This is a genomic window from Aliiroseovarius sp. S2029, assembly GCF_023195575.1.
Taxonomy (GTDB): domain Bacteria; phylum Pseudomonadota; class Alphaproteobacteria; order Rhodobacterales; family Rhodobacteraceae; genus Aliiroseovarius; species Aliiroseovarius zhejiangensis.
Map to the genome: position 1 here is coordinate 166,966 of NZ_JALPQE010000001.1, position 115,343 is coordinate 282,308.

General features: G+C 61.3%; 107 protein-coding genes, 2 tRNA genes and 2 pseudogenes (2 of these 111 only partly in view). 48 read left to right on the forward strand and 63 right to left on the reverse strand.

Translation table 11 applies throughout. The features are described 5' to 3' along the window. From MUY21_RS00890 to MUY21_RS00915, 6 genes are all read right to left on the reverse strand, one after another. Positions 1-62, reverse strand: the start of a protein-coding gene (locus MUY21_RS00890; RefSeq protein WP_191284878.1) for a phage holin family protein. Its footprint begins 331 nt before the window's first position; only the first 62 of its 393 coding nucleotides appear in the window; the start codon lies at positions 60-62; its stop codon lies off the left edge, out of view. Continuing rightward, a complete protein-coding gene (locus MUY21_RS00895; RefSeq protein WP_248408537.1) occupies positions 59-505 on the reverse strand; it encodes a hypothetical protein in 447 nt (148 codons plus the stop codon). The genes MUY21_RS00890 and MUY21_RS00895 overlap by 4 nt, the downstream gene beginning before the upstream one ends. 120 nt (positions 506-625) lie before the next feature. Continuing rightward, the gene (locus MUY21_RS00900; protein ID WP_248408538.1) at positions 626-1,039 is read right to left on the reverse strand and encodes a PRC-barrel domain-containing protein; all 414 of its coding nucleotides are present in this window, start codon (positions 1,037-1,039) and stop codon (positions 626-628) included. Between the two features lie 175 nt (positions 1,040-1,214). After that, positions 1,215-1,394 carry a PLDc N-terminal domain-containing protein gene (locus tag MUY21_RS00905; protein ID WP_191284881.1) on the reverse strand — a complete coding sequence of 60 codons (180 nt, stop codon included), beginning with the start codon at positions 1,392-1,394 and terminating at the stop codon, positions 1,215-1,217. Positions 1,395-1,489: 95 nt separating this feature from the next. Then, complete coding sequence (locus MUY21_RS00910; RefSeq protein ID WP_248408539.1) at positions 1,490-1,948, reverse strand: host attachment family protein; 459 nt, start codon at positions 1,946-1,948, stop codon at positions 1,490-1,492. 72 nt (positions 1,949-2,020) lie between these two features. Next, on the reverse strand, positions 2,021-2,491 hold the full coding sequence (locus tag MUY21_RS00915; RefSeq protein WP_248408540.1) for a hemerythrin domain-containing protein: 471 nt from the start codon (positions 2,489-2,491) through the stop codon (positions 2,021-2,023). 495 nt (positions 2,492-2,986) lie between these two features. Between MUY21_RS00915 and MUY21_RS00920 the strand changes: the two genes are divergently transcribed. After that, positions 2,987-4,510 carry a phospholipase D-like domain-containing protein gene (locus MUY21_RS00920; RefSeq protein WP_248408541.1) on the forward strand — a complete coding sequence of 508 codons (1,524 nt, stop codon included), beginning with the start codon at positions 2,987-2,989 and terminating at the stop codon, positions 4,508-4,510. Between the two features lie 80 nt (positions 4,511-4,590). Here MUY21_RS00920 and MUY21_RS00925 read toward each other — a convergent pair whose 3' ends face one another. From MUY21_RS00925 to MUY21_RS00960, 8 genes are all read right to left on the reverse strand, one after another. Next, positions 4,591-6,567, reverse strand: coding sequence for a CocE/NonD family hydrolase (locus MUY21_RS00925; protein WP_248408542.1), 1,977 nt, complete (start codon positions 6,565-6,567; stop codon positions 4,591-4,593). A gap of 112 nt (positions 6,568-6,679) precedes the next feature. Next, positions 6,680-7,327, reverse strand: coding sequence for a histidine phosphatase family protein (locus MUY21_RS00930; RefSeq protein ID WP_248408543.1), 648 nt, complete (start codon positions 7,325-7,327; stop codon positions 6,680-6,682). Next, the gene (locus tag MUY21_RS00935) at positions 7,328-8,380 is read right to left on the reverse strand and encodes an ABC transporter ATP-binding protein (RefSeq protein WP_248408544.1); all 1,053 of its coding nucleotides are present in this window, start codon (positions 8,378-8,380) and stop codon (positions 7,328-7,330) included. It abuts the gene before it with no gap. Positions 8,381-8,399: 19 nt separating this feature from the next. Then, positions 8,400-10,154: an iron ABC transporter permease gene (locus MUY21_RS00940; protein WP_248408545.1), complete on the reverse strand. Its 1,755-nt coding sequence runs from the start codon at positions 10,152-10,154 to the stop codon at positions 8,400-8,402. 88 nt (positions 10,155-10,242) lie between these two features. Continuing rightward, positions 10,243-11,565, reverse strand: a complete 1,323-nt coding sequence (locus tag MUY21_RS00945) for an extracellular solute-binding protein (RefSeq protein ID WP_248408546.1) — start codon at positions 11,563-11,565, stop codon at positions 10,243-10,245. 137 nt (positions 11,566-11,702) lie between these two features. Beyond that, positions 11,703-12,959 (reverse strand): sigma-54 dependent transcriptional regulator, encoded by a 1,257-nt coding sequence (locus MUY21_RS00950; RefSeq protein WP_248408547.1) that lies wholly within the window; start codon positions 12,957-12,959, stop codon positions 11,703-11,705. Continuing rightward, the gene (locus MUY21_RS00955) at positions 12,940-14,919 is read right to left on the reverse strand and encodes an ATP-binding protein (RefSeq protein WP_248408548.1); all 1,980 of its coding nucleotides are present in this window, start codon (positions 14,917-14,919) and stop codon (positions 12,940-12,942) included. The genes MUY21_RS00950 and MUY21_RS00955 overlap by 20 nt, the downstream gene beginning before the upstream one ends. Then, positions 14,916-16,085, reverse strand: a complete 1,170-nt coding sequence (locus MUY21_RS00960; protein ID WP_248408549.1) for a substrate-binding domain-containing protein — start codon at positions 16,083-16,085, stop codon at positions 14,916-14,918. The genes MUY21_RS00955 and MUY21_RS00960 overlap by 4 nt, the downstream gene beginning before the upstream one ends. Positions 16,086-17,167: 1,082 nt before the next feature. Between MUY21_RS00960 and MUY21_RS00965 the strand changes: the two genes are divergently transcribed. The 8 genes from MUY21_RS00965 (at position 17,168) to MUY21_RS01000 (ending at position 29,871) form a co-directional block, all read left to right on the forward strand. Beyond that, positions 17,168-17,368: a helix-turn-helix domain-containing protein gene (locus MUY21_RS00965; RefSeq protein ID WP_248408550.1), complete on the forward strand. Its 201-nt coding sequence runs from the start codon at positions 17,168-17,170 to the stop codon at positions 17,366-17,368. A gap of 155 nt (positions 17,369-17,523) precedes the next feature. Continuing rightward, the gene (locus MUY21_RS00970; protein WP_248408551.1) at positions 17,524-18,384 is read left to right on the forward strand and encodes a WYL domain-containing protein; all 861 of its coding nucleotides are present in this window, start codon (positions 17,524-17,526) and stop codon (positions 18,382-18,384) included. Further along, positions 18,368-21,910, forward strand: a complete 3,543-nt coding sequence (locus MUY21_RS00975; protein WP_248408552.1) for a sigma-70 family RNA polymerase sigma factor — start codon at positions 18,368-18,370, stop codon at positions 21,908-21,910. The genes MUY21_RS00970 and MUY21_RS00975 overlap by 17 nt, the downstream gene beginning before the upstream one ends. Then, positions 21,900-23,402, forward strand: a complete 1,503-nt coding sequence (locus MUY21_RS00980) for an ATP-binding protein (RefSeq protein WP_248408553.1) — start codon at positions 21,900-21,902, stop codon at positions 23,400-23,402. The genes MUY21_RS00975 and MUY21_RS00980 overlap by 11 nt, the downstream gene beginning before the upstream one ends. Next, positions 23,399-26,287, forward strand: coding sequence for a Z1 domain-containing protein (locus MUY21_RS00985; protein ID WP_248408554.1), 2,889 nt, complete (start codon positions 23,399-23,401; stop codon positions 26,285-26,287). The genes MUY21_RS00980 and MUY21_RS00985 overlap by 4 nt, the downstream gene beginning before the upstream one ends. Further along, positions 26,271-27,275 (forward strand): PD-(D/E)XK motif protein, encoded by a 1,005-nt coding sequence (locus MUY21_RS00990; protein WP_248408555.1) that lies wholly within the window; start codon positions 26,271-26,273, stop codon positions 27,273-27,275. Before MUY21_RS00985 ends, MUY21_RS00990 begins: the two co-directional genes overlap by 17 nt. A gap of 1 nt (position 27,276) precedes the next feature. Continuing rightward, positions 27,277-29,076: an AIPR family protein gene (locus MUY21_RS00995; RefSeq protein ID WP_248408556.1), complete on the forward strand. Its 1,800-nt coding sequence runs from the start codon at positions 27,277-27,279 to the stop codon at positions 29,074-29,076. A 75-nt stretch (positions 29,077-29,151) separates the two neighbouring features. After that, the gene (locus tag MUY21_RS01000) at positions 29,152-29,871 is read left to right on the forward strand and encodes a hypothetical protein (protein ID WP_248408557.1); all 720 of its coding nucleotides are present in this window, start codon (positions 29,152-29,154) and stop codon (positions 29,869-29,871) included. Positions 29,872-29,909: 38 nt separating this feature from the next. Here the strand turns inward: MUY21_RS01000 and MUY21_RS01005 are convergent, their stop codons facing one another. After that, positions 29,910-31,442, reverse strand: a complete 1,533-nt coding sequence (locus MUY21_RS01005; protein WP_248408558.1) for a DNA cytosine methyltransferase — start codon at positions 31,440-31,442, stop codon at positions 29,910-29,912. Between the two features lie 67 nt (positions 31,443-31,509). Between MUY21_RS01005 and MUY21_RS01010 the strand changes: the two genes are divergently transcribed. Continuing rightward, positions 31,510-31,977: a very short patch repair endonuclease gene (locus MUY21_RS01010; RefSeq protein ID WP_248408559.1), complete on the forward strand. Its 468-nt coding sequence runs from the start codon at positions 31,510-31,512 to the stop codon at positions 31,975-31,977. A 203-nt stretch (positions 31,978-32,180) separates the two neighbouring features. Here MUY21_RS01010 and MUY21_RS01020 read toward each other — a convergent pair whose 3' ends face one another. The 22 genes and pseudogenes from MUY21_RS01020 to MUY21_RS01120 form a co-directional block, all read right to left on the reverse strand. Continuing rightward, the gene (locus MUY21_RS01020; protein ID WP_248408561.1) at positions 32,181-32,438 is read right to left on the reverse strand and encodes a hypothetical protein; all 258 of its coding nucleotides are present in this window, start codon (positions 32,436-32,438) and stop codon (positions 32,181-32,183) included. Between the two features lie 2 nt (positions 32,439-32,440). Next, positions 32,441-33,109 carry a D-Ala-D-Ala carboxypeptidase family metallohydrolase gene (locus tag MUY21_RS01025; RefSeq protein ID WP_248408562.1) on the reverse strand — a complete coding sequence of 223 codons (669 nt, stop codon included), beginning with the start codon at positions 33,107-33,109 and terminating at the stop codon, positions 32,441-32,443. 72 nt (positions 33,110-33,181) lie between these two features. Then, the gene (locus MUY21_RS01030; protein ID WP_248408563.1) at positions 33,182-33,472 is read right to left on the reverse strand and encodes a DUF6127 family protein; all 291 of its coding nucleotides are present in this window, start codon (positions 33,470-33,472) and stop codon (positions 33,182-33,184) included. 19 nt (positions 33,473-33,491) lie between these two features. Further along, positions 33,492-34,568, reverse strand: a complete 1,077-nt coding sequence (locus tag MUY21_RS01035; protein ID WP_248408564.1) for a DUF2793 domain-containing protein — start codon at positions 34,566-34,568, stop codon at positions 33,492-33,494. A gap of 10 nt (positions 34,569-34,578) precedes the next feature. Further along, positions 34,579-38,547, reverse strand: a complete 3,969-nt coding sequence (locus MUY21_RS01040) for a glycoside hydrolase/phage tail family protein (RefSeq protein ID WP_248408565.1) — start codon at positions 38,545-38,547, stop codon at positions 34,579-34,581. 9 nt (positions 38,548-38,556) lie between these two features. Next, a complete protein-coding gene (locus MUY21_RS01045) occupies positions 38,557-39,003 on the reverse strand; it encodes an NlpC/P60 family protein (RefSeq protein ID WP_248408566.1) in 447 nt (148 codons plus the stop codon). After that, the gene (locus MUY21_RS01050) at positions 39,000-39,884 is read right to left on the reverse strand and encodes a DUF2163 domain-containing protein (protein WP_248408567.1); all 885 of its coding nucleotides are present in this window, start codon (positions 39,882-39,884) and stop codon (positions 39,000-39,002) included. Before MUY21_RS01050 ends, MUY21_RS01045 begins: the two co-directional genes overlap by 4 nt. Beyond that, a complete protein-coding gene (locus MUY21_RS01055; RefSeq protein ID WP_248408568.1) occupies positions 39,881-40,507 on the reverse strand; it encodes a DUF2460 domain-containing protein in 627 nt (208 codons plus the stop codon). The genes MUY21_RS01050 and MUY21_RS01055 overlap by 4 nt, the downstream gene beginning before the upstream one ends. After that, on the reverse strand, positions 40,507-42,924 hold the full coding sequence (locus MUY21_RS01060; protein WP_248408569.1) for a phage tail tape measure C-terminal domain-containing protein: 2,418 nt from the start codon (positions 42,922-42,924) through the stop codon (positions 40,507-40,509). Before MUY21_RS01060 ends, MUY21_RS01055 begins: the two co-directional genes overlap by 1 nt. Next, positions 42,917-43,045 (reverse strand): hypothetical protein, encoded by a 129-nt coding sequence (locus MUY21_RS16050; protein WP_282568900.1) that lies wholly within the window; start codon positions 43,043-43,045, stop codon positions 42,917-42,919. The genes MUY21_RS01060 and MUY21_RS16050 overlap by 8 nt, the downstream gene beginning before the upstream one ends. 98 nt (positions 43,046-43,143) lie before the next feature. Beyond that, entirely contained in the window at positions 43,144-43,581 is a 438-nt protein-coding gene (locus MUY21_RS01065) for a hypothetical protein (protein ID WP_248408570.1), read from the reverse strand. Then, on the reverse strand, positions 43,581-44,519 hold the full coding sequence (locus MUY21_RS01070; protein ID WP_248408571.1) for a phage tail tube protein: 939 nt from the start codon (positions 44,517-44,519) through the stop codon (positions 43,581-43,583). Before MUY21_RS01070 ends, MUY21_RS01065 begins: the two co-directional genes overlap by 1 nt. A 24-nt stretch (positions 44,520-44,543) precedes the next feature. Continuing rightward, positions 44,544-44,963, reverse strand: a complete 420-nt coding sequence (locus tag MUY21_RS01075; RefSeq protein WP_248408572.1) for an acyl-CoA transferase — start codon at positions 44,961-44,963, stop codon at positions 44,544-44,546. Positions 44,964-45,008: 45 nt separating this feature from the next. Then, a complete protein-coding gene (locus MUY21_RS01080; RefSeq protein WP_248408573.1) occupies positions 45,009-45,527 on the reverse strand; it encodes a restriction endonuclease in 519 nt (172 codons plus the stop codon). A 546-nt stretch (positions 45,528-46,073) separates the two neighbouring features. Continuing rightward, complete coding sequence (locus MUY21_RS01085) at positions 46,074-46,712, reverse strand: DUF6441 family protein (protein ID WP_248408574.1); 639 nt, start codon at positions 46,710-46,712, stop codon at positions 46,074-46,076. Continuing rightward, positions 46,709-47,020, reverse strand: a complete 312-nt coding sequence (locus MUY21_RS01090) for a hypothetical protein (RefSeq protein ID WP_248408575.1) — start codon at positions 47,018-47,020, stop codon at positions 46,709-46,711. The genes MUY21_RS01085 and MUY21_RS01090 overlap by 4 nt, the downstream gene beginning before the upstream one ends. Beyond that, positions 47,020-47,355, reverse strand: a complete 336-nt coding sequence (locus tag MUY21_RS01095) for a DUF2190 family protein (RefSeq protein WP_248408576.1) — start codon at positions 47,353-47,355, stop codon at positions 47,020-47,022. The genes MUY21_RS01090 and MUY21_RS01095 overlap by 1 nt, the downstream gene beginning before the upstream one ends. Before the next feature lie 80 nt (positions 47,356-47,435). Further along, positions 47,436-49,490, reverse strand: coding sequence for a prohead protease/major capsid protein fusion protein (locus tag MUY21_RS01100; RefSeq protein WP_248408577.1), 2,055 nt, complete (start codon positions 49,488-49,490; stop codon positions 47,436-47,438). A 5-nt stretch (positions 49,491-49,495) separates the two neighbouring features. Next, positions 49,496-51,052, reverse strand: coding sequence for a phage portal protein (locus MUY21_RS01105; RefSeq protein WP_248408578.1), 1,557 nt, complete (start codon positions 51,050-51,052; stop codon positions 49,496-49,498). Beyond that, the gene (locus tag MUY21_RS01110; RefSeq protein WP_248408579.1) at positions 51,052-51,261 is read right to left on the reverse strand and encodes a hypothetical protein; all 210 of its coding nucleotides are present in this window, start codon (positions 51,259-51,261) and stop codon (positions 51,052-51,054) included. Before MUY21_RS01110 ends, MUY21_RS01105 begins: the two co-directional genes overlap by 1 nt. A gap of 1 nt (position 51,262) precedes the next feature. Further along, positions 51,263-53,254 (reverse strand): annotated as a pseudogene (locus tag MUY21_RS01115) (phage terminase large subunit family protein). Next, entirely contained in the window at positions 53,202-53,762 is a 561-nt protein-coding gene (locus MUY21_RS01120) for a hypothetical protein (protein ID WP_248408580.1), read from the reverse strand. Before MUY21_RS01120 ends, MUY21_RS01115 begins: the two are co-directional and overlap by 53 nt. A gap of 111 nt (positions 53,763-53,873) precedes the next feature. Here MUY21_RS01120 and MUY21_RS01125 point away from each other — a divergent pair, with 111 nt between their 5' ends. Genes MUY21_RS01125 through MUY21_RS01135 form a run of 3 tightly spaced genes read left to right on the forward strand, consistent with a single transcriptional unit; the run spans position 53,874 to position 54,949 of the window. Further along, the gene (locus MUY21_RS01125) at positions 53,874-54,143 is read left to right on the forward strand and encodes a hypothetical protein (protein WP_248408581.1); all 270 of its coding nucleotides are present in this window, start codon (positions 53,874-53,876) and stop codon (positions 54,141-54,143) included. A gap of 5 nt (positions 54,144-54,148) precedes the next feature. Then, entirely contained in the window at positions 54,149-54,388 is a 240-nt protein-coding gene (locus MUY21_RS01130; protein WP_248408582.1) for a hypothetical protein, read from the forward strand. 39 nt (positions 54,389-54,427) lie between these two features. Next, on the forward strand, positions 54,428-54,949 hold the full coding sequence (locus MUY21_RS01135) for a DUF3489 domain-containing protein (protein ID WP_248408583.1): 522 nt from the start codon (positions 54,428-54,430) through the stop codon (positions 54,947-54,949). Positions 54,950-55,007: 58 nt separating this feature from the next. Here MUY21_RS01135 and MUY21_RS01140 read toward each other — a convergent pair whose 3' ends face one another. From MUY21_RS01140 to MUY21_RS01225, 18 genes and pseudogenes are all read right to left on the reverse strand, one after another. Then, positions 55,008-55,700: a hypothetical protein gene (locus tag MUY21_RS01140; RefSeq protein WP_248408584.1), complete on the reverse strand. Its 693-nt coding sequence runs from the start codon at positions 55,698-55,700 to the stop codon at positions 55,008-55,010. Positions 55,701-55,906: 206 nt separating this feature from the next. Then, positions 55,907-56,143, reverse strand: coding sequence for a hypothetical protein (locus MUY21_RS01145; protein WP_248408585.1), 237 nt, complete (start codon positions 56,141-56,143; stop codon positions 55,907-55,909). Next, complete coding sequence (locus MUY21_RS01150) at positions 56,140-56,499, reverse strand: hypothetical protein (protein WP_248409193.1); 360 nt, start codon at positions 56,497-56,499, stop codon at positions 56,140-56,142. The genes MUY21_RS01145 and MUY21_RS01150 overlap by 4 nt, the downstream gene beginning before the upstream one ends. Positions 56,500-56,827: 328 nt before the next feature. Next, a pseudogene (locus tag MUY21_RS01155) lies at positions 56,828-57,412 on the reverse strand (DNA cytosine methyltransferase); the annotation flags it as partial. Next, positions 57,336-58,712 (reverse strand): DNA methyltransferase, encoded by a 1,377-nt coding sequence (locus MUY21_RS01160; protein WP_248408586.1) that lies wholly within the window; start codon positions 58,710-58,712, stop codon positions 57,336-57,338. The pseudogene MUY21_RS01155 and the gene MUY21_RS01160, both read right to left, overlap by 77 nt. 418 nt (positions 58,713-59,130) lie before the next feature. Continuing rightward, positions 59,131-59,559 carry a DUF6362 family protein gene (locus tag MUY21_RS01165; protein ID WP_248408587.1) on the reverse strand — a complete coding sequence of 143 codons (429 nt, stop codon included), beginning with the start codon at positions 59,557-59,559 and terminating at the stop codon, positions 59,131-59,133. Then, positions 59,556-59,753 carry a hypothetical protein gene (locus MUY21_RS01170; RefSeq protein ID WP_248409164.1) on the reverse strand — a complete coding sequence of 66 codons (198 nt, stop codon included), beginning with the start codon at positions 59,751-59,753 and terminating at the stop codon, positions 59,556-59,558. Before MUY21_RS01170 ends, MUY21_RS01165 begins: the two co-directional genes overlap by 4 nt. Before the next feature lie 5 nt (positions 59,754-59,758). Beyond that, positions 59,759-60,268: a hypothetical protein gene (locus MUY21_RS01175; protein ID WP_248409165.1), complete on the reverse strand. Its 510-nt coding sequence runs from the start codon at positions 60,266-60,268 to the stop codon at positions 59,759-59,761. A gap of 366 nt (positions 60,269-60,634) precedes the next feature. Then, the gene (locus MUY21_RS01180; protein WP_248408588.1) at positions 60,635-63,037 is read right to left on the reverse strand and encodes an AAA family ATPase; all 2,403 of its coding nucleotides are present in this window, start codon (positions 63,035-63,037) and stop codon (positions 60,635-60,637) included. After that, positions 63,034-63,792, reverse strand: coding sequence for a hypothetical protein (locus tag MUY21_RS01185; RefSeq protein ID WP_248408589.1), 759 nt, complete (start codon positions 63,790-63,792; stop codon positions 63,034-63,036). Before MUY21_RS01185 ends, MUY21_RS01180 begins: the two co-directional genes overlap by 4 nt. Then, positions 63,792-63,992 carry a DUF6511 domain-containing protein gene (locus tag MUY21_RS01190; protein ID WP_248408590.1) on the reverse strand — a complete coding sequence of 67 codons (201 nt, stop codon included), beginning with the start codon at positions 63,990-63,992 and terminating at the stop codon, positions 63,792-63,794. The genes MUY21_RS01185 and MUY21_RS01190 overlap by 1 nt, the downstream gene beginning before the upstream one ends. Positions 63,993-64,216: 224 nt before the next feature. Next, positions 64,217-65,887 (reverse strand): DEAD/DEAH box helicase, encoded by a 1,671-nt coding sequence (locus tag MUY21_RS01195; protein WP_248408591.1) that lies wholly within the window; start codon positions 65,885-65,887, stop codon positions 64,217-64,219. Positions 65,888-65,898: 11 nt separating this feature from the next. Continuing rightward, a complete protein-coding gene (locus MUY21_RS01200; protein WP_248408592.1) occupies positions 65,899-66,492 on the reverse strand; it encodes a hypothetical protein in 594 nt (197 codons plus the stop codon). A gap of 19 nt (positions 66,493-66,511) precedes the next feature. Beyond that, the gene (locus MUY21_RS01205; protein ID WP_248408593.1) at positions 66,512-67,387 is read right to left on the reverse strand and encodes an ATP-binding protein; all 876 of its coding nucleotides are present in this window, start codon (positions 67,385-67,387) and stop codon (positions 66,512-66,514) included. Next, positions 67,384-67,872: a hypothetical protein gene (locus MUY21_RS01210; RefSeq protein ID WP_248408594.1), complete on the reverse strand. Its 489-nt coding sequence runs from the start codon at positions 67,870-67,872 to the stop codon at positions 67,384-67,386. The genes MUY21_RS01205 and MUY21_RS01210 overlap by 4 nt, the downstream gene beginning before the upstream one ends. Before the next feature lie 44 nt (positions 67,873-67,916). Then, on the reverse strand, positions 67,917-68,273 hold the full coding sequence (locus MUY21_RS01215) for a hypothetical protein (RefSeq protein ID WP_248408595.1): 357 nt from the start codon (positions 68,271-68,273) through the stop codon (positions 67,917-67,919). Beyond that, complete coding sequence (locus MUY21_RS01220; protein ID WP_248408596.1) at positions 68,273-68,482, reverse strand: helix-turn-helix domain-containing protein; 210 nt, start codon at positions 68,480-68,482, stop codon at positions 68,273-68,275. The genes MUY21_RS01215 and MUY21_RS01220 overlap by 1 nt, the downstream gene beginning before the upstream one ends. A gap of 215 nt (positions 68,483-68,697) precedes the next feature. Next, positions 68,698-69,381: a hypothetical protein gene (locus MUY21_RS01225; RefSeq protein WP_248408597.1), complete on the reverse strand. Its 684-nt coding sequence runs from the start codon at positions 69,379-69,381 to the stop codon at positions 68,698-68,700. A gap of 108 nt (positions 69,382-69,489) precedes the next feature. On the opposite strand from MUY21_RS01225, the gene MUY21_RS01230 reads away from it, so the two are divergent. The 10 genes from MUY21_RS01230 to MUY21_RS01275 all read left to right on the forward strand — a co-directional run bounded on the left by MUY21_RS01230 (position 69,490) and on the right by MUY21_RS01275 (position 79,417). Further along, positions 69,490-70,167 carry a S24 family peptidase gene (locus MUY21_RS01230; RefSeq protein ID WP_248408598.1) on the forward strand — a complete coding sequence of 226 codons (678 nt, stop codon included), beginning with the start codon at positions 69,490-69,492 and terminating at the stop codon, positions 70,165-70,167. 1 nt (position 70,168) lies between these two features. Then, on the forward strand, positions 70,169-70,726 hold the full coding sequence (locus tag MUY21_RS01235; protein WP_248408599.1) for a hypothetical protein: 558 nt from the start codon (positions 70,169-70,171) through the stop codon (positions 70,724-70,726). 292 nt (positions 70,727-71,018) lie between these two features. Continuing rightward, positions 71,019-72,323 (forward strand): XRE family transcriptional regulator, encoded by a 1,305-nt coding sequence (locus tag MUY21_RS01240; RefSeq protein ID WP_248408600.1) that lies wholly within the window; start codon positions 71,019-71,021, stop codon positions 72,321-72,323. Continuing rightward, complete coding sequence (locus tag MUY21_RS01245; RefSeq protein ID WP_248408601.1) at positions 72,320-72,820, forward strand: DUF4411 family protein; 501 nt, start codon at positions 72,320-72,322, stop codon at positions 72,818-72,820. The genes MUY21_RS01240 and MUY21_RS01245 overlap by 4 nt, the downstream gene beginning before the upstream one ends. Before the next feature lie 202 nt (positions 72,821-73,022). Then, positions 73,023-73,226, forward strand: a complete 204-nt coding sequence (locus MUY21_RS01250; RefSeq protein WP_248408602.1) for a hypothetical protein — start codon at positions 73,023-73,025, stop codon at positions 73,224-73,226. Between the two features lie 14 nt (positions 73,227-73,240). Further along, positions 73,241-73,741 carry a DUF2924 domain-containing protein gene (locus MUY21_RS01255; protein ID WP_282568901.1) on the forward strand — a complete coding sequence of 167 codons (501 nt, stop codon included), beginning with the start codon at positions 73,241-73,243 and terminating at the stop codon, positions 73,739-73,741. Further along, the gene (locus MUY21_RS01260; protein ID WP_248408603.1) at positions 73,738-75,063 is read left to right on the forward strand and encodes a recombinase family protein; all 1,326 of its coding nucleotides are present in this window, start codon (positions 73,738-73,740) and stop codon (positions 75,061-75,063) included. The genes MUY21_RS01255 and MUY21_RS01260 overlap by 4 nt, the downstream gene beginning before the upstream one ends. After that, positions 75,063-75,443, forward strand: coding sequence for a hypothetical protein (locus MUY21_RS01265; RefSeq protein WP_248408604.1), 381 nt, complete (start codon positions 75,063-75,065; stop codon positions 75,441-75,443). Before MUY21_RS01260 ends, MUY21_RS01265 begins: the two co-directional genes overlap by 1 nt. Positions 75,444-75,527: 84 nt before the next feature. Then, entirely contained in the window at positions 75,528-77,084 is a 1,557-nt protein-coding gene (locus tag MUY21_RS01270; RefSeq protein WP_248408605.1) for a hypothetical protein, read from the forward strand. Continuing rightward, a complete protein-coding gene (locus tag MUY21_RS01275) occupies positions 77,081-79,417 on the forward strand; it encodes a hypothetical protein (protein ID WP_248408606.1) in 2,337 nt (778 codons plus the stop codon). The genes MUY21_RS01270 and MUY21_RS01275 overlap by 4 nt, the downstream gene beginning before the upstream one ends. Positions 79,418-79,740: 323 nt before the next feature. Here MUY21_RS01275 and MUY21_RS01280 read toward each other — a convergent pair. After that, a tRNA-Ser gene (locus MUY21_RS01280) sits at positions 79,741-79,830 on the reverse strand. A 198-nt stretch (positions 79,831-80,028) separates the two neighbouring features. Here MUY21_RS01280 and MUY21_RS01285 point away from each other — a divergent pair. From MUY21_RS01285 to MUY21_RS01360, 16 genes are all read left to right on the forward strand, one after another. Beyond that, complete coding sequence (locus tag MUY21_RS01285; protein ID WP_248408607.1) at positions 80,029-80,886, forward strand: SPOR domain-containing protein; 858 nt, start codon at positions 80,029-80,031, stop codon at positions 80,884-80,886. Between the two features lie 47 nt (positions 80,887-80,933). Then, positions 80,934-82,133, forward strand: coding sequence for a D-alanyl-D-alanine carboxypeptidase family protein (locus MUY21_RS01290; protein WP_248408608.1), 1,200 nt, complete (start codon positions 80,934-80,936; stop codon positions 82,131-82,133). Positions 82,134-82,140: 7 nt separating this feature from the next. Further along, entirely contained in the window at positions 82,141-82,779 is a 639-nt protein-coding gene (gene tmk, locus MUY21_RS01295) for a dTMP kinase (protein WP_248408609.1), read from the forward strand. Positions 82,780-82,795: 16 nt separating this feature from the next. Next, the gene (locus MUY21_RS01300; protein ID WP_248408610.1) at positions 82,796-83,926 is read left to right on the forward strand and encodes a DNA polymerase III subunit delta'; all 1,131 of its coding nucleotides are present in this window, start codon (positions 82,796-82,798) and stop codon (positions 83,924-83,926) included. 16 nt (positions 83,927-83,942) lie between these two features. Further along, the gene (locus MUY21_RS01305) at positions 83,943-84,746 is read left to right on the forward strand and encodes a TatD family hydrolase (protein ID WP_248408611.1); all 804 of its coding nucleotides are present in this window, start codon (positions 83,943-83,945) and stop codon (positions 84,744-84,746) included. Continuing rightward, a complete protein-coding gene (locus tag MUY21_RS01310; RefSeq protein WP_248408612.1) occupies positions 84,746-85,558 on the forward strand; it encodes an MBL fold metallo-hydrolase in 813 nt (270 codons plus the stop codon). The genes MUY21_RS01305 and MUY21_RS01310 overlap by 1 nt, the downstream gene beginning before the upstream one ends. After that, on the forward strand, positions 85,555-86,496 hold the full coding sequence (locus tag MUY21_RS01315; RefSeq protein WP_248408613.1) for an AEC family transporter: 942 nt from the start codon (positions 85,555-85,557) through the stop codon (positions 86,494-86,496). Before MUY21_RS01310 ends, MUY21_RS01315 begins: the two co-directional genes overlap by 4 nt. Before the next feature lie 152 nt (positions 86,497-86,648). After that, positions 86,649-87,851, forward strand: coding sequence for a 3-oxoadipyl-CoA thiolase (pcaF, locus tag MUY21_RS01320; RefSeq protein ID WP_248408614.1), 1,203 nt, complete (start codon positions 86,649-86,651; stop codon positions 87,849-87,851). 2 nt (positions 87,852-87,853) lie between these two features. Beyond that, positions 87,854-88,846: a 1,2-phenylacetyl-CoA epoxidase subunit PaaA gene (gene paaA / locus MUY21_RS01325; RefSeq protein WP_248408615.1), complete on the forward strand. Its 993-nt coding sequence runs from the start codon at positions 87,854-87,856 to the stop codon at positions 88,844-88,846. Positions 88,847-88,857: 11 nt separating this feature from the next. After that, on the forward strand, positions 88,858-89,142 hold the full coding sequence (gene paaB / locus MUY21_RS01330; RefSeq protein ID WP_191284919.1) for a 1,2-phenylacetyl-CoA epoxidase subunit PaaB: 285 nt from the start codon (positions 88,858-88,860) through the stop codon (positions 89,140-89,142). After that, positions 89,142-89,903, forward strand: coding sequence for a 1,2-phenylacetyl-CoA epoxidase subunit PaaC (gene paaC / locus MUY21_RS01335; protein WP_248408616.1), 762 nt, complete (start codon positions 89,142-89,144; stop codon positions 89,901-89,903). The genes paaB and paaC overlap by 1 nt, the downstream gene beginning before the upstream one ends. A 1-nt stretch (position 89,904) precedes the next feature. Further along, a complete protein-coding gene (gene paaD, locus MUY21_RS01340) occupies positions 89,905-90,366 on the forward strand; it encodes a 1,2-phenylacetyl-CoA epoxidase subunit PaaD (protein ID WP_248408617.1) in 462 nt (153 codons plus the stop codon). An 8-nt stretch (positions 90,367-90,374) separates the two neighbouring features. Beyond that, entirely contained in the window at positions 90,375-91,439 is a 1,065-nt protein-coding gene (paaE, locus tag MUY21_RS01345; RefSeq protein WP_248408618.1) for a 1,2-phenylacetyl-CoA epoxidase subunit PaaE, read from the forward strand. Positions 91,440-91,449: 10 nt separating this feature from the next. Beyond that, the gene (locus MUY21_RS01350) at positions 91,450-92,208 is read left to right on the forward strand and encodes a Phenylacetic acid catabolic protein (RefSeq protein ID WP_248408619.1); all 759 of its coding nucleotides are present in this window, start codon (positions 91,450-91,452) and stop codon (positions 92,206-92,208) included. Between the two features lie 36 nt (positions 92,209-92,244). Then, entirely contained in the window at positions 92,245-94,272 is a 2,028-nt protein-coding gene (gene paaZ / locus MUY21_RS01355; protein ID WP_248408620.1) for a phenylacetic acid degradation bifunctional protein PaaZ, read from the forward strand. A gap of 6 nt (positions 94,273-94,278) precedes the next feature. Beyond that, positions 94,279-95,073, forward strand: coding sequence for a hypothetical protein (locus tag MUY21_RS01360; protein WP_248408621.1), 795 nt, complete (start codon positions 94,279-94,281; stop codon positions 95,071-95,073). A gap of 29 nt (positions 95,074-95,102) precedes the next feature. Here MUY21_RS01360 and MUY21_RS01365 read toward each other — a convergent pair. Both MUY21_RS01365 and MUY21_RS01370 read right to left on the reverse strand, forming a co-directional pair. After that, positions 95,103-95,189 (reverse strand) — tRNA-Leu (locus MUY21_RS01365). Between the two features lie 87 nt (positions 95,190-95,276). Next, positions 95,277-95,756, reverse strand: a complete 480-nt coding sequence (locus MUY21_RS01370; RefSeq protein WP_248408622.1) for an Lrp/AsnC family transcriptional regulator — start codon at positions 95,754-95,756, stop codon at positions 95,277-95,279. Between the two features lie 109 nt (positions 95,757-95,865). Between MUY21_RS01370 and putA the strand changes: the two genes are divergently transcribed. Together putA and MUY21_RS01380 are read left to right on the forward strand one after the other, a co-directional pair. Further along, positions 95,866-99,324, forward strand: coding sequence for a bifunctional proline dehydrogenase/L-glutamate gamma-semialdehyde dehydrogenase PutA (putA, locus tag MUY21_RS01375; protein ID WP_248408623.1), 3,459 nt, complete (start codon positions 95,866-95,868; stop codon positions 99,322-99,324). Positions 99,325-99,368: 44 nt separating this feature from the next. Further along, a complete protein-coding gene (locus MUY21_RS01380; RefSeq protein ID WP_248408624.1) occupies positions 99,369-100,118 on the forward strand; it encodes a rhomboid family intramembrane serine protease in 750 nt (249 codons plus the stop codon). Positions 100,119-100,139: 21 nt separating this feature from the next. On the opposite strand, the gene MUY21_RS01385 is transcribed toward MUY21_RS01380, so the two are convergent. The 3 genes from MUY21_RS01385 to MUY21_RS01395 all read right to left on the reverse strand — a co-directional run bounded on the left by MUY21_RS01385 (position 100,140) and on the right by MUY21_RS01395 (position 102,181). Then, complete coding sequence (locus tag MUY21_RS01385) at positions 100,140-100,343, reverse strand: hypothetical protein (protein WP_248408625.1); 204 nt, start codon at positions 100,341-100,343, stop codon at positions 100,140-100,142. Between the two features lie 71 nt (positions 100,344-100,414). Beyond that, on the reverse strand, positions 100,415-101,203 hold the full coding sequence (locus tag MUY21_RS01390) for an inositol monophosphatase family protein (RefSeq protein WP_248408626.1): 789 nt from the start codon (positions 101,201-101,203) through the stop codon (positions 100,415-100,417). 72 nt (positions 101,204-101,275) lie between these two features. Beyond that, a complete protein-coding gene (locus MUY21_RS01395) occupies positions 101,276-102,181 on the reverse strand; it encodes a LysR family transcriptional regulator (RefSeq protein ID WP_248408627.1) in 906 nt (301 codons plus the stop codon). Positions 102,182-102,280: 99 nt separating this feature from the next. Here MUY21_RS01395 and metF point away from each other — a divergent pair, with 99 nt between their 5' ends. Next, positions 102,281-103,147, forward strand: a complete 867-nt coding sequence (metF, locus tag MUY21_RS01400) for a methylenetetrahydrofolate reductase [NAD(P)H] (protein WP_248408628.1) — start codon at positions 102,281-102,283, stop codon at positions 103,145-103,147. A 24-nt stretch (positions 103,148-103,171) separates the two neighbouring features. On the opposite strand, the gene MUY21_RS01405 is transcribed toward metF, so the two are convergent. Then, positions 103,172-104,311, reverse strand: coding sequence for a type III PLP-dependent enzyme (locus tag MUY21_RS01405; protein WP_248408629.1), 1,140 nt, complete (start codon positions 104,309-104,311; stop codon positions 103,172-103,174). Positions 104,312-104,440: 129 nt separating this feature from the next. On the opposite strand from MUY21_RS01405, the gene MUY21_RS01410 reads away from it, so the two are divergent. The 5 genes from MUY21_RS01410 (at position 104,441) to MUY21_RS01430 (ending at position 113,529) form a co-directional block, all read left to right on the forward strand. Then, on the forward strand, positions 104,441-104,872 hold the full coding sequence (locus tag MUY21_RS01410; RefSeq protein WP_191284993.1) for an Lrp/AsnC family transcriptional regulator: 432 nt from the start codon (positions 104,441-104,443) through the stop codon (positions 104,870-104,872). A 35-nt stretch (positions 104,873-104,907) separates the two neighbouring features. Continuing rightward, complete coding sequence (locus MUY21_RS01415) at positions 104,908-106,536, forward strand: alpha-D-glucose phosphate-specific phosphoglucomutase (protein WP_248408630.1); 1,629 nt, start codon at positions 104,908-104,910, stop codon at positions 106,534-106,536. Between the two features lie 276 nt (positions 106,537-106,812). After that, positions 106,813-108,981 (forward strand): autotransporter domain-containing protein, encoded by a 2,169-nt coding sequence (locus MUY21_RS01420; protein ID WP_248408631.1) that lies wholly within the window; start codon positions 106,813-106,815, stop codon positions 108,979-108,981. Positions 108,982-109,107: 126 nt separating this feature from the next. Further along, positions 109,108-112,233, forward strand: a complete 3,126-nt coding sequence (locus MUY21_RS01425) for a valine--tRNA ligase (protein ID WP_248408632.1) — start codon at positions 109,108-109,110, stop codon at positions 112,231-112,233. Between the two features lie 177 nt (positions 112,234-112,410). Further along, the gene (locus MUY21_RS01430) at positions 112,411-113,529 is read left to right on the forward strand and encodes a pyridoxal phosphate-dependent aminotransferase (RefSeq protein WP_248408633.1); all 1,119 of its coding nucleotides are present in this window, start codon (positions 112,411-112,413) and stop codon (positions 113,527-113,529) included. Here MUY21_RS01430 and MUY21_RS01435 read toward each other — a convergent pair. Then, complete coding sequence (locus MUY21_RS01435; RefSeq protein ID WP_248408634.1) at positions 113,518-114,717, reverse strand: aminotransferase class V-fold PLP-dependent enzyme; 1,200 nt, start codon at positions 114,715-114,717, stop codon at positions 113,518-113,520. The two genes, MUY21_RS01430 and MUY21_RS01435, sit on opposite strands and share 12 nt — an antisense overlap. A gap of 156 nt (positions 114,718-114,873) precedes the next feature. On the opposite strand from MUY21_RS01435, the gene MUY21_RS01440 reads away from it, so the two are divergent. After that, positions 114,874-115,343, forward strand: partial view of a tyrosine-protein phosphatase gene (locus tag MUY21_RS01440; RefSeq protein WP_248408635.1) — the 5' portion only. 217 nt of this gene lie beyond the right edge of the window; 470 of the gene's 687 nt are visible here — the first part of the coding sequence; the start codon lies at positions 114,874-114,876; its stop codon lies beyond the right edge, outside the window.

The window sequence follows — 115,343 nt, forward strand, 5'->3', positions numbered from 1 at the left end:
AATCCCGAACTGAGCCTGAGCACGTCCGAGATCAGCGACAATGTAGATTGTTCGGATCTCATGATTTGTCCCCCGACTTGGTCATCATGCGCGCAATCGCGAACCCGACCAGCGCCGCCCCACCGGCAAACAACAGCGGGTTGCGACGGGCAAACTCGGACACATCGCGCGACAATTCGCCCAGATCCTTGTCCCGGATCGCGTCCGAGGCATCGGCAAGGCTTGCCGCCAACTGCCCGAAGCTGCGTTCCTGAAAAGATCCATAACGCAACGATGCCGCCGCACCGCGCAGGGTTTCCGAGGCACGCGATGCGTGTTCTGCAACCTTATCGGCCGTGGCTTCTGCGGTGTCGCGGGCTGTTTCCGCAATGTCCGCTGCGCCCGATTTCACGCTTTCGACCGACGATTTGACCGCTGACGAGGTTTCGTCCACCGCCTTGTCAATTTTTTCGGCGGCATCCTTTTTTGTCGCGCTTGTTTCTGCGGGTGTTGTAGATTTGGCCATATTCGTCTCCTCCTTCGTCTGTGTCATTTGTTAAATAGGCGGGGTCACCGGAATGGCGCCTCATCAAGACTGCCGGTTGAGAGAGGCCCCCGGCAGCAGGGCCGGAGGCGTTGGCAAGGATTAATCCCAGAAACCTTCGTCCAGGTTTTCCTTCTCCATCAGCTGGTCTTTGGACAACGGGCTGACGAACCCATAGGACTTGTCATCGGTTGGAACCAGACGGACATCGTCAACGGCGATGAAGACGTGCTTGTCGCCAATATCAAGGAACCCGCCGACTTCGGCGATGATCCCCGTCAACTGACCGTTACGGTTCAGCACAAGATCTTCGATTTCACCAATCTCATCCCAGTTCTCGTCAACACTGTCATAGGTCATGTCCATGTCCCAATTGTCGGCTGTCATAGCATAGACCTGCCCGCCCGTGATGTCGCGTGTGCGGATCATGTCGCCACGGTCCATTGCATGATTGTCAGCATAGGCTGCCGTGCTTGCGACCAGCGAGATAGCAGCGGTCATCAGAAAATTCTTCATGGGTCATCTCCACGTTTCAGTTGCATTGGTTCTGTCAACTCTTGCGCAAGAGATTGGTTCCGTGCCGACCGACACTTTCCCAGATTTTTTCATCTTTTTCATAAATTTAGGGCGTGCAGCACTTCAAGCTGCACGCCCTGCCGTCAGTCGCGTCGCCCCCGTCGGCTGCGTCGCGTCACGCGCCCTTCGGACCGGCCACCAGCCAGATGATGAAGCCGATCAGCGGCAGCACCAAAATCAGCAGAATCCAGAGCACCTTGTTCAATGCCGGCACACCGGATTGCAGGACCGATACGATCGCCCAGATATCAAGGGCCAGAATAAGCAGGCCACCGAGGCCAGACACGAAATCCATGATGTTTTTCCTTTCCTGTCACACAGCCGAATTGGCCGATTGTCCCGATGTCAACGCACCCCTGCCCGATTGGTTCCCTTGTGGCGCATGGTTCGTCACTCCTGCGATTCGAGGTCTGCGCAGATGATGCGTGTCACATCGTCAATCGGGTGATTGGTGAGCGTTTTGGGGACTTCGGCCACCACGCGATCACGCACTTCTTGGTGGATTTCGTCGCGCAAGACGGCAAGCACGTCGGGTGCGGCGCATATCATTAGATGCGAAAAGGCATCTGCATGGGCTTTCTTGTACAAGTGATCTGCCAAATCCTGCGCAAACCGTTCCTTGCCCAGTTGGTGCCAATCCGTGTCCTCATAAGCCGATTTTCCGTGATTGGCGCTTTGATGAACCCGCCCGCGCCGGTTGGCGGCCTGTTCGCGGTTCGGGGGATTGTCCTGCTCGGTCTTTCGAAGCACCTGTAGGTCCGGGGACCGCACGTCGCCCTCGTTGACAAGAAACAGTGCCTTTTCACCATCCGCAATCAACACCCAGGTTCCTTTTCGCAGCTTTTTCATCAGGCTCTCCTTTTCATGGTCATCAGATGTCTTGCAGGGCGCGGGGTCGTCGCGTAGGCGCGACAATTGGCTCTAGTCTTCCAGACTGTCTTCTCGCTTGTCGGCGATCAGATCACGCTCTTTCTTCTTGCGGCTCTGAAACTTTTCTCCAAAACCTTCGATCTCGGACTCGTCGATCGTTTCGCGTGCGCGGGCGAAGACCTCGTTTTCTTCCTCATCCATGTGGTGTTCGTAATCGTGCACAAGCTGATCGAACTTCTTCATCCAAAGATCCGAGGTCAACTTCAGCGCATTGATTTCTTCAAGCAGATCATCAAGCTGCTGATGTTCGTGCACCGAATGGCGGGCGGCGTCCTGCCCCCAGGTTTTTGAGATCAGCTTGGAATAAAATGTTTCTTCTTCTGCGGCGGCGTGGCTTTTCACGTCTTCATAGAAACTGCGCCACAGCGCGCCGCGATCCTGGGCCTTGCTGTTCTCGATTTTCTTCAGCAACGCGCGATGGTTGTCATGGTCGCTTTTGATGGCGTCATAGATATTGGGCATGTTCTTATCCTTGCATTGGCAACTGTATTATTCAAACCAAGCTCTACGGGTCGCAGAACGGGATCAAAGACGACCGGTCACAGACCGGCGCGCAGACCAAGCGAATTGCGGCGGCACAAGTTGACCGGCAGAGCAGTATCCACACGCGACAATCCATCTGAAATTGCGCTAATGGTCGCCGCACGAGCCTCCATCGGGCGTTCGTCCATATGTGACAGCAGTTGCTGATAAATTTCCACCGCCCGTGACAGGCGTCGGCCGCGGTTTGCAGCCGTTCGTTGTCCGCCTCGCGGCCCGTTGGTTGGGAAATGAAGTTTTCTCATGTCCACCTTCCTTGCTAATGTCAGCATGACAGCGCGCCACGTAGCGCTTGGATAGTGAACGTCGCAGCACAGACATCGGTTCCAAAGTTTTTAAGCCGATGGCCGGAAGCAGGTCGGCTGGACGTGCGGGTAAACGCAAAGACAAGGACGGAAACAAGGACACAGGATCGAAATGCCGGACCAATCTGCCGCCCCTGATCGCCACAGCCTGTTCAAGCCGGGTCACAACTGCTGGCGGGTCAGCAGCGCCCGCGAATTTGCATTGGTGATTGATGGCGCAGCCTATTTCCGGGCGCTGCGCGAGGCGCTGATCTCTGCCGAACGTCAGGTGTTGCTGATCGGCTGGGACTTTGACCTAGAGATTGATATGCTGCCGGGCGAAAGCGACGAAGACGGCAACGCCCCTGACGGGTATCCCAATCAGGTCGCCGACTTCATGCAAGCCATAGTCGAACGCAATCCTGACCTGTGCCTCTATCTTCTGCGTTGGAGCGGATCTGCCGCCATCGCCCCCGGGCGGCTGGTGCCGGCGGTGCGGCTGAACCTGTCGGGGCCTGACCGCATCAAGCTGGCCCTGGACGGACGCCACCCGGTCGGGGCCTGTCATCACCAGAAGATCGTCATCGTGGATGACCGGCTTGCTTTTTGCGGCGGGATCGACGTGACCGATGCCCGCTGGGACACACCCGATCACACGCCCGACGACCCCCGACGTGTGCTACACGACGGCTCGCCTGCCGGGCCGTGGCATGATGCCTCCACCGCGCTGACCGGCCCGGCCACGCGCGATCTGGCAGAGCTTGCGCGCGCCAGATGGCAGCGTGCCACCGGAGAAGCGCTTTCCGCACCAGACCTGCCTAATCAGGACATCTGGCCCGCCTCGCTTCAGATTGATTGCCGCGATATACCCGTGGCGATCTCGCGCACTGAACCGCCCGAAGAAGACAAGCCCCTGGTCAACGAAATCGAAGAAATGGTCCTGGACGGGATCGCATCCGCCCGGTCGACGATCTATCTGGAAAGCCAGTATTTTGCCCTGGATTCCGTGACCGATGCGCTGTCACTTCGCTTGGGCGAGGACGACGGGCCAGACATCATCGTGGTCAACCCCGAACGGTCCAACATGCTGGAAGACAACGCGATGCATGTCACCCGAACCCGGATGGTCAAAGCCTTGCAGGATGCCGACCGCCACAACCGCTTTCTTGTCGTGACACCTGTCAACGCGGCCAATGATCCGATTTATGTTCACGCAAAGATCTGCGTGATTGATGATCGTCTGCTGCGCGTCGGATCCAGCAACATCAACCGCCGGTCCATGGGATATGACACTGAATGCGATCTGAGCATCGAAGGGCGGGACGAGGACACGCGACAGGTCATCGCGGGATTGCGCAATCGCCTGCTGGCCGAACATCTGGGGTGTGCCCCGCAAACACTGGCCAGAGAGATTGCGCAGACAGGCAGCGTGCTTGCCGTGCTCAGATCGTTGAACCCGTCCGAGGGGCGCCGCTTCATACCGCTGGACCTGAAAGAGGATGCCGGCGCCGGGGCTTTCCTTGCCGATACACGCCTTCTGGACCCGCGTTATGAACGGGGCACGGGCAAGCGGCGCGTCATCACATCACGCGAAATAATGATCGGTTTGGCGGTGCTGGCTCTTGTCGGCTCGGTGTATCGCTATTTGGTGGGATGACTTCGGGAAGCCTTCTTCCGAACTGTCCCCAGCCCACATGGTCGGTATGCTTGCCCTTCTGGTTCGGCTTCGCGCCCACGCTATCGCCTGACCTTGTGCGCCCATGAACGATCAAACACGGTCTCGCCATCCTCTTCGGCAACCAGCCGTTGGGTGATCTTGAAATGATCCGGCGCCCCGCGCATCGCGGTTTCAGCCCGGGTCGACACGCCCCAGTGTGCGCGCCCGAAACTGCGGTGCCATGTGATCATGGCCTGCGCATCCGCCGGGTTGGCCGGATCAATCGTCCAGACCTCGCGCACCGCGCTGTCAGAGATGATCCCGGTTTCCAGATCCTCGACCCGGCCATGGTCTGAAGATATGGTCAGGGTGATCCGACCCGTCTTCTCATCGACCTTGCGCGTTTTCTCGTCCTGCCCGTTGCGCAGCAATTGTGTGCGTCTTGGCGGGGCCGAGACCGGGGGCGGAAATGTCCATTCATCACCCTTCGCGCCTGCGCGTACAGGAAGGCCAAGTTGCCCGGCGGTAATCGTCAGGGTCACCGGATCAGGTTCCGGCCAAGAGTATGGCCAGTAGCTGCCTGCCACCGCCAGTCGCAGGCGATGACCCTCGGGCAGGTGATAGGCGGTCTCGTCAAGCGCCAGCGTGACATCGACCGGCTGGCCGGGAACCAGGTCGCGCTTAGCCTCGAACCCATCCCGGTTGCGCAGATCCAGCAAGCCCATGGTGATCAGCATCGAGGTGCCATCGGGTCTGAGATCACACAGCCGCACCACAATTTGCGCGCGTGGACGATCCGCCGCCACCCGCAAGCGGACCATTGGTCGCCCGACGATATCGACGCCACTGACCTGCGCCTGACTGTCAAAACAGGCGCTGCGGGCATCATCTGGCTGCTGATCATCCGGCAATTCCCCCGACCCGAAGCCGAAGGTGAAAAACTCGCCGCATTGTTCACCGTGTCGCAGATCCGGGGCGACGATTGCGGGCAAGGCGCCTGTCAGTTCGTTCCCCAATGTCAGTTCTTGAACCTGCTCTTGCGCCGAAGGCAGGGTTTGGTCGCATATCCACCGCCCGTCGCGATGGCTTGCAACCGGATCAGGTGTTGCGCTGTCCATGACATAGGCCCGCCAGGCCGGGTCTTGCTCGACGCCATTGTCGACACCCTTCAACCAGTGGTCCCACCAGCGCAGCGCCTCTTGCAGATACCCGATCGAGGGGCCGATCTGCGAGATATGCGGATATTTATGCCCCCACGGTCCGGCCACCCCCTTCACCGGCACATCGAGGTTTTCGACCAGATGCCTCATCGTGTTGCGATACCCGTCATGCAAGCCACCAAAAGCCAGAACTGCCGCCTTGATCGCACCGTAATCCTCGCAGATCGACCCGTGCTTCCAATAAGCATCGCGATCCCGGTGTTCGGCCCATATGCGCGGCAGGGGTGGCGTGTTTTGCAACCGTTCAAGCCACATTGACCGCCATCTGTCGCCCACCTGTTTAGGATCGGGCGGCATCGAAAACCACGACAGCACCGTCGCAGCCCAACTGATATTGTCCGAATGCTGAATGCCGCCTTTGTAATGCACATCATCGGCATAGCGGTCGACGGTCGAGCCGATGGTGATCACCGCTTTCAGCGCAGCGGGTGCACGAGCTGCGATTTGCAGGCTGTTGAACCCGCCCCAGGATATGCCCTGCATCCCCACTGCGCCGGTGCACCAGGACTGGCGCGCGATCCATTCGATCACATCTTCGCCGTCCTGCAACTCCTGCTCCGAATACTCATCATCAAACAAGCCTTCGCTTTCGCCACATCCCCGCCGATCCACCCGCAGACAGGCATAGCCCCGCTGCGCGATCCAGGGATGCATCCCGGCATCCCGCTCGGCGGTGCCATCAGTCTTGCGATAGGGCAGATATTCCAGGATCGCCGGAACCGGGCGGTCCATCGCATCCACCGGCATCCAGACACGCGCCGACAAACGGGTGCCGTCCGGCAGCGTGATCCCAAGATCGCGGTCGTGGGTGAGGTCGTGAAGATCAGGGTCGGTCATGTTCCAGCCTTGCGTCAGGTTGCGCAACGGTCCCAGAAGCAGAACGGTGCGTCAATGAGATCTTCCCCACCAACCAGACTGACTATCGGCCACGGGCAGCGCCCTGGGTCTGTTACACAATGATATTGGTCAGATTTGCCGCGCTGCCACTCTGGACCCGAGGGTTTTGATGCATGATTGCCCTGTTGTCCGAGATCTGCAACACGCTGCCTTGTGCGGGAACCAGACTGCAATGAAGCCCGTCCGGGTCGCCCGTCAAAAGCGCGCGCATGACCACGATGGCCACCTTGTGCGACACGATAATTGCGGGGCCTTGCAGCTCGGACAGAAACGCGTGCAGGCGTGTTGCCAGTTCATGCGTGCCTTCACCACCCGGCCCGCTGGTATACATGTCGAATTCAGATTGCAGCCCCGCCACGATGTCGGGATCACGCGCCAGACGCTCTGTGTGCGTTGTGCCCTCCCAGGCGCCGCAATTGATTTCCGACAGGCGGGCATCCGTGGCAAAACCCGCGCCCTCAAACGCCAGCTTTGCGGTGTCTTGCGCCCGGCGAAGCGGGCTGGCCCACAGCGTATGTTCGGGCAACGTGGGGCGGATGCCGCGCAGGATCTTGGCCTGCTCGCAGGCCTGCGCACGGCCCAGCTTGGTCAGGTCCGAGTTCTTTTGCCCCTGCACCCGGTGGTCTTTGTTCCATTCGGTTTCGCCGTGGCGCAGAAGGAAAACGTCATGCGGCATGGTCAGCTTGGGAAGTGTCGTCATTTACAGAACCACCGCGCTTTGCGTGTTTGCGACCAGATGCACATCGGCCCCGGTTTCGATCCAATCATGGCCGGCACGGTGGCTTTGGTCCACCACGATCTCGGTGCCGCCAGCGGACACCAGATACCGGATCTGGCTGCCCAGAAACTCGCTGTGCTGGACTGTGCCGGGCAGTGAATCCGCGGCCTGTGTGCGACTGATCGAGATGTTTTGAGGCCGCAAAACGATGTTACCACCTTCGCCCGTGCTGCCCTCGGGCAACGACAGCTGATCGCCCGTGTTGGTCACAAAGCGTCGGGCGCTGCCGTCGACCTCGACCCGGCCTTCCAGAATGTTGGCGGTGCCAAGGAAATTGGCGACGAACAGGTTTTCGGGGCGGTCGTATAGCTCCAACGGCGACCCGACTTGCTGGATCACGCCGCCATCCAGAACCGCCATGCGGTCGCAGGTGGTGTTGGCCTCCTCCTGATCATGGGTCACGAAAATCGTGGTCAGACCCAGCTGCCTCTGCAGGCGCAAAAGCTCACGGCGCATGTGAACGCGCAGGGACGCATCAAGGTTGGACAGGGGTTCGTCCAGCAACAGAACGTCAGGCTCCACCACAACGGTGCGGGCCAGCGCGATGCGCTGTTGCTGACCGCCCGACAGTTGGTTGGGCATCCGGTCGGCCAGATGGGCAAGGTCAACAAGTTCCAGTGCCGCATCGACCTTGGTCTTGATCTGGGCCGAGGGCACTTTGCGTTCCTTCAGCCCGAACCCCACATTGTCGCGCACTGACATATGCGGCCACAGCGCATAGGATTGAAACACCATCCCCACATTGCGCTTCCACGGGTCCAGCCCGACCACATCCCTGTCGCCAATCAAAATGCGCCCCTTGGGCGTGGGGCCAAACCCGGCAATCGCACGCAAAAGCGTGGATTTGCCCGACCCGGACGGGCCCAGAAAGGCGAAGAACTCGCCCGGTTGAATGTCAAGATTGACGCCCTTCAGAACCTCGGTGTCGCCAAAGGCCAGATGGACATTTTCGATCGTGATACCAGCTTTTTTCATTTCCATATCCCTTCAAGGCTCAGTGAGCGTCGCCCGATGACTTCAGTTTCTTGTCGCGTTCAATGATGATCTGCGACGCGATGGTGCCGATGGCGACAACGATGACCGCGACGATACCAAGGGCAGCGCCTGCGCCACGTCCCGACGGGGTCTGCATGAACAGATAGATGCCGTAAGCCAGCGGCGCGTCATTGTTTGAACTGACCAGCATGATCGTGGCGGACAATTCGACCGCGGCGGTGGCAAAACTGGTGACGAAACCCGCCAGAATGCCGCCGGTCATCAGGGGGATTACGATCTTCTGGATGGACCGCCGCTTGGTCGCGCCAAGGCTTTCGGCGGCTTCTTCCAACGCGTGGCTGACCTGTTGCAAGGCGGCCGTGCAGGCACGCAGGGCATAGGGCAGACGCCGGATCATCAGGGCCAGCGCGATGATCACCCACCAGCTTGCCATTGGTTCGCCGGTGAAGGGCACGTCGATGGCGTGGAAGGTGCGCAGGTATCCGATGCCCAGCACCACCCCCGGCACCGCCAGAGCGGCGGTGGCCAGATAATCCAGCCCCTTGCGCCCGAAAATCTGCGTGCGCAGCACGATATAGGCAATTGCGGTGCCGATGATCACATCCAGCGTGGCCGCGATACCCGCATAAAGAACCGTGTTCAGGATGAAGGTCTTCGACCCTTCCCACATGGTCACATAGTTCTGCAGCGTATAGCCATCGGGCAGCGGCGCGAAGGACCAGATGGTGCCGAAAGACAGCAGCAGCAGGCCGATATGCGGCGACAGAACCAACAGCAGAATGAAGATTACGGCGGCATAAGCCAGCACCTTTTCGCTGGGCTTCAGGGTGCGCTTTGCCATGCCGCCTCCGCCCTTTTGCACGGTGGCGTAATCCTTGCCGCGCATGAACAGGAACGACGCCCACAGCGAAAGCACCGAGAACACGACCAGTATGACCGAGATCACGTAACCCATCGGATCGCTGATCCCGATGGACGAGATGCGCAGGAACGCCTGCGGGGCCAACATGTTGTTGACGTTCAGCAACAGCGGCGTGCCCAGATCGTCAAACACCTTGATGAACACCAACGCCGCCCCCGCGATATAGCCCGGCATGGCGAGCGGAAACACGATGCGCCGAAACAGGCGCAAACCGTGGCTGCCAAGGTTCTGGGCGGCTTCCTCCATCGAGCGGTCAATGTTGCGCAACGAGGCGGACAGGTTGATCAGGATGAAGGGGAAATAGTGGATGGATTGGACAAGGATCACACCGTTCAGCCCCTCCATGAACGGAATGTCAAAACCGAACCAGTCGCGTAGAAGCAGGTTCACCGTGCCGTTGCGGCCAAAGATCAACTGCATCGCCACCGCACCGACGAAAGGCGGCATGATCAGCGGGATGAACCCCAGACTTTGGATCAGGATCGACCCGGAAAAGTGAAACCGTGTGGTGATATAGGCCAGGGGCAGTGCGATCACGGTCGCAACAACCACCGACATGGCCGAGACATAGAAAGAATTCCAGAAACTTTCGCGAAACAGCGATGTGTTGAAGAAATCAGCAAAGTTCTGAAGCGTGGCAGCGCCGGTGGCCGGGTCTTGAAAAGCGACCACCATCACCTGCGCAACGGGCACCAGCAACAGGCCGATCAGCAGCAGTGCAATAAAAACGGCGACAAGGTGCACGCCCGTCAGGTTCGGCACAAGCCAGCGCGGCAGACGGTCGGCAAGACCTGCCCGCGTGGCCGCAGGGGGAGAGGTGTTCTGTGACATGTCTCAGGCTTTCTTGAATGGCTGCCACCGCAACATGCGCGGTGGCAGCGCGGCCAGACCCCAGCAACGGGGTCCGACAGGGAGGCATTTACATTCCTGCGGCTTTGTCGGCCAGTTCTTTGGCCTTGGCATAGTTCGCGACAACCATCGCGTCCCATTCCTGTTCGACCTCAGCCTGACGCGCGCCGACCTCGTCGGTGGCTTTCTTGCGCTTCTTGGTGAAGATGCCCGCAAACTCAGGATCCAGGCTTTTCGCCTCGTCGATCGGGTTGGCGTCGATCAAGGCCCAGGCCTCGGCGATCAGGGCTTTTGCCTCTTCATTGCCGCTGTCGGCATGAGCGGCCTCGGCGGCCTGAATGGCCCCGACGGCGGCGCGCAGATCGTCCAGACGATAGGTGATCATCACGTCGAACATCGAATTGACGAGGTTGTAGCGTGCGCCCGATTTGGCCACGTCAAATTCCACCGTCGCACCGATGGTCGAATCCTCGAACGGATTCGGGAAGTCTTCGGGGGCATTGGCATAGGTGGCCGGGTTGATCGGCAGCCGCATGATCGCCGGGTCGAGCAGAACAGATTGCCCTTCGGGGGTCAGCAGATATTCGATGAAGGCCACGGCGCCCGCCTCGTTCGGGGCGTTGTTGACGACTGCCACATTGGCCGGAACCAGCGCGGTCACGGTCGGATAGGCGAAATCAACTGGAAAGCCCGACGCCTTGGACGAAAACCCGAAGAAGTCGATCACGATGCCCAGACCGAAATTGCCGGTGTTCACCCCATCCGGCACGCCAAAGCTGCGTTCCGTCACGGTCGAGAAGTTGCCCGCGATCCGTTTCCACTTGGCCCAGCCTTCGTCCCAACCTTCGCCCTGCAACAGGGTTTCGACCGTCAGGTGGGTGGTGCCGGACCGCGACGGGGCCGACATGCCCACATGGCCGTGATATTCAGCCTTGGCCAGATCATCCCATTCGGTGGCGGGTTCAAGCCCGTTGGCCTTCAGATAGCGTTCGTTCCACATGATGCCGTATCCGGCGCCAGCAAAGCCGTAATACTTCCCGTCCGGGTCATTCAGGGGATAGGCGCCGATGCGTTCCGGGATTCCCTCGGATTTGATGGTGACATCAGCCAGCAGCCCGTCGCTTTTCAGCACTTCGAAGGCATCAGGTGCCGACGCCCAGAAAATATCAGCAGTGTTATCACCGGCGATTTCCTGGATGTATTTAACCCCGGCCGAGGTTTTCTTGTTCAGAACCTCAAGATCATATTCCGGATGGGCAGCTTCAAATGCGGCCTCGATCGGACCGGTCATTGAATCCGGGAACGATGTGATGACGGTTACCTTGCCGTCCGCCAGCGCACCTCCGGCCGAAAGCGCCGTGGCTGCGATGGATGTGTAGAGTAGTTTTTTCATGTTTGCCTCCCTGTGGCCTTGAGCGCGCTCCTCCTGCGCATATGGCAAAGATTTTCAGGGGACCGCGTGTCCGTCAAACTTTGCTGCAAACAAAGACAAACGGTGCGAAATGCGTCAGTTTTGACACATCGTTTAGGTCAATCCTGACCCGATTTCAGAAGCCCGACTGCCTTCATGCGCAGGTAAAGCCGCTTTCGGGGAATCGCGAGACGTTCCGCCGCTGCCCCTTTTCGCCCCGCTGTTTCCCTGAGCGTCTGCTCCAAAAGCTCGCGTTCGAAACTCAGCATCGCATCTTCATAGGATTGATGCACCACGGCGCCGCTGCGCGACGACGGTTGCAGGTTCATGCCCAAGCCAATGATCATACGTTCCGCCACGTTGCGCAATTCGCGCACATTTCCGGGCCAATCATATTTGCCCAACGGCGTCAGCATCTCTTTCGTGACGTTCGGAAGCCGTTTTTCATATCGTGCCGCCGCTTCACGCAGGAAGGTTTCCAGCAACAGGTAGACATCCCGACCGCGTTCCCTGAGCGCCGGCATTTCGACCGTCGCGACATTTACCAGATACAGAAGTTCATCGCTCAGGATGGTTGTAACTTCGGGGGCTTTCAAAGACCCGGTATAGGACAGGATGACCCGCGGTCGATCCTGTTGGCGCAAGTAATCGGCAAGCTGTGTTTGGGCGGTCATATCCAGCTTGTGAACCGCTCGTATAAAAAGCGTGTCAGTGTCGGGTGGAACATCGTTCAACACACCAATCAGACCATCGGCATCAACCATGGCGCAATTGATCACGTGAAATTCACCAGATCCTTCTCCATAATCATGCAGCATCCGGGCGGCCAGCGATTTGCCGGTGCCTGCTTCACCGGACAGTGTCACGGTGACGGGCAACGGGGCCAGGTTCAACAAGGCTTTGCGACAGGTGCGCATCGCATCGGAACGGCCAACAAGTTGGCTGACCATCCCGCCGCGATGCGCCACTCGCCTGCGTAATTTCTTGTTTTCTATGACAAGTTTTCGGGCATTCAGGGTGCGTCGGATCGTGCTGAGAAGCACATCCGGCTGCACCGGCTTTTCCAGAAAATCATAGGCCCCCGCCTTGATCGCCGCGATGGCCAATCGCACGTCCCCGTGTCCGGTGATCATGATGAATGGCACTTCAGGCGCAGCATTTCTCACCGCTTTCAGCACGTCAAACCCGTCCATGCCCCCCATACGCACGTCACACAGAATAACTCCGTCCCACTCGGGATCCAGACTGTCCAGCATTGCCCGACCTTCGGCAAACCCACGCGGCGCCAGGCCTTCTTCTTCCAGAAGTTCACAGGTGGCCTCGCGGAAATCCTGATCGTCATCGACAACATAGATGTCATGCGTGTCGTGTTTCATATTCCGTCTCTCCCTGCGGCAGCGTCACTGTCGCCCGTGTCCCGACATCCGCACGAGGGCCAAGCGACAATGTCCCGTTCATCCCGTTGACAATGTTGAACGAGATCGACAAACCAAGCCCCAGCCCCGCTCCCGGCTCTTTGGTGGTTACAAAGGGATCAAACGCGCGTTCAGGCGCCAGATCACCCAAACCGATCCCGGTGTCGACGACCGAGAAGGTCAGCATGCCCTGCCCGCCTTCCTCTTTTCGGATCGTGATTGTGCCCGGCTGTTCGGTCGCCGCAATCGCATCGCAGGAGTTGGACAGAAGATTGACCAGAACCTGCTCGATCAGGATCGCGTCCCCGATCACGACGGCTTCTTCCAGCTTTGGGTCGATTTCGACGGTTATACGGTGATCTGCCATCTGCGCTTGCAACAGTTCCTGAGCATTGCGCAGCGAACGTGCCAATGAAACGTGTTCACGCAAATACTCGGACCGCCGGGCAAATTTTCGCAAATGCGAGATGATGCGCTCCATCCGCGATACCAGGTCGTCGATCTTGCCAATCTGTGCCGACTGCCGCACAGCGTCACCTTTTTCGATGGCAGTTTGCAACAGGTGAAGGCGTTGCCGGATCGCCCCAAGTGGTTGGTTCAACTCGTGCCCGATCCCGGCAGAAAGGTTGCCCAGCGCCGCCATCTTGCCCGCCTGTACAAGTTCGCTTTGGGTTTGACGCAGATCACGGATCGCCTGATCCCGTTCGACCACCGAATTCTCAAAAGCGGTCACTGCCGTTGCCAGCCCGGCAATTTCATCGTTGCGGACCGGAAGATCGTCCAGCGCCGGACGCCCGCCTTCGGCGATCTGGCGCATCGCGCTGGTCAACCTTTCCATAGGTCGGATGATCGACGGGCGAACGTAGTAAAACAGGATCGAAAGCCCACCTGCCGCCGCCAGGATCGTCAGCACCATCAACAGCCGCATGGTGAACGTCGCGTTCTTCAGGAACCCATCACTGATCGACAGGATAGCATTGCGCTGGATTTCAGCCTCGATCAGCAATTGTCCCTGCATGTGGTTCAACAAGTCCAGAACGGATTCAAGCTGGTTGCCCAACTGGTCGCGCGTTTCGTGCCAATCCCGTCGAACCTGCACAACTCCGCTTGGATGGGTGGTCACGCGGGCCAAGGTGACAGCCGCCTGCCGAAGAAAAAGATATTCGGCCTTGGGCGGCAGTGTTTCGATACTCGCGTTCACCCGCGCCAAGGCATCCGCCACCAGGTTTTCAAATTGCCTGAGCTGCGCCAGAGATTGACTGGTCGAAATCTGGATGGCCAGCGTTGTCGCCGTGGCGGTGTCATTCCCGATATTTGAGAAAGTCGTTTGCAGCCGCAGTTCCGCGGCCAGCACACCCGCCATCTGGCGCCTTATCAAGGGGTCTGGTTCGTCGATCATCCGGCGCGTCAACACTTCGATATTGAAAGCAAAATCCGACATGACGGCGGCAGCCTCGTCCTGGATATCGGCGTTCAGCCACCGCAACTGGTCGATTTGGGTCAACAGGCTGGTTTCAATTTGTGCGACCTTTTCAACGCTACGGATCACCAGCGCCAACTGGTGTTGCAACGCCTCGGCGTCCTGCCGGGTGATCGCGGTGTCAAAACCGTCGTCAATGAACTCTCCCAGCTCGGCAATCGAGGTTCGGAGCTTCTTGTCCAGCACAGCCGAGCCCTCTGACCGATCCGACAATATGCGATTGCTCAACATCGCCAGATCAGCTGTCTGGGCGGACAGTCGGGTGGTTCGGGTCAGTTTCGGCACCTGCGTTGTTCCAAGATCCGTCACCACTGAACGGGCGCCGCCCAACCAATAGAATGATACCCCCAACACGATCCATGTCAGCAGGATTGCAGCCAGCACCATCAGGAACAGGCGCGTCCAGATACGAGGGGCGATATGATCCCACAGTCGTCTCACTGCGACGCCTGTTGTTCAAGCCTGCGCAAGGCCTGATCCGCCTGCACAAGCTGCGCCGCCGTGCGCGCCCGCCACATCCGCACCAATTCCCGCTCCGACGCGCCGGACCCCGATTGTAGTTCGGATTGATCCTCGTCCTGTCGTTGCAGGCTGGCTTTCAACGCTTCATCTTCTGACACGGGGACCGCCGTCAGAAGCAACCGAGGCGCAATCAGGTCACTGGGCGACACCTTACCGTCCAGAGCGTGAAAGCGACGCCACAGGTTTCGCCTTTCAACCAGACGATCTGTGATCAGAATATCGAACAATGTATTCACCGACCAATAGCGATTGGAGGACTGCTGCGCATCATAGTCGAACCACGCGAGCTTCAACGCGTCGATCACATCCGGTGGCAGTTGTTCTTCTACTTCGGCGCGCAGGTCGGAATCGAAGGGGATGCGTGAAATCTCAGGTTCCAATAGGGTCATTTGCCCTTCCCGCGACAACAGCATCCGCACAAACTCGCAGGCCTTGTGCGGTGCCTGCCCCCCCCTGAGAATCCCGACACGTGCAGCCGCCAGAACAATCGGTCGACCATAGCGGAAATCCAGCTTGTCGGACTTGGATTGGGACAGAAAGTCGATGGTCAGGCCAATCTGAAACCGTTCGTTGATCAATCCATCCGGCACCCCATAGCTGCGCGCGGTCAGGGTGGACAGGTTGCCTGACAGTTCCAGCAGAAAGCGCCACCCTTCTTCCCAACCGCGCACCAGCAAAATTTGTTCAACCAGCATGTGCGTCGAACCGGAGCGGGCAGGACGCGCCATCGCGATCTTGTCCCGATAAAGGGGGCGCAACAGGTCGTTCCAGTTCGCAGGCATGAACAAGGTGCTGTCAGAACGCCGCGCCCACCCAACCGAAGACAGTGCAAAAGGAGCCACCGACGCCGGGCCCGTTGCGCCGCATATATCCGCTTGAGCAAAAGCGTCGTTGCGTTGCAACAACTCGAACGCTTCGGGTGAGGAGGACCAGAAGACGTCAAACCCCCGGCTATTGCCGCGCAGGATCTCGTCGATTGCGGCCACGGTGTTCTTGTTCAAAACCCGGATCTCGGTTGTGGGGTCGCGCGCATCCCACATTTTCGTATAGGCCGCCGAAAACTCAGGTGGAAAGGATGTCAGCACCCGCAGCTCCTGTGCAGACGCCGGGCGTGTGCACAAGAGGGCAAGCATCATCAAGGCAAATCTCAGATATTGCATAGCCCAAGATTACGCGTTGCGCGGAAAAAGACAGCCTGGCAAGAAAAAATCAACGGAATGGGTCACTTTTGACACATGCCAATCTGGAAGCAACGCCCGACTGTCAGCCGGCCGTCCAGGCCTTGTTGTCAGGACCATCCAGAACGCAATGCAGCTCTGGGAATACCGTGTCTGATAAAACGCGAAATGGCGCACGACAGGGACTGCATTCAACACCCAGTTATTGCAACGACCGCTTCACCCCTGGCATCCTGCCCGTCCGAAACAGGATTGCCACGCATTCCCTCCCGACCCCGTGGGCCATGACAATCTTGCACGCTCTCAAGAACTCCTGATCTTCTCGTGCCAAGTGTTGACTGCAGTGCCGATGGAGCGCACTGACACCATCGTCGCCATCGCAAAGGCTGCCACCGCCATTGCCACACTGTTCGCAAATCGCTCGACAAAGCTGTGACTAGAATGCGTTGCTCTGGGCGGCAGTATTTGACTGGCAATTGAGCTTGCAGACCAGGATCGCGTCATCTTGCTTAGGAACTCGAGCTGTTGCGCCCCACCAATCACACCGCGATTCTCGCCCACGACGGTGTCCTAATGGGGGCTTTGATGCATCGGGCGACGGACAATTCACAAGGTTCGTTAACCTGTCTTCCGTGATTTTGGGGGACAAGATCCCGACAAACCGCAACGGCAACCTGTTAACTTTCAGTTTCTCGAGATAATGGCGGAGGGAATGACTCGCTCCGCAATTCGGCTGTTTTGGCGTTTCGGATCGAGTCTAGACGCCACGAAAATCCCTGAAATCTTGAGAAAAGTGTCCGACCCCATGCCGAAGGGGGCCGCTCTATCCCGAACGTTCCGACGCCGCTTCTAAGGCTTGCGCCAATTCACGCCCTCTCCGCCTGTTTCGAACATAGCCTTCGAGCACGCAACCTACCGACTTGAATAGGTTTTCTTCTCACGCATTCGTTCTCTTGCGACCGAAGTGAGTTGCGCAAAAGGAGACGAAAATGAGCGAAGTATGTCTGAGTCAGATAGAACTAGCGGCCCGCTGGAAGATCAGCCACCGAACACTTGAACGCTGGCGTTGGGCCCAGGAAGGTCCGCGATACCTGAAGATTGGCGGCCGGGTCGTTTACAGAGTGTCCGACGTCGAGGCCTTTGAACGCGAGGTTCAGAGCTTTCCTGACGAGCTACCGGCTGAAGGCTGAGCAACCAAGCTCGTCCCTCCCAAGGCTGCGACAGCGCGAAAAAGACAATCTTACGAAGCATTTCGATTGAACACGACATGACTCCCCGCTAGCCTCCGAACAGCACAAAAAATGGGCGCGCATATTAATCAAACGCGCCGAGCTGGGAGTGCGAAGTGGATAGTGACAAATCGGAGCTTCGTTGGGGAGTCGCGCAGCGCCTCGAGTTCATCGAGTTCCGATTGTTTTGGGAGGGGCGAGTGAACCGCAGCGACTTGATGGAACAGTTCGGGCTGTCGGTGAACCAAGCGTCCGCCGACCTGAACCGCTACATCGGCTTCGCTCCGGACAACATGGTCTATGACAAGAGCGCGCGGACGTATGTCCGTGGTCCCGACTACGTTGCACAGTTCCTGAAACCTGACGCCAGCCGCTACCTCGCACAGCTACGGTCTTTGGCCGATGGCATCCTCGACAGCGACGATACTTGGATCGCCGAACTTCCATCCTATGATGCTGCGCCAACCCCGGCCCGTGGGGTAAACCCTGTCACTCTGCGATCCGTTGTCGGTGCCATCCGCCGATCAGAGGCCATCGAGGTGAAGTATCAGTCCCTTTCGCGCCCCGAGCCGAGCTGGCGGTGGATCGCGCCTCACGCCATCGGCTTCGACGGCTTCCGATGGCACACACGGGCCTTCTGCCTGACCGATGAGACTTTTAAAGACTTCCTTCTCTCTCGGATGCTCGAAATCCGCGGGTCGCGGAAGAATGAGATATCAGGCGAAGATGACCGAGACTGGAACACGGAAGTAAATCTTGAGATCGGGCCCCACCCCGCTCTTTCGGAAACGCAAGCGAAGGTCATTGCGCTTGACTACGGAATGCGTGGGGGCAAGGCGAAGATTAAGGTCCGCCGCGCGCTGCTTTATTATGCACTCCGGCGTCTGGGACTCGATACAGACCCAAGCGCCCGCGCGCCAACGGATCAGCAGATCGTGCTTCTCAACAGGGAGGCCCTCCATGAAATTCATGGATAGGCTGTCCCGGCTCCTCGGCCGTCGCTCCGAGGGGCAAATCGACTCCGAGAGCGATCCGGTTGGTCGAGCCGAAGTGCCCCACATTGCAGACGAGCATTTAGATGTCCTTCCTTCATTCACGCAGATCCCAGTTCTTAGTTCCCTCACTCCTGACAAGGAGTCGCCACTTCATTTAGAAGCTCGCAGTGCAGATTTCGCCTCCGGCAATCCCGTCACTCGAACTTCTCCAAGTCCAACAGAAGGACGCTTTGGTGGACTAGAAGCAGAAGACATTTCGGTTTCTGAAAGCCATTCTGTTGCCACAAAAGATCTGCATTTATCCGGCAAATCCCATGGAGAGACATGGGAAGAAGTAGACGCCAAGGTGATGAGATATACGGCCACGCCAGAAACTGCACACAAAAGCTCTGGCTTAGATTCTCAAGAGGTTGTCCAGAAGAAAAGCAGAAAGGAAGTTCTAGGATCGAGCGCCGATACTGAGCCCAATGAAATCCTTTTCGAAGACAACCCGGACAGCAAATCAATCCACCCAATGGTGAAACCTGCCGGACAGCCTCCGGCAGAAGCAATCAGGATCACGTGCCCAAGTTGTTCCGCTTGCTACGAGATTGAACGCTCGTTCATTCCAGAGAGTGGGCGGGATCTGGAGTGCTCAGAGTGCAGCAATGCCTGGTTCCAAGTTCTTGAGATTGAAGATGATCTGACAACTTTGTCGACGGGCGACACTGATCAATCTCGCGAAATCGATCCCGTTTCCTTGGTCGATCGCACCGATTCTGTAGATGCCGACACCTCGCGGAGCGAACATAGCACTCAGGATCTTCTGACACCCTCGGAAATACGCCAGATTATTGAGGCTCGACAGGATAGGATGCATGAGTTCGTTGCATCCCAACGCTTTCACGCGATCGACCCAAAGGGGGACACACCGCTCCACCTAGCAGCTCGCATGGGTAATCTTGCGCTTTGCGATCTGTTCATTAGGTCTGGCGCAGATCCTGGTGCGCTGAACCATGAACGGCGGAGCCCCGCTGACGTGGCGCATGCAGAGGGCCACAAGCTCGCATCGCAACTTCTGTCTTCGCTTACTACCTCGCAGGAGATCGCCAGCCTCGACGCGCACGAGAAGAGCCCGATCCCGGAGACTACTGCGGACATGATCGAGGCCATTCCCCAAGCTCATCTCTCAGTGGTCAATGATATAGGACCGGATGACGTTGGTCGGGATAGCCATGAGAGGAGCACGGAAATCTCTTGGACTGATGACCGGGTCGAACTTCTGAAGGGGATGTGGTCCGAGGGCCGGAGTGCGAACCAGATATCGAGGGAATTGGGCGGGGTAAGCCGCAACGCAGTGCTAAGCAAGGCGCATCGCCTCGGCTTGTGGGAAAAAGACGGAGCGAAAACTAGCAGCTCCGAAAGAAAAAGCGAAGTACCCCTAGATGTTGCCGCGCAACCCTTTGCCGTTCCAGAGCAACGGCTTAGCCCGGAGATTGCGCAAACTGCGGCGGCAACCAACCAGCTGGATGACCTTGACGATTTGCTTGGTTTCGAGGCCGAGGAAGAGCCAGAGGAGTTCTTCGCCGAGTCATCGAGTGAAACTGTTTCGGGGACATTCGTCGCGCTCGTAAGTCCGGCACCCGTGGTCTCGGACGATGAGGACGGGGATTGGGATCTCGACCTCTCACCTGCACCGATTGCCGGAGAGGGTATCGGCTCCAGCGCTGTAGTACCCGCCGATCACGGTGCAGAAAATGACTTCCTGACGGTGCGCAACCGCGGTCGGCAATCGCTCAAACGCGCTGTAGTCCAGATCGGCACGCGTCTGTCGATCGATCCGGAGATCTGCATCATCTGGGCAGAGGGAATTCTGGCGAAGGGATGGTGCTCTTTCCAAGATGTCGACGGCTTGGTCGCCAACTGTGAAGGAAATGGTGATCTCGAGGAATTGCGAAACAATCTACAGCGCAACCTGGAGGCTGCAGGCTTCAACATCGATCAGGCGAACGGGCACGACGCCGGGCTCTGGGACGCCAGATCGGACGTATCGTCCGATGACCTTGCTGACGTGATCGAGGCAACTCTCACGCGTGCGACGCGACTGCCCGGGACACAGCGCTTCGTCATGGGCAAGTCAGACGAGCTGCAACTGCTGGAGCCCATGATGCGGGCGAAGCAGGAACTCCATCTTGGCATTCTTGCCTCCGAAATTGCCGTCGAAGTGATTCTCGATGTCTTCGACAGTATCCGGGACGGTTCACGAGATCCCGGCTCTGTTTCGCTGAGAACCATCGTTCCCTCGCGCCCCGGCCATGCAGAGACGTCCGAAGTCATGGCCGCCGCGGATGCCCTGAGGTCTTGGCACGCCAACGGTCGGGTGATGGACGGCAAACGACGAAGAGAAGCACTCGCGGCGCTCGAGTCACTTGATCTCTCTCTGGCGTTTCATAAAGAATTGGTCTGCAGACTGGAACAGGTCCCCGCGCACCAAGTCCAAGCCAGCCAGCTGGAAGCGGAAATTCTGGTCTCCGAATCCACCACCGAGAACCTTATCCGCGAACACCTGCCGTACGTGCGGCGATTTGCTTCGCGGAACGTGGAGGAAGGCGAGGATCCAGAGGACGTCTTCCAGGTGGCGTTCATGGGTCTGCAGCGTTCCACAAAACGATTTGATCCCGAGCGTGGTTATCGCTTCCTCATATACGCCACTTACTGGATGCGGCAGGCCATCAAGCGATGGCGGGCTGACGAGGGCACGACGATCCGCATCCCCGTGCATCGGACCGAGAAGATTACCAAGCTTGATCGCGCCCTCGACACGATGGACGTCCGGGTTGGCGGCACCGTTTCCGACCTCGAACTCGCTGAAGAGCTGGAATGGACAATCGACGAGGTCAGACAGTTCCGCAGCATTCCGCGTGAAGCCGAATATCCCGCGAGCATTGACGACTGGGACAACCTGCTGCCCGAGTCGTCAGAAGCGGATGTCTTCGACCAGGCAGAAACCGAAAGGATCGTGACAGACGCACTGGCTGAACTTCCGGAACGTCAGGCTGATGTTATCCGGATGCGGTTTGGTATCGGACGTGATTCTGAGATGACCCTTGAGGAAATCGGTCAGCTCTACGGCGTGACGCGCGAGCGCATTCGACAGATCGAGGCCAAGGGCCTTGATCGCCTTTCCCATCCGGTCCGCAAAAAGAGTCTCAGTATTTCTTTGGGTTATCAAGTCGGCATAGGCCAGACACCGCTCGCACCAAAGAAACAACAGGAAGGCAAGCCAGATAATACAAGCGCGGATGCGCAGGTGGATAAAGAAAGCAAGCAAGTAAAAAGAGCAACACAACTAAGTGAGCACGAGATCGATATTCTCAAGAAATCTTGGAAGAGCGGCAAGTCCTTGAGTGCAATTGCCCTAGAGCTCGGCGGCCTCAGCATTGAAGAGGTCAAAACTGAGCTTAAGCAGCGTGGTATTTGGCGAAAAGCAAGTTACAGAACGGTTCGTGGGACTAAGCATGGCTGTTAGAAATGCTCCTCCTCATGCTGGCTCGATGCTCGAGTCACTTCGCGGGCTCGGCTACGCACCTCCTACTGCACTGGCCGATTTGGTCGACAATTCCATCACGGCAAATTCGAGCGAGGTCGCTATCCATCTCGAATGGGGCGGCCCGGAGAGTTGGATAAGGATCGTTGATGACGGCGACGGTATGGACGACGCGGCTCTGGAGGCCGGAATGCGGCTTGGCGCGAGCGATCCGCGGGTGGAACGCGCCGCCAGCGACCTCGGGCGCTTCGGATTAGGCCTGAAGACAGCCAGTTTCTCGCAGGCTCGACGACTGACCGTGGCCAGTCGGCAGAATGGTGGACCTGTTGTGTGCCTGCGCTGGGATCTCGACCTAATCGGTCAGGAGCCGGACGCCGAATGGCCGCTCTTCGAGGGGCCTGATCCAAAATCTGAGCATCTGCTGGCGCCGCTCGAGAAGATGAACCAAGGCACCATCGTTCTTTTGGAAAAACTAGATCGTGTCGTGACCGATGGCTTCACCGCCACTGACATGATCGAGCTCGCCGACCGAGTCGAGGCGCATCTAGCAATGACCTTTCATCGCCTCCTTGATGGCCAGCGGCCAAGGCTGCGCCTCCTTCTAAACGGCAGAGCAGTGAAGGCGTGGGATCCGTACCTGATGGGACATCCCGGCAAAGCGCTCGAAAGCTCGGAGTATCGCATACTCCACACTACGGGTGTTACAGTTCAATGCCATGTCCTTCCGCATCGCGACATGCTTAAGCCCACCGAGCAAGAATCCGCATCCGGGCCCGGAGGATGGACGCAGCAGGAGGGCTTTTACGTTTACCGCAACAAGCGTCTCCTTCTCGCCGGGGGCTGGCTGGGCCTAGGCGATGGCGGAAAGCCTTGGGCGCGCGATGAAGCCCACCGGCTAGCCCGCATACGGCTCGACATACCGAACAGCGCGGACGCCGATTGGAAGATCAATGTCCTGAAGTCAACCGCCAGTCCACCCGTGCGTCTGCGATCTCAACTTCACCGGCTGGCCTCTGAAACGCGAGATACAGCGAGACGGGTCTTCGCCCACCGGGGTCACATTACACCTGTTTCAGGCTCGCGGTCGAACGCTGTTGCAGAGGCTTGGCAGGTGCGCCGCTCAGCACACGGGACTTCCTACCGAATTGCTCGGGACCATGACCTTGTCGCCTCGATCCTGAATCGCGCCGGTCCGGTCAAGTCCGACATCCTCGCTCTTCTCAGACTAGTCGAGGAGACCGTTCCCGTTCAGCGCATCTGGCTGGACACGGCGGATGACAAGGAGACGCCAAGAACAGGCTTCGCCGGGGCACCCGACAACGAAGTTATGGAAACACTGTCCTCAATGTTTGAAGCACTCGTGAAGTTTCGCGGACTCAGCCCGACCGAGGCGCGCGATCGACTCGGTCGCACGCCCCCATTCGACCGCCACCTCGAACTGGTTGCAGCCCTTGAAGTGAAAGACACACAATGACGATTTCGAACCAGAAGGCTTTCGATTCAATACTTTCCATGGCACAGAACATGCTCCGCCTCGCTGCAGAGCGGGCTCAGAGCCCTGTCACGCCAGAAATGATCGAAAAGGAGCTGACCAAGCTCGCGATTATGATGGAGGACGATTTTGCCCTCGTCGATCGGGACGCGCTCGTTGACGAACTGATCCGTCGATCGAGCCGCACAGTTGGCCAGAATGCCACCCTATCGAGCGGAGAGGACCATATTCCGTGGCTCGACGCTGACAGAAAAAGGGGCTGGACATACTGGCAACGCTATTCCGAATACATGGAGACGCGTATCCCGTGGACGGCCCTCGACGCCCTCGACGTGGCCACCGATGAGGTCCTGTCGAACCTCGAGGATCCGATCCGTGAAGGCGCATGGGATCGTCGCGGTCTGGTCGTCGGCCACGTGCAGTCGGGAAAGACCGGGAACTACACCGGTCTGATCTGCAAGGCTGCTGACGCCGGTTACAAGATCATCATCGTGCTTGCCGGTCTGCACAACAACCTGAGAGCCCAGACCCAGATCCGCCTCGACGAGGGGTTTCTCGGCTTTGCCACGATCGCGGACGCCGATGAGCTCCCTGCGGTCGGGGTCGGGCTGATCGACAACGACACATCCGTCCGTCCCAATGCCGCAACCAATCGAAGTGACAAGGGCGACTTCAATACGGCTGTCGCGGCCAAAATGAATATCAGTCCCGAGCAGCGACCGTGGCTGTTCGTGGTCAAGAAAAACAAGACGGTCCTGGAGCGCTTGCTACACTGGATCCGCAATCGCGTCGCCAATCACATCGATCCCGTAACAGGTCGCAAGCTGGTCACCAATTTGCCAATTCTTGTGATCGACGACGAGTCCGATCATGGTTCAGTGGATACGGGCGAAGACGTCGTGGATGATTTTGGCAATCCAGATCTCGAGCATCAACCGAAAACCATCAACAGGCTGATCCGGGCGATTCTGCACCACTTTGCGCGCAAGGCATACGTCGGCTACACAGCCACACCCTTTGCAAACATCTTCATTCATGAGCGCGGTGAGACGCAGGAGCATGGCCCCGACCTGTTCCCGTCCGCATTCATCACCAACCTTGCCGCACCATCGAACTACGTCGGACCGGGGCGCGTGTTCGGGTCCGCTTCAAGCACGCCAGAAGACCTGCCACTGGTGCGCACCTTATCAGACGATGAATTCCAGCCTTGGATGCCTAGCAAGTCGACAACTTCACCTGAAATGAAGCCGCACAAAAACGGGCATCGACCACGCTGGATGGGCGAAGATCGCGTACCGGACTCGCTCGCGGAAGCGATCCGGTCATTCGTTTATGCCTGTGCCATACGAAAACTGCGCGGACACGGCGACAAGCACTCCTCCATGCTAATTCACGTGACCCGCTTCACCTCTGTGCAGAATGAAGTCTTCAATCAGGTAGCCTCCTACGTGAGGGACATGAAAGGCCGATACACCCGCGGCATCGAACTCGCTTCTCTCGAAGCATCGATGCGCGAGGAATATGAAGCGACCTTCCTACCCGGGATGCGCGGGATCCGAGATGCCCTTGTCGAAGGAGAGACGCTGGAAGACTTCTCATGGACGGATATTCGTGACGTTCTGCCGGACGTTCTGTCGGACATTCGCGTGCGAGAGATCAACGGCACGGCGAAGGACGCTCTCGATTATGCCGAGAATGACGCCACCGGCCTGAAGGTTATTGCCATCGGTGGCGACAAGCTGGCGCGTGGTCTGACGCTTGAGGGTCTCTGTACAAGCTACTTCCTGCGAACTGCACGCATGTACGACACACTTATGCAAATGGGTCGGTGGTTCGGGTACCGTGACGGCTATCTCGATGTCTGCCGCCTATACACATCCCAAGAAATGGTGGAGTGGTTCGGCCATATCGCCGATGCAGCCGAAGAGCTACGCCAAGAGTTTGACAATATGGTTGCGGCCGGTGCTACGCCCAAGCAGTTCGGCCTGCGCGTGAAATCCCACTCCGTGCTGACCGTAACATCGCGGGCAAAGATGCGAAACGCGCGCGCAATGCAGCTAACCTATTCCGGCGATCTGCTGCAGACCATTGTGTTTCCGAACCGAAAGGACGACATCGCGGCAAACTTCAATGCTGCGGATCGCTTCATCAGCGCACTTGGCCCATCGACAGACCTGAACCATCAGCACTTCGTGCCCGACGGTCAGAAGTGGAACGGCCACCTGTGGCGAAATGTGTCGGCACTCAGCGTGATCTCGTTCCTCCGGGAGTACAGGACCCACGCGGCCAGCTTCCGGATCATGAGCCCACTGATCGCAGACTTCATCGAGGAAATGAACAAAGATCAAGAACTTACGGACTGGACCGTGGCCCTGATCGGAAAAGATCAGCCAGGAACAGAAAAGTCGGTTGGCGGAGCGTCAGTCAAAATGTTGGATCGCCGCAGAGCAGCTGAGCATGCGGATCGATACTCTATCAAAACTCTCATTTCCCCCCGCGATCAAGCCATAGATCTGACAGAGGCAGAGTGGAAGGCCGCCCTCGAACTCAGCCAAAAAACCTGGCGCAATGATACGGATAGAAACGAAGGCAAGGAACCACCGTCCGAACCAAGAGGTCCGCAGATCCGTCACGTTCTCGGAAACGGCGTGGTTGAAGCGAGCATTCCGGCTCGACGAGAACGCGGCCTGCTAATGCTCTACCTGCTCGATCCTGCCGGTGCTGAGGTTCCAGAACTCGCAGATGCCCATCCCGTAGTAGCTTGGGCAATCAGTTTCCCATCGAGCACTTCCGAGAGAAGGGTCTCTAACTCGAGGTACATCGCCAACAGCGTTCTCTGGGGAGGCCTCAATGACTGGGTGGACTGAAGAAGGGCTAGCACGGGCATGGAGAGCGCTCGCGCGCCAGGAAGCCAGTGAAGACTGGCGCTTTGTTCACCTCACCGGGATGGGCGCAGTCTCAGTTGAGGCAGGCTGCCACTTTCCCCTTGGACGAGAAGCGTTGATTGTCTCCTTTCCTAGCTCTTGGTCAGTGAACCCAGCAAGGCTGCCTGAAGGCAAGGGTTTCGATGTCGCCTTTATCGAGGGTCAGACTGTCGTTTCTGGAAAGACGGCCATCGCCTTGGTGAGACGGCCGGAAGGGTCGCCGGACATCTTCGCCATCATGGTCATTGATGTCTTGCGAACACTGGAAGCCGCCGCCGACACGCCCAATCGTGACGTGATAGAGGCCTTCCTTGAACGGGTTAGGGAGTGGCAAGCGTTCATGGCGCGAACGCACCGCCCTCTCTCACCCGATGCACAGATTGGTCTGCTCGGCGAATTATGGATGCTCAGATTGCTCGCGGACACCTCCTTGGGAGCCGGTGCTCTCGACTGCTGGCAGGGACCATTGAAGGCGGCGCAGGATTTTCACGTACGCGGCGGCGCGATCGAAGTGAAGAGCACGGTTCGGACCGGTAGCTTCCTTGCCCGGATCAATAGCATCGAGCAGCTGGATGGTAATCGGGCGCCCATTTTTCTTTGTGGGTTTCGATTCGAGGAAAACACGGACGGTTTGTCACTCGTCGATCTCGTCTCCGAACTCCGCGAGAGATTTAAGCATGCTGGAGTGCAACGCGGCTTCGAAGCTTTGCTGATGGTGATGGGGTACCTCGATGAGCACGCGCCGCTTTATGGCCGAACGCTGACGTTGAAGGACGCAAGGGGATTTCGGTCGGAAGGTGACATGCCGCGACTCACGCGTGCTGCCCTGCCGGTAGCCATCCGTTCAGCTGCATATGTACTCGACCTCGATGCTCTGGAAGTCGCCTCCGTCGGCATCACCGAGCTTATCAACGAATTTGGACTGGACTGACATGAGCCTTGAAGAATTTCACCACAATTTCCGATCTGACTTGCAGACGATCATCGCCGAACGCGTGGCTGATGGTGAGGGCCCCTTTCCTTCGGAGGAACTCGTCTTTGCCGAAATGGTCATGGAGCATGTGGCGGAAACCGGAATATGCGACGCGCCGACCGTTTGCCATTGGAACGGCAAAGTCGGCAACGCCAAATTGCGCATCACCGGTTATGCTCTCAGCTCAGATGAAACCGCGCTCGACCTGTTCGTGACCCACTATTTCGGGACGGATGAGTTGAACGATCTGCGTGACTCGGATGCCACTGGAACCGCCAGTGAAGGCGTGCGTTTTCTGTTTCGCGCTGCGAGTGGCCAGCTCGACACGAAAATTGACCCCACCCACCCTGTCAGGGACCTCGTCGCAACCATCCGTTCACGATGGAACGACATCGACCGGCTTCGGGTGTTCGTGATCACCGACGGGCGAACCAAGACCAAGCGGTTCTCGAACAAGGAGGTTCATCAGAAGATGGTCGCTGTCGAGGCGATGGACATCGAGCGGCTGTTTCGACACACCGAGGGCAAGCCACGGGATGAACTTGCGGTCAGTTTCGTCCAGTCGATAGGTCGGCTTCTACCTTGTGTCCACGTTCCTGACCCTGACGCAGATTATGAATACGCCCTGACGGCCATTCCCGGCCAACTCATTCGGGATCTTTATCTTCGCTATGGCACGACGCTGCTCGAAGCCAACATCCGCACGTTCCTCGGAAACAAGCGTGCGGTAAACAAGGGCATAGTCGAAACGCTCCGAAAGGAACCGGAGCACTTTCTCGCATTCAACAACGGCCTTGTGCTAGTCTGCGACGAGGCTGCATTCGAGCGCTCTGATGACGGCAATCTCGGTTTATCGTTCTTGAAGGGGTTGCAGATCGTGAACGGCGGCCAGACAACCTCGAGCATCTATTTCGCCTCGCGCGATGATCGCACCATCGATCTGAGCCATGTCATGGTTCCGGCGAAGATCATCATACTCAAGGGGTCTCAAGACGATGCGCGTGAACGGTTGATCAGCAACGTCTCGCGTTATGCCAACAGCCAGAACGCAGTGAAAATGTCAGATCTCTCGGCAAATCGCCCATTCCACCGAGAGCTCGAAAAACTTGCGAACGACACTTGGTGCCCAGATGGCGCTACCCGCTGGTTCTACGAGAGGGCGGCTGGCGCCTACAACGTCATGCTGCTGAGAGAGGGCACCACACCTGCCAAACGTCGCAAGTTGAAGGAGATGATTCCGCCAAGACGCAAACTGACCAAGACCGACATTGCAAAGTACCATGAGGCTTGGCGAGGGAAGCCCAACCAGGTCGCGCTGGCGGGCGAAAAGAATTTCAAAGCACTCATGGACGCACTCGACGACAATCCAAATCTCGTTCCAAGTCCACTTGATGCAACTTGGTATCGCGCGATGATTGCTAAAGTCATCATTTTCAAGGCGGTCGAAAGCATGATAAAAGCGAAAGATGCGAAAGAGATCTTTCGTCAAGGCTATGTGAACATTGCCACCTATGTCGTTGCCGTTGTTTCGGAGAAACTTGGCGACAGGCTCGATCTACAGCAGGTCTGGATGCGGCAGGGGATTTCCGGTGGTTTACGCGACCTGCTCTGGGACTGGGCGGTGATTGTGAACGCGGAGTTCAACCGGATCGCCCCAGGCCAGCAGTTCTCGGAAGTCGCGAAGCGCGCGGATACGTGGGTGAAGGTCAGAGCTGCTGAATTTCCAGCGCCGCATGGTTCAATCCAGGAACTTCGGTGAATACAATGGTTGAGCTTTGGGCTCAGATGAATCGCCAACAAAGCGGATTGTGAAACCTGACGTGGAGAAGTTAGATTGATTTTGTTGGGAAAGGCAAAATCATTCTTTCAACGGATAAGACGGCGATCGATATCTGTTTCGAAGCACAAGACGGATCATGAATTTCCTGTTGAGGGTGGCCACGGAAAACTATCAAGCGAGACCTCCAACGTCTCTCAAATCGGCGATGGACCATCTGATACAAAGACTGCGGATTCGATTTACAGCGCCACGTCACGAGGATTTGTCGAGGAAGGCATTTTCATCCCTGAATTCGAAGTTGAGACGAGCGCAGAACAATACTTCAACGACAACCACGGAGAGCAGGCGCGAGGTACCTTTCATGAGGTCGATTTCATTCGATGGGACCACCAAGAGACTGACTGGAGCTTGGGCGAAACAGAATTCCTCCCCCCTGCCAACCCGACGGATAAGATCGCTGATCCGGCAGAAATCAACTTGGGAAAAGACCTTTGGAAATATGCTTTGCTCATCATGTCCTTCCGCCAGAACGGAGAGATTACGACCAGAGAATTGATCCAATCATTACCCAATTTTGTGAGACTAAAAGATGAGCATATGGCGACTAATGAAAGCAGGAAAGACTCTAAGTTTTCGCAGATAGTCCGCAACCTCAAGTCCCATAAGACTAGCAAGTCGAACTTCATCTACCAAGGCTATGCGCAGGATATTCGGGGCGGCTTTAAGATCACCGACAAGGGCATGGAATTCGTATCGAGATACTTCAAAGAGTAACGTCCAGTTTCAACCGAACTCGAAAGCCTATTAGCTCCCTATTTCACTGCAACATTTAGCAGTTTCGCAATCTGCCTTGCTAGAAACGGCGGCACCGCGTTTCCGACCTGGACATACTGCTGGGTCCGATTGCCAAGGAACAGATAGTCGTCGGGGAAGGTCTGCAGCCTTGCGGCCTCGCGCACTGTCAGGCTCCGACACTGCATCGGATCAGGATGGATGAAGTAATGCCCATCCTTGGAAATGTGGCTCGTTACCGTAGTCGCGGCCGCGTCGGCAAGTTGAACTCGAAATCGGTCGTTGAAGACGCCACTGTGCCAGTTCCGGTGATCCGGGCTGAGCGTGAGCGGAAAATCGGCAGCCTTCGGGCTGTAGCCGCGGACTGCCCCAAACACACCGGCGAACAGATACCGTCCAAGATCCGAGGGCATGTGCCCGCGCGTCTCGTGCTGGGCAATGGCGCGCAATTCTGGCCGCTCAAGCCAGCGCAGCAGTTCATCGTTTGAGGTGCCATAACCATCCGGCTGGCAAGACGCTGTCCGACGGCTTAGCGCTTCCGACTTCATTCGCTTGGCAACGCATGAGAATGCCTCCCGAAGCCGAGCATTCTCTTTCCCTTTATGGATTTTGGCCAGAAGTTTCGCCGCTTCGACAACCACGTCTCGCCACGCCGATGGATCGTCTCGACCACGACTGATGCCGCTGCGCAGGTCAGGCATAGTCCCGATCACGTCGCTGACCGTTCGCGTCAAACCCGAGACGGCAATCTCGGCGCGCGCAGCCTTACCCGCAAGGTCGGACCGAATTCCGACGATGATCACCCTGTGACGCCGTTGCGGGACCCCGAACTCCTCGGCACGCACGATGAAATCAGACGGTCGCGCTGCTTCTTGCAGGCTGGCTTTTCCATCTTCCACCCGGACCGCGAGCAGATCGTAATGATGACCTTGGCCCCTACCAAGCGAGGACAGGTCCTCCATCAACATCTCGAAGACAAGTCGGCTTTCGATAGTCGAGGACAGCATGCCCTTGACGTTTTCCATCACGAACGCAGCGGGACGAAGCCTGTCGAGCACGCGGATATACTCTCGGAACAGGTAGTGCCGCTCATCTTCTTCAGGCACATAGCCAATCTTGCCCTTCGCCCGGGCGCGCCCTACCAGGGAATACGCCTGACAGGGCGGTCCGCCGATGAGAATCGTATCGTCATAGTTTTTGCGCAGCTTCGCGATGGCACCGTCAATCGCCCTTGCAGCGGACTCAGTGCCTAGTTCGAGTGCACGAGCCTCATCAATGGCAAGCAGCCACGCTTCAGCGTCGACTGCTGACCAGTCCGGCTCGGGAACAAGCCCCGCATGGAAATCGATGAACTGTTCGGGCAAGATACCGTGAAGCGCTTGGTATTCACGAAGGAACGCGCGCAGCGTCAGCGTGCGATGGGCCGATGCCTCCTTCTCGACCGAGATGCCGATCCGGAACGGCGCATGTCCGTCCTCGACGAGGGAGGCAAAGCCCTCGCCAAGTCCGCCTGGACCGGCGAACAGATCGACAATGCCGAAAGTGGCTGACAAATCAGGCTCCTGACGAAATTCATTCAGTCGGTGTATACCAGGTTACAGATCGAAGACCAGGGTGCACGTGACCGATATCGTAGACAAACAGACCCGTTCCCGGATGATGGCCGGGATCAAGGGGAAGAACACGAAGCCCGAACTGGTGCTTCGGCGGGCACTTCATGCGCGCGGTTTCCGTTACCGGCTGCATTCGAAGAATGTCCCCGGGCGACCTGACCTCGTGTTTCCGAAGCATCACGCAATCGTCTTCGTGCATGGCTGCTTCTGGCACCGCCATGAGGGCTGTCGTTACACAACCACTCCATCGACGCGTCCAGAGTTCTGGCAGGCAAAGTTCGACGCGAATGTGATCCGGGACGCCGCTATACGGGGCCAGTTGATAGAGACAGGATGGCGGGTCGCAACGGTGTGGGAGTGTTCGTTGCGCAAGACCGACCAATTGGCCACAACGGTTGAACTTCTTGCGGCATGGCTGCCCTCAGACAGCAGTCAGCTTGAAGTTGGCGAAAATGATATCAAGCATTCTGAATGATCGATACTCTGCAGACTGCACTGAAGAACAAGTAAAACTTACTCTATCTGCAGCTGCGCACCTGGTCTCGCATTACAGCATAGTCACCCATCATCTCGACGATGGCCGATCCGTCCGGCAGCATCGCCAATTCCTCAGCCGCTCGCGCTTGGAGCTCCCTGCTGTATTCCACGACCGGCGGACATGCCGCCAATCCACCCGCTCTAAAATCCGCCGTCGCGCAGCCGGTCAACCAGCTCGTCCCGATCACGAGGACGGCGAGCCGCCGCTTCCAGCATCTGGCGTTGGACATCATAGGCCTTCTCTGTGGTCTCAAGGCGTTCGGTGAGGCGTCCCGCTCGCTCGCCGAACCGCCGAAGTGAAAGCAGGAACAGGAGCACGGCGAGCGCGATGGCACCATAGCGCAGCGCCGCCCGCATCCACGGGCTGGCGGCGATCGCGCCGAGCAAGATGGCGATCATCGCTACCCCCGTTTCCAATCGTCGAGCCGGGCGTAGATCGTGACTGCGATCCCACCGAGCGCCAAGGCGATGAATACCCAGCGAAGCGTATCGAGATATGGGACCAGCGGGAGGACGGCGGACTGGGTCTCGGCGAGGACACTCTGCGCAACCTCGACCCCGGCCGCGCCCAAGGTTGCAACACCTGCCGCCCCGCCGCCTTTCATGGTCCGGCTTTGCGAAAGCACCTCGCGCGCTGGCTGGGTTTCCGCAGCAAAAGCTGTCGCGCGGACCGGGCAGCGCTCGCCCCACTGGCGGGCGGGTCCGAGGTCGACATGCATGAACCCCGAGCGCGGATAGAAGCCGAACCCAAGGAACTCCACTGCTCGTGCCGCCGCCTCGAATGCAACGGGATCGTGGTTTGACATAGCGATGTCGAATGCCGCGCCGTCCATGTGCTTCGAGCGGGTTGCGCCGCCGACGGCGCGGTTGTGTTCAGGACTGCGATAGGCGGAGCGGACGATCAGCGGTTTACCCAGCCGGTCGCGCAACACTTGCAACTTGTCGAGCGCAGGTTTGTTGATCAGCAGCTTGCCGGTGCCGCGGCAGGCGATTTCGGCGGGCGAGAAGTTGGTCCAGCGCCAGGCTTTATCCGGCACGTCGCGCCAATGTTCGTAAAATGTCGTGGTCATAGTGTCCTCCAGAAACGAAAAACCCGCCTCAAGGGCGGGTGTAGTTAGGCTGATGAATGGGATGGGCCGCCTCTACGAGCCGCCGCCGAAGATCTTGAGTTTGAGCGCGATCCCGGCCAACAGCGCCAGCATGACGCCGGTGGTGATCATACGGACGGCGGTCTGCATTGCCGTGCGGCGCACCAGCCGGATGCAGTCCAGTAGCGAGCGCAAATCCCGGATATCGAGCGCCGCTTCTTCACCGTCGAGGCCGACATCGGCGAGTGCGCGCTTCGCGCCTTTCTCGGCAGCGCGTGCCAGCATCGCCTCGAACTCAGCGTCGGGCATACGGACAAAGCCCTGATCGGATCGGGGTGGTGTCATGGGCTATTCCTCCAGCCGCTCAGCCGACCTTGCAGCCCCAGAAGGACGTGTGGTCGGCGGCGAAATAGCCGTCCGCGACCCGGAAATACCCCTGCAGTTCAACGGTGTCGCCTGCAGTCAGCGGCACCATGGTTTGCAGCCAGATCGCGGTGGCCAGCGAAACATGGGTGGCAGAGATTTCGCCGAAGGAGCCCCGTATTTCTGTCGCGCCGTTCAGCACCAGTCGCCCACGCATGCGGGCCGTGGCGCTGGCATTGATCTTGTAGAGCAGCGTTGCGCCAAACAAATATGTCCCGTCGACCGGCGCGGCGAAGAGGCTGGTCCCAGCATCGAAAGCCCCCTGATCGTTATAGTCGGTGATGTTGAGGCCGATCTTTGTCCAGGTCCCGACGCCCACGTAGTTGTCGTAGTTGGTGTAAGCCTTGAAGCGCGGCAGCTGTGGCTGGTCGACGATGCCATTGGCGTTGTCGATGATCAGACCGTCGAAGAAGGTGCTTCCATCGGCGGAAACCGCGAGGCGGAAGCGGTCGGAGCCGAAGAGGCCGACCAGTGCCTTGGTCACGAAGTTGCTCTGGAGCGTGAGCCCGAGATCGTCGCTCCCAGCCTCTTTGTTCATGGTGTAGAACAGGTCGCCGTTTCCGCCTTCGGCCACGGTCTTCGCCGTCCAGAGCGCGGCGTTCAGCTTCGCGGAGAATGGATTGGCGGCGTCGGCGGTGGTCCCCAGCCCCAGAAGTGCAAGGTTCTGCAGGGCGTCCGGGGTCGAGCCGACCCAGCCCGTGCCGTCGTAGACCAACAGCAGACCTTCGTCCTCGACCCATGCGCGCCAGCCGGTGCGTGGCGGCAGGCGAAGCCAAGCCCCGTCGGTGAATAGTGCCACGTTCGCGTCCCACCCCGTCCAGTCACCGGTGCCGCCGCTGGCCACGATGTAGCGGTCGCCATCATTGGGAGAACCGGGTGGCGCAGTCAGATCTCGGTCGAGAACGGAAAGCTGTACGAGTCCGTCGAGCAGGCGCAGGGCCTCGTTGTGGGTGACATGCTTCTGGGCCTGCGCCGCCAGTATGTAAGGCAGCAGCAGGTTAGTGGTGGCGTCGGACATGGGTTGGCCTTCAGAAAGTTAGCGTGACGGTTTTGGCCGCACCCCGCCCGATCAGTGCGGAGAGCTGGAAGATGCGGATGTCGAGCGTGTCGCCGGGCGCGAGCAGCCCGCCCCAATCGGTGGTTTGCTGGGCGGCCGTGTAGATCGCGCTGGTCGTGGTCGCGCTCAGCACCCGTTTCACCGTGCTGCCATCGAGGATCTCGACCTCGTAGGCTTCGACTTCCTCGACCAAGGGCACCTCCACCGCGCCCCAGCTGTCGGCCGCAAGAGCCCGGGATCGCCGTGTCCAGCGGATCGTCAGATCGCCGGGCGTGCGCGGCGTGCGCCACGGCTGCTCGACATGGGCGACCGAGAACGGCCGCAGCCCGACGCCTTCAGGCGTGAAGGCCTGCGCCACGTAGGTCTCGTCGCTGACCGGACGGCTCGCGGGGCCGATGCGCCAGTTCCACGGCAGTCCCAGATCGGCCTCGGCGATTGGCAATGAGGCGAGAGCGTCGTCCAGCGCCACAACCCGCGCGCCTGCCGGAGCTGGATTGGCCATCGCGCCCTCGGTGCCGCGCTGGCCGCGCAGCAGGCGCGTCAGCCTATAACGGCCCGGCGCGATCAACTCGGCAGCGCTCGCCTGCACGATTTCCCAAGTGCCGGGCGCACTCTCGATGGCCAGCACATTGGCCCCACCGAACAGGGTCAGGTCGGTGATGCTCTCCAGTGTGCCGGTCAGCAGATCGATCACCAGCGCATTGCCGAGATCGAAGCGCGAGGTCGGGCCTGCGAAGAAATCCGAGACCAGCGTCCCGATCCGGGCCCGGCCGCCAAAGGTTGTCAGCAGATCGAAGCCATCGGTCGATGGGCTGCGGAACACTGCCATCTCGCCCGGCCAGGGAGTGGCATGGGCAGCGATGAACAGTCGATGCGCGGGCTGATCCTCGGTAAGCTGCGGCAGGTCCATCAGCACAACCACAGGTGCGCCGAAGACAACGGCCTTTGACAGGGACGACGGTCTTGGTGTTCCGGGCGGCAAGTCGTGGGCCTCGCGATCCTGGCGGACCGCTTCGATCCCGCGTGCATCGGCATCCGCAATCGAGACCAACCGCAGCGGAATGTGTCGCCCATCATGGGCCAGCGTCACGACATCGGCCGGATCGAGCGCGAGCCGCGAAGGCGGCAGACGGAACGCCGCCGTCTCGCGCCCCACCCATGCCTCCATCAACGCGCGGCGGCAGCGCCGCTCGGCCTCCTCGGGCGGCACCGCCATCGGAAAGCTCTCGGACGCGATCCGCGTCGTGTCGACGGTGATGCGGCGCGCCTCGACGAGGGTGGCGTCGTAATCCTCGTCAGCCCGCGCCACCTGCCACTTAAGAGCCTCTGGCAGCTCGGTTTCCTGCGCGCGGGTGAGTTCCAGAACGTCGCCGTCGCGAGCGGCCACCAGATCGTCGTGTGTCACACTGGCCACCGCTGCGCGCCCGCGCATGACAAACCGGATCACCCCTTCGGTCTCGACTGCGTCGAAACCGAAATGGCGCGACAACGTGGTGATCGAGGCGCGCGGGCTTTCGAGCGCGCCGATGGCATAGCCTTCGACCGCGCCCCAGAGGCCGGTGACGTCGACCCGCGCCTCTGGCAACCCGGCGCGGCGACAGAGGTGCCGGACGAGCGCCGCCAGCGACACCGCGCCGAGCCGCCCGGTCAGCCAGTGGCCCAGCCGCCAGTTGGCGCCGTCGGTCCAGACGTCGGTCAGCGCCGGAAAGAATGGGTACGGCCGCGCGTCCCAGGTCCAAGCGGCGCATTCGGGGACGTGCACCATCCGGCCGCCGTAGACCGAGGACACCGGGTTGATCGCCGGCGTGCCCCACCAGAGATAGGTCGCCTCGAGATAGGCCCGCTGGATGGCATCATCCCGCCAGCCCCGCGAGAAATGCGGCGTGAAGCTCTCGGACGACTTCGGGTCGAAGAAGACGTTGGGCTGGTTGGTGCCCCGATCGATGGCCGGGCAGCCCAACTCGGTGAACCAGATCGGCTTCGACTGCGGCGCCCACGCCGTCGGCGTCCCGCTCTCCACCCCGCCCGGGCGGTCGTAATGCGCGTTCGACCACCAGGCGCGCAGATCCTTGTAGCGGAAGACCCATGGCTTCCCTGCAGCACCGTCGGTGATGGGCGTGCGCACCTGAGCGGTGCGATTGGCCGCGCTGGCATAGAACCAGTCGAAGCCTTCGCCGCCCGCGATGTTCGCCTGCAGGTAGGCGCGGTCGTAGATCGCGGGCCAGCCCTCGGCCGCGTCGGCGTGCTCGAAGCCGTCGCGCCAGTCCGACAGCGGCATGTAGTTGTCGATCCCGACGAAATCGATCTCCGGATCGGCCCAGAGCGGGTCGAGATGGAAGAACACGTCACCGCTGCCGTCACCCGGCTGGTGCCCGAAGTATTCTGACCAGTCGGCGGCATAGCCGATCTTCGTCCCGGACCCGAGGATCGACCGCACATCCGCGAGCAGGTCCCGGTAGGCCTGCACGGCCGGATAGGTGGCCGCGCCCGAACGGATCGTCGTCAGGCCCGGCATCTCGGTGCCGATGAGGAACGCATCGACCCCGCCTGCTGCCGCGCAGAGATGGGCGTAGTGCAGCACCATGCGCCGCAGGCCCCAGTCGCCGGGCGTGCCGATCCAGCTGACGCTCTCGCCCGAGACACTGAAGCTCGCAGGTGTCGCCGCGCCGAACAGCGCAGCGACCTGGCTTGCCGCCGTGGCGGTCTTGTCCGCGGTCCCTGCGAAGCCAGCGGCAGGCGAACAGGTGATCCGCCCCCGCCATGGAAAAGCGGGCTGGCCAGTCTCGGCCGCGTTGTCGGAATACGGGTTCGGCAGCGTGTTGCCGGGCGGCACGTCCATCAGGATGAACGGATAGAAGGTCACCCGCAGCCCGCGCGCCTTCATCTCCTGGATCGCCCGCACCACGGCGAAGTCGGACGGCGTGCCGCCATAGACTGGACGATCCTCTGCATCCCGGCTGACGAGGAAGGCATTGGCGCGGCTCACGCCGTTTACCGACCAGCTGGCGGGGGTGGTCGACTTGGCGGTCACCTCGACCCCGGGCCGCACTTTGCAATTGCCCGCGCGCAGATCGTCGCCGAACCAGGCAACGACGAGGCTAACGCTCTCGACCTTCGGTGCCATCGCCTGCAGCCGGTCCAGTGCTACCACCATGTCGGCAGTGTTAGTCAGCGCGTTGAGGTTTTCAGCCGTCTGCGACCCGCTACTGCCTTTCCGGATGCCCTGCGTGGCATAGGCGAACTCGCCGGATGCCGGGATCATGGTGACCGCCTGCGTCAGACCCTCCGCGGTGTCCGGATCGGCGAGCGGGCGGAAGACCTCAAAACTCAGCTGCGGGATGCGGTTGCCATAGTCTCCCAGCGGCAGGTCCTCGAAAACGACATATGCCGTGCCGCGATAGGCTGGCGTATTGGCCGCGCCCATCTTTACCGAAATGAACGGATCGGCCGTCTGACCCTGGTCGCCCGGATACCAGCGCCAGGTGATCCCAGCGGTGTCCAGCAGTTTGCCGTCGGCCCAGATGCGGCCAATGCCGGTGATTGGACCCTCGCAGAGAGCGACCGCAAAGCTAGCATAGTAGAAGTATTCGGTCGTCTTAACCTTGCCGCCCCCGCCCCCGCCCTTGCCACCACCCTGCGTAGTGGTCTTGGTCTCCTCGCGGAAATCCGTTGCCCATACAATATTGCCGCCGATCCGTATGCGACCGTAGAGACGCGGGATCACCGCACCTTCGGTGGCCGAGGTGATGCGCAGATTGTCCATCCGCGCGCCTTCAATGCGCTGGGTCGGGGCGAGCGACGAGATGATCCAGCTGTCGACGACCGAGCCAATAGTGGAGCCGATGAAACCGCCAATCGTGGCGGCACTGACGCCGAGAATCGCACCGCCAATGCTGCCGCCAATGGCAGCGCCAGCGGCACCGAGAACGAGGGTAGCCATGGGATGATCTCAGCGTTGCGGAAACAGGAAGGCGAAGGAAATGCGCCGCCGCCAGGAGGGAGTGAGCGGCTCCTCGATCACGCCAAGGCGCTCGTAGGCGTGGAGGAAGCTGTCGGGACCGGTGAGGATCCCGACATGCTTGGCAATCGCGCGAGGCTTCATGCGAAAGAGGACCAGCGCGCCGGGATCGGCGTCAGCAGGTGCGATTTCCGGCATCATGCGCCGCGCGCCCTCTGCCAGAACCTCGCGCGGTCCGGTTTCGCCCCAGTCCCGGCTGTAGGGCGGGATTGGGAACGGCTCTGGCCCGACGACTTCGCGCCAGACGCCGCGGGCCAATCCAAGGCAGTCGCAGCCGACACCCCGAAGGCTGGCCTGGTCGTGATACGGCGTGCCCAGCCAAGAGCGCGCGATGGCGATGACGCGTGCGGGGTCGGCCAATGCGAGGGGTTGCGTCACAGCACGCCTCCCTCGTGCCCGCCGTCCTTAGTGGCGTAGCGCAAGACGGCGTCCTGGCCCGGGATATGCGGGAAGCCGCGGAAGTTGGCCGAGTTGGCGAACTTCGCGCCACAGGTCTCGATCCGCTTGTCGCAGCCCGCGCGGATGGTGAAGGCATCGCCCTCGCCAATGGCACGCACCGGCGCTTCGAGCAGGGTCAGGATGGCGATGCCGTCGGTCACGTCGTGGCCCAGCACCTCGGTGCGCCGCCCCGCGTTCGCGCCGCTGGTCCATTCGATGGTGCCGAAGGTGAACCAGCCGGAGGCGAACCCGCCGAGCCCCGAGGCGGTGAAGGCCCTGTCGCGCAGGAGATCGATGACAACGCCCGTGCCCTTGTAGGCGGGATCCTCCAGATCGACGCCGCAGCGCGCGTCGCCGAGCGCGGCATCGCAGGTCGCCTGGAACGTCCGCCCGACCGTCTGGCCCAGCACATGCGCCAGCGAGCGCACCTCGGCGACGAAGGCGAGCCGCCCACGCCGGATCTGGCCGATGGCGCCGCGGCGCATCAGCACGCGCTGACCGGTGTCGGCCCAGTTCACGCGCCAGACCTCGACCTCGGCGTTGTCCCAGCGGCCGTCGAGGATATCGGTCTCGGTGATCCGGTCGGAGGTCAGCACGCCCTCGGCGTCCTGCGCGTCGACCGACAGGTCCGAGCCCGACCGGACTTCAGACGCAGTCAGCCCGCTCTCGGGCTCGAAGTCAGTGCCATCGAAGCTGAGCGTCCGATCATGATCGGTAAAGCCAAAGGTTACGCTATCCGCGCGGATGATGCGCCAGCACCAGGCGAGCGTCGTCGTGCCACCATCGAGATGGGCCTGCAGGTCGGGGTCGAGCGACTTCATCGCCGGATCTCCAGAAGCGGAATGGAAGTGATCGAGCCGATGCGCTCGAGGTCGAGTGTCACATCGAGCGCATCGGTGTCGAAGCGGACGGGAACGTCGAACTCGAAGCCTGCGGTGATCGCGACGCCAGCGCCCGGCGCGGCGCTGAAAGTGACGACGCCGGTCGTGGTGTCGACCGACCAGCCGGAGGGCTGCTCCACCCCGCCGAGCGCAATGCGCACGGTTCCGGTCACTGGTTTAGCGATGGCGCGCGTCCAGGATTGCGCCCCGGAGGTGTAGCGCTTGACCAGTTGGAAGGCGGTCGTCGCGCCGTCGCCGGTGCCAATCGCCTGATCGTTCGGTGCTGGCGTTCCCGAGGGAAGGCCGGACTTGTGGTCGCCCCAGTCCTTGAACCGGAACCCGTAGAGCCGACCGTTTCGCGCCTCGAAGAAAGCCACGACCGCCGCCAGATCGTCAGTGCGGCGGATGCCATAGGCGACATCGTAGCGGCGGCGGCTGTTCGCCCAGCTGGCGTTGCGCTCCTCGTCGCCGGAAGCGAGCTCGACAATCTGCGTCCGCCGCTCCGGCCCACCGCGCGCGCCCCGGCTGATGTTGTCGGGAAACTGGACCTCGTGAAACGCCATCACATGCCCCTCCGCCCGAGCGACACCGCGCGAGCGATGTCGGCCGCGACCTGCGTCCGGGATTGGCGGAAGCTCTCGGCATCGCGGGCCATGATCGTGACGTTCACACCGCCGCCCGTGCCGTAGCTCTGTGCCTCACGCCGCGACAGCACTCGCTCTCCGCGCTGCAGGATTGCCGGGACTTCATCGTGGCGGAGACCGGCAACGCCGCCGGAATGCATCCGGGGCGCGGCCGCGAATGCCATGGCCGGGACCATCCGGCCTGGCGCGGAGGCCCCTACCATGCCGCCTGCATGCAAGATGTTCGCGAAGATCCCGCCCGCACCCCCAAGCGCGCCGGAAAGCGCATTGGCGATCGGCCCGAGGATGAACCGCCGCGCCGCCAGCTTGGCGAGATCGGCCAAAAGCGAGGTGACCAGACCGCGGAAGTCCAGCTTGCCGGTCTTGACGAACTCGCCGACGGCGTTCTCAGCCGACTGAAATGCACCAACCAGCGCCTGGCCGATATCACCGCCGATATCGCGGGCCTTGCTGGCATAGTCCAAAAGTGCAGCGGTGACCGCCTGCCAGCCGGTGACGGCGGCTTCGGTATTGGGTTCGGCGGCGGCCGCTGCAGCCGCGGCCGCTGCGCCCGCACCGGCAGCGGCGCGTCCGGCATCACCAAGGGCTGTCTCAAAGCGATCAGCTGCGTTGGTCGCCTCGGTCAGCGCGTCCGCGCCACCTTCATCGCTGCCCCGCACCGCATCGCGCAACGCCTGCCAACTGGCGAGCGGCGCGCGTGCCCCCTCGGCCAGATCGCGCGCGGCACCGCGATAGGTATTTGCGGTGGCAAGCGCAGTATTGGCCGCTTGGGTGAGCCCGAGATCGGGTGCAGTGAGCGGGTTGTTCTCGAACGCCCGGTCGAAGGCGGATTGCGCGGCGGTGGTTGCAGCCGTTGCGGCACCTTCGAAACGGTTCTCGATCTGACCCAGCTCAAGATCGGGGATGATCGAGATGCGCCGCTCGGAGCCGAGCGCTTCCAACCCTTGGTTAATCCCACCGATGAACGTGTTGATCCGCGAGACGACGCCATTCAGCATCGCCTCGACACCGTCGATCAGGCTGTTGGCCGCCTGAAACGCCAGGTCACCGATGGCCGCCGGGAGCATGCCCCAGATTGCCTTGATTGCCTCATAGGCGCCCTCAAACGTGTTCGCAGCTGTGTTGCCAAAAGCCACGACGCTCTCGATGGCGCTCTGCACTCCGGAGGCGGCATCGGCCTTCAGATCGAAGAACATCGCCGTGGCCGCAGCGCCCGCCGCCGCAGCCCCCATCTTGATACGGTCCCAGACCTCGACGGCGAGGTCCTTCAGGAGCGACATTGCCTCGCCAAATCCGCCCGCGCCCGACACGAGGCGGGTGAACTGGTAGACAAGCTCGCCAGCGCCAACGATCAACGCCCCGATGCCGGTGCGGATCAGCGCGCCGCGCAACAGGACCAGCGCCGTGGCGAGCCCACGGACCGACAGGGCAGCAACCGCCATCCCGGCGACCCAACGCCCTGCAAGAAAAGCCACAAACGTGGCGGCATAGGTGGTTAGACGGCCGATGTTGTCGAAAAGGCCTCGGATCGCGATGCCGAGAGGCCCGGTGCGGCTGGCCACGGCCGCCATGGCATTCGCGACCGCTTCCAGCGCGGGTGCCGCAGCGACCGCCAGCTGGTTCGACAGCCCGCGCCAGATCAGCCCCAGCCTTGAGATGGCGTCGTTCGTCCGCTCGATCTGGTCGGCATCCTGCTCCGATACGACGACGCCGAAGGCCAGAACATCCTCTGTCGCCTGGCGCAGCGTCGCGGTGTCGATCCGCGACATCGCTATGGAGCCTTCCTCGCCGAAAAGCTGGCCCGCGACGGCGGCGCGTTCTGCGGCGGGCACGAAACTTTCGATTGCCGCGTTGATCGCGCCCACACGTTGGTCAAGCGGCAGGGCGATCAGCTCGGTGGCCGAGAGCCCGAGCCGATCCAGCGCGTCGGCAGCAGGTCCCGTCCCGGCGGCCGCCTGGCTGAGCCGTCGAGTCAGATCCTTGGTCGCCTGCTCAATCCCGGAGATGGAGACGCCCGCCAACTCACCCGCCCGCTCCAACGTCTGGATCGAGGCGACCGTGGTCCCGAGAGACTGGGCCAGTTTGGCCTGCGCGTCGACTGTCTGCAGCCCGGATCGGACCATCGCCACGCCAGCAGCAGCAGCGGCGGCCACGGCGGCAGCGGCGGCCACTGTGACACGGCGGGAAAACGCCGCGAGCCGTGTATTGGCTGCTTCCAATTCCCGGCTAAGACGGCCGAACCCGCGCGCACCGGCTTCGCCCACACCTTCCAGTTCGGCGCGCACCTGTCGGCCGCCTACCGCAGCAAGGCGGACGCTGACGCGTTTTTCAGCCATCGGGACGTTCCATCTGTTCGTTGAGCTTGGAGACCATCACCGCTTCGATGACGGGCAGAAGTTCGGCCATGGCGAGCGGCGGCACGCCGAGCGCGTCACCGAGCGCCAGCGCGGCCGACATGTCCCAGCCGATCACGGCGCCGGGCAGGACTCGCAGCTGGCCGCCGAGACGGCCGACGAGGTCCCAGACCTGCCAACCCTCCGGAGTTTCCGGACGGTTCAGCCGCGCCGGGCAGTCTTCGCACGCCGTTTGGCAGGCGTCGCAATATCGGTCGCCCCCGCCGAAGGACCAGTCGGCGAGAGCGCGGAGGCGTTTTTTTCCTGTTCCAGAAGCAGGCCCTTGGAGACGTAGGTCAGTTGGAAAGCCTCGAAGATCGGCCAGACGTCGAGCAGCGCGTCGATGGCCACGGGGCTGGGATCGATGGGCTTGCCGTCCGCATCGCCGATGCCCTCCCAGGCGAGCACCGCGCGTCGGGCCAACGCCTTGGCGAAGGCGACCGCGCGCTCCTCGTCGGAGGCGTCCTCGGGCACCGCCTCGACGGCCGGATCGCTGCGCGTGGCCACCATCAGCGCGGTGGTCAGCGGGCGGAGTTGCACCCGGACGCCAGGGGCGAGGTCATGCCAGCGGGGCGCGTTCGTCAGTTCGAGCGTCAGCATCAGTATACCTCAATGTCATTGATCAGGGTCGCCGTGCACATCCGCCCGACCGTACTGTCGCGCGCCGCCTGCCAGTCGAACGTCGCTTGCACGCCCTGCGGTCCGGAAATCTCGATGCGCGGGCGAGGCAAGTAGACGGCGTGCACGGTGAAGGTGAAACTTTCTCCAGAGGGCAGCTCATAGGCAAACTCGAGCTCGCAGGGATCGCCATTGATTGCCTGTGTCACCAGCGTCTGGTCGGCGAAACGGACCTCGATGGAGCCGGTCAGCGCGGCAATAGACGGGTCGGCCCCATCAATGCGGCCATCCGAGCGGATGGTCTCGATCCGGTCGAGGTTGTTTGCATAGGTGATGTCGGCTGAAACCACGTTGCCGAGCGCCGATCCGTTGCGCGCAATCGCGCCGTTGAAATGGCCAAAGCGCTGCAATTCAAGAGCAGCTGGCGTCCCGGCGCTGGTCGTCGTGCCCACGGTCTCGCCCTGTGCGATCAGCCGCGCGGTCGCGGTCAGCAGACCAGATCGCTGCATCTGCCAGTTGATCTGGTCGAGCACGCATCCGGAATACATCGCAAAACGCGGGACCTCAGGCATGCCGGTCTCGATGGACATGCTGGGCAGCGTCCAAGACCCCGACTGGAACTCATGCGTCCAGGGGCCGGTGCCAGTCGTGGTCGGATCGCCGAAGGCCGCCTTCAGCCAGAATCCGAAGGCTTCCGCATCGAGCGGCACGACCACATCGCCATCGGCCGTCACCGCATCCTTGATCGGCGCCAGCGGATCCCGGCCGTAACCGAGCAGTTCGGAGTTCAGCAGCGGCTGCTCTGCGCCAAGCGAGGTGCTGGCGAAGGGCATCTTCGTGAAGCCGCCCACCGGCGGCGTTCCATAGGTCGTCTCGAACGCAAGCGCCATCTGCGCCCGCGCCCCTTGGGCTCGTGCCATACTGTTCTCCTTGGATTGTTGGGATCAGGCCAGCGGGTCGGCCGTGGAATAATGCAGCATCACCGGAATGACGGCAGCCTTCAGGCTCGCCACTCCCTCGATGGGCAGATCGACCGGATGCGGTGTCTCCGCTTCGACCCAGTCGCAGAGCCCGCCCAGCGTGCGGTCAGCGGTGATCGCTACGCCGATGCTAGCGGTCAAAGTGTCGAACGCGGCGTCACGGTCGTTACCCTGCACGACCGCCTCAATCTCAGCCCGGTGCTGGTAGTGGTAGCGCAGCGGCGACAGCGTGACCTCGGGCTCTCCCGGCTCGCCATCGCGCAGGATCAGCAGGCCATCGATCGGAACGCGCTCGGGCAGCACCTCGCCGCGCAGGGCGGTGGCGAGCAGCGCCGAAAGCCGCGCGTGCAGCGCGGTGAGGATGGTTTCGCGGGGGGTGGGCATGTAATAATCAGCAATCAGTTCGTTTCGGACAAAAGCCGTTGCTTATCACCAAGGGTACTCTTCGACCCGCAATTGAACACGGTTCTGCAACGAGTTGTGACGGTTCCATCGGTGCATTGCCTTCGCAGATATTACCGCCCGATCCACCACGGCGAGAACGAGATGACAGGGAGAAACGACCGTCTGTTTTGCGATGAAATTGCCCGCCTTGTACAGGATCCGCTCAACTTCTTGTGGTCCGATGTTCTGGCTGGTTGCCTTGCACTGATAGAAGCAAACCTCCCCGCTTGGAGCGATGGCGATCAAGTCAATCCCGCCATCCAGCATTTTCAACCGGAGCCCTCGATAATCTACTGTGTAGCCTCGATCTTCGAGAGCCAGCCCAACCAGCCGCTCAAATGCATATCCCAGGTCGGCTGGCGACAGATCGTCAAGACGCCATGAGGCCAGTGCACCGCCAGATTCGTCGACGAGCCTAAGCTCATCGGTGTCTGGGTCGAGTATTGGTCGGCCGGTAGCTAGCGCTCTCATTAGCGACGCGGTCAGGTTTCGCTTCGTCGTCATGGCTCTGTTTATGGTTTGTGAAGTCGCGTACTTGTGCTTTCATAATCGCAACGACAGCTTCTTCCTGTAACTTGCACTTATATCGAATGAAAATGACTTTAACTGTCAGAAATCAATCCGTGAAGCGTCTCCCGAACGACGGCAAGGTTCACGCCATCCTACGTTGTGTGAGGTGCGGACACACTAAGTCCTTTCACGAAGAAATCGGCAATGAATACGTGCAACGACTAAAAGATCATGCTGTCTGTTCAAAGTGTCGCTCCAAAGAAATTACACTTGATTTGTTTTCTCTGGAAAGCCCTGCTGGCTCAATATTGCATCGCCAATCTGCCAAAAAGTGCATCGTTTGTGGATCAGAGATATCACAGATCACTTTGGAAGCCGTCCCGCACACGCTTTGCTGTTCGGAGCATTTGAACCTGAACCCCCCGGCGCGAACAAGGATAGTCGAACCAATGGGGTCACGGGAGGACTTCAAGAAAGACAGTGCATCAAACTGGAGCCGAGCCACTCGATCGAAATTCTGATCCCTTCGCGTCGGCACGATCATTTCTGTAAGAACCGCACCTCAACCCAGTTCGCCACGATCCGCCCTGGCACATCATCCACCGCACGCTCCGCGTCCCGCGCCAAGTCCAACCGCTTCGGTAGCTTAACCTGCGGGACCAGCAGGAAGATCGGCGCGGTGACCTTGCCGCGCCCGGTCTTCGAGCGCGACACCACGGCCTGACCTTTCGTGTTCAGCCGACCTTCCGCGACCAGAAGGCTCGGACCCGTCCGGCGGTAGACAAACCGCAGGCGGAGCCCGCGCCGCCGTTCCCATTCGCCGGGAGTGATCCGGCCACCGCGCGTGGACTTGCCTGCGGCAGGCAGCGGGATTGCCAGCCAAAACCCATCCTTGGAGCGGATCAGTGGGCCGGTGTCATGAGCGCCGACGATGACCGGGGCTTTCGACCAGACCAGCGCCGCCGCATGGAGGCTTTCGCCCGACCGCGGGAAGTTCTGGTTGCGGATCGAGTTGGCGAGCCTTCGTCCGAGCCCCGCGCCGGTGATCTGCGACCGCCAAGCGGATTTCAGCCCGGTTCCCGCCTCGCGCATGGCGGCCGTAACTGCGCGCTCCCCGGCCACGACCTCGGCTGCCATCATGGCCACGATGTCGGGATCGATGTCGAGCTTCAGTTTCATGCCGGTCGCAGATCGACGGTCCAGACCAGCCGGTCGCGGTCGCGAACAGGCTCACCCTGAATGAGGAAGGCGTCGCCGTCGATCTCGATGCGGTCACCGGGGCGCGGGGTTGCAACCTCGGCGACACGCAGGTCGATCCGGGTGGTTTCCGACCAGAGCCGCGCATCTCCGAAGTCGGAGACGGCATCCGCGCGCCGGGCGACGACGCGCACCAGCACGGGCGCACCGCCGTCGGCGATGTAGATCGCATCCCGGCCGATGTTCGGATCGGCGAAGAGCGCGCCGACGGCGGCGGCGAAGGCGCTCATCAGAAGGCCGCGTTCAGGCGCACCTGGCCGATGGTGTCGCCCGCGCCGCTCGCCACCGCCTCGACGGCCACCCCGATCAGGGTATTGTCGGTTGCGACCGTGGTGCAGCGCTTGTTGGTGTCGTCCCAATAGACCTTGGCGCCGACGGTCCAGGCCTGGGAGCCGACCTTGGTGATGTCGAACACGCCGACGAGCGCGGTCTCGACGGGATCGCCTAGGGCGGCGGCGCCCGCGGCGATACCGAAGATCGAGCCGACGAGCAGGCCATCGCCGGAGGCGACGGCATAGGGCGCGGTCAGGGTGATGGTGTTGCCGGGCTGGACGTAGTTTTTCATGGACGTGATCCTCGTGGAAAGACGAAGGGCGGCCCGTCAGGGCCGCCCGAATGTCAGGGTTCGGCATGTTGGGGTGCTGGTTATGCGCCCGGGTTCTTGTAGAGGCCCCGCCAGTCGATGGCCTTGGCGCCGAAGTCGAGGCGGCACTTGATCTCGACACCGTCGACGTCGAAGCCGTTGCGGGTCTCGATGTAGGCGCCTTGCTGACCCTCGAGATAGGCGTACTCGATGGTGTCGATCTGGTTCGGGCTGGCCGCCAGATACCAGGCGGTCTCGCTGGCGGCGTCGAGACGGGGCTCGCTGATCGGCGCGAGGGTGCGGATCGACTGCGGCACCACGCTGGACGTCGCGGCGGGCACGAGGTTCTGCGCGACCAGCTGCTCGGCCTTCAACTCCAGCGAGGCGGGCACGATCAGGAAGGCGGGGCGGACGTTCAGCACCGTCTTCTTGTCGAGACCCGTCTGCTTGGCCATCGCCGCGCGGGCCGCGCCGACGCTGCCGACATCGAGCGCAGCACCGGTGTCCGCCAGGTTCTTGTGGGTGGTGTGGAACAGCGCGTTGCCGTCGGCCATCGCCGGGTTGGCGGTGATGATGCCCCAGACCACGTCCGACTCTAGCTGAGCGATGGAATTGCCATACATCGCCGGGATCCGGGTGAAGGCGTCGAGATCGTCGTTGATCAGCGTCTGGCGCGTGATCGCGACCACCCGGCCATAGGTCTTGACCTTGTAGCTCTCCTTGCTCTCGCCCAGCGTGCCGCGCTTGAACTCGCCGCTGTCGCCGACCTCCAGAAGCTGCGGCGCCTCGCCGAGCTGGACCCGGTGCATGGCCTTGAAGTCGGTGGCAAGCACCTGGCGACAGAACAGCATGAACGTCCGGGGATAGGCGTCGTAGGCCTGCCGCAGGGTCTTGTTGGTGACCGCCGACAGGATCTCGGGGAAGTCAGACGTCGAATGCAGCGCGCGCGTTGCCACCTCGTCACGCGACAGGCCGCGCGTGTTCACGCCCGCATTTCCGAGGCTTTCGCGGGCCAGTTCCATGAGCGTCATGCCACGATACTGGCGGGCGGCATCTTCCAGAGTGAAGAGCGTCGGGCTGTAGCGGTGCAGCAGCGCATTCGCCACAGCATCGCGGCGGGTGATTTGCTCATCGCGGCCACCTAGCGGGATCGACACCTGGCTGAAGGTGCGGGTTTCCTCGGATTTTGCGGCGACCTGATCGAGGATCAGACGGCGTGCTTCGCCGATATCCGTGCCGCGTTTAACCAGATCGTCGGCGAAGCTGCGCTCGAGGTTCAGACGACCTGCCAGATCATAGATCGTGGAGACGCGGTCGCGTTCGATCTCACGTGCACGGGTTGCGACTGCTTCGGCGTCGGGTGCGGCGGCAGTGTCAGCCTTCTGCGGCTTCGGCTGCGCGCGGGTCTCAACGGCAGCGACCTTCGGCTCGGCCACGGGCGTCTTCGGTTCAGTCATGGTGGTGTCCTTGACAGCATTGGCGTCGTTGGGTTGGTCTGTGGCCTCTGCGGCCGGGGCGTTGAGTTTGTCCGTCATCGGGATGGCTCCTGTTTGAGTGGGTGAGACGTCCCGGCGATGGAGGACGCAGTCGTGAAGTGGGGATTGGGCGCGAAACCCTGCGGCGGGATCTGCCCCAACGGGCACGGCGGACACCTCGAAGGGCGTCCAGTCGACCGCCCGCCAGAGTTCTCGGGCCGCTTCAGGTTTGGACACTTCGAAGCGATGGACCTGGTAGCCGATGGAGACCGCGCGGATGTGGCCCGCCTGGATGTCGCGCCAGATCGGTTCGACGTCCGCGCGCTCACTAATCCTGACCTGCGCAATGCCGCGACCGTTTTCGATACGCGCCGAACCCGGCACGACCGAGCCGATCACAGCGTCGAGCGTGTCGATCTCATGCACCTTCAGGAAGGGCGCGCCCGCGTTCAGACGATCAAGCCGCACATGGGTCGGGTTGAGGCTCAGTTCTTCGTCATAGGGCTCGCCGAATAAGGTCGACCGGCGAACACGCGCGCCCGCCGACCAGATCACCTCAACGGTGCGGGCGTCAGTATCAGCTGAGTTTGGCGCAAGCTCCGCCGACCGGCGCAGGGCCGGTAATTCGATCATCGTGTCCATGTTGGTCAGTCCTGTTCGTCGGAGTCGGGCCGTGCCGGGTCCGTAATGGAGTCATCTTCCGGATCGCTCGCCGGGTCATTGGCCGGATCATTCGCCGGATCGCTGGTCTGTGCGCTGCCGGTCTTGGTGACGCGGCGCGGATCGCTGTCGAGCACCAGCCCGAGTGCATCGAGCTTGGCGTTTGTGGCGGCGATTTCCGCTAGCACGGCGTCAGGGTTGCGCCCCTGCCGGGCGATTACCTCGGCCAGCGTCATGGTGCCGGAGCGGATCGACAGCAGGTTGGCCATTGCGTCCTTCTGCGGATCGACCGCTTCGAACTTGGGCGGCGACCATTCGACCGGTACGTCCGGCGATGGGATCTGCCCTGCGGCCCACGCGGCCTCGGTGAACCAGCGCCAAACCGGGGCGCAGAACATCGGAATGAACAGCTGCCATTGCACGGCGTCGATCTGGCGGCGGAACTCCACGAGCCCCGCCCGGATCGAGGAATAGTTCACCTGGCTGAGATCGCCGGTCAGCAATTCATAGGGCACCCGGAACCCGGCCGAGATCGTGTGCAGGCTGGCCCGCTTGTATTCGCCATAGCCACCCGTGGCCGAGGGCTGGTTGAACCGGATATCCTTGCCCCCGCGCGCATAGGCGATAAGGCCCGGTTCGAACTGCTCGACCCGGTTGCCATCGGCATCGACCACAGAGGGCGCGATGCCTTGCTGCGCCTCGTCATCACCGAAGACGATGGCGGTCACGCAGGCCTCAGTTTTCTTTCGGACCAGTTCGGCAACCTCATAGTCGTCAAGATCGCGCAAGCTGCGGATCACCGGCGCGCCCCAGGGCACGCCGCGCGCCTGTGTGCGCTGCTTCTCATAAACATGGGCGATCTCGCTGGCCGGCACCGGGCGGCTCTGCAGACCGTTCTGCATCGCGCCATAGGCATCGCCCGGATGTTCGGCGTGCAACCAATAAGCCCGACGTTTTCCGAGCGGGTCAAACTCTATCCCCTGCACCAGGCGTCCTGCACCGAGCGCGCCTGATTTGGTGGCGTCGAGGAAGTCGGCCTCAAGCACCTGCAATTGCAGCGGGACAGACAAGCCGTCGCTCGCCTGGCGCAGGCGTCGGCGCACCAAAACCTCGCCCGCTTCGACCATCTCGCGGCAGATCAGCGTCTGCAGTCCATAGAAGTCGAGCTGACCGTCCGCGTCAGCGGCGTCCGACCACCGGGCAAACAGCGCATCGACCTTTCGGTCCAACTTGTCATTGCCGCTCGCCGCGCGTGGCATGATGCCCGCACCGACGATGTTGTTCACCAGCACCGCCACGGCCTTAGCCGCATGCGGGTTATTGCGGACCAGATCGCGCATCCGGTCCCGCAGGAGCGCCCCGTCGATGCCGACTTCGGTGTCGGCGGAAGTTCCCGGCGCACGCCAGCCTTCGGTGCGCCGTCCCTTGGCCGCGCCGTCATAGCCACGCGTCAGGGTCTCGAACGCCTGCCTGGCAAGCACCCGGCGGGCTGCCGCGCGCGGTGCCACCGTGGCAATCGCATGGTCAAACCAGTTGGCCGACATCAGCGATCCCCGCGCGAGAAGCCCGCGCGCCCGGTGATTGGCAACGGTTGCGCGGTGCCCGCAATGGCGCGCTCGATGGTGCGGATCCGGGCGAGCAGATCCTCGGCCGAGCCATAGTCGACCGACTTGCCGTCATAGCTCACCCGGGTTGTGCCGCTGGCATAGGCCCGGCGCAGCGCCGAGAGTTCAATTTCCGTCCAGTCGGTCATATCAAAACCATCCTCCACGCCGCCCGAGCCAGTCGGATCGGCGTTTGCCCTGCAACGTCTGCGTTTGCCTGTTGATCTGCCCCGCCGTATCCGCAGAGGCGTCGGCGACCCCGAGCTGATCTTCGAGGTCGCGCCATTTCTCGTCGGTCCAGCGATCCGCGCCTGCGATCCAGGCGGCGGCGCGGGCATAGACCCGACAATCCAGCGCCTCGTTGCGCTCCCGCAGCTTCTGCCATTCCAACCGGGCAAAGCCTCGCTTCGTGCGCACCGTGACCAGTTGCTCGGCGACGAACTGCTTGAGCCATTCATTCTCGACCCAATGCGGCAGGTGGACCGTGCCGGGTGAGAATGCCGCGCCGTCTGCGCGTTCCTCCTCGGTTGGTCGCTCCAGCCGCAGGAAGCGATAGGTCTCTGCCTTGAAGGTCGAGACCGCCACGGTCCAAAGGCGTGCGCCACGGCGCAAACGTTTGCCGCCCTCGGTCGCGTCCACATAGGTTGGCCCAGATACCGGGCTTGCCCGATTGAACCCTTCGACACCTTTGACCGGGGCCACCTGCGCGAAGCCTTGGGCTCGCGACCAGCTGTAGACCGCGGGGGCTTCATACCCTGTATCGATGGCAAGCCGCGCGATCTTCAGATGCGCGCCACGCTCATGCGGCCATGTCCGACCGAGCAGTTCGGTCAGGTCGCCCCAAGCCTCATGCCGGTCGGGTCCGCCTTCGATCACGATGTGATCTACCAGCCAACTCTCGATGCCACGGCCCCAAGCCCAGACGTCGATCTCGATCCGGTCTTTCTGAACGTCGGCTCCCGCGGTCAAGAACAGCCCTCCCGCAGGTACGATGCCCGGATTCCAACGCTCGCGCCGGTCGTAGAGCCGCTGCCAGTCCGGAGCTTCACCGGTTTCGACCCATGTTTCGCCGAGGATCGTGTTGCGGAAGGCCTTGATCGCCTCGTCCGACCCTTGCGCCGCGTCCCAGGCTCGCACGATCCGCTCCCAACTGAGCTAGCCGATCGGCGAATAGAGCGCCGACAGGTGATAGCCGACGGTGCCGGGATCATCTGCGGTCGCGGTTGCACGCAATTTGCCCGCCTCCAGCATCGCCGTCTTGTGGTGTTCGGCGATGGGCTGGTCGCAGCCCTCGCAGTGATATTCTGCCGTTTCCGGCTGTCCCTTTTCCCAACGCAGCCGTTCGAATTTCAGCCACTGCATCTGCTGACAATGCGGACAGGGCACGAAGAACCGGCGCTGGTCACTGGCCTCGTAGTCCCGTTCGATCCGGCTCAGCCCCCGGATCGTCGGCGTCGAGACCAGGAACACCTTACGCCGATGGGCGAAGGTCAGGGACCGTGCCTCGGCCAGCGTGACCGGATCGCCTTCGTCGTCAGCTGAAGCGGGATAGGCATCGACCTCGTCCAGAAAGATGTAGCGCGCCGGGGTCGAGCGCAGCCCGACCGCCGAGTTCGCGCCCGTCATGATCAGGATGCCGCCCGCGAATTCCTTCGACAGCATAGTGTTGCCCGCATCGCGCGAGCGCGCTGGTTTGACCCGCTCACGCAATTCCGGGCTTTCGTCGATCAGCGGATCGATCCGCTGCCTCGAATTCCGTTTCGCCAGTTCCACCGTCGGCTGGACCGCGAGCATCGGTCCCGGCGCCTGGTGGATCGCGAAGCCGATCCAGTTGTTACCTGCCTCGGTCGCGCCGACCTGCGCGGCCTTCATGAACACGATCCGCTGCGTGGGATCGCCGGGCGACAGCCGATCCATGATCTCGCCCATGTAGGGCGTCCTCGCCGTGCGATACCGGCCCGGTTCGGCCGATGCGCGGCCAGACAGCATCCGGTGCCGATCGGCCCATTCGGACACGGTCAGATCCGGATCCGGCGCGAGGCCCGCGCCCCAGGCGCGCAAGATTTCCACCGCACCGTCGAAGTCGTCTTCACCGGAGATCGGGTTTGACCTCGGCAAGATCGTCGAGTTGGGCACGGACATGTTTCTCCAGAACCTTCTGCATTGCTGCTGGCTCGACGCCCAGATCGGCCGCCATCAGCGCCGCCGCTCGCGACGGCCAGTTGACCCAGACGTCGCGCTCCTGCCGCGCCAGCCGGAACACCAGCGACAGCGCGCGGGCCCGGTCGATCAACTCGCCCTTCAGTTTTTGCAGTCGCAGGCGGCGCTCTTGTGCCTTGAGCACTTCATTGGCCGTCTTGGCCTGCAGGAAGGTCGTGCCGCCGCCCACCGGCGGTGCGGCCAGTCCCTGTTCGCGCAGGGTTTCGCCCACGGCAGAGACCGCAGCTTCCGAGACGGGTTTGAGCCTCGCCGTCGGCGCTTTGCGGGTTTTCGACGGGTCGGTCGCCTGCGCACGCAGCGCATCACTGGCCTCCGCGTCGATGCTTCCGTCGCTGTGCAGAACCAGCCGTCCCGTGGTCTTGGCCTTCTGCACCGCCCCGCGTGAGAGGCCGATGCGGGCGGCGTATTGGCGCTCGCTCAGGCCCTCCATGACGAACTCCGATTATCATTCAAAATCATGTGCTTATGCAGTTGATAAGCCTCCGCACCAGAGCGAACGTGGTCTCACGAAAACGATGCAACTCACCTCGGAGCCGCCAAGATGACCCGCCTGAACCCCCAGACAACGCCCCGCCACCAACTGCGCGCCGAGAAGACTGCGCGGAACAAGGAAGCAGCGCTCAACGCCTTCATCGGCAAGAAGGCCGAGATCGACGAGGCGCTGGCCCGACTTCAAAGCCTCAGCGACAACCACTTCAACTGCCACCCCGACGAGGTGAATTGGGGCCATGTCGGCACGCTTGAGCATTTCGCAAGCCTCCTGAAGCGCATCACCGACAGCGCTTTCAGCGAAGGCGAACACGCAGAGTGAGCCCGATGAGCAGCACCCTTGCAGAGCGTTACAACCTCGAGGCCACCCGCCTGATGCCGCACATGGCGAGCGACCTTCAGGTCGACCCGGCCATCAACACCGCGAGCGAGATCGACGAGATCGTGTTTCGCCGAAGCGAATATCTGGGCGGCATGGCGGCCGTCCTGCTCGCCCTGATCGCGTTCGACGGCAGAGTCGCCGCCCGCCGCTCACGGCCCGCCAAACTGGCGGGCTTGCCTCGGTAGAGGCTCCGCATTCCGCGCGGCTCAAACCCGGAGGCACACATGACCAAACTCACCGACACCCAAGCCATCATTCTCAGCGCCGCAGCCCAACGCGACGGCCATATCGCCTTGCCGCTGCCCGACAGCCTGCGCGGCGGGGCCGCAGCCAAAGTAGTCATTGCGTTGCTCGCCAAGGGTTTCCTCGAAGAAGTCGAAGTTGACATGCGCAAGGATGAGCCCGTCTGGCGCGAGACCGGCGACGGCCACGGCGTCACGTTGATCGCCACCGGCGCAGGGCTCGCCGCCATCGGCGTTGAGACTGACAGCGCAGAAACCAAACCGACCGAGGGTGCAGCGCCCAAGACGCGCACCCAACGCGAGGGCACCAAGCAGGCAACGCTCATAGCCATGCTGCGCGCGCCGAACGGCGCAACCGTCGCAGAGATCATGGCGGCGACTGGATGGCAGTCACATACCGTACGTGGCGCGATGTCCGGTGCGCTCAAGAAAAAGCTCGGGCTCGAAGTGACCTCGGAGAAGGTCGAGGATCGGGGCCGCGTTTACAAATTGCCCGCCGCTTGACGCTCACGGTCCAACACACGGATGATCGCCGTCCCTCTGGGGCGGCGGTTTCATTGCGTCACAAAGAAACATTCCAGTATTCGAGCACTTTCTGAACTTCATCCCGCGGATAATGCGGGCCAGCAGATGCCAGATCCTTGCGAATGGCAGCCTTCCTGCGGTCCGCTGACGTCTTGATCCGAGCCGAGAACTTGGCCGTACCCAACGGGTGCGAATTTCGATCCTGTTTTGGCCAGCTGCCCGGATAGGCGTCCCATTCGGCCCATTCCTCGACCTGTCTTGCGATGTCCGCAACATCGTCGTGGTCGCAGGACCACCCATAGAGATGGAACGCACAAACACGAAGCATCATCTTCACTTCGGTCATTACGTCGGTGAACGCCTTCAATGGTGTCGGCAGCAAGACCATGTTCGCAACGCAGGAGAAGAAGCGTCGATCCTGAACCACCGCATTGCTGACCTGATAGGCAGCGTCATCAACGCCCCAGATATGGCAGCATGACCAATTTGGCCGCTCTGCAGCCCGTAATCCCAAAGCCAGTGTCAGCGCCTTGTTCGCGTGCGTGTTGCCTTCAGATTTGTGAATGCTAACGCCCGTCTGACGATTGCGGTTCATCTGTGGCTCGGACCAGTTTGCCTTGTAGAACAAGCCACGCCGCGCATGCTCCGGGTACCAGACGGGCAAATATTCGAATGTTTGGGGATCGACCCACCTCGCCGTGCGCTCGATCAGCCGCATTACATCGCTCAAGCTCAGCTCTTGCCGCAGAGCTTCTAGGCCATCTGGAAGCAACTCCTGATCAGTCTTTTCCCCGTCTGGTTTCTTCAACAAATCACTCTCGATCCGGTTTCGCTTTGGGCCGACAAAACCGGCGATTATTCAAAGGTGAGCTTTGTTAAACCATACGATCTTAATGAGTTAGCGACAACACAGAAGCAATACCGTTTGAATGCAGGCTATTGTGGACGCCTCTTTGCCGACGCAACACGAAGCGCCTCGAACACCCGCCGCAAGGCAAAGGACCGCGCTATCGATACCACGGTGAAGATCGCGCCCATTTTCAGGTTCTGCGCCAACGTCGTGTGCAGCCCGAAGATCGGGAAGATCAGGATCTGCGTGATGACCGCCACGCCATAGCCGACCATTACGTTGGCGACGGCCTCCACCAGCGACATGAGGCGCGACTGTTTCATCCCGTCACCTCATCCGTTGGCCAGCAAATGAGCAGCGAGAGTTCGGAGCGCATGCGCGGCAACCAGTGGGACCACGCCGTTGCCGCAGAGCCGAAGGCGGTCCACCCGGTGGGCCAGCCCATCAGCGCCTCGACGAATGCTGGGTTCAGCGTCCGGCGCGGCTCGGAGGTATCGCTCCCAGCCATCGGCGTCACCAGGACCTGGCGGCCAAGCAGGCCGTTGACCGGCGTGTTCGCCAAGCTCGTCGCCCCGTCCTTGTGATCGCGCGCCGTCGGCGTCATCCACATCTGGCTGGCGCTGGTCAGATCGGCCGATTTGCGATTGCCGGCGCTCGGCTTGTTGCCATCGGTCGCCATAGGCGTCGGCCAGTCCCGAGCCATGCCGTCCAGACCCTTCTCGTGTTTCCGGGCACCGCCCCGGCTGCGGAAACTGTCGGTCTGGGGCGTCGGCCACATCGCGGCCGAGGTCGCCAAGTTCATCCCGTGTTTTCCCGCCGATTGTGAGGGCGTCGGTTTCGTCTGCCGGTTCTCGTTGGCGCTGGCGCGGGGCGTCGGCCAGAGGCGCAGCATCTCCGTCCGGTTGCCGCCACTCGACCGGGTTCCAGAACAGGCGCGCGGGGTCGGCCAGTTGGTCTTGCTCGCGGTGCGCGAGGATGAAGAGCCGCTCCCGCTTGTGGGGCGCGCCGACTTCCGCCGCCGTGAAGAGGCCTGCCGCAAGGCGGTAGCCCATGCTGACCAATCCTCCGGCGACTTCGGGGAAACCGAGGCGGAGATGATGGGCGACATTCTCGAGGAAGACGAAAGGTGGTTCGACCTCGCCAATGATGCGCGCGACATGCGGCCAGAGGTGACGCGGGTCGTCCACCCCTCGGCGCTTGCCCGCGACAGAGAACGGCTGGCACGGATAGCCCGCAGTGACGATGTCCACCGCGCCGCGCCACGCGCGGCCGTCGAAGCTGGCAACGTCGTCCCAGACAGGCGCGCGATCCAGGGCCGTTTCTTCCATCCGCGCCACGAGAGTGGCTGCAGCGTAGGTTTCCCGTTCGACATGGCCCACAGCTCGATATCCGGGGATGGCGATGGTGAGCCCGAGGTCGAGCCCGCCTGCGCCTGAGCAGAGCGAGAGGCCGAACAGACATGCGTCTCCGGTTCCGGAAGCGCGCCCGGAGGGATGTAAAGCCAGGTCATGCATGTCACGCGGCGGATTTGGGTTTGCGGGCGGGTTCTGGGTCGGCGTCAGTGTCGGGCGCATCGGCGGGGGCGTCAGCATTGTCGCCCAGCCGCTCAGTCCTTACTTGCGCAAAAGTCCGGCCATCGCCGTCAAGGATCGCCTCGCGACCGGTGTCGGCCTGCCAGCGTTCGACGGCGACATCGACATAAGCCGGGCTGATTTCCATCGCGAAGACCCGTCGCCCATTGGCCTCGCCTGCTATGATCTGCGAGCCGGAGCCGCAGAACGGCTCGTAGCAAAGACCGCCGCGCGCCACATGCTGGCGCATCGGGATCCCGAACGCGTCGAGCGGTTTCGGCGTCGGATGGTCGGGCCGCTCATCCTTGGTGAAGCTCGGCAGCGCCCATGTCGATGGCAGCGTTTCCTCGGCGACCTTCGGCGGTCGGTTTGGGCGGCGCCAGCCCATGAAGCAGGGCTCGTGTTTCCAGAGGTAGTGCGACCGGGTCAGGACCCCGCGATCTTTCACCCAGATGATCTGTTGGTGCACGAAGGCTCCAGCCTTTTCCCAGCAGGCTTCCAGCATCGCCTGGCGGCGCGAGGCGTGCCAGCAATACCACGCGGCGTTCTCGGCGATGGCTTCCGCGACGGCGGCGGTGATGAAGCCGTCGTAGAGCTCGGCACCCTGAGAACTGTCGTCCCAAGTCGTGCCGTAGGACGCCGACCAGTCCTTGTTCCGCGTCGGGTGGTTCGAGCCGTCGTAGTCGACGAGGTATGGCGGGTCGGTCGCGAACAGGATCGCCCGCTCGCCATTCATCAGGCGACGCACATCGGTAGCGCTGGTGCTGTCCCCGCAGAGCAACCGGTGGTCGCCAAGGATCCAGAGGTCGCCCGTCCGCGACGCCGGATTGCGCGGCGGTTCGGGGATTGTCACCGGCGACACGGAGCCGCTAGCACCATCTTCGTCGCCGTCCCCCTCGGGCACGTAGGCCAGCAGCTTGTCCAGTTCACCATCGGAAAATCCGACCAGCGATAAGTCAAAATCTTCGCCCAGCAGGTCGTTCAGTTCCGCCGACAGCAGCGCTTCATCCCAGGTCCCGAGTTCCGTCAGCTTGTTGTCCGCGATCCGGTAGGCCCGACGCTGCGCCTCTGTCAAATGACACAGAACGATCACCGGCGCTTCGGTCAGCCCGAGCTGCGTGGCGGCCAGCACCCGGCCGTGGCCCGCGATCAACTCGCCGTCGTCGGCAACCAGGCACGGCACGGTCCAGCCGAATTCCGCCATGCTGGCAGCGATCTTGGCGACCTGATCCGCGCCATGCGTTTTCGCGTTCTTCGCGTAGGGCTGGAGCTTGGCCAGCGGCCAGGTCTCGATCGCGTCGGGGGCAAAGCTCAGCGTCATGATGTCGGTTCGCCTCAATGGGGTGGACCCCTGGACTCCGGACACCGGCAACCAGCCTGGACTCCGCAAAGGGTTCAGCGGCCGCCGGGCGAGTCCGGTTCCAAAGATTTGTTTTGTTGTGGTTTTCAGAAGATCGCGGGTGGATGCCCGCCGGGGTGGCTTCCCAAAAAACCGGCCCTGACGCTGGCGATATTGCGCGCTTCGCCCGCCAGCATACGAAAGTGGCCCAGAAGGAACCAAGAATTCAGTGGGTTAGCGGATTGGACCCCGGCTGGATCCCTTTCTGGACCCCGGGGTCCAGCGGCGCGGGCCGTCCCGCGCGCGCCCCTCCCGAGTATATCCCTTTTCTAACCCCCAGCCGGGCTTTCTGTCTCATCGAAAACTGTCCGGCGGACACTTTCCTAGTGGCTGCGGGCGCTTACGCGCCAGCGGCCAGTTCGATCACGTGGCGCTTCGACATGTTGCGGTTGAACCGTCGCCTGTTGAGGGTGAGCGCGATGACGGAAATTCCGAATTGCCAGTGCTGGTGGGCCGCAGAGCGCTGCAGACCGACCGCCCAGCAGATCTCCTTCCACCGTTCACCATGCGCCTTCATCCAGACGATCTTGCCATCGATGGGCTCAAGGCAGGCGGTCCAGGTCAGCGTCTCCTCCATCCGGCTAATCGCTTGCGGCGAGGGCAACACGCGCATGGGCTTCGGCTCCTGGCCCACCTTGTCGGCGAAGCTGTAGACCATCTCGGGCCAGGTGCTGAAGTAGCCTTGCCTGCGCGGTTCAGGCAGGCGCTTCAGAACGAAGGCGGCTTCGGCCAGCCGTTCCTCCACGAGGTCGGGTGTCCAGTCCGTCATTGTGACACCTCCCGATCTCGCGGGCACTGCCCGTACAGCTTCTCGCCGAGTTGCCGGACCAACTCCCGTTCCGGCCAGGTCAGGCGGTGATCGTCGATAGCCACGGCCAGCAGGCCTTGCTCCTGCCATCCATCCCGCTTCACATCGTCGGGGCAGCGGCGATGCCCGCCATAGCCCTTGGGCACAAACCTCATTCCGGTCATTGCATGCCCCCCTTGGTCTCCAGCGCCCAGAACAGGATCGCGATGGCGTCGGCCTCGTTATCGTCAGCCGGACTGAACCCACGCGCCCGGGCGGATGCGATCATGGCCTCCTTGTTGGCATTGCCCTTGCCGGTGGCGAAGCGCTTGATGGTGCCGACGGGAACGCCCTCGTATGGCACGCCGCGCATCTCGGCCCATGCGGTCAGGGTGGCCATCAGGCCCCCATAGACGTGGGCTGCGTCGGTGCCCGCGTGGCGGCGGACTTCCTCGAACCAGATGGCGGCGATGGGCCCGGACAGCCGGTCCAACTCGCCCATCCAGTTGCTGAAGCGCAGGTAGCGCATGCCGCCGCCGTCAAAGCGGCCGGGACGGAACGACACGGTGCCGCTGGTGATCAGCCCATCGGCGCCATGCAGGGCCCAGCCCGTTGTCGTGCCGAGATCGAGCGCCAGCAAGGTGCGGTCGGCGCGGAAGGCAGGCGGCAGATCGGGGATTGCCTCCTGCATTCGGGTGGTCAGAGTCGCTTCAGCCATCGTGGTCTCCTTTTCGGGTTGGCTGCGGGGGTGGAAGACGACGGCGGTCATGTGCTTGGCGGTACGGGCCGCCGTCGTCGGAACGGAATGTGCTGGGAGCGTCAGAGCCCGCGCGCGCGGATACCCCTCGACGTATGGGAGGAGAGGCCAAACCTGCCGGTTGGCCTCCCCATACGTAGTATGGGGGTTTCACACCTAACTCCTCGGATGCGGGTAAGAGTCTGATCTCAAACAGAAAAGCAGGATCCGCGAGGAGTGAGGGAGGAGTTTGCGCCCAAACTCCTCGCAGCGCACAAGTCATTGTTTTCATTGATCGAGGAGTTGGTGAGGACATAGGAGTCAGGCCTCACTCTTAGGAGTTGGGCCTGATTTGCCGCCGTCTTTGCCTGCCATCGGGTAGACCCAGACCGAAGGGTTTTCGACTTGCAGGCAGACCCCGGATTGCGGGCATTTGTAGTGGCTCGGGAGGACAGGACGGGAAATTTCCAAGACTTCGCCCGTCTCAGGATCGACCGATTGCTCGGGACCGAAATGCATACCCTCGACAGCCAGATAGCCGAACCGTGACCGCACCACCGGGTAGCCAAAGGCGGATCCGTTCCTCAGAAACTTCACGAAACCTTTCGTGGCGAGGACACTCAGGCGTTCCCTGATCGTGTATTTGCTGCCCAGACCGCCCTTGTTTTCGAACTTTTCGGCGAACTGCATTGTCGTATACAGACGGCCCTCAGCTGCTTCTTCGAACAAAATGCCGACAATGACATCGCGCTTTCGATCCCGTTCTGCGTCGTGTCTTGCGCCAACTTCCTGGCGGACCAACCGCTCATTTATCGGATTGATCTCGACCCACTGGCCGCCGACCTTGTCGATCACCTTTGGCGGCAGCGCGGGGCCATTGCGCAGCTCGATCTCCAGTTTTCGCTCCGACAAGTCCTCGTCCGGGCGATGCAGGATCAGGCCGGAGGTATAGAAGCCGCGCAGCGCGCTTGCGCCGGAGAGCGCAAGGAAGGGATCGTCCTTTACCTGCTGCTTGCTGAGCTTCTTGGTGTGATGGATCAGGATGACCCCGCAATCGGGGTCGATATGATCGCGAAGCACCTCCACCCGTTCCTTCAGGAAGAACATCATGGCGGTGTTGTCGTTTTCGCCACCGCCATCGGGCCCGCCGTCAAAGAGGTTCCGGATCGGGTCGGCGCAGAGGATGTCAGGCGGTGCCTCCGGGAACGCGGTTTGCACGGCGCGCGCGACCCGCACGCTGCCTTCGTTGTCGAGCAGCATCTTCAGCTTGGGGGTGGCGACGAAGGTGTCGCGCGCGGCCGCCATCACTTCTGGCGGCAGCGCAATCTGCTTCAGCCGCTCGCGCAGATAGTGATACTGGATCTCGGCCTGCAGATAGAAAATCCGCAACGGCCGTGGCGGCGTGAAGCCGAGGAACGGCACGCCTGCTGCCATGTGAACGAGCCAGGAAATCAGCAAGTCGCTCTTGCCCACTTTGGGCGCGCCGCCCAGCACCAGCAGTCCGCCAGGCGTCAGCACACGCGGCGCAATGATGTCCTCCGGCATCGGACTCGGGTCGTCCAGCAGCGCGCCCAGCGTGAAGGCGGGCATCTCCTGCGGCCCAGGTGCGCCGGAATTCAGTCGGATCAGCGGCGGTCCATATTTCTCGACATGCCGGTCCCAGAGCCGCTCGGACTCGCGCTTGAGCCGTTCGACCGGCCACTGGGGCCTCAGCATCGCGGCGTTGTAGCCGCAGATGCCTTCCCAGCCCTCATCTTTTGTCATCCGGCCCTCGTGGACCATGCGGATGAAATGCCCGATCGCAGCCGACGCCCCCTCGAAGCGGGACCAATCGTCCTGCGCCCCCTCACGCACCGGCGTAACCAGCACATCGTCCATGGCGGGCTTGTCGGGATGGGTGAACTCGGGCTGCAGCGATACGCCTGGTGCGGGCGGCATGTCGGTCACGGCCTCGATGAACTCGGCCAGATCGCGCTCGCGGTCGGCATTCAGCTCGACGATCCGCACCTGCGTCTTGAGGCTGTTCTTGTAATACACGCTGCCTGCCACCCGGATTGGCTGGTGGGCGGACCGGAAATGCATGTCGCCGCCGACCTTGGCGGCAATATCACCGCGCAGACGGCAGACACGTCGGATGTCGTCGCCCTCAGCGGGCTCGGTCAGCGCCCACCAAATATGGGCTTTCCGCTGGCCCTCCGGCGTCACGCCACCGCTTTCCACCACCATGGTCGGCGCGCCGAGGTGGCGCTCCAGATGGGCCCGCTTAGCGGCGATATCTCCTGTGTCGAGATCAACCACAACGGTCTGCATCTGGATGATCTCGGCGGCCTTGGCCTGACCGGGCGCGGCCACGGTGCCGGGGATCACATAGACCGCTGCGCCCTCCCGCGACGCCCATGTGGCGAAGGTCGCCATCTTTTCGGGCGCGGCCTGATCCGCCTCGAGCCAGATTTTGTGCGGGCGGCCATCGATGCCCTGACCCTTGTCGATAAAACTGCGGACCGGGATCAGCCCGTCGCAGTAGCCGAAGACGACCTGCATGAACTGGGCGATCTGCTCCGGATCAGGCTCGTCGCCGAAGACGTCGATCTGCGGGGCCGCGTCGTTGAAATCGCGCCACGGGTTGAAATGTACGACGTTTTTCGTCGGCATATCTGGAGTTGTGTCGTCGCGCATGGGTGTGTCCTGGTCGGGATCTGATGGATCGGTGGGCTCGTCGGTCATCTGGCCAGCCCCCAACACCGCTCGGCATGGGCGCAGAACCGGCATTCGAAGAAGTCACGGTTGGCGGCGATGCGGGGCAGCAGCTCGCCCGCGTCAGTGGCCTGCAGGATCCGCACGGCGCGGTCAGACATGCGCTGCGCGAGATCGGCATCGAAGGGGACGAGCTCATGGTGCAGCTCGGCCGTGTCCTTGTTGATCGCCGTAAACAGCGCAGGAGCCGTCGATATCCCCGGCACCGAAGGTTCCATGTAGGCCTGGTAGATCGCGATCTGAGCGGCATAGACGGGTTTGGAGACAGTCACCCCATCCTTGACGCAGGCGCGCCAGTTCTTCGCGTTCATCGTCTTGCATTCCCAGAGCGCCGGGGCGCGCAAACCAAGTGCTGCCGGGGCATCAGCGATGATCCCGTCGACATGGCCCCGGATGCGACCGCCCGCGACGGAGAAGCCGAACTGGCCGCCATCGCGTTTTTGGGTCACCAGATCGATCCCGGCCGCGCGCAGCCAGCGGATCGCCAGATCCTCGAGCTGGTGGCCGATCGCGAAGATCCGCAGGGTCTGCCCGCCGAAATCGGCACCCTCATCCTTCGGCGCACCGGCAAACTCGAACTGCAGCGCGCGTTCGCAAGCATGCCCGAGGCGGGACGCGCCGAGATAGGTCCGGGGTGGCGTGGCCTCGCGTTCGGCAATGAGGGCTGCGTCGACCAGTGTGTTGATCCGCTCGGCCACGGAGGGGCGTGGGTTGAAATCCAGCATCAGAACGGGATCTCCGACTGGGCAGCGATCTCGGCCATTTCGGCACGGAACGCCTCGACGGTGATCACGATCAGACGGTGCATGTCGTTCTGGGTCAGCTGGCCCAGCGGCCGGTCCCAGCCGATCCGCTCCATCTCGGGGCCGAGCGTGCGCATCACGGCGGGCAGCGCCTGCGTTTCCTCTTCTGTAAAATCGACCATGCTCAATCCTTTCCGAGCTTTGAGTGTGAAAGCCGCCTGGCAGCCCATTGAGCAGAACCAGCGGCGGGTACGGTGCGGGCGCGGCCGGTGGGGATCGAACCAGCCTAAGCCACGGGTGCGGGACATGCAGACTGCGCAGAGCGTGCCGCGCGGATGCCAGAGGCGGTCAAAGCCCGGGCAATCCGAAGCCGGTTCGGCCGGGGATCGGATTTGCGCGACATGGCTCACGCGGCCCTTCCAAGGGACGGGGCGGCCCGTGCAACCAGCTGGCGGATTTCGCGCTTGTTGAATTTGAAGGTCATCAGCGCCGAGGCGCGATAACGGGTGAGGCCATAGTCGCTGCGAAATTCCGTCGGCAGGTATTGCAGCTGCTTCTCGGTCGCGGCCTGTTTCAACCAGCTCTTGGATTTGAAGGCGCTCTCATCGGTTTCATGGGTGTTCAGCCAATCATCGGCCTGAGCGAGGCAGATCGCACGTTCACCCACACCAAGCAGCCGGGACGCTTGCCCCTTGCCGCCGCCGACAGCGTGCCAGCGGCCCTCGAGGAAGAATATCCCGCCCCATGCGTTGAACCCGTTGGCCATCAGGGCCGCATCGTCGCCGAAGAGGTCGACCCATGCGAAACTGGAGCGTTTCAGCAGGTCGATCTCGGACATGATGAAACGGTCGATCGGTGCGGAACCCTCCCGCGACAGGTCAGTGCCGCAGAATGGGCATTCAGTGACGGCGAGCGGGACCTGTGCCTCGCATTCAGGGCAGGTCTTGCTCGGGGCTGGCCCGGGCACCGGTTCGCGACCGTCCAGGTCGACGTCCTGTTCCAGCGTTCCGTGCGTCAGGCTCGACGTCCCGAAATCCAGCACGATGCAGTCGGTCTTGACGACGCCCGGGTATTCCTTCGGATCGACCGTGCGCAGACCACGGCCGATCATCTGGATCATGGTGGATTTGTAGGAAGAGGGTCGCAGCAACAAGACGCAGGATGTGGGCGGGTGGTCCCAACCTTCCGTGAGCACGGCAACGTTGACGATCACCCGGATCTCGCCGGAAGCATACGCGGCCAGGATCCTGCGCCGGATCGCCCCGTCCAAGTCGCCATGGACGACGGCCGCCGCGATGTCTGCGTCATTGAACGCCGCGGCAACGTTCTCGGCATGGGCAACGGTGGAGCAGAAGACAACCGTTGGCCGGTCGCTGGCTTTCTCCCGCCAGTGCCGGATCACCTCGTCGGTGACCGGGGCGCGGTTCATGATGTCCGCCACCTCGGTCATGTCGAAATCCGCGCTGGTCTTGCGGACCGACCGCAGTTCGTCCTGCACGCCGACGTCGACAATAAAGGTGCGGGGCGGTACGAGATGGCCTGATGCGATCAACTCGCCCAGCCGGACCTGGTCGCCCACATTGTCGAAAATCTCGCGCAGACCTTTGCGATCGCCCCGGTTCGGCGTGGCGGTGACGCCGAAGATCCGGCAGTCGGGATTGGCGCTGCGCGCGTGGTCGATGATCCGGCGATAGCTGTCGGCGACCGCGTGGTGCGCTTCGTCGATCACCAGCAGATCAAGAGCGGGCATTGCGGCCAGATTGCCGGGACGCGTCAGCGTTGGCACCATGGCGAAGGTCGCCTGACCGGCCCAGTCCTTGCTCCCGGCATCGACCACCGAAGTGGTAATCTCAGGCGCGACTCGGCCGAACTTGGTGCGGTTTTGCGATGTGAGCTCGTCGCGATGGGCGAGAATGCAGGCCTTGGCCTTGCTGCCCTCAATGGAGCCCGCGACCACTGCGGAGAGCGCGATTGTCTTGCCGAAGCCGGTCGAGGCGATGCTGAGCGTGTTGCCGTGATCGCAGAGCGCAGCGAGGCTGCGCTCCACGAAGAGGCTCTGGCGCGGACGAAGGCGCATGGCACAGCCCCTTACTGCGCCCATGCCGGGCGACCCGGCACAGGTGCGGTGGCAGGTTGCGGCGCAGGTGCGGTATTGTGGGCTGGCGGCTGTTGGCCAGGCGACGGTGCCGCGCCCATGACCTGCGCATAATCGCGATGGTCAGGCGTGACTGCGCTGCGGATCTCGTTCTTGTCATCGCCGCTGGCATCGGTGCCGATGTCGATACGCGCGATGAACTCGATCCCGTCCAGATCGGAAAAGCCGTTAATCCGCCGCGCGGCCTGCGCTTCCGCCGACATGTCCTTGTCGGAAATCCCGCGCGCCGAGTTCAGCATGCCGCGCACCAGGCTGCGGCCCATATTGGTCCAGTCTGGCCCCTTGGGACTGTAGAGCCCGATCAGCGTGAAGATCTTGCGGCGGGCATATTGCCCCTCGGTCACGGTGAACTCGCCATTGAGATAGACAGCACCGGTGGAGCCGCGCGTGGCGTAGCCGCCGGTCCAGCCCTGCGAGGCATCATCGAAACCGCCGGGACGGATGGTCAGGCGCACCTTGGCCAGCGTGCCTTTCGGGATCAGGTTGGTATTGCTCTGCGCGTCGTTGAAATCGTTCCAGGAACCCATGGGGAACCTCCTTCTGTGTTCAGGATTGCGGTTGGGATTGGTCGGCCACCGCCGGATCGGCAGGCGGCGGGGCGTATGTCAGCCGGTCGGTCGCCGGGGCCGCAGGCGTCCGGATCTTCGCCATCAAGCGACCGAGATGGGGTTCTTCGACTTGAGCCAGGCGGCCGGAGCGATCCTTGGCCGGGAAGCCCCAGGGGTTGATCGTCTGGCAGACAAAGGCGCGATACGGATCGCCGCCGTCGGCCTTCAGCTCCGCCATGGCGATCACCTCATCGACGATCCCCGGCAGCTCGAGCCCGGTCTTGGACCCGTCGATTTGCGGCTGGAACACCTTGCGATTGAAATCGTCGAGCTTCTCGTCGAGAATTCCGACAAACCAGACATTCTTGGCCCGCGTGTGCTGGAGATGGGTCAGCCAGCCGATCATCTCGCGGCCGTGCAGCCCGTAGGCCCCGCGCACGTCCGGCTTGCCGGTTTTTTCAGAAAGCGCCTCGGGCTGGCCCTTGCACCACCCGAAGCACAGCCGACCCGCCACAGTGATCGAGTCAACGAAGATGGTGTCGTAGCGGTCCAATGCGGCAGGATCGCCGAAGCGTTCGCAGACCGCCTTGTAATGGGCCGAACTATAGGACTGCTCATCTCGCAAAGCCGGGTTGGGCCCACCGATGAACACCGCGAAATCCCGGCATTCCGTCCAGGTCCGCGGCCTGATGCTGTCACCGGACCAGCCCTCGATGGCGAGATCACCGGCCTCCTGATCCATGAACAGCGTACGTTCGGCATCGAGGGTCCAGAGCAGCGAGGTCTTCCCGATGCCGGATTTCCCGAAGATGCAGCCCTTGATGCCGCGCGGCTCGGCCAGTCGCTGGTCGGCGCTGATGATGGGGAGGCTCACTGGTCAGCCCCCTGCGCGAGGATCTCGACCTTCAGCGTGCCGGGCCGGACAGTCCGCGCTGGCTCGAAGCCTTGCCGGATGGCCTCGGGCCAGGCCGCGTATTTGCGCTCTGGCACCTTGAAGTAGAGATCGACATATTCGGCGGGGTCGTCGCCTGCATCGCGGATCCGCGCGACCATGTCGGCAAGTCGGTCCTGATCCCAATCCACCCGCTTCGGCAGATCAGCGACCACAGTGAAATCGCCATCATCAAAGCGGACCGTGCCGGTGTCTTTGCCCGAAACCTGCCGTTCCTCGGCGGCCCGGGTAGCATAGCGGACGGCCAGTCCGGCATCGAAGCGTGTCTTGGCGGCTTTGTCGCGCTTCAGACGCTCGTCGATCTCGCGCTGCAGGATTGCCAGCAACTCAACCGGCAGTGCTGCGATTTCGGCTGCGCTGAGGGACGGCAGATCCTCGGGCGTGGGGGCGTTCTCGGGGAATGGCATGAAATGGTCTCCGTGATCGGTGAAAAAGGATTGGAAGGCAGGCATCAGGCGGCCTCGAGCAGGCGGACCGACAAGGCGGTACCGCTGGATCGGGGTCTGGGCCGGGCGATGGCGATGTAGGCGAAGTGGTCGGGGCCGATCCGCGCCTGGACGAGATGGACAAGGTTCTGCTCGGCCGCGCGCAGGGCCGCGGCCGCGAGCTGGCGCAATGCGCGTTGACGGTCGGCAGGGAGTTTCGACAGAACGGCTGTGGCATCGACTGCCAGAAACCCGCGGTGATAGATCAGCGTCTCGCCGGGCTCGGCCTGAGCAATCCATGCGCAGAGCCCGACCTCGTCCAGACTTGTAGCAGCGCAGAACGGCACCACCCGGTCGGCTGCGAAATCATCGAGCCGGACCATCATGCGGCACCGACATGGGCATTCGCGCCGGTGCTGTGGCGCAGTTGGTCCTGCTTGAATGCGGTGATATCCTCCATGCGGTAAACCACACGGCCGCCCAGCTTCATGAACTGTGGGCCTTCACCGGCCCACCGCCACCGCTCTAGCGTGCGGTGCGAGATGTTCCACCGCCGGGCCAGTTCTTTCTGATTGAGGTGTTTGAGCTGCATCTTTGTCTCCTGTCGCTCGCTGCGTTGGGAGGAAGATGCGAAATCCTGCTGTGGGATGTCGTCAGGATCGAAGTGGGATGCGGAGGGGGATCAGTTTGAGCCTTGCAACTCAGCGGCGACTGCCGTGGCGGGGGATGGTGATCCCACTCTCATCCCCCGGCGCATCCCACTGTGGAGCCGGAGGGACACGCGTGCCGGAACGGGATGGGTCGGAATCAGCCGCAGTTCAGACGATAGTTGCCGCGACCGTTCGATTCGATCAGCGACCGCCACTGCTTCTGGGATTTGAACACGTCGGACATCTTCAGGCTCTTGGAGCCCGCAGCCGACAGGATCGCCTTGCCACTCTGCCAGGCCTCGCCACGGCGCGCAGCCTCATGCAGCGCACGGACAACCTGCGCCTGGATCGGGCCAAGGCGGAACTGGTGCCCGCCGCAACGCACTTCGTGATAGTCAGGTGACGCGCTAAAAATTGGCAGTTGCGGTCCAGTCTCCGCGCCGGAAAACCCTGTCTCGGTTTCGAAACGGTCACGTTCCTCGCGCCTTAGCAGCAGATCTCCGATCATGACGAAGATCGGCTCAGCTTCGCCATAGAGCGCTGCATAGGACGCGCGCGGCGTCCGGAAATCGCTGATATGGATCTCGCTGCACCGGAAAAGTTGGAAGACGTCCTGCGCATAGAGATCCAGCAGTCCGCTATAGCGGCTCTGCTCCCACGGAACGCGGAACCGCTCCCCGTTGCCGGTTTCCTCGTAATCACCCAGCTCAAGCGGAATGCCGAAGACGCGCACCGACAGCCGCAGCTTGTCGTTCTCCGCCAGATAGATCAGGTCGGCCTCGGAGATGGACCAGCGATCAAGGATTTCCGGCAGAGTAAAATACGCCTTCTCGATCTCCATCTGACCCCCGATTCCTGCCATTGAGTGTTTATGGTTTGTTCTAAATCCTTGACGCCCTCCGATCAATCCTGTTTTATCCTATTTGATCCACAGCCCTCTGGGGAAAACATGACCGAGCATCACACGCTCTCTGACCGACTCCGCGCTCGCGCTCAGCAACTCGGGCTCAGCCCCGCTCATGTTGCAGAGATGGCCGGGGTCAATCGCTCCTTCGTCTACGACATCCTGCGCGGCCGTTCTGCGCGCCCCGGCATCGACAAGCTGGCAGAGGTTGCCCGCGTGCTGAAAGTCGAGCGAGAATGGCTGATCCACGGCATCGGCGAGGTCGAGGGCGAGCCGCCCTTCATCGAGAACCCCGACGAAACATTCGTGGCGATCGCACATGCCAGCCCGCGACCCTCGATGGGTGGCGGCGCGGTGGTGACCGAGGATCACGATACCCCCGGCCGCGCCTACCATTTCCGCCGCTCTTGGATAAAGGGCAGCCTCAAGGCCAGCCCGTCGCAGCTGCGCATCATGCACGTCGAAGGCGACAGCATGGCGCCGACGCTGCTCGACGGCGACACCGTGCTGGTCGACATGACCCGCCGCGCTCCGAACCCGCCCGGGATCTTCGTTTTGGATGACGGCATGGGGTTGGTGGCAAAGCGGCTCGAGCACGTCCCGAACAGCGATCCGCCCGCCGTGCGTGTGATCTCGGACAACAGTTTCTACAGCCCCTATGAGCGCAGCGCCGAAGAAATCCACATTGTCGGCCGCATCCGCTGGTTCGCGCGGGAGATTTGAGATGATCGAAGTCCGCCAGATCGACGATGCAAACCCCGCGCTGGCGCATTCGCCGATGGTGCGGGCGCTGGAAAAGACCTTCGCTTACATGGCTGAACATGGCGGGATCGGGCTGACGCCATCGAAGGCCTTCAAGCGGGTGTTCGTGCACTGGGCAGCGCGTGAGTTCCACTGGCCCGGCTATACCGAGGAAGACCTCTTCGCCATCAACAAGGTGCTGAACGAGATCGACTTTGGGCCGCTGATGGATCTGCACGACGTGATGATCGCGTTGAAGATCGGACGGCACTACAAGGGGCAGTTCAAACTGACCAAGGCTGGCCAGGAATTGGTCGGGCATCCCGGTCGGATCTTCGGCATCGTCACACCCTTCTACCTGTTCGAGGTCAACCACGCCCGCTTCTCGCGCTTCGACGACGAGCCGGTCGTGGGCAACTGGGACGTATTCTTGAACGTGCTAAACGTCGAGACCGAGGACGGCGCGACCGGGGCTGACCTGCGTCAAGTGTTGTACGGAGAACCCCAGCACGGCTTCGACGATGTGCTAAGCAGGCTCTAAATCGAGGTGCTTCGCCCCCTTTGCTGGACAGGTTTGCTGCAAGAAACCCGTGCCAAGGGGCTGCTTCGGACAAGGGAGAGCACATTCACCAAAACGCCGCTGTGGAGAGCGGCGCTGCGGCTGGAGACGGATAGGGTCGTGAGAAGGGCAACGAGACATTGACGGCGAAGCAGGACCTGACGTTCACTATTGTACGCGGTCACGCACCCTCGGGGCTCCGTGGTCTAGACACTTTCGGGGTGGGACGAATGCTGATATCCAACGATAAAGAGCGATTGTTTGCGACCAAGCGATGGTTGTGTTCGGAGGCAATACAAGACGTGAAACCCTGGTTGAGATGAATAAAGCCGGAATTAATCCAGAGATACTTGTTTGGGCAAGACTTTCTGCTGGCTTCTCTGAGGAGGAGGCTGCCCAAAAGCTTGGCCTTAAAGACACCGCAAAGCAATCTGCTATCGAAAAATTGGAACTTCTCGAGACTGGTGAAAAGCAACCTACGCGCAGTCAACTTGCAAAGATCGCAACCGCTTATAGCCGACCATTGCTTACCTTTTACTTGAACGCTCCTCCCGCAGAAGGGCGCAAAGGAGAAGATTTCAGACAGACCGCGAGCAGTATTTCCAAGCGCGAAAATGCTATGTTGGATGTCCTGCGGCGGGATGTTCGAGCGCGTCAAGAAATGGTTCGCAGTATTATTGAAGATGATGACGAGCCAGTGGAACGCAGATTTGTTGGCTCTGCAAGGATTGCACAGGGCGTCAGCAACACGGTGCAATCGATGGCGCAGACGCTCGAATTTAATCATACTGATGTGACAGTGCGCCGAGGTGATCCAGCCACACTTTTTAGATTGTTGCGGACAAAGGCGGAAAGCTCTGGCGTGTTTGTTTTGATGCTCGGAGACTTGGGCTCCTGGCATTCTGCAATTCCAGCCGAAGTTTTTCGCGGCTTCGCGATTTCCGACCCGCTTGCCCCATTCGTTGTCTTAAATACCAACGATGCTGTAGCCGCCAGATCCTTCACACTCATCCACGAATTGGCACACCTGTGGTTAGGGCAGAGCGGCGTGAGCGGAGCGCCCTCGATAGATACTCCCTCTAACTCCCACGCGCAGATCGAACAGTTCTGTAATGATGTGGCAGGTGAATTCCTCTTACCCGATGAACTATTCTGGAATGGCGTACAGCGCTTTGAGCCTACCAACTTAGCTGCTGCTGGAACAGCAATTGCCACCATAGCTCAACGATGGTCTGTCAGTGAACCCATGGTTGCGTATCGGCTTCGTCGAAGAAATGAAATTTCTAGCGACGTATACCAATCCCTTTACAGTCAATATCTAGCGCGCTGGCAAGCAGCAAAGGCCAAGGAAAAAGCCGAACGCAAAGACGAAGTGAAACTCCCTGATCTTACAAAAAAGAAATTTCGCCTCGGCTCTGGCCTCTTGGAGTTTGTACACAGAACAGTGCGCGACAACGGCATGACCTACACCAAGGCCGCGAAAGTGCTCGGAACGAAGCCTGGGGCTGTAGAGCCACTTCTCAAGAAATTTGAAAGCAGTAATGGATCGTTCTTCTCGGCCACTGAGGGGCGTATTTGATTTATCTTTTCGATGCCAACACTCTGATTCAAGCTAAGAACGAGTATTACCCGCTCGAGCACATACCCCAATTTTGGGATTGGGTGGTTGAGCAAGGCAATGCGGGCCAAATTAAGATACCGTTCGAGGTGTTCGATGAAATTGCAGCTTTCTCGGACGACCTATCTGACTGGATAAAGGACAATGAGGTGAAATCAGCTTTGCTCTTGGATGAGGCTGTTGACCCATCACTGCTCCAGCAGGTCATGGAAATCGGATACCAATCAGCAGATCCACTTTTTACGGAGACGGATATTGAGAAAATTGGTCGCGACGCTTTTTTGATCGCTTACGCATCCGTCAGTAAACAGCGCGTCGTAGTAACAAAAGAGGTTTCAAAGCCTAGCAAGCAAAGGGGTAACAGAAAGATCCCTGATGTATGCGATGACCTTGGAGTTGTTTGGACGCGCGATTTTGAAGTCTATCGTGCTCTAGGTTTCAGCTTGGCCGGAAAGTAAGGCCTCTTTCCCTTAATACCAACACTGATCGTTTGAACAAACCGAAACGAATGACATACTTTCCACCGCCGCAGGTTGGGCTTGCCGTGTACTATCCAGCTCCCACGATTGCGCTGCGCTACGACAACCCATTGTTTTAACTTGAAATCCCATCCGCATCGCGGCCACCACAGGACAAAATAGCTCCTGAGGTTCGCCCGCCATGCCCGATACCGACGTCAATTTCGCCCCTCCGCCCGAAACGCTAACCACCGATGAGCGTTTGGCAGAACTCGCCCAGATCCTCGCCACAGCCGTGGATCGCACCAACCCGCCGAAAATAAACGAGAATTCTGCGAACGACGGAGACAGTTCGCTGGACATCCTCGCCCTTGTTCGCCGTCGTCGGCACCAGTTGCGTACCTGAGTTGGAGAGGACGAATGACGAAAACCAAAACGAAATCAGTGGAAAAGAGAATAGGCATTGGCGCTGCGCCGAACCACGCTGTCTTGGCGGACCTGGTCGCGCTGAAGGCGATGACCGTGCCGGAGCTGCGCGAGAAATGGGCGGCGATCTTTGATGCGCCTGCGCCAAATACAAGCCGCCAGAATCTCGAGCTGCGGCTGGGGTACCGGATCCAGGAACTGGCCCTTGGCGGCATTGGCCGCGACACCAGGCGGACGCTGGATGCGCTGGCGGCGGAGGTGGCTTCCGGCGAGCCCGGTCAGGTGATGACCGACCCACGACGTCCTTTGCCGGGCACCAAGCTGGTCCGTGAATGGAACGGCGTCGAGCACACTGTCACGGTGCTGACGAAGGGCTTCGAGTGGCAAGGTCGTCGGTACAAATCGCTTTCTGGCGCGGCGCGGGCCATCACCGGCGCGAATTGGAATGGCTGGAAATTCTTCGGCTTCACCCCACGCCCGAGGATCAGCAAATGACACGCCAACCACAGCCACAACCGCCCCGCCGCCTGCGCTGCGCCATCTACACCCGCAAGTCGAGCGAGGAAGGGCTCGACATGGAGTTCAACAGCCTCGACGCCCAACGAGAGGCGTGTGAGGCCTATATCGCCAGCCAGAAGGCCGAGGGTTGGGTCTGCCTACGCGACCGCTACGATGACGGCGGATTCTCCGGCGGGACCCTCGAAAGGCCCGCGCTGAAGGACCTGATCGCCGACATCGAGGACGGGCTGATCGACATCGTCGTGGTCTACAAGATCGACCGTTTGTCGCGCGCGCTGATGGATTTCTCAAAGCTGGTCGAGATCTTCGACAAGCACGGCGTCACCTTCGTTTCCGTCACGCAGTCCTTCAACACCACCACGTCCATGGGGCGGCTGACACTGAACATCCTGCTCAGCTTCGCCCAGTTCGAGCGCGAGGTGATCGGCGAGCGGATCCGCGACAAGGTCGCCGCATCCCGCAAGAAGGGCATCTGGATGGGTGGGCCGGTGCCGCTCGGCTACAACGTGAAAGATCGCAAGCTGATTGTGGACCCGGCCGAGGCCGAGACGGTGCGGACGATCTTCACGCTCTATGCCCGGTCCAGTTCCACGGCGCAGGTGGTCCACGAGTTGGACGCACGCGCGATCCTGACCAAGACCGGCAGGCCTTACGACAAGACTTCGCTGCTCAAGACTTTGCACAACAAGGTCTATCGTGGCCTCGCGGTCCACAAGGGCAACGCCTATCCCGGCGAGCACGACGCGATCATCGACGAGATGCTTTGGGACGAGGTGCATGAGGTGATCGCGAACAACCGGTATCTTAGGAAGGCCGTGGCTCAGGAACCCTCACCGGCGCTGCTGCGCGGGTTGATCTTCACCGAGACCGGCGTGGCAATGACTCCGCATCACACCAAGAAAGGCACGCGCCGCTATCGCTACTATGTCTCGATGGACGTGATCAAGAAACGCCCCAAGGCAGAGCTTCGCGGGCCGCAGCGGTTGCCGGGTGGCATGGTCGAGGATGCCGTGGTCGGCGAAATCCGTCGCCTGCTGCGCACGCCGGAGGTTGCCGCGCGGGTGTCGCGGACCCTGCGCAAGGATCGGCCAGACCTTGGCGAGGCGGACATCAGCGTCTCGCTGACCCAATTCGACGACATGTGGAAGGCGCTGATCCCGGCGGAACAGGCGCGCGTGGTCCGGCTCTTGGTGGCGCGGGTCACCGCCAGCGACGCCGGTCTGGCGGTCGATCTCCGACATGAGGGCTTGGGTGCGATTGCCGCGTTGATGGCACCGGCCAAGCCGGAGGTGGCGTGATGGCAGAGCCGGAAACCCTCCGCGTCCACATTCCGCTCACCCTGCGCAATCGCGGCGGCCGTCCGCGCATCCTGCCGCCCAAGGAGATAGAGGTGGCCATGGATCGCGGCCAGGACGCCCGCCTGCTGCGCGCCATCGGCCGGGCGTGGGACTGGCGGCGCAGGCTTGAGCGCGGCGACGTCACCACCATCGCCGATCTCGCCAGAGAGGAAGGTATCTCCGACCGCTATGTCAGCCGCGTGATCCGGCTGGCATGGCTCTCGCCCTCCGTTCTGGAGCGGCTGGTCCTGCGGCGCGAGCCCACGGTGCTGTCGATCTTCGACCTCTGTGGCGTGGCGGAGCTGCCGTGGGCCGAGCAGCCGGGACGGGTGTTTGACTGAACAGATATCGACAGGTTTCACTTCCCAATATGAATGCTTCCCAACTACTCTGATGACAACTCTGAATTTTGGAAGCGTCAGAAAATGTTGGACGAAATTGATTTAGGCCCCGGCTTTCCAGAATGGACCGAACTCGGGCAGGAAACCGGCCTCGACCCTTTGGGGATGCAGAGGCCCATCGAACTCGTTTATCAGTCGCTATTGCCTGGCATCAGCACGATCACGTTGCGCCTCAGATACTATTCCTTTTTCGCGTGGCTATTGGAGGCTTACGCAAAGACGTCGGGCGTTACGAATGAATATGAGGCATTCCGCCGTTTTCAACGCCGAGCGGAGGCTCTCTTTGCTCTGACTTGCGCACGCGGTGAGGTTGAGCTTGGCGTAGCTGGTATTGAATGGGCAAACCGACAGCTTGGTTTGGTTGATCCAGAGAACGCGGATGCGCTGGTCGATTTCAGAACTGGCGCTGACCCAGAATCGGACGCGAACCTTCGCTATCTTCGCAACAAGGGTGGCGCTTTTGGCGGTATCTACGCCAGCCAAATGCGTGAGATGGGGCTCGTGAAGATGGACGATCCTAAACTGCCTGTTCCGTTCTGCAAGGACGCCGCACTACCTCTGGCTGATGCTTTCCAACAAGCTATCGGAGATCTGGCCGATGTATTTCTGGAAACGGTTGCGGCCGGTGAAGTGACTCTCTCCACACTCGACCGCCTCGCACCAATCAAGCCAACCAACATCAATTCTGGAAGCCCGGAACAGCGTGAACTCGCAGCTATCCTCTTCGGGCGGCACGCATCAGCGGCAGAAAGCGACCAGACCAGAAGTCAAACCCTCAAGATGTTGCTGCGCCTAGCCGCCCAGCGTGGACGGCCCCCAAAATCCGAGGAATCGAAGTGGGACTGGTTTGGCGTCACCACCGGAGTGGATGAAGGGATGGATTCGTCCGAACTTCAACCCGTATGGGCGCTGTACCAGGCCAGTGACCTATTTCGGTTGGCGTACGAAACGTTGCTTTTTTCGGGTCTACGCATCCTGACCAATGCCCCGCCCAACAGCATGTCCCTCGACGGCGTGATTGAGGGTGTGACGGATATGGCAGGCCTCCCAGGCAACCAATCTTTGCAAGAGTGGATCCATGAGCAGATCGATGTTTCCGATCTTGAAAATCACGCGAAGACCGCAGCACACGCGATGCAGGAAACGCTGACCGCCGCAGATGATGAGCAAGCAGTTAGGTCGGCGTGGTCACTGATCGCGGCGCTGTCCTTGAAAGGTAAACAGCTCGACCGTTCCGTTCTTGAGTGGCTCGGTAGTGCCGAGCATTTTCAATCTCTGGTAAGCGAGATGAAATTCATAGAATCGCGGCATGATTTGCCCGTCCAGACAGCTCTCGCCGAACTTCTGAGGGAACGCATTTTTCGCCGACATCTTTGGGTCGCTTCTCGAAAATTCCGCAATCAGAAGGCTTATACTTTCCTCTTCGAGCCGGACGACGGTGCGCTTCGTTTCCGTGACTTTTTTCGGGTCTCACCGAGTAGTCCTCGGATCGACCAGGCTGTACAGTTCCTCCGCGATGTCAAACTCCTCGATGATCGCGGCGTGACTCCGCTTGGCCTCGAGGAGCTTGAGCGCCGATGAAGTATTACGATGTCTTTGGCGAGGCGGGGTTCCATTCGGCGTTCATGACAACCTATGCGTTTTCCGCGCAAGCCTTCGAGGATGTGCCTTTCCCGAAACTGAGAGGCGCTGGCTGCTGGAACATCGCTATATTAGCGGACAAAGCGATGCTGAATATGAGCTTTGCCGAATACGGAGCGCCGAGATACGCCGGAGCGCTGTATCATCTCGCTAAGGTGTCAGTAGGTGGCGCTTTTCATCCCAAGATGACCCTGCTGGTCGGTCCTGAGAAAGGACGTCTGCTGATTGGATCCGCAAACTTGACCGCTCTCGGGCTGGCAGGAAACAAAGAGCTGGTTGCAGATGTCAGGTACACAGCCGATGACAGGGACAAGGCACCTCTCTTCGGCGAGGCGCTTAACTACCTTCGAAGCCACATTCCACCGGAGGATCCCTGGTTTGGCGACGCTCTGAGTCGCGCCTTTCGGTATTCGCCATGGCTTCGGGAGGCCGCGGAAATCGAAACCCCCGGCGATCAATCGGATATCCGCCTTCTCGCCGACAAATCGGACCAGACGTTCCTCGACCAGATCAAGGCCGCAGTAGCCGGTGATGAAATTGAGCGGCTGGTTGTGCTATCGCCTTATTGGGATGCTAAGCTCGAAGGCCTTATGCGCCTGCGTGAAGTCCTTGGAATGCCGCCCACGGATATACTGATCGACCCGCTGGCCGCGCAGTTTCCCGCGTCGATGTTGGATGGCGCTGCGGTGGAACTCTTTGATCTGAGGGACGAACGGTCCTCTCGGTTCGTCCATGCCAAAGCCTTCATCGCCTGCGGCAAAAAATGGGACCACGTGATTTCAGGCAGCATGAACTGCTCCCTTCCGGCTCTGCTGGGACCGACTATCCCAAGGGGAAACGCTGAACTGGGCCTATACAAACGCGTAGAGCCCGGCATGGCCCTGCGCGCTTTGAAACTTGACGGGTATCGGCAGACCCCACTGGATTGGGCGGATATTCTCCCGCGGCTAATCGCAACCAACATCAATGATGGCTCACAGGCACGCGATGGTGGCGCGTTCACCTTGCAGGGACATCGACTAAACTGGACGCCGACTGCTCCAGCCTCGGCTCGCGCCTTGTCACTGCAGCTATACGATCGAGACGGCGTGGAGTTAGGTGACCCAATTCAGATCGACGCATCGTCTCGGTTTGAATGGGACCTTCCCAATCCAGACCTGCGCCCTCGAACGGCAAGGGTTCAATTTGAGGGTGGACTTTCAGTACCGACCATCATTGTCGATCTTGACGCGCTTCTGATCCGAACCTTGCCTCCGCACCGGGGCAAGAAGCGTAAGATCGCAGATTTCCTTTCGGAGACGACCTACGAAGACCTGTTCCTGCTCCAGGCCATCAACGAGTTGGAAATGCTTGATATTGGAGAACAACCGGTCTCTGCGGAGCATGTCGGCAGAACAGTGGTCGAAGCCAGTGGAAGCGATGAGCAACCCGAACTCCGGGTGCTGTCCTATGAAGCTTTTGTCCGGGCTCGTAGCCGAGCAAAGGCCGAGGACAGCCGCAATGCCTTCTTTTTAGCAAAGCGCCAGGATGGGGCCGCCGATCTCGTAAGCATGTGCTTGAACAGACTAATCGGCCTCATGGCGAGCGATTTGTCGAGCGAGGATGAGGATGATCTTCGGCGACAGTCAGAAATTGACCTCCGAAATACCGAGCCTTCATCCGAAGGCGACGACGAACCGGAAACTGCTCAGCTTGCAAAGGCCGCCCAAGAAAAAGCAGCGAGACAGCGCGTGAAGGCGACAGCAAAGAAGATCGAGGAAGCTGTAAAAGCCTTTGAGGTGCGTAGCAAAGACTTGGCCGGACAACGCATCACCACCACAGAGCTTGTGCGGTTGAGAACCTTGCTGCAAATCATTCTGGCATATGCTCAGCCTGCAGGAGGTAACGACAGCGATCTTCACGTCCTGCCAATCAGTGGAAAAAACGGCGACTGGCCGCGTTTGGTTGGGCGTCTGCTCAACCAGCATTTCAAGGCGATGCGTGCTCTTCATTCCCTCGACGTCGAAGCGGACGAAAGCGAATACCACCGCGTCTTAGAATACCTAGCCTTCGCGAGGTATGCTGCGCAGATTGCCGTTGCTGGCGCTCGATCAACTGGACCGGGCAATCCCATCTTGAAGCCACTCGATCAGCTGGCGAAAGACGTTGAGACCCAAGTTCGTGCGGTGATTTCGCTGCAAGAGGATGACACTCAAGCGATCGGCGAAATCAATGACCGGCTGAATGAGCGCTTCACGGTCAGACTGGCGCTCGATCCCATTCCTCATCCATAGGCACCCCAAACGCCGCCCGGGTTTTCGCGGCGTTCCTGAGCAATGCGCCTACCGCGTGTTCGATCTCCGTTGGCATGGATATCGTTCGGAACGCGCGTTTGGGTTTTGGCGGGGCTCGAAGTCAGGTCATTGAAAAAGCTCAAGAAAAGAGGGCCGAACCGCAAAGGGCGAGGTTCGCTCAAACTGAGACTGATGGCCATTCTGAGCCCAGCTTCGGCCCGGCAGCGCGTCTACGAGGTTCGGTCGGTTCGCGCAAACCCCTTTGATAACACGGAGAAATCCGTGCCCGTCAGGGCGGTGTCACTGGTTCGTAATGGGGATAATGGCGGAGGAGGTGGGATTCGAACCCACGGTAGACTTTCACCTACGTCGGTTTTCAAGACCGGTGCATTCAACCACTCTGCCACTCCTCCGACAAAGCGAAGGGATAGCGGTGGTTACGCGATTCTGAAAGCAGTTTTCGCGGGCTGGTTTTTGCCCACCACATTATCGCCTTGTGCGAGAGCCTTTTCACGCGGTCCATGTATCGCTAAAGTGGCGCGTAATCGGGAGCGATACCCGGCAAATCAGCGGTTCCGGGCATAGGCCCGCATGATAACTAGGGGCGAGACATGGCAAGCAAGACCACTCTGAAAGTGGCCATTGTGTTGGGCAGCGCACTGTTTCTTTCGGGTTGCGACGATGCGAAACTTCCCGACTTTCTGAAAAAGAACGACAAGGGCAGCGCCTCGGCGGCCGAAGGCAAGAGCGGGCGCACGCAAAGCGGAGAACGCGATGTGGAAGCGCCCGAGATCTTTCAGTTGGCTGAAAAGGGGTTGTGGGACGGCCGTCCCAGCCTTGGCGGCGTATGGGTGGCGCATCCCGATGCCAAGGATCCCGAACGTGTGATCGTCCGCAATCAGGAGAATGGCAAATCCGTCGTTGGCGCCCTGTTCCGCCGCGAACGCGAGGTGCCCGGGCCGCGTTTTCAGGTGTCGTCCGATGCGGCCGATGCCCTTGGCATGTTGGCTGGTGCCCCGGCCGATCTGAGCGTAACCGCCCTGCGCAAAGAGGTGATCAAGGAAGAACCGCCTGCACCGACCGAAGAGCTTGAGGCCCCGGACGAGATCGCGCAAACGACGCTGGATGACCCGATCGCAGCGGCGTCGGCCGCTCTGGCGGAAACCGAAGCAGCCGCCGCACGATCCGCCCCCCCGCCCAAGCCCGCCACCCCGAAGGCAACCCCGGCCAGCGCGCTGTCGAAACCTTACATTCAGGTTGGGATCTTTTCGTTTGAAGCCAATGCCGACCAAACCGCCGCTGAGTTGCGCAACGCGGGTCTGCCGGCGACCATCAAACCGGGACGCTCGAACGGCAAGTCGTTCTGGCGCGTGTTGGTCGGCCCGATCAACAGCCAGGAAGAGCACACGGCGGCGTTGAAAAAGACCAACGACATGGGCTTTACCGACGCCTATCCTGTCACGAACTGAAGCCCGCCCGGGCAAAGCAATAAAGCAACAAAGGCCAATCTCCTGCAATGCCAATCCGTCTGACCGTATTCTTCGCCGCCCTTATGACCGTGCTGGCAGCCGCCACCCTGCCCGCCCGTGCCTTCGAGACCCGCGCTGGTTCTGCCTATGTGCTGGACATCAACACGGGCACCGTCCTGATGGAAAAGAACGCCGAAGTGCCCCTGCCGCCCGCGTCGATGTCAAAGCTGATGACGGTCAACCTGTTGTTCGAGGCGCTGGCCGACGGTCGGGTGACGATGAGCACCCAGTTCGGTGTATCGGATCGTGCGGCATCGACCGGCGGATCGACGATGTTTCTTGAACAGTCGGACCGCCCCACGGTCGAGGACCTGATCCAGGGCATCATCGTTCAGTCCGGCAATGACGCCTGTGTCGTGGTCGCCGAGGGGCTGGCCGGGACGGAAGACGCTTTCGCCCGCATGATGACCGACCGCGCCCGCGATCTGGGAATGGAGAATTCCAGCTTCGGCAATTCCTCGGGCTGGCCGCATCCGATGCAACGTATGTCGATGAAAGACCTGGCCATTCTGGCGCGTCACATCATTGTCGAGTTTCCGGACTATTATCGCTATTTCGGCCAGTCGGAATATCACTACAAGGGGCGCGCGCCCGACAACCGGTTCAATCGGAACCCGTTGCTGGATCTTGGCATTGGCGCCGATGGATTGAAAACCGGCCACACGCAGGAAGCAGGCTATGGGCTGGTCGGGTCCGCCCGCCAGGGGGACCGACGGATCGTGTTCGTCATCTCGGGCATGAACTCGGAAAAGGAACGCGCGGAAGAGGCCGAGGCGATCGTCAACTGGGCATTTCGCCAGTTCACCATGAAAACCACGGTTAAAGCCGGTGAACGGGTGGCCGAAGCCGATGTCTGGCTGGGGTCCGCCGACACGGTCGGGCTTGTTCCGGCGCAGGATGTGGATCTTCTGATCCCCGCCGGGCAGCGCGAGGGCGTGACCGCCACCATCAACTGGAATGGCCCTGTCGCAGCGCCGATTGCGCAGGGCCAGGAACTGGCCGAGATGGTCATCAGCCGCGATGGGCTGAGCGACACCGTAGTGCCGCTTTATGCGCAGGAAGGCGTGGGAAACGCCGGGTTCGGCAAGCGCCTGACCGTGGCCGCCGAACGGGTTTTGGCGCTGGTCATGGGCAATGACGCGCCGCCCGCCGCGCTGGAGCCTGATGTCGCACCTGCAACCAACTGACGCGCGGATGGCCGGGCTTTTCATCAGTTTCGAGGGCATTGATGGCTCGGGAAAATCCACCCAGGCCAGGATGCTGGCGCAAGCGTTGCAGGACGATGGGCGCGAGGTCGTGTTGACCCGCGAACCGGGGGGCAGTCCGGGGGCCGAGGAAATCCGCGCTTTGGTTCTGGAAGGCGACCCCGACCGTTGGTCGGCGCAGACCGAGCTTTTGCTGTTCACTGCCGCCCGGCGCGACCATCTGGAACGCCTGATTCACCCGGCCCTGTCGGATGGCAAGACCGTCATCACCGACCGTTTTGCCGACAGCACGCGCATCTATCAGGGCACCCGGTCCGGCGATCTGCGCGACATGGTCGATCAGTTGCATGATCTTGTGATCGGGCGCGAACCGGACCTGACCTTCCTGATCGACATGGACCCTGATCTGGGCTTGTCGCGCGCCAAGGGGCGTGGTGGCACCGAGGAACGGTTCGAAGATTTCGGCGCGGACTTGCAGCACAAGATGCGCGCGGGGTTTCTGGAGCTTGCACAGAAGCATCCCGACCGCTTTCGCGTCATCGACGGCACCCGCGAGATCGACGTGGTGGCTGCAGATGTTCTGTCTGTTGCGCGCGCCGCTCTGGTCAGCGCATCCTCTGACGTATGAGCGTATGAGCACTGGCATGAGCACTGATCCCGACGCCATACCCGAACCCGACCGGATCGACGGCGCCCCCCACCCGCGCGAGGCGGCGCGGTTGATCGGGCAGGACGCCGCCGAAGCCGCGTTTCTGACCGCCTATACCTCGGACCGGTTGCACCACGGGTGGCTGATCACCGGGCCGCGCGGCGTCGGAAAGGCGACCTTGGCCTGGCGCATCGCACGGTTTTTGCTAGCCACACCCCCGGATGACGGCGGCATGTTTGCCGCCCCCACACCGACCAGCCTTGATATTTCTGATGACCATCCCGTCGCCCGACGGCTGAAAGCTCTGTCCGAACCGGGGCTGTTTTTGCTGCGACGTCCATGGGACGAGAAGAACAAGCGTTTGAAGGGTGACATCACGGTGGACGAGGTGCGTAAACTGAAGCACTTCTTCGCCATGTCCTCGGCCGGTGGCGGACGACGCGTTGTGATCGTGGACGTGGCGGACCAGATGAACACTTCGGCGGCGAACGCCTTGTTGAAGCTGTTGGAAGAGCCCCCCGAAGGCGCGGTCCTGCTGCTGATCAGCCATCAGCCATCGCGCCTGTTGCCGACAATCCGGTCACGTTGTCGCGAATTGCGCCTGTCGCCCTTGTCCCCCCCCGATCTGGCGCAAGTGATGGCAGGGCTGGACGAAACCCCATCCGCCGATGAGACACAACGACTGGGAGAGTTGGCCGCAGGTTCGGCGGGTGACGCCCTGCGCCTTCTGCATCTGGATGGTCTGGCGATCTATGCCACGTTGGTCGAGATCTTTTCAGCAGGCCGCGGGTTCGATCGCCCCCGCGCCCTGAAACTGGCCAACAGCGCGGTGGGCAAGGCCAATGCCGAACGGTTCGAACTTATCCTGCGCCTGTTCGAACTGTTCCTCGCCCGTTTGGCCCGCCATGGCACCGGCTTCCCCCCGGGTGCCGAGGCCGCACCGGGCGAAGCCGCCTGCCTGGCCCGCCTGTCGCCCGGCCCTGACGCGGCCCGCGCCTGGGCCAGCCTGCAACAGGAGCTGTCAGCGCGCGCCAACCATGGTCGGGCGGTGAACCTTGACCCTGCCGCGCTCATCCTTGATATGGTTTTCAGGATCAACGAAACGGCGGCGCGTCAAGCCGCCTGAGGCAAGGACGGACCTGATGAGCACGCCGCGGATTACCGACAGCCATTGCCACCTGGATTTCCCGGATTTCGAAGGTGAGCTGGATCAGGTGATCGCGCGTGCCGCCGAGGCTGGCGTTCGGCGCATGGTGACGATCTGCACCAGGATGGCCAATCTGGACCAGGTTCGCACGATCGCCGAGGCGCATGATCCGGTTTTCTTTGCCGCCGCCACCCACCCGATGAGCGTGGCGTCCGAACCGATGATAACAGTGGATGATCTGGTCGCCTTGGCGGCGCATCCGAAATTCGTCGGTATCGGCGAAAGCGGGCTGGACTATCACTATACGGCGGACAGCCGCGAGGTGCAGATCGAAAGCCTGCGCATCCATATCGAAGCCGCGCGCCAGACCGGTTTGCCCCTGATCATACATGCGCGCGACGCGGACGAAGATATGGCCCGCATCCTGACCGAAGAACACGCAAACGGCGCCTTTTCCTGCGTGATGCACTGTTTCAGCTCCGGGGCCGTACTTGCGAAAGCGGCGTTGGATCTGGGCTTCTATCTGTCGATGTCCGGCATCGCCGCCTTCCCCCGCAGTCAGGACCTGCGCGACATTTTCGCAACTGCCCCGGTTGAACGCATTCTTGTCGAAACCGATGCCCCTTATCTGGCCCCGCCCCCCCATCGCGGGCGGCGGAATGAACCGGCCTACACCGCCCATACGGCCAAGGTCGGCGCCGAAATCTTCGGCCTGTCCTACGAGGCATTCGCCGCACAGACCGAAGCCAATTTCGACCGGCTCTTCACCAAGGCCGCAACCTTCAAGAGCGGTGCGTGATGGCGCGGCTGGAGTTCACCATACTTGGATGCGGCTCGTCCGGCGGGGTGCCCCGGCTGGGCGGGCATTGGGGCGATTGCGACCCGTCCAACCCGAAAAACACCCGCACCCGTTGCTCCGCACTTGTCACCCGAACCGGCGATGCTGGCGGCGTCACGCGGGTGTTGATCGACACGTCGCCGGACATGCGTCACCAGTTACTTCGCGCGGGCGTCGGCACCCTGGATGCGGTGGTCTATACCCACAGCCACGCCGACCATATGCATGGCATCGACGATCTGCGCATGGTGGTCTTCAACATGAAACGCCGCCTGCCCGTCTGGGCGGATGGCCCGACGCAGGAGGCGCTGCTGGCCCGGTTCAGCTATGCGTTCATCCAGCCCGAGGGATCGAACTATCCGCCGATCCTGGACCTGCACTCGATCCGGCTCGGCAACGGCGATGTGGTGATCGGTGGCGCAGGGGGCGACATCCACCTGACCCCGTTCGAAGTGCGCCATGGCCTGATGGACGCCTTGGGGTTCCGGATTGGCGGGCTAGTCTATCTGCCGGACGTGAACGAGATCCCGGATGACGTGCTGCCTGTGCTTCAGGATCTGGACGTATTCGTTCTGGATGCCTTGCGCCGCTCGCCCCACCCGACCCACTTCCATCTGGATCAGGCCCTGGAGTGGATCGAGCGTGTTGGCACCCGTAAAGGCGTGTTGACCAATATGCATATCGACCTGGACTACGCCACGCTTGACGCGGAAACCCCGCCCCATATCACCCCGGCCTTTGACGGAATGACCATCCGCATTCCGCTTGAATGAGCACGCTTGTCGATATCGTCCTGCCCGTCTTTCTGGTGATCGGGTTCGGCTATCTGGTGCGCTGGCGGCGCCTGTTGGACGACGGGGCGGTTGATGGTCTGATGCGCTTTGCGCAGTCGGTTGCCATTCCCTGCCTGTTGTTTCTGGCCATCGCGCGTCTGGACCTGAGCGCCGAATTTGATCTGGCGCTTCTGGGCAGCTTCTATACCGGCGCGGTCTCGGGGTTCACCGCCGGGCTTCTTGGTGCGCGTCTGCTGTTTGGCCGTCCATGGCCGGATGCGGTGGCCTTCGGGTTCGTGACACTGTTTTCCAACTCGCTTCTGCTGGGTTTGCCGATCACGGAACGCGCGTTTGGCCCCGATGCTCTGGCCGGGAACTATGCCATTATCTCGATCCACGCGCCGATCTGCTATGCCATCGGCATCACCGCGATGGAGATCGCCCGCGCCCAAGGTGCAGGCCCCTGGGACACGCTGCGTCAGATCACGCGCGCGATGACGCGCAACATGCTGGTGCTGGCGATTGCTGCAGGCTTCGTCGTCAACCTTATGCATGTTCCCCTGCCCGGCGTGCTGGTCGAGGCGTTGACCCTGCTGGGCCGGGCCGCTCTTCCCACAGCCCTGTTTGCCCTTGGCGGTGTCCTCTATCTTTACCGTCCCGAAGGCGACCTGCGCATCGTCACCTATCTGTGTCTGATTTCGCTGTTTGTGCACCCGGCGATCACCTGGGGGCTGGGTCTGGCGCTTGGCCTGAATGTGGATCAGTTCCGGTCTGCGATCGTCACGGCGGCGTCGGCGCCCGGCATCAACGCCTATATCTTTGCCAACCTCTATGGGGTGGGCAAACGCGTGGCGGCGACCACGGTTCTGGTGGCCACCGGCCTGTCGATCCTGACCGTCTGGGGGTGGCTCGCGATGCTTGCGGCCTTCGGATATTGACAATGGGCAGGGCGCACCAGCCCAAACGTTACAACTTTTCCATTCCACCCTTGCATCCGTAACATCCCCTCTTGCCCCGAATCGTGGCGCCAAGTATTATCGACCATACGGTCAGCTTTAATTGACACCGCTATCGGGTTTGGGAGGACCACATGGAAGCATTGATTTGCGACGCCGTTCGCACCCCCATCGGACGCTATGGCGGTGCCCTGTCGCAGGTGCGGGCCGACGATCTGGCAGCCCTGCCCATCGCCGCCCTGATGGCCCGCAACCCGGACGTGGACTGGGCGTCTGTCGATGACGTGCTTTACGGATCCGCCAACCAAGCAGGTGAAGACAACCGCAACGTGGCACGTATGGCCGCCCTTCTGGCCGGGCTTCCGGTGGACGTGCCCGGCACCACGATCAACCGCCTCTGTGCGTCCGGCATGGACGCGGTGGGCATGGCCGCGCGCGGGATCAAGGCGGGCGACTATGACCTGTGCATCGCGGGTGGCGTCGAAAGCATGAGCCGTGCGCCCTTCGTCATGCCCAAAGCCACGTCGGCTTTTACCCGCGCCAACGCGGTCTATGACACCACCATCGGCTGGCGCTTTGTGAACCCGAAAATGGACAAGATGCACGGCACGCATTCGATGCCGCAGACCGCTGACAATGTGGCTGAAGATTACGCCGTAAGCCGCGAAGATCAGGACGCTTTTGCCGCCCGAAGCCAGGCCCGCTGGGACGCTGCCCACAAGGCAGGTCGCTTCGCGGACGAGATCATCCCCGTGACGATCCCGCAGCGCAAAGGGGATCCGGTTGTGGTCGACACAGACGAACATCCCCGCCCCGGCACCACGGCGGAGAAGTTGTCGGGCCTCAGGGGCGTAAACGGCCCTGACCTGACGGTGACGGCGGGCAACGCGTCTGGCGTGAATGACGGGGCGGCAGCGATGCTGGTCGCCTCGGAAACCGCGGCCGCGACCAATGGGCTGACCCCCATGGCCCGCGTTGTCGGGATGGCCGCCGCCGGTGTGCCCCCCCGCGTCATGGGCATCGGTCCGGTTCCGGCCAGCCTAAAGGTGCTTGAAAAAGCGGGACTCACCATCGACCAGATGGATGTGATAGAATTGAACGAAGCCTTCGCGGCCCAGGGCCTTGCCACGCTGCGCGAGCTGGGCGTCGCCGATGACGACCCGCGCGTGAACCCCAATGGCGGTGCGATTGCACTGGGCCACCCGCTGGGCATGTCGGGCGCGCGGCTTGTACTGACCGCCGCCTATCAACTGAAACGCACAGGTGGGCGCTATGCGCTCTGCACCATGTGCGTGGGGGTTGGACAGGGCGTTGCCCTTATTCTGGAAAGGATCTGACGATGTATGCTCAATTGGTGAAAACCGCAGGCACTGGCGTGAAGACCCGCGCGGAAATGTCTGACGAAGAACGGAATTTCCAGGATCGCATTGACCGGGATGAAAAGATCGAACCGAAAGACTGGATGCCCGATGACTACCGCGCCACGCTGATCCGCCAGATCGGTCAGCACGCCCATTCCGAGATCGTCGGCCAATTGCCGGAAGGCAACTGGATCACCCGCGCCCCCACGTTGGAGCGCAAGGCAATCCTGCTGGCCAAGGTGCAGGACGAGGCCGGCCACGGGCTATATCTTTACTGCGCGGCGGAAACGCTGGGTGTCACCCGCGACGAACTGACCGAAGAGCTGTTGTCGGGGCGGATGAAATACTCCTCGATCTTCAACTATCCCACCCTGAACTGGGCCGATATCGGCGCCGTGGGGTGGCTGGTTGATGGCGCAGCGATCATGAACCAGGTGCCGCTGCAACGGACCTCTTATGGCCCCTACAGCCGCGCCATGATCCGCATCTGCAAGGAAGAAAGTTTTCACCAGCGCCAGGGCTATGACATCATGATGAAGATGGCGCAAGGCACGGATGCGCAACGGAAAATGGCGCAGGATGCGTTGAACCGCTTTTGGTATCCGTCCCTGATGATGTTCGGCCCGTCGGACAAGGACAGCGTGCATTCGGCGCAGTCGCTGGCCTGGAAGATCAAGATCGACACTAATGACGAGCTGCGCCAGAAATTCGTCGACCAGACCGTGCCACAGGCCAAATATCTTGGTCTGACCATCCCTGACGAGCACCTGAAATGGAACGAGGAACGTGGCGCGCATGATTTCTCGGAACCCGACTGGTCCGAGTTCTTCAATGTCATCAAGGGCAAAGGCCCCTGCAATATCGACCGGATGAAAGACCGCGTCGACGCCTGGGAAGACGGCGCATGGGTGCGTGATGGCCTTCTGGCCCATGCCCGCAAGAAATCAGCCGCGCGCACCGCCGCCGAATAAGGAGAGATCAGATGTCCAAAGAATGGCCCCTGTGGGAAGTGTTCATCCGCGGCCAGCACGGCCTGAGCCACCGGCATGTGGGCAGCCTGCACGCCCCTGATGCCGAGATGGCGATCAAGAACGCGCGCGATGTCTATACCCGCCGCAACGAAGGCGTGTCGATCTGGGTGGTGGAAGCCGTTCATATCGCAGCCTCTTCCCCGGAAGAGAAAGGCCCGCTCTACGAGCCGTCCAATTCGAAGGTTTATCGCCACCCGACCTTTTTCGACATTCCTGAAGACGTGGGGCACATGTGATGGATAGCCAAAAAGCTCTATTCGAATTTTTGCTCAGGATGGGCGACAGCAGCCTGATCCTTGGGCATCGCGTCAGCGAATGGTGCGGCCATGCGCCGGTGCTGGAAGAAGACATCGCGCTGGCCAACACGGCGCTGGACCTGATCGGCCAGACGCAGATGTGGCTGGGCCTTGCGGGCGAGGTGGAAGGCAAGGGCCGCACCGCCGACGACCTGGCCTTCCTGCGCGACGCCTGGGATTTCCGCAACCTCTTGTTGTGCGAACTGCCCAATGGTGATTTCGGCCGGACGCTGATGCGCCAGTTCCTGTATGACGCCTGGTCGTCGATCATGCTGGCGCGGTTGATCGGGTCGACCGATCCGCGTGTGGCCGAGATCGCGGCAAAAGCCTCGAAAGAGGTCGCCTATCACGTGGAACGGTCAGGCGACACTGTCGTCGGGCTGGGCGACGGGACCGAAGAAAGCCATAAGCGGATGCAAGCCGCGCTGGATTACCTGTGGCCCTATGTCGGCGAGATGTTTGACGGCGACGCGGTGGACGCGGCCATGGTCAAGGCCGGTATTGCCCCTGACCCCGCGTCCCTGCGCGAAGAATACGACGCGCTGGTGGGGCGCGTGTTGACACAGGCTACGCTGACCATCCCGACCGACACGTTCCACCACAAAGGCGGGCGCACGGGGTACATGCACACCGAACATCTGGGCCACCTTCTGACCAGCATGCAATGGTTGCAACGCGCCTATCCGGGCGCGACCTGGTAAGATGGGCCAGCCATCGGTTGATACGATCTGGGACTGGCTGGACCAGGTGCCTGACCCCGAGATCCCGGTGATCTCGCTGGTCGATCTGGGCATCATCCGCGATGTCAAATGGGAAGGTGACGTGCTGAACGTCGCCGTCACCCCCACCTATTCCGGCTGTCCTGCCACCACCGTGATCAAGTTCGACATCGAAGCTGCGCTGCGCGACCGGGGGATCGAAAAACTGGTCCTGACGACGCAACTATCGCCCCCGTGGACCACCGACTGGCTGTCTGACAAGGGCCGCGCGGCGTTGGAGAAATTCGGCATCGCTCCGCCCTCGGCCAAAGGTGAACCGGATCGCTGCCCCAATTGCGGCGGCACGGATCTGGAACGCACCAGCCAATTCGGCTCGACCCCTTGCAAGGCGCTCTGGCGATGCCGCGACTGCCTTGAACCCTTCGACTATTTCAAGTGCATCTAGGAGGTTCCATGGCGCGCTTTCACACCCTCAAAGTGACCGACATCCAGAAAACGATCCGCGATGCGGTTGTCGTGACGCTTGCACCCGACGAGCCGGAGGCGTTCGTTTACACCCAAGGCCAGTACCTGACCTTCCGGCGGGATTTCGACGGGCAGGAGCTGCGCCGGTCCTATTCGATCTGTTCCGGGCTGGACGATGGCCGGTTGCAGGTCGGCATCAAGCGCGTCGATGGCGGGGCGTTTTCCACCTGGGCCAATGAAGAGCTGAAAACCGGCGACACCATCGAGGCGATGTCGCCGATGGGCAATTTCTTCGTGCCGCTGGCGCCCGATCTGGATCGCCACTACCTGGGTTTCGCCGGCGGGTCCGGCATCACGCCGGTGCTGTCGATCATCAAGACGACCCTTGCCCGCGAACCCAATTCTCAGTTCACGCTGGTCTATGCCAACAAGGCTGTGACCACGATCATGTTCCGCGAGGAACTGGAAGATCTGAAGAACCGCTATATGGGTCGGTTCAACGTGATCCACATTCTGGAAAGCGACGCGCAGGAGATCGACCTGTTCACCGGGTTGGTGGACGAGGAAAAATGCGCGGCTCTGTTCAAGAACTGGATCGACATCAAGTCCGTCGATACCGCGTTCATCTGCGGCCCTGAACCGATGATGCTGGGCATAGCCCGCGCGCTGCGCGACCAGGGGCTGGATGACGCGCAGATCAAGTTTGAACTGTTTGCGTCCAGCCAACCCGGCCGCGCCGCAAAGAAAGCCGTCAGTACGTCGGCCGTGAAAGGCGACGGGATCGACGCGGTGATTGCATTGGACGGATCCAGCCGCACCATCACCATGGACGCCGAAACCTCGATCCTGGATGCGGCCCTGGCCAATGACATGGATGCCCCATATGCCTGCAAGGCCGGGGTCTGTTCGACTTGCCGGTGCCGTGTGATCGAAGGCGATGTCGAGATGCTGACCAATCACGCGCTGGAGGATTACGAGGTCGAAAAGGGCTATGTCCTGTCCTGCCAGTCCTATGCCAAATCCGCCCGTGTCGTCATCGACTACGACCAGTAAGGAGAGCCCCATGTCCGAGATGAGTATCACCGACTACCTCGCCCAGGGGGGTGTCATGACCTCGCCCGAAAACGTGCCCGCGCGCTATCGGGCCGAACTGATGCGCCTGATGGCCACCTTTGTGGACAGCGCGTTGGCGGGGGCTGCGGGATTTGCCGACATCATCAATGAAGGTCCGGGCATCAAGGAACGTATCGCGGCTGCCAAGATCGTGCTGGAAAAGACCGATAATGCCGACAAGGTGTTGAAGATCATGGGGGATTTCGGCGCCAATACCGTGCGCTATGCCAATCACCATCCATGGACGGACCGGTTGGCACGTGACGCGGATATCGGCACCTCCCGCACCGAGACCGACATGCGGCTGGCGGTGTTCAACTATCCCCTGCAAGGCTGGGCGGATGCCGTTGTGATGAACCTTTTGATGGGTTTGGCCGTGGGGGTGCAGATGGGCGAATTCAAACGTGTGTCCTATGCGCCGCTGGCCGAGGCCTTCCGCGCCATCGCCCCGGTCGAGGCCCGCCATGCCGAGCTTGCCGCCGAAGGCATCGCGCGTCTGGTTGAGACCGGCACAGACAAGGCGGATCTGCAAGCTAGCGTGGATTACTGGTGGCCGCGCGTCGCGTCGAGCTTTGGCAAGGACATCTCGACCCGAGCCAGCCAGTTGCAGGCTTTTGGGCTGCGCCACTCCACCAATGCCGAATTGCGCGAGGAATGGGAGGCCACCGCCGCCGCCACCCTGAAGAAACTGGGACTGAGCGCGCCCTGAGCGCCGCCTGACCGTATCACGAACAGAGGACACAGCATGACCTTGATGAAAGTCTCCAGCTTTGCGGCTGGTCAGTGGATTGCGCCGGGCGCGGGTGCCCGCCCCATCGCCTCGGCCATCACGGGGGTCCAGATCGCCGAAGCCGGTGGCGCAGACTTGGATATGCAGTTGATGATCGACTATGCGCGCGACACAGGCGGCCCCGCCCTGCGTGCCATGGGCTTTCATGACCGCGCCAAGATGCTGAAGGCGCTGGCGGTGCATCTGGGCGAGCACAAGCAGATGCTTTACGACCTCAGCTTCGACACCGGGGCCACGCAATCCGACCACATGATCGACATTGACGGTGGCATCGGCACGATGTTCGTCTTTGCTTCGAAAGGCCGTCGCGAGATGCCGGATGGTCAGGTCTATATCGATGGCGAGATCGAGCAGCTGTCCCGCAATGGCACCTTTCTTGGCATGCATATCGCAACGCCCCTGCAAGGCGTCGCGGTGCATATCAACGCCTTCAATTTCCCGGTCTGGGGGATGCTGGAAAAGCTCGCCCCCACTTTGCTGGCCGGTGTGCCCGCGATCGTGAAACCCGCGACCGCCACCAGTTACGTCACCGAAGCCGCGATGCGTATCCTGCTGAACAGCGGCATTCTGCCCGACGGCGCGTTGCAGTTGATTTCCGGTGGAACAGGCGACCTGCTGGATCGGCTTGGCTCTCAGGATATCGTCAGCTTTACCGGCTCGGCACAGACCGCGTCAATGCTGCGTTCGAACCCGAACATCCTGAAAAACTCGGTGCGCTTTGTGGCGGAACAAGACAGCCTGAACGCGTCGATCTTAGGCCCGGACGTGACGCCGGGCACCGCTGAATTTGACCTCTTTATCAAAGAGGTGCAGCGCGAGATGACCACCAAAGCCGGGCAGAAATGCACCGCGATCCGGCGCATCATCGCGCCCGATGCTCAGGTCGCGAACGTGATTGAAGCGCTGTCCGCCCGTCTGGACAAGACCGTCGTCGGTGACCCGCGTGCCGACGGCGTGCGCATGGGGGCCTTGGTCTCGGCCAGCCAGAAAGCAGATGTGCTTGAGAAAGCCGCCGCCATCGGCTCGGAAAGCAAGCTGGTTTATGGCAGCCCGGAAGACACTGATTTCGCCGGGGACGTCGACGCCGGTGCTTTCGTAAAGCCGATGCTGTTTCACTGCGAAACCCCCGACACCGCCACCATCGTGCACGAATGCGAGGCGTTCGGCCCCGTGTCGACGATCATGGGGTATCGCGACATCGCCCACGCCATCGAACTGGCCAACAAGGGCGAAGGCTCGCTGGTGGCCTCGGTCATCACGGGATCAGGCGATGTGGCGCGTGAGGTTGCCATGGGCGCCGGTGCCTTCCACGGGCGGCTTTATTTCAACAACGCCACCTCGATGAAAGAATCGACCGGCCACGGCTCGCCCCTGCCCCATATGGTGCATGGCGGACCGGGGCGCGCGGGCGGCGGCGAGGAAATGGGCGGCGTGCGTGGCGTGTTGCACTATATGCAGCGCACCGCCATTCAGGGCAGCCCTGACATCCTGACCGCGATCGGCGGACGTTGGGTGCCCGGCGCAACCGAGATCGACGGCCCCGCCCACCCGTTCACCCGCAAGTTCGGCGAATTGTCGATTGGTGAGACGCTGCACACCAAGTCACGCGAGATCACGCTGGACGATATCGAGAAATTCGCCAACTTCACCGGCGACACGTTCTATGCCCATATGGACAGCGAGGCGGCGAAACGAAACCCGTTCTTCCCGGATCGCGTGGCGCATGGCTATCTGCTGCTCAGCTTTGCCGCTGGCCTGTTCGTTGAACCCAACGAAGGCCCGGTTCTTGCGAACACCGGACTTGATAGCCTGCGCTTCATGAAACCGGTCGAAGCAGGCGACAGCATGAAAGTACGCCTGACCGTGAAGGCCAAAACGCGGCGCACGGATGAGTATGGCGAAGTGCGCTGGCACGTGACGCTGACAAATCAGAATGACGAGTTGGTGGCGGAATACGAGCTTTTGACCATGAACGCTTACTGAAACCGGATGGACGCCCCGACGATCCCCGACGAGGCGCAAGACCTCTTGACCCTCTTGCAGGGTGACGGAGATCTGCGGGTCTGGTCGGTGATCGTGACCATCATGGGCGACATGGCGCGCGGCCCCGAACAAACCGTATCCGGTGCAACGCTGGGCGTGCTGATGGGCGCACTTGGCATTCGGCCCGAGGCCACGCGGGTCGCCCTGCACCGGCTGCGGAAAGATGGCTGGATCAGCAGTCAGCGCGCCGGGCGCGGGTCGCTCTATGCTCTGACCGATGACGGTCGGGCGCAGACCCGGGCGGTTGCTGATCGTATCTACGACCCGAACCCGCCCGTGCCGGACCGTTGGCACCTTGTCGTCACCTCGACGACCACCGATCCAGACAGTGTCGCGCAACATCTGGTCAAGCAGGGGTTTTCAGAGCTGTCCCCAAATGTGTTCCTCGGCGTTTCAGACCCGGGCGCCTGCCCCGGATGCCTGCATTTCTCGGACCATACACCCAAATTGCCACAGACGATGTTAAACACACTGGTCCCTGCCCCTGCCGCCGCCGAGACCCAGCGTTTTCAGGCCAGGCTTGCACAGGTTAGCCCACGCATCCTTTCCCCCCAGTCGCCTCTGTCTTCCCTGTCGAAGGCTGCATTGCGGATCATCGTGTTGCACAACTGGCGGCGCATCGTGTTGCGATGGCCACCCCTGCCGCTGCCCACGACCTGGCCCGAGGCGCAACTGCGCCGTGATGTGCACGCGATTCTGACCCGGCTCGGCCCGATTGATGCAGATGCCTTGAGGGGGTGAGCACCTTTTGTCGCCAGACAGGGTGCGATTGGTGCGGGCGGTGGGACTCGAACCCACACGGGGCTACGCCCCAACAGATTTTAAGTCTGGTATGTCTACCATTCCATCACGCCCGCACCGGGTGGGGCCTGGCCCCGTCCTTCCCTAACGCCTCTGGAAATCAGAGGCAATCGGTCAGATGCGTATGCTGCGGACCGGCCGTATCACGTCAGGACCGTGGGGCTGTCATCCTTGACCGCCTGCATCACAACATGGGTCGAACTCTGCGCCAGATGCGGCAGAGTCGAAATGGCTTCGCCCAGCACCCGTCGAAAATCGCGCATGTCGTGGGTGCGCACCTTCAGAAGGTAATCGAAATGCGCCGCCAGCATGTGGCATTCTTCCACTTCAGGAATACCGGCCACTTGCTTGTTGAACGCGCGCAAGGCGGCTTCGCGGGTGTCTGACAGCTTGACCTCGACAAAGGCGACGTGATCGCGACCCAGGCGGATCGGGTCGATATCGGCCCGGTATCCTGTGATGACCCCTTCAGCCTCTAACCGTCGCACACGGGCTTGCGTCGGGGATTTCGACAAACCGATCCGCTGCGCCAGATCGGTGATCGAAATACGCCCGTTGCCCGACAGAACATCCAGAATCCTGCGGTCGAACCGATCCAGATCAACTTGTCTATCTTCCTGCATATCTCCCCCAATATCAGTTTTTTTAACTGCTCATCAGCAAAGTTCGGGAAAAACGACTTGTATATTCGACATATCATAGGGGAAGTGAAAACACCACGAGGATCCGCACATGACCGATGCTCTACGCCAGAAGATCGATGATCTCGCCTATACCGATGAAGAAAAGCATGTCCATGAACTGGCCGAGGACGCTGGCCTGTCTGCCGAAGATCGGGCGCGGATCGCGGCCAGCGGGGCGGATCTTGTGCGTGCCATCCGGGCCTCGTCCGATCCGGGAATGATGGAGGTGTTTCTGGCCGAATACGGCCTGTCCACGGATGAAGGCATCGCGCTCATGTGTCTGGCCGAAGCCCTGCTGCGCGTGCCGGATGCCGAAACCATCGACGCGCTGATTGAAGACAAGATCGCACCCAGCGACTGGGGCAAGCATTTGGGGCGGTCGTCGTCGTCACTGGTCAACGCCTCGACCTGGGCGCTTTTGGTGACGGGCAAGGTGCTGGACGAACGCGAACCGGGCATCGCGGGCGCGCTGCGGGGTGCCGTCAAACGTCTGGGTGAACCGGTGATCCGTACCGCCGTGGGGCGCGCGATGAAGGAAATGGGCAACCAGTTCGTGTTGGGCGAAACCATTGCCGCCGCGATGAAACGCGGATCGAAGATGGAAGCGAAAGGCTTCACCTATTCCTATGACATGCTGGGCGAAGCGGCCCTGACCGATGACGATGCGCGCCGCTATCAGATGGCCTATGCCAAGGCGATTTCAGAGATTGCCAGTGCCTGCAAGTCAAAGGACATCCGCGCCAATCCGGGCATCTCGGTCAAGCTGTCGGCGCTGTTTCCCCGCTACGAACGCGCCCAGCGCGACCGCGTGATGACGACGCTTGTGCCGCGCGTGTCGGCCCTTGCCCACTTGGCAAAATCAGCCGGAATGGGCTTCAACATCGACGCCGAAGAAGCGGACCGGTTGCAGATTTCACTCGACGTGATCGAAGCCGTATTGTCCGACAAGTCGCTGGCCGGATGGGATGGGTTCGGCGTGGTGGTGCAAGCCTATGGCCACCGTGCCGGGACTGTCATTGACTGGCTACACGCCGTGGCCGAACGGCTGGATCGCAAGATCATGGTGCGGTTGGTGAAAGGCGCCTATTGGGACACCGAAATCAAGCGCGCGCAGGTCGAAGGTCTGGACGCGTTTCCGGTGTTCACGCGCAAGGTCGCAACGGATGTCAGCTACATCGCCAATGCGCGCAAATTGCTGTTGCTCACCGATCGGATCTATCCGCAATTTGCCACCCACAACGCGCACACGGCGGCGGCCATTCTGGACATCGCCAAATCCTCGGGCGTGGATGCGCGTGGCTATGAGTTCCAGCGTCTGCACGGCATGGGCGAGCGGCTGCATCAGATCATAATGGACGAGAACGGCACCCACTGCCGGATCTATGCTCCGGTGGGCGCGCATCGCGACCTTCTGGCCTATCTGGTGCGGCGACTGTTGGAGAACGGAGCCAACAGCTCTTTCGTCAATCAGATCGTCGATGAAAGCGTCACCCCCGAAGAGGTCGCCGCGTGTCCTTTCGCAGCACTCGACCACCCTGCGCCGCATGTGCCCACCGGATACGAGCTCTATGAAGATCGCAAGAACTCCAAAGGGCTGGACCTGACCTATGAACCGCATCTGGATCAGATCGATGCCGCCCGCGACCCATTCGGGGACACACAGTTCACCGCCGAACCCTTGTTTGCGGGCATGCAAAAAGGCGGCAAACTTGTCACCGTCACCAATCCCGCAAACGGGAAAGAGGTGGGACAGATCACCTGGGCCAGCGCCGAAGACGTTCAAACCGCGCTTGGGTCAGCGTCACGCTGGGATGCCGCGCCCGAGACACGCGCCGAGGTTCTGAACCGGGCGGCAGATCTTTACGAAGACAACCTTGGAGTGTTCTTCGCCCTGCTCGCGCGCGAGGCCGGTAAGACCCTGCCCGACTGCATGGGAGAATTGCGCGAAGCCGTTGATTTCCTGCGCTACTATGCCACTCGCATTCCACATCTGACACGCGACGCACGCGGGCTGTTCACCTGCATTTCGCCGTGGAATTTCCCGCTGGCCATCTTTACCGGCCAGATTGCCGGGGCCTTGGCCGCTGGAAACGGCGTGTTGGCCAAACCCGCCGAACAGACCGGGATCATCGCGTATGAGGCGGTAAAATTGCTGCACCAAGCGGGCGTGCCGCGCCAGGTGTTGCAGCTTTTGCCTGGCGATGGTGCGACGGTCGGTGCCGCGCTCACGTCAGATGCGCGCATCGACGGGGTCGCCTTTACCGGGTCGACCGAAACCGCTCAGATCATCCGCCGTGCCATGGCGGATCACCTGTCGCCTTCCGCGCCGCTGATCGCAGAAACCGGCGGCCTGAACGCGATGATCGTCGACAGCACCGCCCTGCCGGAACAGGCGGTGCGCGACATCGTGGCATCCAGCTTCCAGTCGGCCGGGCAGCGCTGTTCGGCGCTGCGCTGTCTTTACGTGCAGGACGACATCGCTGACAGCCTGACCGAGATGCTCGTCGGTGCGATGGACGAACTGACCCCGGCGGATCCGTGGCACCTGTCGACCGATCTTGGTCCGGTCATTGATGAGGACGCGTATCAGGGCATTCGCACCTATATCGACGCGGCCCACGCCGATCAACGGGTCGTGCACGCGCTGCAGGCGCCCGAGGCCGGCCATTTCATTCCGCCCACCCTGATCCGTGTCGACGGCATTTACGAGATGGAACGCGAAATCTTCGGACCGGTTCTGCATATTGCACGTTACAAGGCGGAAAATCTTGATGCGGTTATCAATGCGATCAACGCCACGGGATACGGGCTGACCTTTGGCCTGCACACAAGGATCGACGACCGCGTTCAGCACGTGGTCGATCGCATCCATGCGGGCAACGCCTATGTCAACCGCAACCAGATCGGAGCAATCGTCGGCTCGCAACCCTTCGGGGGCGAAGGGCTGTCCGGCACCGGCCCCAAGGCGGGTGGCCCGGCTTACGTGGACAGGTTCTGCACCGCAGATCCCGCCCCGGTCTCGGCCGAGCCATCGGGCGAGCAGACCAAAGCCAGCCCGGCACTGGCACAAGCCATTGCCGCCGCTGCGCGCGAGGCAACGCTGGCCTCAAGCCGTCTGCCGGGACCGACCGGTGAGTTGAACCAACTGTCCACCCATCCCCGTGCGCCGTTCCTGTGCCTTGGTCCCGGCCGTGCCGTGGCCGAGCGACAGAAGGCGGATGTGGAGCGTCTCGGCGGTGTGGCCGTTCTGGCCCCGGATCTGGACGCAACCGCCCTGACCACCATCGACGGGATCGGTGGGGCGGTTTACTGGGGGCCTGAAGCGGACGCAAAGGCGCGGGTTCAGGCGCTCGCGTCCCGCAACGGAGCGATCCTGTCCCTGATCACCGGCGCGGTGACAGCCGAAGTCGTGACCCATGAGCGACATCTGTGTGTGGACACCACGGCCTCGGGCGGAAATGCCGAGCTTTTGATGCTGTCCCAGCCGCCAGACCTGGCCGCAGAGTAGATCAGCCGCTTGACCCGGTGGACGCCATCGGGTCAAGTCCCCCCATGTTTCCGATCCGCGATCACAACCCCTCTGAACGCACGCCCTTCGTGACCTATGGGCTGATCGCGGCAAATCTGATCGTCTTTCTGGTAATGCTGCCCCTTTATGGCAACGATGCGGATTCTGCTTGGGTGTTCCAGAACTATGGCCTGATCCCGCTGCGTTTGATGAGCGGAGACGGGTTTGAAACCATCCTGACCTCCATGTTCCTGCATGGCGGCTTCCTGCACTTCGCGGGCAACATGCTGTTTCTGTATATCTTCGGCGACAATCTGGAAGACGTGCTTGGCCATGTCAGGTTCGCCTTGTTCTATCTTGTCTCGGGGCTGGGGGCGGCCTTGCTTCAAGTGGCCGCAGATGTAACGAGTGTGGTTCCGATGGTGGGGGCATCGGGCGCAATCGCGGGTGTCATGGGCGGATATCTTCTGCTGTTTCCACGGGCGCGGGTCGATGTCCTGTTTATCTTCGTTGTGATCTTCAGGGTGTTTGCGTTCCCGGCGTGGCTGATGCTGCTTTTCTGGTTCGGGTTGCAGATCGTGAATGGCGCGTTGAACTGGTCGCAAATAGATGGCGGCGTTGCCTATTGGGCCCATGCCGGCGGGTTCATCGCCGGTTTCCTGTTCGTCTTGCCGATCTGGAAAAGACTGGGAGGCACGGCCTTCTGGGCCCGCACCGAAGGCCACCCCGACAAGCCTGCGGCAAAATACAAGTTGGTCAACAGCAACATTCCGGCGATTCGGCGGCGGAAATAGCCCATCCCCGGCAGGTGGGGCTTATCCCCCGCCGACTGTCATCACCGAAATATGCGTGCTGATCTTGTTTGCAAGACCGGGTACGCTGCCCGTCACCGTGAAGGCCGCAGCCATTCCCAACATGACGATAGATGCTGTCAGAACGACCCAATCGACCGTGACGGCACCGTCCTCGTCTGCGATCAGCCCTGAAATACGGGCGGCAATATTGTTCAACTGTTCCATAATGTCTGTTTTGCCAAACAATCAGGCAGCAATATGGCCCTGTCAGGGTATTTTGCGGCGCGGCCCGAAAATCAGTTGTCGCGCACAAGTCCCGCAAACTTTTCGAAAATCGCCTCGTTCGCCGCGATCACCTCGCCCTGTTCAAGAATGGATCCGTCCGGATCGATCGGGGCGACAAAGCCACCAGCCTCGCGCACGATGACCAGCCCGGCTGCCACGTCCCAGGCGTGCAGGCGGCGTTCCCAGAACCCGTCATATCGGCCCGCCGCCACATAGGCCAGATCCAGCGCCGCCGACCCGAAGCGGCGCACACCCGAACAGCTTGGCAGAATGCGCGCCAGATCTTGCAGCGTATCGGGCAGATCCGCCCGCCCCGCAAATGGCAACCCGGTCGCAAACAGGCTTTCGATCAGACGCGACCGACCTGAGACGCGCAGGCGGCTTTGGTTCAGCCACGCGCCTTCGCCCTTTTCGGCCGAGAACATCTCGTCCTTGGCGGCGTCATAGATCACGCCCGCAACGATTTCGCCCTTGTGTTCCAGCGCGATCGAGATGGCCCAGTGCGGAAGCCCATGCAAAAAGTTCGTGGTGCCGTCCAGTGGGTCGACAATCCAGCGGCGGGTGGGATCCTTGCCATCGACGGCGTCGCTTTCCTCAGCCAGCCAGCCATAATTGGGACGCGCTTCCATCAGAACATCGCGGATGATCTGCTCGGCCGCCGTGTCGGCTTTGGATACGAAATCGCCCGCGCCCTTCATCGACACTTGCAGGTTTTCAACCTCGCGGAAGTCTTTCACAAGGCTGCGGCCCGCCATCCGGGCGGCCTTGATCATCACGTTCAGATTTGCACTGCCTTCCATCGGGGCGCTCCTATCTTCTCAGACGGCGCGTATACGCCGCGATGCCTTGTTTGCCAAGCCCGTTTCCCGGTTTCATGCGCGTTGCAGCTTGACCGGCTCGGACCGGCACAACCGGATCATATGGGCGACATAGGGCACGATGGCATCTTCGTCGCGGGTGGCGGCAAACATGCGCTTTGCCAACCCCTTCTCCGTCAGGGGCCGCGTGACGTAATCGGGGTTCCCGTCCACCTTGCGCAACACCCAGTCCGGCATGACGGCCACCCCGCGCCCGGCGGCGACGAGCATCAGGATCACCTCGGTCATTTCGACTTGACGAACGGCGCGCGGTTCAACACGCGCAGGCGTCAGAAGCCCGGAAAACACATCCGTTTTCGACCGATCGACCGGATAGGTCAGCAACATCTCCTGTTCGAAATCCTCGGCTTCGATGAAGTCCTGTTGCGCCAGCCGGTGCCCTGCGGCGGCGACAAAACGGGGCTCATAGTCGAAGAGCGGCGAAAAGGTGATGCCCGGCAGAGCAATCGGGTCGGACGAAATCACGAAATCGACCTCTTCCCGCCGAAGTGCCTCGAGCGCGTCAAAGGCAAGCCGCTGGCGAATGTCCAGATCGACCTCGGGCCAGGCATGGCGCAGCTTGTCGAGCACGGGAAACAGCCAGTCAAAACAGGCGTGACATTCGATGGCGATGTGCAAGCGGCCCGACCGGCCGGACTTCAGCGCCCTGAATTCTTCTTCGACGCGGGATACTTCCGGCAGGATATGCTCGGCAAGGCGCAAGAGCTTCAATCCCGCCGGGCTCAGCCGCATCGGCTTGGTGCGGCGGTGAAACAGCTCCATCCCCACCTGGTCTTCAAGCCCCTTGATCTGATGGCTCAGCGCCGATTGGGTGATGTGCAGAATGTCCGCAGCGCGCGCCAGGCTGCCCGCCTGATGCACCGCGCGAATGGTGCGCAGATGACGAAATTCCAAATACATGCACGAAACTCATGATGAATGTGAGAATTATGAATTTGTCTCACAAATGAAATCCGGGCACAAGAGGGGCCACACGACCTTCCCACCGCCGAGGATGCCATGACCACGCCCAACATCTCGTTCGAGTTCTTTCCGCCGCAATCGCTGGACGCTTCCTTTCGCCTTTGGGAAACCGTGCGCGAACTGGCGCCGCTGGATCCCAGCTTCGTCTCGGTGACCTATGGCGCGGGCGGCACCACGCGCGAGCTGACCCACGACGCGGTCCAGACCATCCACAAGCATTACGACCTGAACGTCGCCGCACACCTGACCTGCGTGGACGCCACACGGGATGAAACCCTGGCCATTGCCAGAGAATATGCAAAAGCCGGTGTCACCGAGATCGTCGCCCTGCGGGGTGATCCGCCCAAGGGCAGCACCGGGTTTGTGCCGCATGTGGACGGCTTTTCTTCGTCGGTCGAACTGATCGAAGCCCTTGCAGATACGGGCGATTTTCATATCCGTGTGGGCGCCTATCCCGACCCGCACCCCGAAAGCGCCGATCTGGACGCCAATGTCGCCTGGCTGAAGCGCAAGGTGGATGCGGGTGCCAACTCGGCTATCACCCAGTTTTTCTTCGAAGATGACACTTTTTTCCGCTTCCGCGACAAATGCGAAAAAGCCGGGATCGACATCCCGATCATTCCCGGCATCCTGCCGATTGAGAACTGGACCGGCGTGCGCAAGTTCGCCGAACGTTGCGGGGCGCATATTCCAAGCTGGCTGGATGATGCCTTCGCCAAGGCCGCGCGTGACGGGCGCGAAGATCTGTTGTCCACCGCGCTGTGCACCGAGCTGTGTTCCGACCTGATCGACGGCGGGGTCCAGGACCTGCATTTCTATACGCTGAACAAGCCTGCCCTGACCCGCGATGTGGCGCGCGCCTTGGGGCTCACGCCCAGCGTGAAATTGCAGGACGTCGCATGACCACAGACAGTTCAGCCCGCAGGGTCACAGCCCGGCGCGCTGTACCGTCACCAGGTCGATCTGCCCATATCCGTTGAACCGCGTCACCGTGGCAAGGCTATAGGCGCCCATCCCGGAAAACAGAACGTAGTCGTCTTCGGCCAGATCTGCGGGCAAAGCCAGTGGATCAGGCAATTGGTCAATCGAATCGCAGGTCGGGCCAAACACGATGCGCTTCATCGGAGCGCCCTTGTGGGACGTGCCGTCTGCCCGAACCGTTGAGATCCGGTCCGGCACCCCGATGGACGGGGCTTCGGACAAAGCGCCATAGATCCCGTCATTCAGATACACCGCGCCATCTTCACGGATGGATTTCACCCGTGTGGCCAATGTGAACGCCTCGGCGACCATGGCGCGACCGGGTTCGCAAACCAGCGCGGGTGCCGCGTCACCAAACGCGTTTTGAACGGCGCGATGGATCGTGGCAAAGATTGCGTTCAGATCAGGGGCAACGCCGCGATTGGCGGCAAACCCGCCGCCCACATTCAGCCGCGCAAGCTTCACACCGGCCTCTTTCGAAACCTCCGCACAGGTCGCGACATAGGTCGACCATGCCGAGGGGCTGGCGCATTGCGTGCCCGGATGAAAGGTCATCGACGGGGTAAAGCCCGCCTCTTTTACCATGCGCAGCAGCGCCACTGCCTGCTCCACATCCGCGCCAAACTTGGTGCCGAAATGATAGGCAGCTCCTTCGACCGGCAGACGCAGGCGGACCGAGATTTCGATGCCCTTCGGGTCGACCTGCGCGCGCAGCTTCTCGAACTCGTGTGGCGCATCGACGGAGTAGGACCGGACGCCAAGCGCGACTGCCTCGGCGATCTCGTCGCGGGCACGCACCGGGTTGTTGTAATGCATCACCGCATCGGACGACACGGCGCGCAGAGCGTGCATTTCCGCCGGGCTGGCAACGTCGAAGGCGCTGATCCCGCAGGCCACAAGGTTTTCCAGCACGACGCGGGAATCATTGGCCTTTACCGCATAGGTGACCAGCCCGTCGAACCCGTCCACGAATTGCTGAACGGTGGCCTGCAATGTCGCGGGTGCAAAATACAGCACCGGGTGTTTCGGTGTTTCGGATTTCAGATGTGACAGGGCTGTCAGCCAGATCGAGGGTTGCCTGCTCATGTTCGCTCGCTTTGAAAAGGATCTGTTCGCGTGGTTCTTTTAGAATCTGAACAGACACCGTCGATTTCCAGTGGCAATTCGGGCGATATGTCGTGTATTTTCCGCCGAAACATCGAGGATACCGACCATATGGATGACAAAGACCGCGAATTGCTGGCCCAGCTTGAAGGAAATGCCCGCCTGCCCGTGGCCACATTGGCGCGGCGGCTGGGGCTGGCACGCTCCACCGTTCAGGCCAGAATCGAACGGTTGGAGGAAAAGGGCATCATCGCCGGATATGCTTTGCGCCTTGGCGATGCAGCGCGCGGCGACCGCATCCGCGCGACCGTTCTGATCGCGATCGAACCCCGTTCAACCCCCGCCGTGCTGGCCCGCCTGAAGACCCTGACGGCAGTCGAAACGGCGCATACCGCATCGGGCCGGTTCGACATGATCCTGCAGCTTGCGGCCAAGTCCACCGCCGAATTGGACCAAACGCTTGATGCCATTGGTGAAATCGACGGGGTGAAAAGCTCGGAAAGCCTGATCCACCTCTCGACGCGGATCAACCGCCTGGGTTAGAACGGGCATTGCTTACATTATTGAACGAGGGCGCCATGAGAATTGAAACCATCCCCACCGCGCCAATTGACGGGCAAGTGCCGGGCACATCGGGATTGCGCAAGACTGTTTCGGTCTTTTCGACGCCTGGCTATCTGGAAACCTATGCGCAATCGATTTTCAACGCCATTTCGCCACAGGGTGCCGTGCTGGTCATGGGGGGCGATGGCCGATATTTCAATCGCGCGGCGATGGCCACCATCCTGCGCATCGCCTCGGCCAACGGCGTGGCGCGTGTCATTGTCGGCCAGAACGGCCTTTTGTCAACGCCGGCGGCCAGTCATCTGATCCGCAAACGCGGGGCGAATGGTGGCCTGATCCTGTCGGCCAGCCACAATCCCGGCGGACCGAAGGGTGATTTCGGGTTGAAATACAACATCGCCAATGGCGGACCGGCACCGGAAGCGGTGACCGACGCCATCGTTGCCTGCGCCAGTCAGATCACACAATACTCCATGACCACCGAAGACGCGCCAGACTTGTCCGAATGCCGGGTAACCCAGTTGGGCGACATGGTGATCGAAGTGGTGGACCCGGTCGCGGACTATGTTGCGCTGATGGAGGATCTGTTCGATTTCGACGCCATACGCCGGATGATCGCGGACGGATTCACCCTGTGCTTCGATGCCATGCACGCGGTCACTGGCCCTTACGCGACTGAAATCCTCGAACGCCGTTTGGGTGCACCTGCCGGATCTGTGATCAACGCCATTCCAAGCGAAGACTTCGGTGGCGGGCACCCGGATCCCAACCCCGTCTGGGCCAAGCCGCTTTATGATCTGATGCTGGGGCCGGACGCCCCGGATTTCGGCGCAGCCTCGGATGGTGATGGGGATCGCAACATGATCCTGGGGCGCGGTATCTATGTGACGCCGTCAGACAGCCTTGCGCTGCTTGCGGCCAATGCGCATCTGGTGCCGGGCTATCGCAACGGCATCGCAGGGGTTGCGCGGTCAATGCCCACTTCGGCGGCGAGTGATCGGGTGGCGGCACGATTGGGTGTGGAAGCCTTTCAGACTCCGACCGGATGGAAGTTTTTCGGCAATCTGCTGGATGCGGGGCGGGTCACGCTGTGTGGCGAAGAAAGCGCCGGCACCGGGTCAAACCATGTACGTGAGAAAGACGGGCTCTGGGCCGTTCTGATGTGGTTGAACATTTTGGCAGTGCGCAAACGCTCGGTCGCGGAGCTGGTTCGCGACCACTGGGCGCAGTATGGGCGCGACTACTACTCGCGTCACGACTTTGAAGGGATCAGCACGGATGCCGCGACGCGCCTGATGGACCGTCTGATTGCAAACCTGCCCGCCCTGCCGGGACAACAGGCCGGCGGGTTGACCGTGACCGGTGCCGAAGATTTTAGCTATACCGACCCGGTTGACGGATCCGTCAGCACCGGACAGGGCGTCATTCTGAGTTTCGATGGCGAGGCGCGCGCAATGCTGCGCCTGTCCGGCACCGGCACCCAGGGCGCGACATTACGGGTTTATCTGGAACAATACGCCCCGCCGGGATCCGCACATGATCAGGACACCCATACAGCCTTGTCAAAGGTAATCCGGGCAACGCACGACCTTGCACAAATCGAGCACTTCACGGGCCGTCTCGCCCCGGATGTCATCACGTAGCGCGGAAACTTCCGTTTGGTGATAAGAGTTTGCTGCGGTCGGTTTCAATCTTTCAATGCAGGTCGTTATTGCCTCGTTGTTTATTTGCGACTACGAACGGGTTTATTGTCTGGAAACTTAATCATCCACGCTGCACCAGGGCGAATTTGTTAACATAAGCGAAACACCTCACGAGAAGGTCCGGTCGCGCAGAAGCATGACAAAAAATGCGGGTTGCGACTGACAGGGTCGATCCCATCGGATCATCGTGTGCATGATTGAAATTGCGAGGGGCGAATGAAACATTATTTCAAAGAGCAGTCAGATTATTCTTCTGCGTCGAAAACAACCGTGAACCTGCGCCGACTGATTGCCGCGTCAACCCTGGCACTCACTGCGCACCCGGTGCTGGCACAAACCACGGGACCAGCCCCAACCATCGAGAGCATTCCGACCTTTGACGACAGTGCTTTGGTCACCGGATCGGACGCGGTGGACATTTCAGGCGACGGATCGGTCGTCGTGGGCTATGCGTCGGATTCTGCCATCACGCCCCGTGCCTTCGCCTATTCCGGTGGCACGCTTGTCAACCTTGCCCCGGCAATGGGGGATGCCAGCTTTGCCCGCGGGGCGAGCGAGGACGGATCGGTCATCACGGGCGTGTATTTGACGGCCGGGACGCCGACCATGTTCTATTGGACGCAAGCCACCGGCGCCGTCGCTATCCCGATCAGCGCGGGCGTTTTGGGCGAAGCGAACGGTATCAGCGCCGATGGGACGCGCATTGTCGGCACCATCTTCGACAATGGCGCGGCGACGCCGGCACCGCCCGGACCAACCTCTCCGGCTCCCTATGACCGTGCCTTTGTCTGGACGCGCGCGACCAATACATTTGTCACTCTGCCCAGCCTGGTCGCGAATGGCGACACGTATGGTGCAGATATCAGTGACAATGGCACCATTGTTGTGGGTCGCGCCGAAACCGCAACCACAACCCACGCGTTCCGCGCGGTGGTCGGCGGGGCCATCACCGATCTGGGCACCATCGGTGGCGCCGCTGGTCAAAGCCGCGCCAACGGGGTCAGCGGTGACGGTCAGGTTGTGGTCGGCCAATCGGTTGCCCCCTCGGTCACGGGTCAGCGCGCCTTCCGGTGGAGTGCCGGCACGGGCATGGTTCAACTGGCGTCGACAGATGAGGCCAACGTCTTTTTTTCGCTGGCCAATGCAGCCAACCAAGATGGGTCTTATGTGGCGGGGGCGGTAAGCTATACAACAGCACCTGGCTCTTATCGCGCATTGAGGTGGGACGCCGATGGCGTCGCACTGGACCTTGGCGACCTGACCTCGGACAACAGCGGCACATCCTCTGCCAATGGGATCAGTGCGGACGGCTCTGTCGTGGTCGGTGTGGCGACAAATGACGCGGGCGATTCACGCGGTTTCATCTGGCGTGATGTCGAGAACCCCGACGATACGACGGGCACCCCCGGCGGCACGATGCTGGATCACATCAACACCCTGACGCAAGTGTCTGATAACGCGGCCCAACAGGCGGCAGGCGCGCATTATGTGGACAAGCTGGTCCAGTTCACGCTGGGCCAGTCGCTTGAGCTTCCAATCGAAGGCAGCGTGGGCCAACGCAGCAAAAGGGGTCTGGGGCACCCGTTTTCGATCAAGGTGAACGCAGGTGCGGCCAGCAATCGCGATGGTAACGACACCGCCCTTGCCGGCCTGATCGCCGCCACGGCGCTGACCGACAATCTGTCACTTGGCGGGTTCCTTGGGCTTGGGACGGACGACGACACGCTGACAGGCTTTGGCATTGACGGCACGTTCCGCAGCTTCGGGGTCTATCTGCAAGGTGGCCACCCGGCAACCGAGGGGTTGAACTGGAAACTCGCCGCCGCACAATCGGCTGCCGAGGTCGAGATCACGCGGTCAACCGCCCTGCCCAACACCGAACGCGGTCTGGGCCGCACGGATATGCGCGCACGCGCCGGATCGATCGAAGTTGGATACGGCATGCAGCGGGGCGCTGCATTGGTCACACCGTTCCTGCGCGTCTCTCGTTCATCGGTTGATCGCGACGGCTACACCGAAACAAATGCGGTCGCCTTCCCCGTGACCTATGACGATTACGAGGTCAGCGCCACCACCGCCACTTTGGGGGCAGATGTGCGTATCCCGGTCTCGGCGGCTGGCGTGGTGCGTCTGAAGGCCGGGGTGGAGTGGGATTTGTCGCGCTCGACCGACACCGTGTCTGGCACCAGTGCCATTCCGGGCATGACCAGCTTCGCCATCGCGGGTCCGGCATTGGAGCACGAAGAACGGCTGTTTGCCGAAGCCCGCTATACCCACGCGTTGGGCAACGGGCGCAGCTATGATCTGGGTCTTGGCGTGCACCAGACGCCCTATGCTGAAAAACCATCCGTCATGGCGACAATCGGCTATCAGATGGATTTCTGATCGTCGCAAACGACCTGCACTGAAACGCCCGGGCCAAGCTCCGGGCGTTGTCTTTTTTGCACGGGCTTTCCCTTTGCCGCCCACTTGGGTAAACGGTCTTGAACTCATACGACTTGGGACAGAACCATGGCCATGGACAAGACCTTCGACGCAAGCGCCGCCGAGCCGCGCATCTATCAAGACTGGGAAGACGCAGGCGCCTTCAAGGCGGGTGCAAATGCCAAACCGGGGGCGGACAGCTTCGCCATCATGATCCCGCCGCCCAACGTCACGGGCGCGCTGCATGTAGGCCATGCGTTCAACAACACGTTGCAGGATATTCTGATCCGCTGGCACCGGATGCGGGGTTTTGACACGCTGTGGCAGCCCGGTCAGGACCATGCAGGCATCGCCACCCAGTTGCAGGTCGAGAAAATGCTGGCGGAAACCCAGCAACCCGGTCGTCGTGAACTGGGGCGCGAGAAATTTCTTGAAAAGGTCTGGGAATGGAAGGGCGAATACGGCTCGACCATCATCAACCAGTTGAAACGCTTGGGCTCGACATGCGACTGGTCGCGCAATGCGTTTACCATGGCGGGGGCACCGGGCGATCCGCGCGTGGGGCACGAGAACTCGGCCGATTTCCACGACGCTGTGCTGAAAGTCTTTGTCGATATGTACGACAAGGGCCTGATCTATCGCGGCAAGCGGCTGGTCAACTGGGACCCGCATTTCGAAACCGCGATTTCCGATCTTGAGGTCGAGAATATCGAAACCCCGGGTCATATGTGGCATTTCAAATACCCGCTGGCAGGTGGCGCGACCTATACTTACGTCGAGAAGGACGAGGACGGGAACATCACGCTGAGCGAGGAGCGTGACTATATTTCGATCGCCACCACCCGGCCCGAAACCATGCTGGGCGACGGCGCTGTCGCCGTGCACCCGGATGATGCGCGCTATGCGCCCATCGTGGGCAAGCTGTGCGAAATTCCGGTCGGGCCGAAAGAGCATCGCCGCCTGATCCCGATCATCACCGACGAATATCCCGACCCGAACTTTGGGTCGGGCGCGGTGAAGATCACCGGCGCGCATGACTTCAACGACTATCAGGTCGCCAAACGTGGCAACATCCCGATGTATTCGCTGATGGATACACGCGGGCACATGCGAACCGATGGCCTGCCCTATGCGGATGAGGCCGCCACGGCCCAACGCATTGCGAATGGCGAAGAAGGGTTTGACGAGGCCAAGATCGCCGCAATGAACCTTGTCCCGGATGATCTGCGCGGGCTGGACCGGTTCGAGGCGCGTAAGCGCGTGGTCGACCAGATCACCGCCGAGGGGCTGGCCGTGATGATCACCCAGACCGTCGAGGTCGATGGCGAGGAAATCACCGGCACCGTGCCCTTTGTTGAATCAAAGCCGATCATGCAGCCCTTCGGGGATCGCTCCAAGGTCGTGATCGAACCGATGCTGACCGACCAGTGGTTCGTGGACGCCGAGAAAATCGCCGGCCCTGCGCTGGACGCGGTGCGGGGTGGCGACGTCAAGATCATGCCGGAGTCAGGTGAGAAGGTCTTTTTCCACTGGCTGGAGAATATCGAGCCATGGTGTATCTCGCGCCAGCTTTGGTGGGGGCATCAGGTGCCGGTTTGGTATGGGCTTGACCTGTCCGGGGAAGGGTTCAAGGACGATGAAGGCAACAATGCGCTTGATCTGGTCGAAATGGGCCGTCTTCTGTTGCAACAGGACATGCTGCCCGGTCACGAACACAGCCATTGCGCCCATGATTTTGACGCGGTTGTTCCGAAATTCGACGAGGTGCTTGTCACCCTGCCCGCGCCGCTGAGCCACGCCCGTGTGGTCGAGGTGGCGGACCGCGCCGCCGCCATCCACATGCTGGCCGAAAGCCTGGCTGCTTATGAAAGCACGCAAGACCCGACCAAACTGGTCTATCCCGTCTGGCGTGACCCCGACGTGCTCGACACTTGGTTCTCCTCCGGTCTGTGGCCCTTCGGCACGCTGGGCTGGCCGCAGAACACCGACGAACTTGAACGCTTCTTCCCTGGTGACGTTCTGATCACCGGGCAGGACATCCTGTTCTTCTGGGTCGCGCGAATGATGATGATGAGCCAAGCCGTGACGGGTAAAAACCCGTTCCACACGGTCTACCTGCACGGTCTTGTCCGCGACGAGAAGGGCAAGAAAATGTCCAAGACCACGGGCAATGTGATCGACCCGCTGGAAATCATCGACGAGTACGGCGCGGATGCGCTCAGGTTTACCAATGCTTCGATGGCCTCGATCGGCGGTGTGTTGAAGCTGTCGCGCGACCGGATCGCGGGATACCGCAATTTTGGCACCAAGCTGTGGAACGCGGCGCGGTTTGCCGAGATGAACGACTGCAAGCCCGTCGCTGGTTTTGATCCCAAAAGCCCGGCCCAGACGGTGAACCGCTGGATTATCTCGGAAACTGCGAAAATGCGGAGTGAAGTGGACGAGGCCCTGACCGCCTATCGCTTCAATGACGCCGCCAACGGGCTTTACGCCTTTGTCTGGGGCAAGGTGTGCGATTGGTATGTGGAATTCTCGAAACCGCTTCTGAACGCGGATGACGAGGCGGTGCTGACTGAGACCCGCGCCACGATGGCATGGGTGATTGACCAGTGTCTGATTCTGCTGCACCCGATCATGCCCTTTATCACTGAAGAGCTGTGGGGCCAGATCGCGGACCGTGACACGATGCTGATCCACGCAGACTGGCCGACCTATGGCGACAAGTTGGTGGACGAGGCTGCGGTGCGCGAAATGAACTGGGTCATCTCGCTCATTGAGAACATCCGCTCGGCCCGGGCACAGATGCATGTGCCTGCTGGTCTGAAAGTGCCATTGATCCTGCAAGAACTGGATGCGGCGGGGCGCACGGCCTGGGCGAACAACGAGGTGATGATCAAACGCATGGCGCGGATCGACAGCATGACCGAGATGGCCGAACTGCCCAAGGGCTGCATCACCATCGCGGTGGCCGGTGGCATCTTCGCCTTGCCGTTGGCCGACATTATCGACGTCGAGGAAGAGATTGCGCGGCTTGAGAAGTCTCTGGGCAAGCTGGGCAAGGAAATCGGCGGGCTGCGGGGTCGGTTGAAGAACCCGAAATTCGCCGAGAACGCACCGCCCGAGGTTGTCGAGGAAGCACAGGAGAACCTGGCGGCGCGCGAAGAGGAAGAAGCGACGTTGAATGCTGCTCTGGCGCGACTTCGCGAGATTTGAACAGGTGACACGCGCGGCAGGGTGGCTCACGGTGTGAGCCAGAGGGGCCTTGCCCCTCTGCGCTGCGCGCATTCACCCCAGGATATTTCCGGCCAGAAGAAACGGGGTGGTGCGGGACATGTCGGTCGTGGCTCCTTGCGACTTGCCGACGGGCCGCGGCCCTGATCTAACATCTGCATGACCAAGACATATGCCCGCCTGACCCCGCTTGCCGACAGCCTGCCCGCCACGGTTCCGTTTGTTGGACCCGAAACACAGGAGCGCGCCCGTGGTCGGGCATTTGCCGCGCGTTTGGGGGCGAATGAGAACGGGTTCGGCCCCTCGCCCATGGCGCTGTCCGCAATGGCAGAGGCCGCGCGCGATGTGTGGATGTATGGCGACCCGGAGAATTTCGATCTGCGGATGGCATTGGCCGCCCATCACGGCATAGCGCCCGAGAATATCATGGTTGGTGAGGGGATTGACGGGTTGTTGGGCTATCTGGTCCGGCTGCTGGTTGGGTCGGGGGATGTGGTCGTAACGTCGAAGGGGTCGTATCCGACATTCAACTATCACGTCACTGGGTTTGGCGGGCGGATTGAGACCGTGCCATACAACGCCGATCACGAAGACCCGGTGGCGTTGATTGAGACGGCACGCGAGGTCGGGGCGAAATTGGTGTATATCGCCAATCCCGACAACCCGATGGGGACGTGGCACGCGGCTGGCACCATGCAGCGGATGATCGAGGCGGTGCCGGAGGGGTGTCTGTTGGTTCTGGATGAAGCCTATGTCGAGTTTGCCCCTGAGGGAACGGCGCCGGATCTGTCACCGAACGACCCACGGGTGGTCCGTATGCGCACATTTTCCAAGGCTTATGGCATGGCCGGGGCGCGGGTCGGATATGCGATCGGTGCGCGCGAACTGATCACCGCTTTCCACAAGATCCGCAACCATTTCGGCATATTTCGGATCAGCCAGGCGGGCGCGTTGGCGGCGTTGCATGATCAAGACCATCTGCGGCAGACGCTGGACCGGGTCGGGGCTGCGCGGCGGCGAATTGAGAGCATTGCCCAACAGAACGGCGTGCACCCCTTGCCGTCCGCCACGAATTTCGTCGCCGTCGATTGCGGAGCGGACGGTGACTTTGCCCGCGCCGTATTGCAGGCGTTGGTGCAGCAGGATGTGTTTGTGCGGATGCCCTTTTCGGTGCCGCAGGACCGCTGTATCCGTGTTTCGGCTGGGCGGGCAGAAGACTTGGACCTGTTCGCAGCCGCCCTGCCCCGCGCGCTTGAAAGGGCGCGTTCAGGCCTCTGAGATCACCTGAGTCGCAGCGGCAAGCGCATCTTTGCCATGCGGGATGTTCAGGGCAGTCAACCCGGCCTGGATCGAAGACAGCGCCCCCATCACCATCGGTGCATTCACATGCCCCATATGTCCCAGCCGGAAGAACCCGTCGGCGTTTGGGTCCTCTGCCGTTTGCATACCCAAACCGATCCCCAAGGTGACACCGGTCTTGTCCTCGGTCCAGCGTCTGAGCGCGGTGCCATGCGGGGCGCCGATCCGCACGGAGGTAACGGCATGGGAACGATGCGTGGGATCCTTGACGTTCAACGTCATGGGACCATCCGCCGCCCAACGATCAAAAGCCGCCCAGATGGCCCGCGCAAGATGGGCATGGCGCGCCCAGACTGCTTCGATCCCGCCCTCTTCCGCGATCATGTTCAGGGCTTCGCGTAGCCCGTAAAGATGATGCGTGGGCGCGGTGCCGCCAAAATACTGATAGAGCAGGTCGGGATTGGCCCGGTCCATCCAGTCCCAGTATTGGCTGACACGCGGCATTTCTGACCGCGCTTTGGCCGCCTTGTCATTGAAAAACACGAAGGACACGCCCGGCGGCACCATCAGCCCCTTTTGCGACGCCGCGACTGCTATATCGGCACCCCAGTCGTCCATCCGAAACGGGTCGCAGCCCATAGATGCGATGCAATCGACCATCAGCAGCGCGGGGTGCCCGACCGCATCCATCGCGGCACGCACGGCGGCCACATCATTCCTGATCGAGGTGGACGTATCCACATGCGTCAGCATAACGGCGCGAAGGCGATGGTTGGTGTCCGCCCGCAACACGTCTTCGACCCGGTTCGGATCAACGGGTGCACGCATGCCGAAATCCTCGATCTGAACCTCGATCCCCAGTGCCTCGGCCATTTCGGTCCAGCCATGCCCGAACCGCCCGGTGCAGAGGGACAGAACAGCGTCACCCGGCGACAGGACGTTGGACAGGGCCGCCTCCCACGCGCCGTGGCCGTTGGCGATGTAGATTGCAACATTGTGGCGGGTGCGTGCGATGGCTTTGAGGTCACCGATCAGTGCCGGCATCATCTGAACCAGTTCACCTTCATAGATGTTCGGGCCAGGCCGGTGCATGGCGCACAGCACGCGATCAGGCATCACCGATGGCCCGGGAATGGCAAGATAGGGGCGGCCATTGGAAAGTGTCATGGGCGGGCTCGTCTGGCAGTGGGTTTTCCAATCGGTACTGCGCGCCTTGTTGGCCGTCAACAGACCCGTGCCCCGCCGCGCTTGTCTGCACCTTCGTGACACGATAAACCCCGTAGGATCGCCTGCATCCCTGCCGGCACACAAACCGGAGACGTCATGTTTTCCACGCTTTATGCCCGGATCAAGGAATGGGAGCGCAGCTGGAAAAGCTCGTTCGGCACCGACATCTCGACGCCCGAGGGACGCCGGGCGGCACGGCGGCACAACAATCTGGTCGACCATGCCTTTGTGCGGCGCGTCCTGCCCAACCGCTATCAACTCTCCGATGAGGCATGGCGGTCCAACCAACCCGACCCGGTGCATTTTCCCGTCTTGCAAAAGATCGGGATCAAAAGCGTGATCAACCTGCGGGGGCCGGACAGGTTTTCCTATTACCTGTTCGAAAAAGAAGCCTGCGCGGATTACGGAATGACCCTTCATGATTACGAGCTGTTCGCCCGCGTGCTGGGCAGCCCACAGGATTATCTGGACCTGCTGGACCTGCTGGAACGCGCCGAAAAGCCGATGTTGATCCACTGCAAATCCGGGGCAGACCGCACGGGGATTGTGGCGGCCTTGTATCTTTT

Coding starts and splice junctions, on each gene's coding strand:
- MUY21_RS00895 (WP_248408537.1), bottom strand. CDS start 505: ATGGCCAAATCTACAACACCCGCAGAAACAAGCGCGACAAAAAAGGAT.
- MUY21_RS00900 (WP_248408538.1), bottom strand. CDS start 1,039: ATGAAGAATTTTCTGATGACCGCTGCTATCTCGCTGGTCGCAAGCACG.
- MUY21_RS00905 (WP_191284881.1), bottom strand. CDS start 1,394: ATGGATTTCGTGTCTGGCCTCGGTGGCCTGCTTATTCTGGCCCTTGAT.
- MUY21_RS00910 (WP_248408539.1), bottom strand. CDS start 1,948: ATGAAAAAGCTGCGAAAAGGAACCTGGGTGTTGATTGCGGATGGTGAA.
- MUY21_RS00915 (WP_248408540.1), bottom strand. CDS start 2,491: ATGCCCAATATCTATGACGCCATCAAAAGCGACCATGACAACCATCGC.
- MUY21_RS00920 (WP_248408541.1), top strand. CDS start 2,987: ATGCCGGACCAATCTGCCGCCCCTGATCGCCACAGCCTGTTCAAGCCG.
- MUY21_RS00925 (WP_248408542.1), bottom strand. CDS start 6,567: ATGACCGACCCTGATCTTCACGACCTCACCCACGACCGCGATCTTGGG.
- MUY21_RS00930 (WP_248408543.1), bottom strand. CDS start 7,327: ATGACGACACTTCCCAAGCTGACCATGCCGCATGACGTTTTCCTTCTG.
- MUY21_RS00935 (WP_248408544.1), bottom strand. CDS start 8,380: ATGAAAAAAGCTGGTATCACGATCGAAAATGTCCATCTGGCCTTTGGC.
- MUY21_RS00940 (WP_248408545.1), bottom strand. CDS start 10,154: ATGTCACAGAACACCTCTCCCCCTGCGGCCACGCGGGCAGGTCTTGCC.
- MUY21_RS00945 (WP_248408546.1), bottom strand. CDS start 11,565: ATGAAAAAACTACTCTACACATCCATCGCAGCCACGGCGCTTTCGGCC.
- MUY21_RS00950 (WP_248408547.1), bottom strand. CDS start 12,959: ATGAAACACGACACGCATGACATCTATGTTGTCGATGACGATCAGGAT.
- MUY21_RS00965 (WP_248408550.1), top strand. CDS start 17,168: ATGAGCGAAGTATGTCTGAGTCAGATAGAACTAGCGGCCCGCTGGAAG.
- MUY21_RS00975 (WP_248408552.1), top strand. CDS start 18,368: ATGAAATTCATGGATAGGCTGTCCCGGCTCCTCGGCCGTCGCTCCGAG.
- MUY21_RS00980 (WP_248408553.1), top strand. CDS start 21,900: ATGGCTGTTAGAAATGCTCCTCCTCATGCTGGCTCGATGCTCGAGTCA.
- MUY21_RS00985 (WP_248408554.1), top strand. CDS start 23,399: ATGACGATTTCGAACCAGAAGGCTTTCGATTCAATACTTTCCATGGCA.
- MUY21_RS00990 (WP_248408555.1), top strand. CDS start 26,271: ATGACTGGGTGGACTGAAGAAGGGCTAGCACGGGCATGGAGAGCGCTC.
- MUY21_RS00995 (WP_248408556.1), top strand. CDS start 27,277: ATGAGCCTTGAAGAATTTCACCACAATTTCCGATCTGACTTGCAGACG.
- MUY21_RS01020 (WP_248408561.1), bottom strand. CDS start 32,438: ATGATCGCCATCTTGCTCGGCGCGATCGCCGCCAGCCCGTGGATGCGG.
- MUY21_RS01025 (WP_248408562.1), bottom strand. CDS start 33,109: ATGACCACGACATTTTACGAACATTGGCGCGACGTGCCGGATAAAGCC.
- MUY21_RS01030 (WP_248408563.1), bottom strand. CDS start 33,472: ATGACACCACCCCGATCCGATCAGGGCTTTGTCCGTATGCCCGACGCT.
- MUY21_RS01035 (WP_248408564.1), bottom strand. CDS start 34,568: ATGTCCGACGCCACCACTAACCTGCTGCTGCCTTACATACTGGCGGCG.
- MUY21_RS01040 (WP_248408565.1), bottom strand. CDS start 38,547: ATGGCTACCCTCGTTCTCGGTGCCGCTGGCGCTGCCATTGGCGGCAGC.
- MUY21_RS01050 (WP_248408567.1), bottom strand. CDS start 39,884: ATGAAGTCGCTCGACCCCGACCTGCAGGCCCATCTCGATGGTGGCACG.
- MUY21_RS01055 (WP_248408568.1), bottom strand. CDS start 40,507: ATGGCGTTTCACGAGGTCCAGTTTCCCGACAACATCAGCCGGGGCGCG.
- MUY21_RS01060 (WP_248408569.1), bottom strand. CDS start 42,924: ATGGCTGAAAAACGCGTCAGCGTCCGCCTTGCTGCGGTAGGCGGCCGA.
- MUY21_RS16050 (WP_282568900.1), bottom strand. CDS start 43,045: ATGTCGGCCGCGCTGGCGCTCGGTGACGCGCTCGGCGTGCCGCCGCTC.
- MUY21_RS01065 (WP_248408570.1), bottom strand. CDS start 43,581: ATGCTGACGCTCGAACTGACGAACGCGCCCCGCTGGCATGACCTCGCC.
- MUY21_RS01070 (WP_248408571.1), bottom strand. CDS start 44,519: ATGGCACGAGCCCAAGGGGCGCGGGCGCAGATGGCGCTTGCGTTCGAG.
- MUY21_RS01075 (WP_248408572.1), bottom strand. CDS start 44,963: ATGCCCACCCCCCGCGAAACCATCCTCACCGCGCTGCACGCGCGGCTT.
- MUY21_RS01080 (WP_248408573.1), bottom strand. CDS start 45,527: ATGACGACGAAGCGAAACCTGACCGCGTCGCTAATGAGAGCGCTAGCT.
- MUY21_RS01085 (WP_248408574.1), bottom strand. CDS start 46,712: ATGAAACTGAAGCTCGACATCGATCCCGACATCGTGGCCATGATGGCA.
- MUY21_RS01090 (WP_248408575.1), bottom strand. CDS start 47,020: ATGAGCGCCTTCGCCGCCGCCGTCGGCGCGCTCTTCGCCGATCCGAAC.
- MUY21_RS01095 (WP_248408576.1), bottom strand. CDS start 47,355: ATGAAAAACTACGTCCAGCCCGGCAACACCATCACCCTGACCGCGCCC.
- MUY21_RS01100 (WP_248408577.1), bottom strand. CDS start 49,490: ATGGACACGATGATCGAATTACCGGCCCTGCGCCGGTCGGCGGAGCTT.
- MUY21_RS01105 (WP_248408578.1), bottom strand. CDS start 51,052: ATGTCGGCCAACTGGTTTGACCATGCGATTGCCACGGTGGCACCGCGC.
- MUY21_RS01110 (WP_248408579.1), bottom strand. CDS start 51,261: ATGACCGACTGGACGGAAATTGAACTCTCGGCGCTGCGCCGGGCCTAT.
- MUY21_RS01120 (WP_248408580.1), bottom strand. CDS start 53,762: ATGGAGGGCCTGAGCGAGCGCCAATACGCCGCCCGCATCGGCCTCTCA.
- MUY21_RS01125 (WP_248408581.1), top strand. CDS start 53,874: ATGACCCGCCTGAACCCCCAGACAACGCCCCGCCACCAACTGCGCGCC.
- MUY21_RS01130 (WP_248408582.1), top strand. CDS start 54,149: ATGAGCAGCACCCTTGCAGAGCGTTACAACCTCGAGGCCACCCGCCTG.
- MUY21_RS01135 (WP_248408583.1), top strand. CDS start 54,428: ATGACCAAACTCACCGACACCCAAGCCATCATTCTCAGCGCCGCAGCC.
- MUY21_RS01145 (WP_248408585.1), bottom strand. CDS start 56,143: ATGAAACAGTCGCGCCTCATGTCGCTGGTGGAGGCCGTCGCCAACGTA.
- MUY21_RS01150 (WP_248409193.1), bottom strand. CDS start 56,499: ATGGCGACCGATGGCAACAAGCCGAGCGCCGGCAATCGCAAATCGGCC.
- MUY21_RS01160 (WP_248408586.1), bottom strand. CDS start 58,712: ATGACGCTGAGCTTTGCCCCCGACGCGATCGAGACCTGGCCGCTGGCC.
- MUY21_RS01165 (WP_248408587.1), bottom strand. CDS start 59,559: ATGACGGACTGGACACCCGACCTCGTGGAGGAACGGCTGGCCGAAGCC.
- MUY21_RS01170 (WP_248409164.1), bottom strand. CDS start 59,753: ATGAGGTTTGTGCCCAAGGGCTATGGCGGGCATCGCCGCTGCCCCGAC.
- MUY21_RS01175 (WP_248409165.1), bottom strand. CDS start 60,268: ATGCAGGAGGCAATCCCCGATCTGCCGCCTGCCTTCCGCGCCGACCGC.
- MUY21_RS01180 (WP_248408588.1), bottom strand. CDS start 63,037: ATGACCGACGAGCCCACCGATCCATCAGATCCCGACCAGGACACACCC.
- MUY21_RS01185 (WP_248408589.1), bottom strand. CDS start 63,792: ATGCTGGATTTCAACCCACGCCCCTCCGTGGCCGAGCGGATCAACACA.
- MUY21_RS01190 (WP_248408590.1), bottom strand. CDS start 63,992: ATGGTCGATTTTACAGAAGAGGAAACGCAGGCGCTGCCCGCCGTGATG.
- MUY21_RS01195 (WP_248408591.1), bottom strand. CDS start 65,887: ATGCGCCTTCGTCCGCGCCAGAGCCTCTTCGTGGAGCGCAGCCTCGCT.
- MUY21_RS01200 (WP_248408592.1), bottom strand. CDS start 66,492: ATGGGTTCCTGGAACGATTTCAACGACGCGCAGAGCAATACCAACCTG.
- MUY21_RS01210 (WP_248408594.1), bottom strand. CDS start 67,872: ATGCCATTCCCCGAGAACGCCCCCACGCCCGAGGATCTGCCGTCCCTC.
- MUY21_RS01215 (WP_248408595.1), bottom strand. CDS start 68,273: ATGGTCCGGCTCGATGATTTCGCAGCCGACCGGGTGGTGCCGTTCTGC.
- MUY21_RS01220 (WP_248408596.1), bottom strand. CDS start 68,482: ATGCAGCTCAAACACCTCAATCAGAAAGAACTGGCCCGGCGGTGGAAC.
- MUY21_RS01225 (WP_248408597.1), bottom strand. CDS start 69,381: ATGGAGATCGAGAAGGCGTATTTTACTCTGCCGGAAATCCTTGATCGC.
- MUY21_RS01230 (WP_248408598.1), top strand. CDS start 69,490: ATGACCGAGCATCACACGCTCTCTGACCGACTCCGCGCTCGCGCTCAG.
- MUY21_RS01235 (WP_248408599.1), top strand. CDS start 70,169: ATGATCGAAGTCCGCCAGATCGACGATGCAAACCCCGCGCTGGCGCAT.
- MUY21_RS01240 (WP_248408600.1), top strand. CDS start 71,019: ATGGTTGTGTTCGGAGGCAATACAAGACGTGAAACCCTGGTTGAGATG.
- MUY21_RS01250 (WP_248408602.1), top strand. CDS start 73,023: ATGCCCGATACCGACGTCAATTTCGCCCCTCCGCCCGAAACGCTAACC.
- MUY21_RS01255 (WP_282568901.1), top strand. CDS start 73,241: ATGACGAAAACCAAAACGAAATCAGTGGAAAAGAGAATAGGCATTGGC.
- MUY21_RS01260 (WP_248408603.1), top strand. CDS start 73,738: ATGACACGCCAACCACAGCCACAACCGCCCCGCCGCCTGCGCTGCGCC.
- MUY21_RS01265 (WP_248408604.1), top strand. CDS start 75,063: ATGGCAGAGCCGGAAACCCTCCGCGTCCACATTCCGCTCACCCTGCGC.
- MUY21_RS01270 (WP_248408605.1), top strand. CDS start 75,528: ATGTTGGACGAAATTGATTTAGGCCCCGGCTTTCCAGAATGGACCGAA.
- MUY21_RS01275 (WP_248408606.1), top strand. CDS start 77,081: ATGAAGTATTACGATGTCTTTGGCGAGGCGGGGTTCCATTCGGCGTTC.
- MUY21_RS01285 (WP_248408607.1), top strand. CDS start 80,029: ATGGCAAGCAAGACCACTCTGAAAGTGGCCATTGTGTTGGGCAGCGCA.
- MUY21_RS01290 (WP_248408608.1), top strand. CDS start 80,934: ATGCCAATCCGTCTGACCGTATTCTTCGCCGCCCTTATGACCGTGCTG.
- tmk (WP_248408609.1), top strand. CDS start 82,141: ATGGCCGGGCTTTTCATCAGTTTCGAGGGCATTGATGGCTCGGGAAAA.
- MUY21_RS01300 (WP_248408610.1), top strand. CDS start 82,796: ATGAGCACTGATCCCGACGCCATACCCGAACCCGACCGGATCGACGGC.
- MUY21_RS01305 (WP_248408611.1), top strand. CDS start 83,943: ATGAGCACGCCGCGGATTACCGACAGCCATTGCCACCTGGATTTCCCG.
- MUY21_RS01310 (WP_248408612.1), top strand. CDS start 84,746: ATGGCGCGGCTGGAGTTCACCATACTTGGATGCGGCTCGTCCGGCGGG.
- MUY21_RS01315 (WP_248408613.1), top strand. CDS start 85,555: ATGAGCACGCTTGTCGATATCGTCCTGCCCGTCTTTCTGGTGATCGGG.
- pcaF (WP_248408614.1), top strand. CDS start 86,649: ATGGAAGCATTGATTTGCGACGCCGTTCGCACCCCCATCGGACGCTAT.
- paaA (WP_248408615.1), top strand. CDS start 87,854: ATGTATGCTCAATTGGTGAAAACCGCAGGCACTGGCGTGAAGACCCGC.
- paaB (WP_191284919.1), top strand. CDS start 88,858: ATGTCCAAAGAATGGCCCCTGTGGGAAGTGTTCATCCGCGGCCAGCAC.
- paaC (WP_248408616.1), top strand. CDS start 89,142: ATGGATAGCCAAAAAGCTCTATTCGAATTTTTGCTCAGGATGGGCGAC.
- paaD (WP_248408617.1), top strand. CDS start 89,905: ATGGGCCAGCCATCGGTTGATACGATCTGGGACTGGCTGGACCAGGTG.
- paaE (WP_248408618.1), top strand. CDS start 90,375: ATGGCGCGCTTTCACACCCTCAAAGTGACCGACATCCAGAAAACGATC.
- MUY21_RS01350 (WP_248408619.1), top strand. CDS start 91,450: ATGTCCGAGATGAGTATCACCGACTACCTCGCCCAGGGGGGTGTCATG.
- paaZ (WP_248408620.1), top strand. CDS start 92,245: ATGACCTTGATGAAAGTCTCCAGCTTTGCGGCTGGTCAGTGGATTGCG.
- MUY21_RS01360 (WP_248408621.1), top strand. CDS start 94,279: ATGGACGCCCCGACGATCCCCGACGAGGCGCAAGACCTCTTGACCCTC.
- MUY21_RS01370 (WP_248408622.1), bottom strand. CDS start 95,756: ATGCAGGAAGATAGACAAGTTGATCTGGATCGGTTCGACCGCAGGATT.
- putA (WP_248408623.1), top strand. CDS start 95,866: ATGACCGATGCTCTACGCCAGAAGATCGATGATCTCGCCTATACCGAT.
- MUY21_RS01380 (WP_248408624.1), top strand. CDS start 99,369: ATGTTTCCGATCCGCGATCACAACCCCTCTGAACGCACGCCCTTCGTG.
- MUY21_RS01385 (WP_248408625.1), bottom strand. CDS start 100,343: ATGGAACAGTTGAACAATATTGCCGCCCGTATTTCAGGGCTGATCGCA.
- MUY21_RS01390 (WP_248408626.1), bottom strand. CDS start 101,203: ATGGAAGGCAGTGCAAATCTGAACGTGATGATCAAGGCCGCCCGGATG.
- MUY21_RS01395 (WP_248408627.1), bottom strand. CDS start 102,181: ATGTATTTGGAATTTCGTCATCTGCGCACCATTCGCGCGGTGCATCAG.
- metF (WP_248408628.1), top strand. CDS start 102,281: ATGACCACGCCCAACATCTCGTTCGAGTTCTTTCCGCCGCAATCGCTG.
- MUY21_RS01405 (WP_248408629.1), bottom strand. CDS start 104,311: ATGAGCAGGCAACCCTCGATCTGGCTGACAGCCCTGTCACATCTGAAA.
- MUY21_RS01410 (WP_191284993.1), top strand. CDS start 104,441: ATGGATGACAAAGACCGCGAATTGCTGGCCCAGCTTGAAGGAAATGCC.
- MUY21_RS01415 (WP_248408630.1), top strand. CDS start 104,908: ATGAGAATTGAAACCATCCCCACCGCGCCAATTGACGGGCAAGTGCCG.
- MUY21_RS01420 (WP_248408631.1), top strand. CDS start 106,813: ATGAAACATTATTTCAAAGAGCAGTCAGATTATTCTTCTGCGTCGAAA.
- MUY21_RS01425 (WP_248408632.1), top strand. CDS start 109,108: ATGGCCATGGACAAGACCTTCGACGCAAGCGCCGCCGAGCCGCGCATC.
- MUY21_RS01430 (WP_248408633.1), top strand. CDS start 112,411: ATGACCAAGACATATGCCCGCCTGACCCCGCTTGCCGACAGCCTGCCC.
- MUY21_RS01435 (WP_248408634.1), bottom strand. CDS start 114,717: ATGACACTTTCCAATGGCCGCCCCTATCTTGCCATTCCCGGGCCATCG.